71 protein-coding genes and 1 tRNA gene are annotated in these 81557 nt (G+C 64.1%); 38 read left to right on the forward strand and 34 right to left on the reverse strand.

Annotated elements, in window-relative coordinates; genetic code table 11:
• Positions 1 to 126: 126 nt before the first annotated feature.
• Positions 127 to 2010: a right-handed parallel beta-helix repeat-containing protein gene (locus tag E1832_RS05475; protein ID WP_133358729.1), complete on the reverse strand. Its 1884-nt coding sequence runs from the start codon at positions 2008 to 2010 to the stop codon at positions 127 to 129.
• A gap of 74 nt (positions 2011 to 2084) precedes the next feature.
• Between E1832_RS05475 and E1832_RS22435 the strand changes: the two genes are divergently transcribed.
• Complete coding sequence (locus E1832_RS22435) at positions 2085 to 2228, forward strand: hypothetical protein (RefSeq protein ID WP_165978804.1); 144 nt, start codon at positions 2085 to 2087, stop codon at positions 2226 to 2228.
• 113 nt (positions 2229 to 2341) lie between these two features.
• Here the strand turns inward: E1832_RS22435 and E1832_RS05480 are convergent, their stop codons facing one another.
• Positions 2342 to 3529: an amidohydrolase gene (locus E1832_RS05480; RefSeq protein ID WP_133358730.1), complete on the reverse strand. Its 1188-nt coding sequence runs from the start codon at positions 3527 to 3529 to the stop codon at positions 2342 to 2344.
• A gap of 373 nt (positions 3530 to 3902) precedes the next feature.
• Between E1832_RS05480 and E1832_RS05485 the strand changes: the two genes are divergently transcribed.
• The 4 genes from E1832_RS05485 to E1832_RS05500 all read left to right on the forward strand — a co-directional run bounded on the left by E1832_RS05485 (position 3903) and on the right by E1832_RS05500 (position 5954).
• Positions 3903 to 4109: a cold-shock protein gene (locus E1832_RS05485; RefSeq protein ID WP_133358731.1), complete on the forward strand. Its 207-nt coding sequence runs from the start codon at positions 3903 to 3905 to the stop codon at positions 4107 to 4109.
• 149 nt (positions 4110 to 4258) lie between these two features.
• On the forward strand, positions 4259 to 4501 hold the full coding sequence (locus E1832_RS05490) for a DUF982 domain-containing protein (protein ID WP_245513841.1): 243 nt from the start codon (positions 4259 to 4261) through the stop codon (positions 4499 to 4501).
• Positions 4502 to 4697: 196 nt separating this feature from the next.
• On the forward strand, positions 4698 to 4886 hold the full coding sequence (locus E1832_RS05495) for a hypothetical protein (protein WP_165978803.1): 189 nt from the start codon (positions 4698 to 4700) through the stop codon (positions 4884 to 4886).
• Between the two features lie 72 nt (positions 4887 to 4958).
• Positions 4959 to 5954, forward strand: coding sequence for a fatty acid desaturase (locus tag E1832_RS05500; protein ID WP_133358733.1), 996 nt, complete (start codon positions 4959 to 4961; stop codon positions 5952 to 5954).
• 55 nt (positions 5955 to 6009) lie between these two features.
• Here the strand turns inward: E1832_RS05500 and E1832_RS05505 are convergent, their stop codons facing one another.
• On the reverse strand, positions 6010 to 6702 hold the full coding sequence (locus E1832_RS05505; RefSeq protein ID WP_133358734.1) for a Crp/Fnr family transcriptional regulator: 693 nt from the start codon (positions 6700 to 6702) through the stop codon (positions 6010 to 6012).
• Positions 6703 to 6833: 131 nt separating this feature from the next.
• On the opposite strand from E1832_RS05505, the gene E1832_RS05510 reads away from it, so the two are divergent.
• Both E1832_RS05510 and E1832_RS05515 read left to right on the forward strand, forming a co-directional pair.
• A complete protein-coding gene (locus E1832_RS05510) occupies positions 6834 to 7181 on the forward strand; it encodes a hypothetical protein (protein WP_133358735.1) in 348 nt (115 codons plus the stop codon).
• The gene (locus E1832_RS05515; RefSeq protein WP_133358736.1) at positions 7165 to 8901 is read left to right on the forward strand and encodes a flavin-containing monooxygenase; all 1737 of its coding nucleotides are present in this window, start codon (positions 7165 to 7167) and stop codon (positions 8899 to 8901) included. The genes E1832_RS05510 and E1832_RS05515 overlap by 17 nt, the downstream gene beginning before the upstream one ends.
• A gap of 177 nt (positions 8902 to 9078) precedes the next feature.
• Here E1832_RS05515 and E1832_RS05520 read toward each other — a convergent pair whose 3' ends face one another.
• A complete protein-coding gene (locus E1832_RS05520) occupies positions 9079 to 10398 on the reverse strand; it encodes an ATP-binding protein (RefSeq protein WP_133358737.1) in 1320 nt (439 codons plus the stop codon).
• 38 nt (positions 10399 to 10436) lie between these two features.
• Between E1832_RS05520 and E1832_RS05525 the strand changes: the two genes are divergently transcribed.
• The 3 genes from E1832_RS05525 (at position 10437) to E1832_RS05535 (ending at position 13308) form a co-directional block, all read left to right on the forward strand.
• Positions 10437 to 11354 (forward strand): MBL fold metallo-hydrolase, encoded by a 918-nt coding sequence (locus E1832_RS05525; protein ID WP_133358738.1) that lies wholly within the window; start codon positions 10437 to 10439, stop codon positions 11352 to 11354.
• 78 nt (positions 11355 to 11432) lie between these two features.
• Positions 11433 to 11507: transfer RNA gene (locus tag E1832_RS05530), tRNA-Asn, on the forward strand.
• Positions 11508 to 12135: 628 nt separating this feature from the next.
• The gene (locus tag E1832_RS05535) at positions 12136 to 13308 is read left to right on the forward strand and encodes a glycosyltransferase family protein (protein WP_206021007.1); all 1173 of its coding nucleotides are present in this window, start codon (positions 12136 to 12138) and stop codon (positions 13306 to 13308) included.
• Here the strand turns inward: E1832_RS05535 and E1832_RS05540 are convergent.
• From E1832_RS05540 to E1832_RS05560, 5 genes are all read right to left on the reverse strand, one after another.
• The gene (locus tag E1832_RS05540) at positions 13259 to 14185 is read right to left on the reverse strand and encodes a diacylglycerol/lipid kinase family protein (RefSeq protein WP_133358739.1); all 927 of its coding nucleotides are present in this window, start codon (positions 14183 to 14185) and stop codon (positions 13259 to 13261) included. The genes E1832_RS05535 and E1832_RS05540 overlap by 50 nt on opposite strands.
• A gap of 44 nt (positions 14186 to 14229) precedes the next feature.
• Positions 14230 to 15414: a glycosyltransferase gene (locus E1832_RS05545; protein ID WP_133358740.1), complete on the reverse strand. Its 1185-nt coding sequence runs from the start codon at positions 15412 to 15414 to the stop codon at positions 14230 to 14232.
• A gap of 133 nt (positions 15415 to 15547) precedes the next feature.
• Complete coding sequence (locus tag E1832_RS05550; protein WP_133358741.1) at positions 15548 to 16693, reverse strand: cyclic nucleotide-binding domain-containing protein; 1146 nt, start codon at positions 16691 to 16693, stop codon at positions 15548 to 15550.
• Positions 16690 to 17343, reverse strand: coding sequence for a DUF6962 family protein (locus tag E1832_RS05555; RefSeq protein WP_133358742.1), 654 nt, complete (start codon positions 17341 to 17343; stop codon positions 16690 to 16692). The genes E1832_RS05550 and E1832_RS05555 overlap by 4 nt, the downstream gene beginning before the upstream one ends.
• A gap of 310 nt (positions 17344 to 17653) precedes the next feature.
• Positions 17654 to 19696 (reverse strand): bifunctional aldolase/short-chain dehydrogenase, encoded by a 2043-nt coding sequence (locus tag E1832_RS05560; RefSeq protein WP_133358743.1) that lies wholly within the window; start codon positions 19694 to 19696, stop codon positions 17654 to 17656.
• Between the two features lie 114 nt (positions 19697 to 19810).
• Between E1832_RS05560 and E1832_RS05565 the strand changes: the two genes are divergently transcribed.
• A complete protein-coding gene (locus tag E1832_RS05565; protein ID WP_133358744.1) occupies positions 19811 to 20779 on the forward strand; it encodes a sugar-binding transcriptional regulator in 969 nt (322 codons plus the stop codon).
• 168 nt (positions 20780 to 20947) lie between these two features.
• Here the strand turns inward: E1832_RS05565 and mtnA are convergent, their stop codons facing one another.
• Both mtnA and mtnK read right to left on the reverse strand, forming a co-directional pair.
• A complete protein-coding gene (gene mtnA / locus E1832_RS05570; protein ID WP_133358745.1) occupies positions 20948 to 22042 on the reverse strand; it encodes an S-methyl-5-thioribose-1-phosphate isomerase in 1095 nt (364 codons plus the stop codon).
• Positions 22039 to 23304 (reverse strand): S-methyl-5-thioribose kinase, encoded by a 1266-nt coding sequence (mtnK, locus tag E1832_RS05575; protein WP_133358746.1) that lies wholly within the window; start codon positions 23302 to 23304, stop codon positions 22039 to 22041. Before mtnK ends, mtnA begins: the two co-directional genes overlap by 4 nt.
• A 151-nt stretch (positions 23305 to 23455) precedes the next feature.
• Here mtnK and E1832_RS05580 point away from each other — a divergent pair, with 151 nt between their 5' ends.
• The 4 genes from E1832_RS05580 (at position 23456) to E1832_RS05595 (ending at position 27592) form a co-directional block, all read left to right on the forward strand.
• A complete protein-coding gene (locus E1832_RS05580; protein WP_133358747.1) occupies positions 23456 to 24967 on the forward strand; it encodes a sugar ABC transporter ATP-binding protein in 1512 nt (503 codons plus the stop codon).
• Position 24968: 1 nt separating this feature from the next.
• Entirely contained in the window at positions 24969 to 25985 is a 1017-nt protein-coding gene (locus E1832_RS05585) for an ABC transporter permease (RefSeq protein ID WP_133358748.1), read from the forward strand.
• 33 nt (positions 25986 to 26018) lie between these two features.
• Positions 26019 to 27056 (forward strand): substrate-binding domain-containing protein, encoded by a 1038-nt coding sequence (locus E1832_RS05590; RefSeq protein ID WP_133358749.1) that lies wholly within the window; start codon positions 26019 to 26021, stop codon positions 27054 to 27056.
• 92 nt (positions 27057 to 27148) lie between these two features.
• Entirely contained in the window at positions 27149 to 27592 is a 444-nt protein-coding gene (locus tag E1832_RS05595; protein WP_133358750.1) for an RbsD/FucU family protein, read from the forward strand.
• A gap of 55 nt (positions 27593 to 27647) precedes the next feature.
• Here the strand turns inward: E1832_RS05595 and E1832_RS05600 are convergent, their stop codons facing one another.
• The 4 genes from E1832_RS05600 to E1832_RS05615 form a co-directional block, all read right to left on the reverse strand.
• Entirely contained in the window at positions 27648 to 28778 is a 1131-nt protein-coding gene (locus E1832_RS05600; RefSeq protein ID WP_133358751.1) for a RuBisCO large subunit C-terminal-like domain-containing protein, read from the reverse strand.
• The gene (locus E1832_RS05605) at positions 28778 to 29779 is read right to left on the reverse strand and encodes a transketolase family protein (RefSeq protein ID WP_133358752.1); all 1002 of its coding nucleotides are present in this window, start codon (positions 29777 to 29779) and stop codon (positions 28778 to 28780) included. The genes E1832_RS05600 and E1832_RS05605 overlap by 1 nt, the downstream gene beginning before the upstream one ends.
• 1 nt (position 29780) lies before the next feature.
• Positions 29781 to 30701, reverse strand: a complete 921-nt coding sequence (locus tag E1832_RS05610) for a transketolase (RefSeq protein WP_245513845.1) — start codon at positions 30699 to 30701, stop codon at positions 29781 to 29783.
• A 140-nt stretch (positions 30702 to 30841) separates the two neighbouring features.
• Entirely contained in the window at positions 30842 to 32287 is a 1446-nt protein-coding gene (locus E1832_RS05615; protein WP_133358754.1) for a M81 family metallopeptidase, read from the reverse strand.
• 296 nt (positions 32288 to 32583) lie between these two features.
• Here E1832_RS05615 and E1832_RS05620 point away from each other — a divergent pair, with 296 nt between their 5' ends.
• The 10 genes from E1832_RS05620 (at position 32584) to E1832_RS05665 (ending at position 45747) form a co-directional block, all read left to right on the forward strand.
• On the forward strand, positions 32584 to 34140 hold the full coding sequence (locus tag E1832_RS05620) for an ABC transporter substrate-binding protein (RefSeq protein ID WP_133358755.1): 1557 nt from the start codon (positions 32584 to 32586) through the stop codon (positions 34138 to 34140).
• 68 nt (positions 34141 to 34208) lie between these two features.
• A complete protein-coding gene (locus tag E1832_RS05625) occupies positions 34209 to 35153 on the forward strand; it encodes an ABC transporter permease (RefSeq protein ID WP_133358756.1) in 945 nt (314 codons plus the stop codon).
• The gene (locus tag E1832_RS05630; protein WP_133358757.1) at positions 35153 to 36025 is read left to right on the forward strand and encodes an ABC transporter permease; all 873 of its coding nucleotides are present in this window, start codon (positions 35153 to 35155) and stop codon (positions 36023 to 36025) included. Before E1832_RS05625 ends, E1832_RS05630 begins: the two co-directional genes overlap by 1 nt.
• Positions 36022 to 37635: an ABC transporter ATP-binding protein gene (locus tag E1832_RS05635; protein WP_133358758.1), complete on the forward strand. Its 1614-nt coding sequence runs from the start codon at positions 36022 to 36024 to the stop codon at positions 37633 to 37635. The genes E1832_RS05630 and E1832_RS05635 overlap by 4 nt, the downstream gene beginning before the upstream one ends.
• 429 nt (positions 37636 to 38064) lie before the next feature.
• The gene (locus E1832_RS05640; RefSeq protein ID WP_133358759.1) at positions 38065 to 39102 is read left to right on the forward strand and encodes a TRAP transporter substrate-binding protein; all 1038 of its coding nucleotides are present in this window, start codon (positions 38065 to 38067) and stop codon (positions 39100 to 39102) included.
• 197 nt (positions 39103 to 39299) lie between these two features.
• Complete coding sequence (locus E1832_RS05645) at positions 39300 to 39833, forward strand: TRAP transporter small permease (protein ID WP_133358760.1); 534 nt, start codon at positions 39300 to 39302, stop codon at positions 39831 to 39833.
• The gene (locus E1832_RS05650) at positions 39830 to 41116 is read left to right on the forward strand and encodes a TRAP transporter large permease (protein WP_133358761.1); all 1287 of its coding nucleotides are present in this window, start codon (positions 39830 to 39832) and stop codon (positions 41114 to 41116) included. The genes E1832_RS05645 and E1832_RS05650 overlap by 4 nt, the downstream gene beginning before the upstream one ends.
• Positions 41117 to 41307: 191 nt before the next feature.
• On the forward strand, positions 41308 to 43497 hold the full coding sequence (locus tag E1832_RS05655) for an acetate--CoA ligase family protein (RefSeq protein WP_165978805.1): 2190 nt from the start codon (positions 41308 to 41310) through the stop codon (positions 43495 to 43497).
• Positions 43494 to 44651, forward strand: coding sequence for an acyl-CoA dehydrogenase family protein (locus tag E1832_RS05660; RefSeq protein WP_133358763.1), 1158 nt, complete (start codon positions 43494 to 43496; stop codon positions 44649 to 44651). The genes E1832_RS05655 and E1832_RS05660 overlap by 4 nt, the downstream gene beginning before the upstream one ends.
• A 10-nt stretch (positions 44652 to 44661) precedes the next feature.
• Entirely contained in the window at positions 44662 to 45747 is a 1086-nt protein-coding gene (locus tag E1832_RS05665) for an acyl-CoA dehydrogenase family protein (RefSeq protein ID WP_133358764.1), read from the forward strand.
• A gap of 71 nt (positions 45748 to 45818) precedes the next feature.
• On the opposite strand, the gene E1832_RS05670 is transcribed toward E1832_RS05665, so the two are convergent.
• Genes E1832_RS05670 through E1832_RS05680 form a run of 3 tightly spaced genes read right to left on the reverse strand, consistent with a single transcriptional unit; the run spans position 45819 to position 48590 of the window.
• On the reverse strand, positions 45819 to 46580 hold the full coding sequence (locus tag E1832_RS05670; protein ID WP_133358765.1) for an SDR family NAD(P)-dependent oxidoreductase: 762 nt from the start codon (positions 46578 to 46580) through the stop codon (positions 45819 to 45821).
• Positions 46577 to 47527: a 3-hydroxyacyl-CoA dehydrogenase family protein gene (locus tag E1832_RS05675; RefSeq protein WP_133358766.1), complete on the reverse strand. Its 951-nt coding sequence runs from the start codon at positions 47525 to 47527 to the stop codon at positions 46577 to 46579. Before E1832_RS05675 ends, E1832_RS05670 begins: the two co-directional genes overlap by 4 nt.
• 37 nt (positions 47528 to 47564) lie before the next feature.
• A complete protein-coding gene (locus E1832_RS05680) occupies positions 47565 to 48590 on the reverse strand; it encodes a LacI family DNA-binding transcriptional regulator (RefSeq protein ID WP_165978806.1) in 1026 nt (341 codons plus the stop codon).
• Between the two features lie 202 nt (positions 48591 to 48792).
• Here E1832_RS05680 and E1832_RS05685 point away from each other — a divergent pair, with 202 nt between their 5' ends.
• Complete coding sequence (locus tag E1832_RS05685; RefSeq protein ID WP_206021008.1) at positions 48793 to 50490, forward strand: thiamine pyrophosphate-binding protein; 1698 nt, start codon at positions 48793 to 48795, stop codon at positions 50488 to 50490.
• A 322-nt stretch (positions 50491 to 50812) separates the two neighbouring features.
• Here the strand turns inward: E1832_RS05685 and E1832_RS05690 are convergent, their stop codons facing one another.
• Together E1832_RS05690 and E1832_RS05695 are read right to left on the reverse strand one after the other, a co-directional pair.
• Positions 50813 to 51598: an SDR family NAD(P)-dependent oxidoreductase gene (locus E1832_RS05690; RefSeq protein WP_133358768.1), complete on the reverse strand. Its 786-nt coding sequence runs from the start codon at positions 51596 to 51598 to the stop codon at positions 50813 to 50815.
• A complete protein-coding gene (locus E1832_RS05695; protein ID WP_133358769.1) occupies positions 51585 to 53276 on the reverse strand; it encodes a thiamine pyrophosphate-binding protein in 1692 nt (563 codons plus the stop codon). Before E1832_RS05695 ends, E1832_RS05690 begins: the two co-directional genes overlap by 14 nt.
• A gap of 322 nt (positions 53277 to 53598) precedes the next feature.
• Between E1832_RS05695 and E1832_RS05700 the strand changes: the two genes are divergently transcribed.
• Entirely contained in the window at positions 53599 to 54519 is a 921-nt protein-coding gene (locus tag E1832_RS05700) for an NAD-dependent epimerase/dehydratase family protein (protein WP_133358770.1), read from the forward strand.
• Positions 54520 to 54617: 98 nt separating this feature from the next.
• Positions 54618 to 55424, forward strand: coding sequence for an IclR family transcriptional regulator (locus tag E1832_RS05705; protein ID WP_165978807.1), 807 nt, complete (start codon positions 54618 to 54620; stop codon positions 55422 to 55424).
• Here the strand turns inward: E1832_RS05705 and E1832_RS05710 are convergent.
• The 3 genes from E1832_RS05710 to gyrA are packed head-to-tail and all read right to left on the reverse strand — an operon-like array spanning position 55421 to position 59409.
• Positions 55421 to 56251: a thioesterase family protein gene (locus E1832_RS05710; protein WP_133358772.1), complete on the reverse strand. Its 831-nt coding sequence runs from the start codon at positions 56249 to 56251 to the stop codon at positions 55421 to 55423. The two genes, E1832_RS05705 and E1832_RS05710, sit on opposite strands and share 4 nt — an antisense overlap.
• A 17-nt stretch (positions 56252 to 56268) precedes the next feature.
• Positions 56269 to 56673, reverse strand: coding sequence for a DoxX family protein (locus E1832_RS05715; protein WP_133358773.1), 405 nt, complete (start codon positions 56671 to 56673; stop codon positions 56269 to 56271).
• Positions 56674 to 56676: 3 nt separating this feature from the next.
• On the reverse strand, positions 56677 to 59409 hold the full coding sequence (gene gyrA / locus E1832_RS05720; protein ID WP_133358774.1) for a DNA gyrase subunit A: 2733 nt from the start codon (positions 59407 to 59409) through the stop codon (positions 56677 to 56679).
• Between the two features lie 191 nt (positions 59410 to 59600).
• Between gyrA and E1832_RS05725 the strand changes: the two genes are divergently transcribed.
• The gene (locus E1832_RS05725) at positions 59601 to 59870 is read left to right on the forward strand and encodes an usg protein (protein WP_133358775.1); all 270 of its coding nucleotides are present in this window, start codon (positions 59601 to 59603) and stop codon (positions 59868 to 59870) included.
• 243 nt (positions 59871 to 60113) lie between these two features.
• Positions 60114 to 61175: a hypothetical protein gene (locus tag E1832_RS05730; RefSeq protein WP_133358776.1), complete on the forward strand. Its 1062-nt coding sequence runs from the start codon at positions 60114 to 60116 to the stop codon at positions 61173 to 61175.
• A 62-nt stretch (positions 61176 to 61237) separates the two neighbouring features.
• On the opposite strand, the gene E1832_RS05735 is transcribed toward E1832_RS05730, so the two are convergent.
• Positions 61238 to 62191, reverse strand: a complete 954-nt coding sequence (locus E1832_RS05735; protein ID WP_133358777.1) for a radical SAM protein — start codon at positions 62189 to 62191, stop codon at positions 61238 to 61240.
• A 168-nt stretch (positions 62192 to 62359) separates the two neighbouring features.
• Here E1832_RS05735 and zwf point away from each other — a divergent pair, with 168 nt between their 5' ends.
• The 3 genes from zwf to pgi are packed head-to-tail and all read left to right on the forward strand — an operon-like array spanning position 62360 to position 66135.
• Positions 62360 to 63826: a glucose-6-phosphate dehydrogenase gene (gene zwf / locus E1832_RS05740; protein ID WP_133358778.1), complete on the forward strand. Its 1467-nt coding sequence runs from the start codon at positions 62360 to 62362 to the stop codon at positions 63824 to 63826.
• A complete protein-coding gene (gene pgl, locus E1832_RS05745; protein ID WP_133358779.1) occupies positions 63823 to 64494 on the forward strand; it encodes a 6-phosphogluconolactonase in 672 nt (223 codons plus the stop codon). Before zwf ends, pgl begins: the two co-directional genes overlap by 4 nt.
• A gap of 33 nt (positions 64495 to 64527) precedes the next feature.
• The gene (gene pgi / locus E1832_RS05750) at positions 64528 to 66135 is read left to right on the forward strand and encodes a glucose-6-phosphate isomerase (protein ID WP_133358780.1); all 1608 of its coding nucleotides are present in this window, start codon (positions 64528 to 64530) and stop codon (positions 66133 to 66135) included.
• A gap of 141 nt (positions 66136 to 66276) precedes the next feature.
• Here pgi and E1832_RS05755 read toward each other — a convergent pair whose 3' ends face one another.
• Entirely contained in the window at positions 66277 to 66756 is a 480-nt protein-coding gene (locus E1832_RS05755; protein WP_133358781.1) for an acyl-CoA thioesterase, read from the reverse strand.
• A 245-nt stretch (positions 66757 to 67001) separates the two neighbouring features.
• On the opposite strand from E1832_RS05755, the gene E1832_RS05760 reads away from it, so the two are divergent.
• Entirely contained in the window at positions 67002 to 68630 is a 1629-nt protein-coding gene (locus tag E1832_RS05760) for a long-chain-fatty-acid--CoA ligase (protein ID WP_133358782.1), read from the forward strand.
• A gap of 329 nt (positions 68631 to 68959) precedes the next feature.
• Here E1832_RS05760 and E1832_RS05765 read toward each other — a convergent pair whose 3' ends face one another.
• The 3 genes from E1832_RS05765 to E1832_RS05775 all read right to left on the reverse strand — a co-directional run bounded on the left by E1832_RS05765 (position 68960) and on the right by E1832_RS05775 (position 73014).
• Positions 68960 to 70243, reverse strand: a complete 1284-nt coding sequence (locus E1832_RS05765; RefSeq protein WP_133358783.1) for a hemolysin family protein — start codon at positions 70241 to 70243, stop codon at positions 68960 to 68962.
• Positions 70244 to 70880: 637 nt separating this feature from the next.
• A complete protein-coding gene (locus E1832_RS05770) occupies positions 70881 to 71798 on the reverse strand; it encodes a NotI family restriction endonuclease (RefSeq protein ID WP_133358784.1) in 918 nt (305 codons plus the stop codon).
• Positions 71799 to 71802: 4 nt separating this feature from the next.
• Positions 71803 to 73014, reverse strand: coding sequence for a DNA cytosine methyltransferase (locus E1832_RS05775; RefSeq protein ID WP_245513843.1), 1212 nt, complete (start codon positions 73012 to 73014; stop codon positions 71803 to 71805).
• Between the two features lie 46 nt (positions 73015 to 73060).
• Between E1832_RS05775 and E1832_RS05780 the strand changes: the two genes are divergently transcribed.
• The 4 genes from E1832_RS05780 (at position 73061) to E1832_RS05795 (ending at position 75817) form a co-directional block, all read left to right on the forward strand.
• Positions 73061 to 73267, forward strand: coding sequence for a hypothetical protein (locus E1832_RS05780; protein ID WP_133358786.1), 207 nt, complete (start codon positions 73061 to 73063; stop codon positions 73265 to 73267).
• A 41-nt stretch (positions 73268 to 73308) separates the two neighbouring features.
• A complete protein-coding gene (locus E1832_RS05785; RefSeq protein WP_165978808.1) occupies positions 73309 to 73944 on the forward strand; it encodes a uracil-DNA glycosylase family protein in 636 nt (211 codons plus the stop codon).
• Positions 73945 to 74142: 198 nt separating this feature from the next.
• Positions 74143 to 75339, forward strand: coding sequence for an ATP-dependent nuclease (locus E1832_RS05790; protein ID WP_133358788.1), 1197 nt, complete (start codon positions 74143 to 74145; stop codon positions 75337 to 75339).
• Entirely contained in the window at positions 75323 to 75817 is a 495-nt protein-coding gene (locus E1832_RS05795; protein WP_133358789.1) for a hypothetical protein, read from the forward strand. The genes E1832_RS05790 and E1832_RS05795 overlap by 17 nt, the downstream gene beginning before the upstream one ends.
• Positions 75818 to 76601: 784 nt before the next feature.
• Here E1832_RS05795 and E1832_RS23180 read toward each other — a convergent pair.
• From E1832_RS23180 to E1832_RS05820, 6 genes are all read right to left on the reverse strand, one after another.
• A complete protein-coding gene (locus E1832_RS23180) occupies positions 76602 to 76883 on the reverse strand; it encodes a copper-binding protein (RefSeq protein WP_342635559.1) in 282 nt (93 codons plus the stop codon).
• A 24-nt stretch (positions 76884 to 76907) separates the two neighbouring features.
• The gene (locus E1832_RS23185) at positions 76908 to 77378 is read right to left on the reverse strand and encodes a cupredoxin domain-containing protein (protein ID WP_342635560.1); all 471 of its coding nucleotides are present in this window, start codon (positions 77376 to 77378) and stop codon (positions 76908 to 76910) included.
• 45 nt (positions 77379 to 77423) lie between these two features.
• Positions 77424 to 78782, reverse strand: a complete 1359-nt coding sequence (locus E1832_RS05805; protein ID WP_133358790.1) for a multicopper oxidase family protein — start codon at positions 78780 to 78782, stop codon at positions 77424 to 77426.
• Between the two features lie 11 nt (positions 78783 to 78793).
• On the reverse strand, positions 78794 to 80254 hold the full coding sequence (locus tag E1832_RS05810) for a TolC family protein (protein ID WP_133358791.1): 1461 nt from the start codon (positions 80252 to 80254) through the stop codon (positions 78794 to 78796).
• A complete protein-coding gene (locus E1832_RS05815) occupies positions 80254 to 80475 on the reverse strand; it encodes a putative periplasmic lipoprotein (RefSeq protein WP_133358792.1) in 222 nt (73 codons plus the stop codon). The genes E1832_RS05810 and E1832_RS05815 overlap by 1 nt, the downstream gene beginning before the upstream one ends.
• 74 nt (positions 80476 to 80549) lie before the next feature.
• Positions 80550 to 80948: a hypothetical protein gene (locus tag E1832_RS05820; protein ID WP_133358793.1), complete on the reverse strand. Its 399-nt coding sequence runs from the start codon at positions 80946 to 80948 to the stop codon at positions 80550 to 80552.
• Positions 80949 to 81557 lie beyond the last annotated feature (609 nt).

Below are 81557 nucleotides of genomic sequence, written 5' to 3' on the forward strand. Positions count from 1 at the left end.
GGTCACCGCCAAACCTAATAAAGTCTCCCCTTTCTCTCTGTCGATGTTAACAAAAATCCAAGAACAAAATCGAAATTGCGCTGACCCGGGACAGAAATGCTCCGCCCCGGGAAGGCCATCCGTCGGTCAGACAAAGTCAAAGACGTCGACCGCGATGGTGTTCTGCGCGATCAACGCGCCGCCGGAGTCGTATGCGGACAGCCGGATATCGAATTCCCCCTCTGGGAAACCGGCATCGGAGTAGTCCTGGATGCCCGCTGTCAGCGGGTCGGCATCGATGTAGTCTTCGATGAATCCAAAGGCGAAATTCTCCGAATTTTGCGCGACGTTGGCATTGCCGCCATCATCGCCGATCACCGGGGCGCCCTCCGGGTCGAGCCAAAGGAAACCGGTGTCATTGCCCAGCGGGACGCCGGGATCGACCATCGTCAGCACCCGGAAGTCGGTGTCCTCGCCGGGATCGACATCGATCGACAGCGTGAAGGTGAAGTCCGACAGATCGGTGCTCTCGCCCTCCAGCCCCGTGGCGATGGAATACTGAAAGCTCCATGCGGCCCGGCCGGCGTTGTCCGCAAAGGATCCGTTGACCGTCGACTGCGGGCCGTCATTGACGATGTACTGCACGCTGCCGTCACCATTCACGCCAACCGCATCGACGGACGGACCCTGGCGATAGATCACGCTCAGGCCCAGTTCGACCCCGGCCTCGGCGCTGCGCACGACGGCGAAATCATCCGCAGGTATGCCTGATCCGACCAGCATGGTGCCGCCGGGTGTCCGGGCCGAGGGATCAAGCTCGGCACCGATGGCGAGCGTTGTGCCAGGATCGGTGTTCAGCCAGATGTCATCCTCGAGAGCCGGGGTGCCGGCGGTGAAATGAAGGATCTCGATCTTTTTCAGCTGATCCACCCCATCGGGAGAGCCGGCGCGCAGGTCGGTGACCACGATCTTGTCGTGGCCCTTGAAGGCCAGGTCATAGTCTCCGACAGACCCGGAATAGCTGGCGATGTCGATGCCTTTGCCGCCGTCGATCCGGTCGTTACCGGCGCCACCGTCAAAGCCGTCATCGCCCTTGCCGCCGGACATGCGGTCGTCGCCATCGCCGCCGGCCAGCAGGTCGTCGCCGTCGCCGCCGCGCAGCTTGTCGTCGCCGCCCTTGCCCGCGAGGATCGAGGCGCCGTCGCCGGCCCGGATGTTATTGGCACCGCCATTGCCAGCCAGTTCGACCAGGCCCGGCGCGCCGTTGGTCTCAAGGCCATGGGCGTCGATCTTGCCTCCGACATCGTCGATTACGACCGGCTTGCCCCAGCCCGCCAGGGCCGTGACCACGGTGTCCTTGAACCTCAGCCCGTCGCCGTTCGCAAAATTGTAGACTGCGATCCCGGTCTTGGCATAGGCGCCCTCTATTGTGACGTCTTTCAGTTCGACCTTGCCGACCGGACCGTCGTCGCCGCGGAACTGAATGCCGTTATCTCCGGTCCCGCCGCCGGTGATCGAGACATCCTCGATCTTTGCATCGCCATAGTACTGGAAAAAGAGAATGTCGCCGTCACCGTTATTGGTGCCGTTGCCGTTATTCTCGAAACTGGAGTCCTCGATCTCGACCTTGTCCAGTGCGACCGGGTCGTAATCGCCGCCGATGCGCACACCGTTGATGCCGTTATCGACGAAATGGCTGTCCTCTATTTCCAGGGTCTTGAGGATGGCGTCGTCGTCAAAGTCCACCCCGGCGACAGCAAAGTCCCGAAAGGTGATGCCCTCGATCTCGATCTTGGCCTTGCTGCCGAGATCGCCGACCAGATGCAGTCCGGAACCGCCAAGGCCAGTGCCGTCCATGATGGTTTGACCGTCTCCGGCGCCTTCGAAATTGACCGCCTTGTCGACCGTCACAGTCTCGCTGAACGTGCCGGCGCCCAGTCGGATCGTGTTTCCCTCGTCCGCAGCGTTCACGGCGTCCTGAATGGTCGCGTAGCTGCCGAGAAACTTCTTTCCTTTGAAAAGTTCAATCATGTCTTTCCCCCCTAAAACAACTTGCTCAACGTAGCCCGAGGATTGACCGCCCGATTGTCGCCTTTTCTATTGCAATGAATTCCAGTGTTTCACCAAATTTCCCCGAGGAACGCCTCACGATAGGATTGGAAGTGATTCGCGGCAAAGAAAACGTTTCCCGGGCCGATTTGCAAAGTGCAATTGGATTTTTCCACCAATGGGCCGCCGCCGCGCGATGACCTTGGCGGGCGCGCATTTCAAAGTCCGGGTATTCCCTTGATGCGGGTCATCCGGCGCGCTGACGGGTATTTTCGCCCGCCCGAATGCGGAAGCTCTCGTGTGACTGCCGTGCTCAGGCGTGGGCGTACCCCAGAATCTCTTCTATCAGCGCGGAAAAGATGGTGGCGCCGACCGGGATCAGATCGTCCGGGAAATCGTAATCCGGATTGTGCAGGGCAGGGCGGTCTTCGCCCGCGCCCAGAAGCAGAAAGGCCAGTGCGGCCCCTGTGCCGAAGCGGCCGAAATCCTCGGACGGACGCATCGGCAGCGGGCCTGGCCCATGGCTGACGCCCAGCCGGTCCAGCGCCCGGACGGCGATCGCCACCGCGCCGGCGTCGCTGGTGGTGGTTACAAAGACATCTTCATAGGAAATGTCAGCCTCCAGCCCGGCACCCGCCGCGGCCTCGCGAACCAGGGATTCGGCCTCGGCGATCAGGCGTTCCATGCGGTCATCGGTCAGGCTTCGGAGGGTGACGAACAGATCGGCCTCGCCCGGCGCAATGCCAAAGGCCGGCGTGCCAAGACGGGCATGGGTAACGGTGGCCAGCGCGAACCCGGGGTCGTTGATCGGGTCGCCCTGGCCGAGCGCCGTCAGCGCGGGCATCAGATGCGCCAGCGCCGGCATCGGCGACAGACCGGTCTCGGGCTGCGAGGCGTGCGCCGTCCTGCCGGTCAGCCGCAGCCGCATCCCGCGCGAGGCGCAGGCCGAAGGGCCGGCAGCCAGCGCCACATGGCCCAGTGGCATGCCGGGCATATTGTGGATCGCAAAGGCGAAATCGGGCCGCAGATCGGCGAACCCGGGATCGGAGATCACCCGCGCCGCGCCAGAGCCGTCCTCCTCCGCCGGCTGGAACATCAGGATGACCGCGCCGCGCGCGGGGCGGGTCCGGCCCAGCAGCCGCGCCATCGCGGCGATCATCGCCATATGGCCGTCATGACCGCACAGATGCCCCTTGCCCGGCACGGTGGAGCGATGGGCCGCGTCCGAGCGTTCCTCGATCGGCAGCGCATCCAGCTCGCAGCGCAGCAGAACACGCGGGCCGGGGGCCGCGCCCTCATAGATGGCTGCAACCCCGTGCCCGCCCAGGCCGGTGACGATCCGGTCCGGCCCTGTCGCGCGCAGCACCGCTGCGACGCGCCGCGCGGTTTCAGCCTCTTCGCCTGAAACCTCCGGGTGGCGATGCAGCAGGCGCCGCCAGTCGGTCAGTTCTGCGATGTCGGCATTTCCGAGGCGGGGCAGGGCGCGTGCGGTCTGTTTCATCTGGGGTCCTTGGGCAATCTCCGGCGCCCCGGACCAGGTCCGGGTCAGCGGCGCCACCATACCCGGGCACCTCTCCATCCGCGAGGGCGAATCCCGGCCGTTTACGGGACGGCGGACAGCTCCGAACACACGGGGCCAGCCAGTTGATCCCGTCCCGGGGCACGCGTATTTCGGCCGGAACCGAAGAAAACCGGGATTCCTCGATGCCTGTGCGAATAAACACTTGCAAAGCGGACGGCGAATGCCCACATCCAGTCTTGCAAAGCATCTTCCTACGACTTCTGTTTCCTAACGGCCTCAGTTGATCTTATGACGAAACTGAGCCGGGCCACCGCGTGTTGTGGGTGGCGATCTATATCTAGGAGACGACACGATGGCCAATGGCACCGTGAAATGGTTCAACAGTCAAAAAGGCTTCGGCTTTATCGCACCGGAGCAGGGTTCGAAGGACATCTTCGTTCACATCTCCGCGCTTGAGCGCGCCGGAATTCAACAGCTCGACGATGGTCAGGCTGTGACCTTCGACATCGAAAGCGGTCGTGACGGCCGTGAATCCGCGACCAATCTCGCACTGGCGTAAGCCTGCGTTGGACGTGATGACGGGCGGGGGCGGCTTTCGGGCCGGTCCCGCCTTTTTATTTTGAAATGGCCCTCCGAGAACCGGACGCGGCCTGCCCGAAAAACAGAATGGATTACGAAAACTTGATAGAAGTAACTTGGGGAAATCCCATGACCTTTGTCGTTTCATCGCAGGGTGATACGCAAAAAATCAGCACGATCGAGCAGGCCCTTTATTGGCTTCGCAAAAAATGGCCGATTGCCGACCGCAACCGCGAACTTGCACTCGACCAGGTCGATGCCGCGATGCATTGTCTGGTGACAGTCGGCACCGCCCGCAGGGCGTTCCTTTCGGCGGCGAAGACTGCGGGCTTTCTGCCAGAGCATGCCGGGGCCGAGACGGCGCCCGCCTGATGATACCGCGGGCCCATCGGCCTGTTTGCGCGCAAGGGGATGCGCGCACGACCGGTGCCGGCCGCCTCTGCCGACAAAGCTGCGGGGTCCGATGATACGGACCCGGCTGACCTGACCCCGTCAAGGAGATCGAAAGATGGCGAAACCCACAAAGATCACATTGTTCAAAGATCCCAAACCCCGCGCGGAAACTGTCATGGACAAGACCACGCGGGCCGCGCGGGAGATCCTCGACGACGAGGCGGAAACGCGCCTGGTCAAGACCGCGCGTCTTCGCAAGGCTCGGCTGGAGCGGGAGGCCAGTTCACCCCAGGACGATCGGTCCGCAGACGCCGCCAAGAAGGCGCCCGCAAAGCCGCGGGCCAAACCCGCCGCCAAAAGCTGACACCCGATACCGAAAACGATAGGTGCCTTGAGACCGGGGGCGCCTGAGTTACACCCAAGGAAAGAACCCCGAGTGCAACCCACTGAATGGACCCGGATCCTCGCCAAGTACCGCGCGCCGATCCTTTCCCGCAGCATTTTCGAGATCATCGTGACCCTCGTGCCCTTTGTGGCGATCTGGGCGCTGGCCTGGTGGGCGCTGTCGATCAGCCCCTGGCTGTCGCTGGCGCTGGCGCTGGCGAATGCGGGTTTTCTGGTCCGGCTGTTCATCATCCAGCACGATTGCGGCCATGGCGCGTTCTTCAGAAACCGGAGCCTCGGCGACTGGATCGGCCGGTTTCTCGGGATTCTGACGCTGACGCCCTATGACGTCTGGCGCAAGACGCACTCGATCCATCACGCGACGACCGGAAATCTGGACAAACGCGGGGTCGGCGACATGCCGACGCTGACCGTCCGGGAGTACCGCGAGAAAAGCTGGGCTGGCCGGGCGCTGTACCGGGTGATCAGAAACCCGGTTTTCCTGTTCGGAGTCGTCCCCTTCTACATGTTTTTCCTGCAGCATCGGCTGCCGGTCGGACTGATGCGCTCTGGCTGGCGGTATTGGGTCAGCGCCATGGTCACCAATCTCGCGATTGCGGCCACACTTGGCGTGGTCGCCTGGCTCGGCGGTCTGGACGTTCTGCTCTTCGTGTTCCTGCCGACGATGCTGCTGGCGGCGATGACCGGGGTGTGGCTGTTTTTCGTCCAGCACCAGTTCGAGGATGCCGTCTGGGACCGCGAGGGTGACTGGAATGTGCAGGCGGCCGCCTTGCACGGCAGTTCGTACTATGACCTTCCCGGCGTCCTGCGCTGGATCACCGGGAACATCGGCGTGCATCATGTCCACCACCTGGCAAGCCGCATCCCCTTTTATCGCTTGAGCGAGGTGGTCCGGGATCACGACGTTCTGGCGCAGTCCCAGCGCCTGACGCTTTGGGCAAGTTTCCGCTGTGCGCGGCTGCATCTTTGGGACGAGGAGAGCCGCCGGCTGCTGCCCTTCTCCAAGGCCCGGGATCTGCACGTCTAGAACCGGCGTCAGGGGGGCGATGATGCCCCTCGCATCCTGATGATGCTTGCCGTCTTTACCGCTGGGCGGCCCGCTGCGCCGGGTCGGCGGGCATTTCGATCCGTCGCCCCGAGGCGCGCAACGCCCCCTCCCGCTCCAGCCGGGACAAAAGGCGCGACAGGGTCTCGGGGGCGACGCCGATCAGATCGGCAAGGTCCTGCCGCGACATCGGCAGCCGCACCCGGCGGCCCCCGCCGGCCTCTTCCCCGAAGGCCGACATCAGCCGGTTCAACAGATCGAACAGCCGGTCCTTGTTCGATACCGTTTCCTTGCTCATCAGCTGTTCGCGGCACTGGTCCAGCCCGTCTGCGCAGCGTTTGGCGATCCGTTCCAGAACCGCCGGACTGGCCCGGATCACGTGCCGCGCATCGCGTTCGGCCACGGTGCAGACCCTTGACGGCATCAGCGCCGAGGCCTCGGTGCTGTGCTCGCCGCCTTTCAGAAAGGCGCGATAGCCGATGATCTCGCCCGGGTAGGCCAGCCGCATCAGGCTGGAGGTTCCATCGGGCCCGATGCTGCGGATCGCGAACAGCCCCCCGGAGACGCAATAGACCGATCGGCAGCCGCTGCCCTGATGGTACAGCGTCTCGCCCGCTGCCAGCTCGCGCCGTACAAAGCCCTTGGACAGAAGCGAGGCAGAGGCCATCGGCAGCGGCTGCCAGATGCTGTCCTGGTAAAAGCGGCAGGTTCCGCACGGGTGCTCAGCCATTTCGCGCGCCCTTTATGCTTCGTCCTGATCCGGGCCGCCGGGCGGCAAAGCCATGCCGCGCCGAGAGGGGCCGGTGCCGTTCACGTCCGGCCGCTTGGGGGAGGGCCCCGAATGGTGTGCCGGGGGCCGGAATGCGTTTTCTCGTCCGATGGATCATACCGCATATCCCTTATCGTTACCGCGCATCAAACATCAGTCTTGGACTGCGTGGGCGGTTTCGATTGTGTCGCGGCGGCGCCGGATTTGCACCGCGACAAAACGCTCGCAAACACCCGGTCGCGGAGATAGCCGAAGGGCAGGGCGGTGGTGTCCCGGACCCTCCTCCAGCGCCTGAACAGCAAGGCGATGCACCTTTTCTCGACAACAGCCCGGCGCGATGCGGCCTGCATGCGCAGTTTTTTTCTATGTCACAGCCGTTCCTCATAGTATCGCTCAGAGAGCGCGAAAACCTGAAGGAAGCCCATGGAAAAGCCGGTTGATGTTCTTGTCGTTGGGGCCGGTTGGGCCGGTCTTTACGCCGCGAAATACGCGCGCGACGCTGGTTTGTCCGTGCTGATTCTTGAGGCCCGCGATGATCCGGGGGGCGTCTGGAACTACAGCGACGATCCATCCCTCATCACGGTGATGAAAAATACGGTGTCCTCGTCGTCCCGGCATGTGACAGAGGCCTCCGATTTCTCGATGGGCAAGGCCGCCGGCAATTTCTTTCGCCATCAGGATGCGCTCCGCTACCTGAAGGACTACGCCGACAGGTTCGATCTTACCTCTCGCATCGTGACCCAAGCCCGCGTTGAGCAGGCCGAAAAGCAGGGCGACGAGTGGTCGGTCCGCACCTGTGACGGGCGCAGCTTCACCGCCAGACGGATCGCTGTCTGCACCGGTGTTCATCAGCGCCGGCGACCGATCACCGGGCCGGTGGGGAATTTTCAGGGCCAGCGGATTCACGCGGGCGACATCAAGACCCCCGGAGACCTGCGGTTGGGATCGAAGGATCATGTCGTGGTCTATGGCGGTGGCGAAACCGCAGCCGACATCGTGCAGGATCTCGCCGCCGGCAGCGAGGCGCAGATCACCTGGGCGATCCGTGGCGGTCAGCATTTTTTCCGCAAGGTGCCTTTGCGACCGGGTCAGGCGCCGGGCCACTATGACCGGCATGACATGGCGCTGGACGAATACTCGTCGGCGATTCTGGGCGTTCTGACCGTCCCCGAGGAGGGCAAGCCGGGAATGCGCTACCGGTGCAACCTGGCGACATCCGGCAGCGTCTTTTCCTATCAGGGCCATGGGGTCGCCGAATGGGTGAACGATATTCCCTGGTTCCGCCAGTTCTTCAACAAGAACGGGCACGCGCTGGAGCATGTGTGGAACCAGCGCGTGACGCCCGCACGGGGCATTCAGGCCTGCGACGGCCGCACGGTGACATTCGAGGACGGCCGCACATGCCAGGCCACACATGTCATCTGCTGCTTCGGGTATGAGGGGGACGTCTCGTTCCTGCCCGAAGAGCTGCGACGGGTTCCGACCGATAAACTCTACCGCCTCGTCTTTCACCCCGATGATCCGTCGTTGTCCTTCTTCGGCTTTGCCCGGCCGACGATCCTGTCTCTTCCCTACATGATCGAGTTGCAGTGTCTTCTGGCCGAACGCGTGTGGTCCGGCGCGCTCGAATTGCCGGATCGCGAGGCACGGTATGCCGAGGCCGAGGCGGACGCCGCCTCACTCGACGCATTTTTCGGCTATGAGCGCTCCAACCGGAACATCACCTGTCCGTTCTGGTATCTGACGCTGGTGATGGGCGCGCTGGGCAAGGAAAAGACCGGGCTCCGCGCGCTGTTCCGCCGCTTCAACCCGTTCAACAACTGGCAGGAGTTTTCGCGGATCATCCGTGTGCCCCTGTCTCCGTTTCTGATCCGGCTTCTGGTGTCGGATCATGGCCCGGACGCCCGGCTGCGCATGGAGGAATATATCTCGCCGATGCCCTTCGGCTTCAGGCGCGATCCGGGCGCCTCGCTGCTGCGCTATGTGATGTTCTATGTTCTGGCCATCGGTGTGCCGCGGCTGCTGGCGATCGACACCCTGTTCGACCGCATCGCCAGGCGGCGTATCGCCCGGCAGGGACGCTCGCTGGCGCCGCGGCCGGCCGCGATGGAGTTTGCGAGGGCTGCGTCCTCTCCCCCCGGTTCATCCCCGGCCGAGTAGGCGGGACCGGGCTGCACGGCAGGCGGTCATGCCCGTGCGTCGCGTGCTGGCGTGTCGCTGCATGGGCCCGCCCGGTCCCGATCGCGGCCGGTAAAATGGCGCGGCGGCGCGGGCAGTGTGTGGCCCCGTCGCCGGATCTCCGAAAAACTGGGGGCGCTGATACCGGGTCCGGATTGCCTACCGGCCGATCACGATATCCGCCTTCAGCCCGCCCAGGGCCTCGCTCTCGCCCAGACGCAGCGCGCCGCCGTGGGCGCGGGCGACATCCTTGGCGATGGCCAGCCCCAATCCCACGCCGCTGCCCTTGTCCTGGTTGCGGGCGGGATCCAGCCGGGCAAAGGGTTTCAGCGCCTCCTCGCGCTGGTCGGGCGGGATGCCCGGCCCGTCGTCCTCGACCCGGATGCGCAACGCCTTGTCGCTGAGCGTGACCGAGACCACCGCCCGGGTGCCATAGCGCACCGCGTTGTCGATCAGGTTCTCCACCGCGCGCCGGATCGACAGCGTCTTGAGCGGCACCTGGCCCGCGCCTTTCATCTTGCCCAGCGTCACCGGTTTGCCCGCCCGCTGCGCATCCTTGACGATGGCTCGCACCAGTGCCAGCGGATCGCAGGGCTGCGCCTCTCCCGCCGCCGCGCCGCGGGAGAATTCCAGAAAGGTATCAAGCAGCCGCTGCATCTCGTCCACGTCGCGCAGCAAGGGCGCCGCGTCGGTCTCGTCCAGCATCGACAGGCCCAGCTTCAACCGCGTCAGCGGTGTGCGCAGATCGTGGCTCACCCCCGAGAGCATCAGCGTGCGCTGTTCGATCTGCCGTTCGATCCGCGCCCGCATGTCGAGAAAGGCATTCCCCGCCGCGCGCACCTCCACCGCGCCGCCGGGCCGGTAGGGGTCGGCCCGGCCCCGGCCAAAGGCCTGTGCCGCATCCGCCAGGCGGGTGATCGGACGAAGCTGGTTGCGCAGGTACAAAAACGCGATCACCGTCATCACCAGCGCGAAGAACACCATCGTCACGATCAGCTGATGCGGCGTGCCCACGGTGACCCGGCTGCGGCTGAAACCGATCTCGAGCGGACCTTGTACGGTTTCGACGAAGAATTGTACCGAAGAGTCATCGTTGAACCGCACCGCCAGCGTCCCGGGGATCGCGGCCCGCAGCAGAGTGCGCACATGGCCGCCCGAAAAGTCGTACCAGCGGATATAGTCGGCGGCCGGCACCGCGTCCGGAGCGACGAAGCGCAGGCTCATCTGCAGTGCCGGCAACAGCGGATCGAGCGCCTCAAGCGCGGCGTCCTGATCCGGCGCCGCGTCCGCCTGACGGATGACGAGGGTTATTTCGCGCTGAACCGTGCCGGTCATCTGGCGGATGATGTCCTGCAGGTGATTCCGGATGAAGGCCACCGACACCACCAGCGTCAGCACCACCACCGGCAAAAGCAGGATCAGCGCGGCCCGTCCATATAGGCTGCGCGGCATATAGTGTTTGAGCCAGCGGAACGACATGGGCTAAGCCTAGCGGGCGCAGACAAGGAGCGGAAGAGATGAACCAGCCCCCCGATGATTTCGACCCCACCCCGGGCGTGCCGGTCCGGCTGGCCGACGGGCTGCGCCGGGTGCTGGCGCCGAACCCCTCGCCGATGACCTATCGCGGCACCAATACCTATCTCGTTGGCAACCGGGAACTGGCGGTGATCGACCCAGGCCCCCTGAGCCAGGCGCATCTGGAGGCGATCCTGGCCGCGCTGGAGCCCGGCCAGAGCATCAGTCATATCATCGTCACCCATACCCACGTCGATCACTCGCCGCTGGCCCGTCCGCTGGCCGAGCGCACCGGCGCGCCGGTGATCGCCTTTGGCGGCGCCGAGGCGGGACGCAGCGCGGTGATGACGGATATCGCTGCGGCCGGGCTGGCCGGCGGCGGCGAAGGCATCGATCGGGCGTTCACCCCCGACCGTACCGTCGCGGACGGCGCGGTGATCGGGGGCGATGGCTGGGCGCTTGAGGTGATCCACACCCCCGGCCATCTGGGCAACCACATCGCGCTGGGCTGGCAGGGGATGTGTTTCACCGCCGATCACGTGATGGGCTGGGCCAGCTCGCTGGTGTCGCCGCCCGATGGCGATCTGACCGATTTCATGGCCTCCTGCCGGAGGCTGCGAGGGCGCGACTGGACGGTATTCCATCCGGGCCACGGCGCCCCGGTGACGGCCCCCGCGGCGCGGCTCGACTGGCTGATCGAGCATCGTCTGATGCGCGAGGCGGCGATCCTGCGGGCGCTGGAGGAGGGCGCAGCCACCGCCCGCGACCTTGCCGCCCGCATCTATACCGAGACGCCGGCAGCGCTGCTGCCCGCGGCTGAGCGTAACGTTTTCGCGCATCTTGTTGATCTCACAGGACAAAAACGAACCGCACCCTGCGGAGACCTGGCCGTCGCCGCGCCGTTCGAACGGCTGTCCTGAGCGGCGGGGAATTTTTCGGTTTTTTCGCCGGAATCCTCTGGACGACCCAAAACCAGATTGCTATATCGCGCAGACCGTTCCGGCGTAGCTCAGCGGTAGAGCAGTTGACTGTTAATCAATTGGTCGTAGGTTCGATCCCTACCGCCGGAGCCATAAAAAGCCCTTAAGTCTTAAAGACTTGAGGGCTTTTTTATTTTCCTGGATCCAAGCTGATTATGGCTTTGTGGGCGCGGTGCAGGCGCATCCTCTCAACGGCTTTCAATCGCACCGAGGGGGCCACAACCCCGCGCATCGGAGATCCTTGAACGCCGCCCCCACAACCGGCGGCTGACATTTGCCACGATTTGGTGACTGCCGGCCTTCGACAAGACGGTGATCGAGGTTGACGCAATGCAAGCCGCAATTGGCCAGGGCCAGTGTGCCGGTTTGGAAGCCGTCCGATGATATTTTGCGGGTGGAACCGCGCCCTGCCCGAGCGGGCATCGGGTTTGGATGACCTTCTGAAACCGCCACCGGCCGCATCCAGCCCTTGGCGACGGACCGCCGGTGGTGGTTAAGTGCGGGGAAATGATATCGACCACCCGGTTCGGCAAAAAACCGAGAGCCCCCAGACGCCGCGCGATCCTGTCCAGAGGATGGGGGGCGGCTGACACCTGTGCGAAAGATATGCGGGAGACATGGAAAATACTTGATAAAACAATCAGATAGTCCGAATTTATCAGGCGATCAAAGCGGCCGGGACAGGCCCCGCACGGGACCGCCGGATGCGCCGGTCTATGATGTGGCCGTCCTGACCAGCGCCGCCTTGCCCTGGCTGACCGGACCCTCGCTGATCTCGGTCTGGCAAGCCTGCGGGCTGGCCGCGATGGGGTACCGGGTGAGCTATGTGTTCCCCTGGCTTGACGCGGGATCGCAGCGCAGACTTTGGGGCCAATGCCGGTTTGCCGACTTTGACGCACAGGTGGCCTGGATGGCCCGCGAGGCCGAGGCTCTGGGGTGTCCGCCGCTTCCCGATTGCCGGCCTTATCGGGCGCGCTACGTCCGGGGTCTGCGGTCCATCGTCCCGCTGGAGGATGTGTTCGGGGCGGCCCCGCAGGCGCGCTGCCTGGTGCTCAGCGAGCCCGAGCATCTTTGCTGGTATCCGTTCACCCGCGCGCGGGCAGGGATCAGGGCCGAAACGACCGTGGGCCTGTGCATGACCAATTACGATCATTTCATCCGCCGTTCCGGCGTGCCGATGGCGTCCCTGCTTTCGAACCTGGCGGCGCGCCTGCATGGGCGCGCGATCCGGCGGCGCATGGATACGGCGCTGCGCCTGTCGTCCGCGATGGAGTTGCCGGGCGTGGCGTTCAAAGACGCGCGGGTTACCGGCGTGCTGCCCGGCTATGCGCAGGTGCCGCCGGTGACGCCCGGGACCGGGGGCGTGTATTTCCTGGGCGGGTTCATCTGGGAAAAGCGGCTGGCCGATCTGGTCACGATTGCAGAGCGCGCGGGGCAGACCATCGACGTCCACGGGGTCGGCCCCGATGAGGCCAGGATCCGCGCGCTGGCCAGCGAACGCGGCGCGCCGCTGCGGTTCTTCGGGCCGAATGCGCGGTTCTGGAAAGAGATGCCGCGGTACCGTGTCTTTGTGAATCCCTCGCGCAGTGAGGTGCTGTGCACCGCGACCGCCGAGGCGCTGGTGTCGGGGCGGCATGTGGTGCTGCCCGATTGTCCGGGAAACCTGCCGTTTCGCGGCTATCCCAACACCCATTTCTACACGGACATGGACGGGGCAATCGAGGCGCTGGGCCGGGCGCTGGCGTCCATGCCGGCGCCTGCTGACGCGGCCCGGTGCGACTTTGACTGGACCCTGGCCTGCGACCGTCTGGCAGGGCTTTGCAGATTGCCGCCTCGCGGCCCGCTCAGGCACGGGCCGGCACACACAGCCGGATCACCTGATCGTCCAGTGTGATCCGGGCGGGCAGATGCGCAACAATATCGCCGTCGGCTTGCACCGGGTCGCCCGGCGGACCTTCGATCTCTATCCGTGCTCCTGAAACCTGCCGGACAAGCCTTAGGCGATGCACGAGGCCCAGCGGGATCGCCAGGAAACGGGCAAAGACGGCCAACCGGCCTACCTCGGGGAACACAGTGGCATGAAACCGGGGATCGCAGATCCGGGCACCGGGCGCGAGGATGAAGCGGCCGCCATAGCGCTGACCGCGGTTGACGATAATCGTGGAGGTGCGCATCGGCGTTCCGTCAATGCGCACCTCCAGAGGCGGACAGGCAAAGCGCGAAAGCGTTCGAGCCGTTTGCGCAAGATAGGCCAGCTTGCCCAGCCGTTGCTTGAGCGCGCGGGGCAGGTCCGAGACCACCTGCGCATCCAGCCCGACGCTTGCCATCATCATGAACCGCCGCCCGTTGACCACCCCCGCGCGCACATTCAGCATGTGGCGGGCCATGAGACAGGCCGCGATGCGGTCCGGGTCGGTGCCCAGCCCGATTTCATGCGCAAGCACATTGGCGGTGCCCAGCGGAATCAACCCGAGCGGCGGTGTGCCCGGGCCAAAGCCCTGCAGCGCATCGTTGATGGTGCCGTCGCCCCCCGCCACCACAACCATGTCCACCGCTGCGGAATTGGCCGAGCGAACCAGGTCCGCCGCATCGCCTGCCTTGCGGGTCGTCAGAATCCGGAGGTCGTGACCGTTGTGCTGAAGCCTCTCCAGCACAGCCCTGAAACGCGCGTCATTGCGGGCCCCGGCGCGTTCGTTGTGGATGATCCGCAGGCGCAGGCGGGCCGTTGCCGGGTCGCCGCCTGAGACCGGATCGGCGGCGCGGTGGGCCATGGCGCCTGCTGTGCCCTTCCGGGTCTCTTGCTCTTTCGGCCTCGTCACGCTGTCGCACCCGATTTCGGGGGATGGCCGGCGTGGATCGCGGCCAGAATGCCTGCGATCTCTTCGGTCGATCGGTTGGGCGGCGGGGTTTCGCAGGCATGATCGGGGGGATGCGCGGCCAGGTGGCGCGTAAACCCGCGGCGAAACTCTTTCATCGAGGAAAACGCCTGGCCGAGTCCCTGCCTTTGAACATGCTTGAGGATCGCCATCTCCTGCGGCAGGGCCATGCGCCGGTCGAGCAGCACCGGCAGACCCAGAGCGAGGGCTTCGCTGACACTGCCCGGACCGGGTTTGCCCACGAAAAGATCGCTGCACGCGAGATAATCCGGCACCCGGTCGGTGAACTCGACGATCTGCGCGGAATAGGGAAAATCTTCCGCCCGCAGCGCCGCGGCAAGGGCGGCGTTGCGCCCGCAGAGAAACACGATCTGCGCGGTGTGCGGTACATGGATGAGCGTCCGGGCCAGCGCCAGCATCCGGTCGCTGCCCTGAGCGCCATAGAGCACAGTGACGACCGGGCGATCCGGGTCGAGGCCCAAAGTTTCGGCCGGTGCGGGGCGGACGGCCGCGGCGACAAATTCCGGGCGGATCAGCAACCCGGTCAACGGGTGCACGCGCGTCGCGTCCAGCGCCGGAACCCGGCGCGCCTGAGCCCTGCTTTCCGCGGTTCCGCAGATGGCGTGATAGACGCCTTGGCGGGGGAGCCAGACGCCGCGGCTGAGTTCGGACCAGTCGGTCATCAGCACGACCGCCTGCGGATCGGCGCTCTGCCCCGAAAGCCCGGATCGGTGCCGCGCCAGAGCCTGAACAATCACATCGTTGGCCATTGGCATCGCGGACAGGGCGATATCGGGCCGGAGACGATCGAACTCTTCGGTCACAAGGCGCACCGTTCTGGGCCCGCAGGCGATGTAGTTGATCTTGAGCAGCAGGTAGAACAGCCAGCAGAGCAGCTCTGTGCGGCCCTTGCGCAGGACCACGTTGTTGTAAAAATCCTCGCCCGAATGGCCCGTCAGGCGCGTCATGAGGTCAAGATGGGGGATCAGCTCGCGATAGGGGTTCAGAAGCGTCACGCGAAACCGGCCCGTCGCCTCGAGAATCTCGCGCAGCGCCTCGGCGGTGGCCCGGTGCCCGCCTCCGGCATCCGCGTAGAACACCACAATATGCAAGACCGAAGTCATGCGCCGCCGGGCCGGATGAATGCCATGGGCGGCCCGATCCGGTCCTGGCGCGCACTGAGGATCATCAGGCGAGGGGACGGACGCAGGCGGCTCGTCGGTCTGAGCCGGCGCGGCGCCTGCTGTCCGGTTGCCATCAGATCAGACCAACGCTGAAGGCGGCCACGCCCATCATGAAATGCACCAGCGTCACCCCGGCCAGATTTTGATGGCGCGCGTACAAGGCGCCGAAGGCAAATCCGGTCAGAATGGTCATGACCACCGCGACCAGTCCGAAATGCAGATGGAACATGCCGAACAGGATCGAGGCCAGCACGACCGATTGCCAACCGCTGCCGTCCCCAAGAAACCGTTGGAACGACGACTGCAGGAACCCGCGCGCGATCATTTCCTGCAGCGCGCTGTGCAGGAAATAGCTGATCGTGCCGAACAGTTCGAAGGGCACCGGCTGACCGGGAAGGGCGTCGAACATCTTCAGCACTTCGCCCAGCCCATAGGCGAAAAGGCATAGCGCCACCGCGATCACGGCACCCTCTTTCAGCGAACGCTTGAGCCCTACGGTCGTCAGACCCAGCGATTGCACCGAGATGTTCATGTGCCGGATCACGATGTAGCTCGGGATCATCAGTATCGCCAGATACTGCCAGGCGAACATCGCGGTATAGATGTCGACATCGAGCAGGGTGCGGGCGATGGCGTTGTTCACCAGCGTCCCGATCGACATCATGATAAGCGAATAGACAAAGAAAAGGCCGAACTGCTTTTGCTCGGATTTCAGCGCCAGTTCGCGCTGAAGCGTGGCCACGTGGCTGTTGGTGGACGCCCGCATCCGCCGGGTGACAAAGATCGCCAGTGCCCCCCGAAGCGCGGATAAATGCCGGTCGCCGTCCTGCCGTTCAAGGATTTCGTCCGGCCGGATCTCCAGCACCCGGCCTTCGGTTTCGGCCCGCACCGAGGCCGACCGCGGTTCGGGATCCAGGATGGCCATTTCGCCAAACGGTTCCCCTTCGCCCAGAACGGCCACACGGAAATCGGCATCGCCGCCGTCATTGGTGCGAAAAACGCCAAAGCTCCCCTCGCAAATGACGTAGAAGGGGGTGTCTCTGGCTCCCTGCGTTACGACTTCCATGCCGGGCGGCGTTCGAACTTCATGGGCCACCTCGCTCAGCAGGTCCAGCGTCTCGGGATCCAGATGCGGCAGCAGACGGGCAAAAATGCGCTCTGCTTCCTCGTTGCCTGAGGATCCTGCGCGCTGACCGGACCGCTCTTGCCGGCGATTCATGCAGCGTCCTTAGGGTGGAGGATGGCGCGTGTCGGCCGGAAGTCACGCCCACCGAGATAGAGCGCGATCACAACCGGCATCAACAACACATGATAGCTCCCGAACAGGCCCAGGCACCAAAATCCCTGGCTGCCAAGCGGAACCATCGCCGAAATGCCAAGCGCCCCGATGATCGCCAGAATCATCGGCACAGTGCCACGGTTCTGCGTCAGGTGGATGACGCTCAGCGCCAGCGCGATCAGGAAACTGGCCGAGTAATACAGGATCACGGCCATGAAATCATCCGAGGTGAGGATGACATGCAGGGGCCAGGTTGCCGTCAGGAGGCCCAGGGCGAGCACCCCCGCGCGGAGCCGGCCGGTGAGGTATTGCAGGGCAACCGCGACGATCATGCACAGGCTGCCGGCAATGATGGTGATCCGGGTCGCGACGATCAGCGGGCGGTGCATCGGATGCCCGACCGGCTCGTAGAATCCGTGATCGACCGCTCCGATCAACGAGGCCAGTCCGATCAGCGCAAGAGTGAAGCCCCAGATCCATGCGGGTGAGCCTGTCTGGACACCGGGCCGAAAGCACAGGCCGGCCAGGAAAAACAGCTCGCAGGCTAAAATGATATCAGTGATGGCGGAGATCGAAAGTTCTGAAATCATACTATGTTTCCAAGCCTCAAATCATCGAAGCGGGTATCATCAATTATTGATCAACTCTAGCGCAGTTCAGTGGGAATGCCCGCTGAAATCCCCAAGGAGGTCTCTCACGTTCCGGGCATTGAAGTTGGGTGCACCAAACCTCCGCCATTGAGAGTTTCAAGTCGGGTGTCCAACGGCCGGGAGGGCAGGCTGCGGCGATGACATTGCCGGGTGTCGGCAGACCTGCCGCCCCGGGGCGCTGAACCCCGGCGCGGCGGTCTGCAAGAGGTCCGGGCATCTTACGCGGCGGGCGTACCCCGGGGTCAGTCGCTCAGCGCAGGGCGGCCTCGATATTGCCGCCGTCCACGGTCATCACATGGGCGGTGGTGCGCTCGGATTGCGCCAGCGCGACAAAGGCCTCGGCGACATGGTGTGCCTCGACTTCGCGGCCCAGCAGGTTGCCGCCCAGATAGGTCGCCTCGTCCACCTTGCGGGCCGCCGCGCGCGCCGCGATCATTTCCGGGGTCAGCAGACCCGACCGGATGCGGTCGGCGTTGACCCCGTTCACCCGGATGCCGTCGCCGCCAAGTTCCAGCGCCAGTTGCCGCAGAAGAAAGAATGTCGTCGCCTTGGGCAGCCCATAGGCGGCGAACCCCTTGCCCGGATTGACCGCCTGTTTCGACACGTTGAACAGGATCTGACCGCCGCGCCGCTGCGCCCGGAACACCGCCACCGCAGTCTGGGCAAAGGCGTGATGGGCAAAAAAGTTCAGCTCGAAACTGGCCCGCAGCGTCTCGTCGGGCAGGGTGGCGACATCGCCGGTCATCGCCGCGCCGGCGTTCGACACCAGGATATCCAGCCCGCCAAAGCGGTTGACGCAGGCCGCGACCGCCTCGGACGGCGCGCCGGGCCGGGTGATGTCCAGGGCGGTGCCGCCGTGATCGCGGCCAAGCGAGGCGATGGCGGCGCTCAGCGCATCCGTGTCCCGGTCAACCAGGAACAGGGTGGCGCCCCGGGCGGCAAAGGCCTGCGCCGTGGCCAGACCGATGGCGCCGGCGCCGCCGGTCACCATGACGACGCGGCCCTGCATCGCGGGGCGCTTGCCCTTGCCCAGCTTGGCCTGTTCCAACGACCAGTATTCCATGTCGAAAAGGTCGGCCTCGCCAATCGGGCGAAAGCCGCCGCTTGCCTCGCCGTCGCGCATCACCCGCTGGCTTTGTTCGCCGATATCGGCGGCGATGCGCGCGGCCTTGGCGTCGGCGCCGATGCCCACCAGCCCCAGCCCGGCCACCCAGGCCAGGTTCGGCGTCGGCGACAGCATCGTCTTGGCGCCGCCGAAACGGGGGGCCTGACGGTCGAAATAGGCCGTGTAACCGGTCACGAAACGGTCGACGGCCGGGGCGATGGAATCGGCGCCGCCGGCGACCTCCTCTTGTGTCAGCACCAGCGGATGAGCCTTGGTGCGGATCACGTGGTCGGGGGTGGCGACGCCGCGGCTGGCCAGCGCCGCCAGATCGTCGCGTTCGAGAAAGCCCATCACATCGGCCCCATCGCGGATGTCAAAGACCGGCATCGGCTGATCCGTGGCCAGATGGGCGCCGATCGCGCCGCGCAGCGCGGCCAGCGCCTCGGCCCGCGCCGCGGCGGGCAGCGCCGCCGAGGGGCGCAGCGGTTCGGGGCGGCGGTCGGCCAGCCAGGCCTCGACCATGTTGGTGTGTTCGATGATCTTGTCATAGGACGACTTGGCGTCCCGCCCCCAGGCGAAATGGCCGTGGTTGATCAGCAGCAGCCCCTCGGCCCCGGGGTTCGCCTCGTAGGTTTCGGCGGCCAGTTTGGCCAGCGCGAAGCCCGGCATCACATAAGGCACAAGCGCCAGCTTGTCGCCGAAGATTTCCCGCGTGGCGGCCTCGGCCTCAGGCAGGTTGGCCAGCGCGAGGAAGGCGGTCGCATGGGTGTGATCGACGTATTTATGCGGCAGATAGGCGTGCAGCAGGGTTTCGACCGACGGGTTCGGCGCGGTCGAATCGAGCAGGTTCGAGCGCTGCACATTCACCATGTCCTCGTCGGAAAGGCTGGGCAGATCGCGCAGCCGCATCAGCGGTGCCATGCGCACCGCGGGCAGACCGGCGGCCTCGATCGTTTCCAGGTCCCAGCCCGATCCCTTGATGTGAATGACGTCGATCTCGTCGCCGTAGATGTCACGCGCGATCAGCTTCACCGAGGTGTTGCCGCCGCCATGCATCACCAGATCGGGGTCCGACCCGATCAGGCGGGAAGTATAGACGCGCAGGGCGAGTTCCCGCGCGCCGGCGTCGTCGCCGGCCTGGTCCTGCATGGCCGCGGCAATGCTCTCTTGCCATTTGTTAGGGATCATCTGCAAACTCCTGGTCGGATTTCGGAACGGCGGGGCTGGCAGCCGTGCCTTGATTTCTGCTGTGTTTTATACAAAAGTCAGAATGGTTTGTCATAGATAAAATGAGGCAATCGGATGGTCAGCACCAAACGCAGGACAACCGGGCGGATCAGCGGTGAGAATGTCGTGATCGAGGTGGCCTGGATGTATTACCAGGAAGGGCTGAACCAGAAGGAGATCGCCGACCGGCTGGAGATTTCTCGGGCAACGGTGGTCAACTACCTGCAAGAGGCGCGCGAGCGCGGGCACATCCGGATAACGCTGCACGCGCGGGCCTTTACCACCCATCGCGCGGCGGTCGAGCTGTGCAAAAGGTTCGGCCTGACCGCGGCCTATGTCATTCCTGACGAGGGCGCCGATGCGGAAACCGGTTTCTATCGCGTCGCGCATGGGGCGGCGCAGTGGTTGCCCGAACTGCTGGAAAGCGGCGACCGCCTGGGCGTTGCCTGGGGGCGAACGATCTACGAGCTGACCCAGGCCGCGGAAGAGACCCGGATCGACGATCTGACGGTGCTGCAACTGGTGGGCTCGATGGCGACGCCCTATGGCTTTACCGCCGAGGCCTGTTCGACGCGCCTGGCCCAGCGTCTGGGCGCGCGCTGTTTCAACCTGCACGCCCCGGCGATCCTGAGCAGCGCCGCGCTGGCCGAGGCGCTCCGCGCCGAGCCGATCATCCACAATCAGCTTGCGCGGTTGGAGACCTGCAACAAGTTTCTGTTTTCCGTCGGAACCTGCCTGCCGGACAGCCATGTGGTCGGCAGCGGGCTGGCGACGCTGGAGGAATTGGAGTGGTACGTCGCTCAGGGCGCCACCGGGGTTCTGTGCGGCCGCTTTATCGACGCCGGGGGGCAGGCCATCGCCGGCCCGCTGGAAGACCGGATGATCGGGATCCCGCTGGACAGGCTGGTCGGGCTGGACCAGGGCATTCTTGTCACCCCCGGAACGGACAAGGTGGCCGCATCGCTGGCCGCGATCCGGGGCGGCTACGTCACTCATCTGGTGACGAGTTTGAGTGTGGCCGACGCGCTTCTGGCGGCGGATTGATCGGATCGGCGGCGTCATTGGCCCGACTCCGGGCGAACCGGCGCAATCGTCCAATGGCGGCCCGGTCCCGTATGGCCCGTATGGCGGACCGACCCGGATCGAAGACAAGCTCCAAAAGGAAAAGACCCGGCGCCAGGCCGGGTCTTTTACGTTTCAGGGCCGTGCGTCTCAGCGGCCGGCAAGGTCGGGGAACATCGCCGCCAACGCCGCCGCATCGGCCCTGGCCACGCCGCGTTCGGTGATCAGCCCGGTGACCAGATCGGCGGGGGTCACGTCGAAGGCGGGATTGCGCGCCGGCGTGCCATCGGGCGAGATCTGAACCGAGACGATCCGCCCCTCGGCGTCGCGGCCCTGCACATGGGTGACCTCCTCGCCGTTGCGTTCCTCGATCGGGATTTCCCTGAGACCGTCGGATACGGTCCAGTCGATCGTGGGCGAGGGCAGGGCGACATAGAAGGGCACGTCGTTGGCCCGGGCCGCCAGCGCCTTGAGATAGGTTCCGATCTTGTTGCAGACGTCGCCGCTGGCGGTGGTGCGGTCGGTGCCGACGATCACCAGATCGATCTCGCCGTGCTGCATCAGATGGCCACCGGCATTGTCCACGATCAGATCGTGGCTGACGCCGTGACTGTTCAGCTCCCAGCTGGTCAGCTGCGCGCCCTGGTTGCGGGGCCGGGTTTCGTCCACGAAGACATGCACGTCGATACCGTTCTCGAGCGCGTGGTAGATCGGCGAGGTCGCGGTGCCCCAATCGACGGTGGCGAGCCAGCCGGCATTGCAATGGGTCAGCAGGTTGACCCTGCCGCCGCCCTTCTTCGCCGCGATCTCGCGGATGATTTCCAGCCCGTGCAGGCCGATCCGCCGGTTGATCTCGACATCCTCGTCGCAGATCTCCGCGGCGCGGGCAAAGGCGGCGTCTGCGCGCAGCTCCGGCCGCAGCGGGTGCAGCGCGCGGGTCATCTCGTCGAGCGCCCATTTCAGGTTGATCGCCGTGGGGCGGGTCTCGTGCAGCAGGTCATAGGTTTCGCGCAGCGAGGCGTCCGACGGGTCGGCCGCCATCTGCACCGCCACGCCATAGGCCGCCGTCGCGCCGATCAAAGGCGCGCCGCGCACCCACATGTCGCGGATCGCGTCGGCAAAGTCCGCCCGCGTGACCAGCGGCACGATGCGCAGCTCATGTGGCAGCCAGCGCTGGTCGATGATGCGCACCTCGCCCGAGGGCTCACGCCAGATGGAGCGGTAATGGGTGCCGTCGATTTTCATAGGTAGTCCTCTTGATTGGTCCGGCGGGCGAGATCGAGCACCTCTTCCATGCCGGTGAACTGTGCGCGCGCGACGGCCAGCGTCCGGCCCAGCATCAGGCCGCGCGCCTCGCAGGCGGCCCGCGCCGCGTCGTCGGCGATCTCGTCATATTCCGCGATATGGGCCAGCCCGAGCGTGCGGCGGTGAATCTCGATGCCGCAAAAGCCAAGGCAGTCGCGCCAGATCGCGGCCAGCCGCTCGATCCGGGCCTGCTCCGAGGCCAGACCGTGGCCCTGATCCTCGAACAGGCTGGCCTGATAGAGGATGCCGGTGCGCTCGCTGCGCCACAGACGGGTGAACTCGGCGGTGAAGCTGGTCCAGATCTCGTCCACCACCGACAGGATCCACTCCTGATACTCCGCGCGCGCACCCGGCGCCTCGGCGTGGCCGGGCTGGGCGCAATAGGCCATCAGGAAATTCGCGATCAGCATGCCGATGTCGAACCCCATCGGCCCGTAGGTGGCGAATTCGGGGTCGATCACGCGGGCCTCGTCTCCGGTCACCATGACCGAGCCGGTGTGCAGATCGCCATGCAGCAAGGTCTCGGCGTTATTGGCAAAGGTCATCTTGAGGTGCTGGGCGGCGATCTTCAGGTCGGTGTCGGCGCGCAGGGCGGTGACGATCGGGTCAAGCTGCGGTGTGTGCCGGTTCAGCTCGGCCGCGAAATAGGGGTCCGAGAACACCAGGTTTTCGGTAATGTCGCAAAGCTCGACGTTGCCGGCGAAGAGGGCCAGATCGGCCTTGCGCTCGGCCGTCGGCAGCGACAGGTCCGAGCCACGGAACAGCGTGCGGGCGCAGAAGCGGCCGAGAAAACCGCCAAGGCCCGCGTGGCGCGTTCCTGCCATCAGGCTCTTGCGCAGGATCACGTGCGGGCTGAGAAACTCCATGGCGATGATCGCCTGACCCTCGTCGAAGTAATAGATCTCGGGCACCGAACCGGGGTCGCGCCGGTTCTGGCGGGTCAGGGCGTTGTACTCGAAAAAAGCCCGTTTCAGCGGCAGCGGCCAGCTTTCTCCGACAAGGCGGACATAGGGCAGGGCCTGTTTCACCACGACGCTGCCGCCGGGGCCGTCGACGATGAACACCAGATTGAGATTGCCATCGCCAACCTCCCGCATGCGCCACTCCTGCGGGTCGCCCAGACGGGTGCGGACGGCGTCGATCTGTCCCAGCCTCCCGGCCAGGGTCGCCGGGCTCAGGGCTTGGAATTCCTGGGTCGTCACGGCTCTCCTCCTCTTGCTTGGCAGGGTGCGGAATGCCCGGAGGCGGCACCTTCGCAAGGTAGAATTCCGCGTCGTGATGCAATTGTCAAATTATATTGACATATGAAAGTTTCGAGGCGTAGCATCTGCCTCAACGGAGGAGAAAAGTAACGTGAGCGATCAGGCAATCCGGCTTTCCGGTCTGCACAAGGCCTTTGGTCGCAACCAGGTGCTGCGGGGGGTCGACCTGGAGATTCCCGCCGGGCAGGTGACCGTCCTGATGGGGGCGAACGGCGCCGGCAAATCCACCCTGGTCAAGATCCTGTGCGGCGTTCATGCCGCCGATTCCGGCGAGATCACGCTGGGCGGGGCACCGCTTGTCGCCAACTCGCCCTCGGACGCGCTGCGCGCCGGCGTGGTGACGGTGCACCAGAACATCAACGACGGCGTCGTGCCCGATCTCGATGTGGTCTCGAACCTTGTGCTCGACTCGCTGGCCGGGGGCGGGGGCGTGTTTCTGAGGCGCGGCCAGATGCGTGCGCGCGCAAGACAGATCGCGGCGGCCGTCGGCCTCGAGATCGACGTCAGGCGGCAGGTTTCGGACCTGTCTCTGGCCGACCGCCAACTGGTGTCGATCGCTCGGGCGATGGCGCATGAGCCAAGGCTGCTGATCCTGGATGAGCCGACCTCGTCGCTGTCGGCGGTCGAGGCGGACCGTCTGTTCGATCTGGTGGAGCAATTGCGTGATCGCGGGGTTGCGATCCTTTATATCTCGCATCGCATGTCCGATATCCGCCGGCTCGCGGACCGGATCGTGTCGATGCGCGACGGGGCGATTTCCGGCGTCTTCGAGGACGCGCCTCTGGATTACTCCGGCTCGGTCCGCGCCATGCTCGGCCATGAGATCACCGAGGTCGACATCGCCATTCCGCAGCCTGGACGCCCGGTCCTGGAGGTGCGGGATCTTGTCCTGCGCGACGGCGCGCGGCCGTTCTCGCTCGAGGCGCGGGAAAACGAGGTGATCGCCATCACCGGGTTGGTCGGCAGCGGCAAGTCTGATTTCGCCGGGGCGCTGTTCGGGCTCGCGGCGCCGGTATCCGGGACCATGAGGCTGGACGGCGGGCCGCATGCCCCGGCCAGCGCCCGGGCGGCCATCGACGCGGGCGTCTTTCTGTGCCCCAAGGACCGGCTGATCAACGCGGTGGTGGCGGATTTCGACATCACCCGGAACCTGACGCTGCCGTTCATTGCGCGGCACAGCCGGCTGTCCTTTTTGTCCTTCCGGTCCGAGCGCGCGACCGCCGGACGCATGATCGGCACCATGGGGATCGTATGTCAAAACCCGTCCGACGGCATCCTGACCCTGTCCGGGGGCAACCAGCAAAAGGTGATGGTTGCGCGCTGGATGGCCGAGGCGGCGCGCCTGCTGATCCTGGACGAACCGTTTCAGGGCGTCGACATCCAGGCCCGCCGCGACATCGGCCACAAGATTCGCGAAACCTCCGCACATCGCGCCACGATCGTTTTCGTCGCCGAACTCGACGAGGCCCTGGAAATCGCCGACCGCGTCCTCGTGATGAGCGAGCATTCGATCGTCGGCGAGCACCGAAATGAAAACATAGACGTGTCCGCGATCATGGCCCAGGTGGTCGACGCGGAACCAGCACGCGCAGCAGGACAATAAAATGAAGGACACCTCGCACCTGATCGATTTCGCGATCAAATATGGATTTCTGCTGTTGATGGCCGCGCTGATCGTCGTGTTCGGCCTCAACGCCGAGGGGTTTTTGTCGCCCTTCAGTGCGGTCTTCATCCTGCAATCGGTCGCCATCACCGGCATTCTGGCGCTGGGCGTGACCGCGACACTTGTCGTCGGCGGCTTTGATCTGTCGATCGGCGCGGTGGCGACCTCGGCGCTGATGCTGTCGGCCTATGTCATGGTCGTGTGGGAGATGAGCGCGGGCATGGCGGTGGTGCTGTGTCTGCTGATGGGGGCGGCCGTGGGGCTGGTCAATGGCCTGTTGATCGTCAAGGCCAGGATCCCCGATCTTCTGGCCACGCTGGGCATGATGTTCCTGCTGGTCGGATTGCAGCGGATCCCGACCGAGGGGCGCTCGATATCGACCGGCATGGCGCTGCCCGATGGCAGCACCGCCGCCGGCATCTTTTCACCGGGTTTTCTGATGCTGGGCCGCCACCGGCTGGACCTGATCGTGCCGGATCTGCTGCCGCTGTCCGTGGTGTTTCTGGTCGTGATCGCCGTTCTGGTCTGGGTGTTTCTGGAACTGACCCGGCATGGACGGCTGATGTATGCAATCGGCTCGAACGCGCAGGCGGCCAGCCTCGCCGGGGCCAACGTCAATCGCTACAAGATCGCGGCCTACATGATCTCCGGCACGCTCGCCTCGGTGGGGGGGATCCTGCTGGCGGCGCGTCTGGGGCGGGGCGACGTGGCCTCGGGCAACAACCTGCTGCTGGATTCGGTCGCCGCGGCGCTGATCGGCTTTGCGGTGCTGGGCGCGTCGAAACCCAATGCCTTCGGCACCGCCATCGGCGCGCTTTTCGTCGGCATCCTGCTGCAGGGGCTGACGATGATGAACGCGCCTTACTACACCCAGGATTTCATCAAGGGCGGGGTTCTCGTGATCGCGCTTGTCTTTACCTTCGCGCTGTCGGGCAGAGGAGGCCGGGGGCGCGGCTGATCAAACCAGGACCGCATAAAAAGGGAGGAAACCATGATTACCAGACGTGTGTTTGCAGGACTAATCGGGGCGGCGGCGATGCTGCCCGGGCTGGGCTGGGCGGCAGATATGCCCGCGCCGCTGGACAACCCGGGCGATGTGAAGGTCGCGCTGGTGCGCTATCTGTCCACCGGCGATTTCTTCCAGGCCTATCTTTCGGGCGTGGAGAAGCAGGCCGCCGCAATCGGCGTTGATCTGCGCGTTTTCGACAGCCGTCAGGATGCGGCGTTGCAGGCCGACATGGTCGACCAGGCCATCGCCCTCGGCGTGGATGGCATCATCATCCAGCACGGGCTGACCGAATCCATGCAGGCCGCCGCGCAACGCGCGGTCGAGGCCGGCATCAAGGTGGTGGCCTTCGACGTCAACGTCGAGAACGACGCCATCCCGCAGATCGAACAGTCGGACCGCGACCTGGCCCGCCTGGCGCTGGAACAGGCGGTGGAGGACAACGGCACCGAATTCACCGCCGGCTATGTCTATGTTCCGGGCATCGCGCCGCTCGATCGCCGCGACGAGACTTGGGTCAAGGTCAAGGCCGCCAACCCCGGCATCAAGCAGGTCGCCGAATTTGGCACCCTCGACAACCCGATCGCCAACTCGGTCGCCAACCAGGCGCGCTCGGTGCTCTCGGCCAACCCCAGCATCACCGTGATGTTTGCCCCCTATGACGAGTTCGCCAAGGGCGTGAAGATCGCCGTGGACGAGGCCGGCATGACCAGTCAGGTGTCGATCTACTCGGCCGACGTCTCGACCGCTGACATCGCCGCCATGCGCGAGGCCGGCTCGGCCTGGAAAGCCACCGCCGCAACCAACCCCGCCGTGGTGGGCGAGGTGTCGGTGCGCGCGCTGGCGATGCTGCTGGCGGGCGAGGATCCGGGCCACAACGTCATCGTGCCGCCGACCCTGATCACCCAGGCGATGCTGAACGATCTCGACATCAAGAACATGGAGGACCTGGGCAAGAAGGCGCCCGCCTTTGCCCATGCCGATGTCGCGGTGCCGGACTGGATGCCGCTTCCGGCGCGCTAAGGGACCGACCACTCACTCACGGACATTGACGGGGCCGGGGCACATGCCTCGGCCCCGTTTCCTTGTCCGGTTGCCCGCAAGGAGATCAACACATGCTCAAGGGTATAGACCCACGTATGCCCGCCGACCTGCTCGATACGCTGATGCGGATGGGCCATGGCGACGAACTGGCGGTCGTGGACTGCAACTTTCCGGCCCACAGCACCGCCTCCCGCACCCACAGCGGGCGAATGATCGAGCTGCCCGGGTTCTCTGCGCCGCAGGCGATCGAACTGGTCACCGCGCTCATGCCGCTGGATTCCTTCGCCCCGGAAGGCGCCCTGTGGATGGAGGTCGACGGCCAGGGTCCGGTGCCCGAGGCGGTTCACCGTGAGGCCATCGCGGCAATACAGGCCGATCCGTCCGACAGCTGCGACATCGGCAGCATTGCCCGCAGCGCCTTTTACCAGCGCGCGGCGCAGGCCTATGCGGTGCTGCGCTGCACCGAGACCCGCGCCTTTGGCTGCTTCATCCTGCGCAAAGGGGTCATTCTGTGAAAAAGAGGACCGGCCCGAAGCGGGCCGGTCCAGTCGACCGAAGGAAGGTCAGCTCTCAGGCTTCTGCGGCCCGAACGGCATCCAGCGCCGCGCGCATCGCGGCAATACCCTCGCCGATCCGCTCACCAAGGCGCAGCAGGCTGCCCCCCAGCAGATACACAACGTCATCGCCATACATCGCCGCCATATCGGCGGCACGATCAACGCTCATGCCGCCGCCGGGACTGGGCAACATCGGCCGGCCCGGCCCGGCGCCGTCGCGGCAGGCGTGCGCGATCCCGGCGCATTCAGCGTGGCTGAACCCGAACCGCCCGCCCACATTGGGGAACACCGAGATGTCGGCGCCGGCGATGCGTTGCAGCGTTCCGAACATCACCCCGTGATCGAATCCGGTATCCGGGGACAGCACATAGGGGCCCAGAAAGCTGGGATGCGTCATCACCGGCATGTTCAGTTCCCTGTCGCGGGCAATGCGCGAGACAGTGCCAAAGCCCAGCAGTCCCGGCAGGACCAGCAACCCGTCCGCCCCGGCATCGCGGGCAAAGCGGATGTTGCCCTCCAACTGGTCCGGCTGCCCGGCAAGCGTCGGGAAATACAGCGCCCGGCCGCCGGTCTCGGCATTCGCGCGGGTGACGGCGGCGGCGGTCTTTTCGACCCTTTCGCGGAACGGCGCCATCGGCTGATCCATCAGCCCGTGGTCCTCCTTGACGATATCGGCGCCGCCGCGGGCGCAAAGATAGCCGATCCGCGCCAGATCGTCGGCGTCCAGCCCCTGCGGCTTCAGCACCGGGGCGATCAGGCCGCCCGCGGGGCGCCCGCAGAGCGCGCGTACGCCGTCGATCCCGAACCGGGGGCCGGGATGGCGCCGGGCCATCTCCTCACCTGGCTCGATGCCGACCACCCGCAGCCCCCGCTGGATCGAGGAATTGCCGAAGATCACGTTGAAGAACTGCGCGATCTCGAAACCCGCGCTGTGCGGGCTGTAGGAGAGGGTGGCGCGGAACTGTCCGTCGCCGTCGGATCCGATCTCTTCCACCCGGCCGAGGATCTCGTCCTCGATGAACCCTGCCGGGACCACGTCCCGGGGGATCTCGACGGTCTGTTCCAGCGCGATCGCCTCGGCGCGGACCTTTGCCTCGGCCAGTTCCGGGGCGAAGATCCGGTAGGTGACGGAAAACCGCGTCATCACAGCGCCTCGGCCTTGACGGCGGAATGCACCGCCTCGACCCGGACCGCGTCCAACGCGTCCTCGTCGATGCCGGTTTCCTCGCCGGTCAGCCGTTCGATCCCGCGCACCAGCGCCAGCGCGTCCAGACCATAGTAGTTCATCAGGTAGGGGCGCGAGCCACCATGGGCATAGGTGTCCCGCAGCCCCAGCCGCACCAGTTTCTTGCCCAACCCCGCCTCGGCCATCGCCTCGGCCGTCATGCTGCCGATGCCGCCCGCAACCAGGTGGTTTTCCAGCGTGACGACGCCATGTTTCACGCTGGCCGCATGGGCCACGATCGCCTCGGCGTCGAAGGGCTTCAGCGTGCTCAAATGCAGGTGGCGCACCGAAACGCCGGCCTTGTCCAATGCGCCGCGGGCGCGGATCGCCTCTTCGGTGGTGATGCCGGCGGTGATGACAAGAACGTCGTCCCCCTCGGACAGGATCCGGATCTCGCCCACCTTGAAGGGGGTGTCGAACAGCCGCGGGACCGACCCGCGCAGCACCCGGCAATAGACCGGGCCGTCGATGCTGTCGGCGGCCTCGACGATGCCTTCGACCTCGGTGGCGTCGCCGGTTTCCAGCACGGTCATGTTCGGAATCGTGCGCAGGACCGAGATATCCTCGATCGCCTGGTGGGTCATGCCGCCGGGCGTGGTGACGCCGGGCAGGAATCCCATCAGCCGCACCTTGCGGCGCGGATAGGCGATCGAGGCCATCAGCTGGTCATAGGGGCGGCGATAAAGGAACACCCCGAAGGTGTGGATAAAGGGGCGGAACCCCGCCAGCCCGAGTCCGCCGGCAAAAGACAGCATGTTCTGCTCGGCCATGCCCATGGACAGGAACTGATCCGGGTGACGGTCGCGGAAGCCGTCGATCTCGCAGCTCGAGGTGAGGTCGGCGGATAGACACAGCACCTCGGGGTGTTGCACAGCATACCGTTCGAAGGCGCCCGCATAGGGGCGGTTGACCATTTCCATCTCAGTGCCCTCCCAGATCGACCGGGGCGATGCCCAGTTCGGCCGCGATTGCCGTGTTCATCTCGTCGCGTTCCTCGGCGCTCTTGAATCGCACGTAATGCAGGCGCGGGAACCGTTTCATCAGGAAATCCATACCCTTGGTCGGGCTGGAATGGGCGAGGATGATCAGCGGGCGGCCCTCATGCGGTTCGGCCCTGGCCTGGCGCATCGCGTCGATGTCGTGGGCGTCGATCTCGACCACCACGGCGCCGAAATCGCGCAGCTTGGTGGAGATGTCGCCCACCTCCATCACGCTGTCCATCGCGCCGTCGCATTGCTGGCGGTTGACGTCCATGATGGCCCAGAGGTTGTCGATGCCATGATGGGCGGCGGCCTGCACCGCCTCCCAGGTCTGGCCCTCCTGCACCTCGCCGTCGGACATGAAGACGCAGACCTTGCCGCTTTCACCCTTGCGCTTGCGGCCCCAGGCCAGCCCCGCGCCGGTCGAGAACCCGATCCCCAGCGTGCCGTTGTGCACCTCCATGCCGGGGCTGTGCTCGGCCCCGATCATCTCGACCGAAGAGCCATCCTGATTGAACATCTCCAGCCCCTCGGGCGCCATGCGGCCGACCTCGATCAGGGCGGCATAGGCGACCAGCGCGTAATGGGCCGGGGCGATGAAGAGGCGGTCGAAATGCGGCTCGAACGGGCCATTGTAGCCGGCCCCGGTGACATAGTCCGGATTGTCGGCCGAGGGCACGCCGCCGAACGGGCGCGGGATCATCGGCAGTGTCGGCTGCCCGAGGGTCAGGGCCTCGTTGTACAGAAAGGCGAGCTGTTCCGCGGCCGAGCAGGCCTGGCTGAGATAGCCGCCATTGTTGCGCATGGAATGTTCAAAGACCCGGCGGCGAATGCCAAGCGCGACCTCTTCGGTGGTTTTCACGTTCTGCAAGGCCTGCGCCCCCCCGATCACTGATGCCCGTTCGGGCAGAGTATCCGGTACGGCGGATACATTAGTCAATATTAATTGACTAATGATAATCGCGTTGTGGATGGCTGCGCCCGGAACGAAAGCCGCCGCCGTCAGGCGGCGTCGAGGCGCAGGCCGGGCCTCAGGCGGGTGAAGGGCAGGCTGGGCAGGTCACAGGGGTTGGCCCCCGGCGCGACCGCGAACAGGATGTTTTGCGTGATCCGCTTGTAATCGGCCATGAAATGCACCGCGCTTTTCACGCAGATGATGCTGTGTTCGGACGGTTCGATTCCGGCGACGCGGAAGAATTCCTGATCCAGATTCTGCGCCCGTACGGTGCCGACGACCACCCGAATTCCGGTCCCGGCGATGCGCAGTCCCGCGATCGGACCCAGATCGGCCTCCGAGCCACCAAAACTGGGGCCGGAGCAGCGGAATTTCCCATCCGACAAGGTCTCGACGATGACATCGACCTCCAGCGGTTCGGAATATTGCCGGTGACCGCCGCCGAGCCGGACCGCGATCCGCGCGCCGATCCCGGCGGCGTGGGCGGCGGCGGCGGTTTCGGGATCCTGCAGCATGGACAGCACGGCATCGGGGGCCTGCGCGTCGATCAGCGCCCTGAGGATCCCCGTGGTGTCGCCGGTGCCGCCGGCACCGGGATTGTCCTGCGGATCGGCGATGACGACGGGGCCGGGGGTGGCCATGGCCCGTGCCACCGCCTCTGCGGCGGGAAGAAGGCGCGCATCGAACTGCGGTTCCACCTCGGCCAGATGGGCCGCGGTTGCATCCGCCGCGGCATCGGCGGCCTCCTGGGTCTCGGCATAGGCGAAGATCGACGGGCCGCAGTCGGGGATATCGGCGGGCGGGAACCCCAGCGCGAGGTCGAGCGAGACCGCACCGCGTGTGTCCAGCGCCGCGTAGAGGTCTTTCGCCGGGCTGAACTCGGTCGTCTGGGCGGTGATCGGCGTCAGGTAATTACCCTGCCGATAGGCGCCGAAGAGCGGCGCGGCCATCGCGCGGTCGAGCAGCTCGGCGGCGCGGGCGCCGGTCCGGGCGAAATCGGTATGCGGATAGGTTCGATAGATCGTCACCACGGTTGCCGCCTCGAAAAAGGCGGGGCTGAGGTTGCCGTGCAGGTCCAGGCTGACCGCGATCGGGAAGTCGGGGCCCATCGCCTGCCGGATCCGGTTCAGGATTTCGGCCTCGGCGTCGGGATAACGCCGGGTCACCATCGCGCCGTGCAGGTCCAGATAGGCGGCGTCGGGCCGCGCCGCGACGATGCCCTCGACGATTTCGCCGGTGATGGTGTCAAAGGCCTCGTCGGTGACATAACCACCCGGCTCGGCCATCGCCCAGAGAATCGGGATCATGTCGTGGTCGCAGGTGTCGATGAAACCGGCGATCGGGATGTTGAGCCCGTCGAAGACCTGAAAGATGTCAGCCCCCCGGGTCAGCGCGGGCCAGGCGCCCTGGCGCTGGAAATCCGAAAGAGTGGTCTCATCCGGAGCAAAGGTGTTCGTTTCGTGCTGTAAGCCGGCGATGGCGATGCGGGTCATTGAACGGTCTCAGTGCTTTGGGGAGTGAAAAAGGAGGCGTGGTTGGAACCCGGGGCGTGACATCGGACGCGCTGCGCCATTGTCACGAAGGAAAATATATGCACGATCATATTATGTGCGTATCCTGCCGTAAGAAGTCCCGCCCAACGGAACATGGGAGCCATTGCTTGACAGGCTGTGCTCTTACAATTGAAACTTCAATGAAAATCAACAGGACGCCGGCCCGTTAGTCCGGCAAATATGACAGGGAGTCATTCATGTATTCAAGTTTCGGAAAAATTACGCGACGCGCGTTGATGGCCGCCGCCGTCGCGATGCCGCTGGCGGCAACGTCGCTGGCCTCGCAGGCGACGGCAGAGACAGTCATGCGGGTCATCCCCCATGCGGATCTGAAGAACCTCGATCCGATCTGGACCACCGCCTATATATCACGCAACCACGGCTACATGATCTACGACACGCTGTTCGCGATGGACGAGAGCTTCAAGCCGCAGCCGCAGATGGTCGACACCTGGACCACGTCCGATGACGGTCTGGTCTGGACCTTTGTCTTGCGCGACGGGTTGAAATTCCATGATGGCGCGCCGGTCACCGGCGAGGACGTCGTTGCCTCGCTGACGCGCTGGGGCGCCCGTGACGGCATGGGCCAGCAGCTGTTCGGTGTGATCGACACGCTGGAGGCGCCGGACGCTAAGACCGTCGTCATGACCCTGAAGGAGCCCTATGGCCTGGTGCTGGAATCGATTGGCAAGATCTCGTCCAACGTGCCCTTCATCATGCCCAAGCGGATCGCCGAAACCGACCCGTTCGAGCAGATTTCCGAGTATATCGGTTCCGGTCCCTTCGTGTTCCAGGCCGATGAATGGGTGCCCGGGTCCACGGTCGTCTACACCAAGTTCGCGGATTATGTGCCGCGCGACGAGCCGGTCTCGGCTGCCGCCGGCGGCAAGATCGCCAAGGTCGACAAGGTGATCTGGCAGTATTTCCCCGATGCCACCACGGCGATGAATGCGCTGATGGCCGGTGAGGTCGACTATTACGAGGCTCCGGCCCCGGATCTTGCCCCGATCCTGGCGTCGAACCCGGACATCACCGTCGAGGTGAACGACCCGCTGGGCAGCATCGGCTTTGCCCGGTTCAACCACACGCTGCCGCCGTTCGACGACGCGGATGTGCGCCGGGCCGCGATCATGGCCATGAAGCAAGAGGACTACCTGGCCGCCGGTATCGGCGACTCGGCATACTGGAAGACCTGCTATTCGGTCTATCCCTGCGGCACGCCGCTTGAGAACGACGCCGGCTCCGATCTGATGGCCACCGGTGATACCGAAGCCGCCAAGGCCGCGCTGGCAAAGACCGGTTACGACGGCACGCCGGTCGTGATCATGCAGCCGACCGATATTTCGGTGCTTTCGGCCTTCTCGCTGGTGACTGCCGAAAAGCTGCGCGATGCGGGGTTCACCGTCAAACTCGAGGCGATGGACTGGTCGACCCTGACCTCGCGCCGGGCGCTGCGTGACCCGGTGGGCGAGGGCGGCTGGAACATGTTCCACACCTGGTGGATCGGTGCCGACGTGATCGATCCGATGTCGATCGCCTTCTCGGGCAGCCCGGACAAGGGCTGGTTCGGCTGGGCCGAAGACGCCGAGCTGGAGACGGCGCGCAAGGCGTTCTCGCAGGCGAGCTCGCTTGAAGAGAAGAAGGCCGCAGCCACCAAGGTGCAGGAACGGCTCTGGGCGATCGGCGCGTCGGGCGAACTGGGGCAGTTCTTTACCCCGGTGGCCTATCGCAACAACGTCAAGGGCCTGATCAAGTCGCCGGTCCAGTTCTTCTGGAACATGTCGGTCGAATAAGACCGTGAAGAACGTCCCGACGCGGGGGACGCCCCCCCGCGTCGGGACAAAGAATTGGGGCACCAAGCATGCTTTTCTACATCATCAAGCGTATTCTCATGACCATTCCCGTGATGGTCGTGGTGGCGCTCTTCGTCTTTCTGATGCTGCGACTGTCTCCGGGCGATCCGGCGGCGGTCATCGCGGGGGACTATGCCACCGCCGAGGATGTCGAACGGATCCGGGAACAGTTGGGGCTGTCCGAGCCGATCGTGGTCCAGTTCACGAAATGGCTGGGTCAACTCGTGCAGGGCGACCTGGGCACGTCGATCTTTTCGAACAAGCCGGTGGCCGAACTGATCGCCCAGCGGATCGAACCGACGATGCTGCTGGCGCTGACAACGATCCTGTTTTCGGTGTTTGTCGCGGTGCCGCTGGGCACGCTGGCGGCCTATCGCGCCGGGAGCTGGGTCGACCGGGTGGTCATGTTGTTCTCGGTCGGCGGCTTTTCGGTGCCGGTCTTCGTTCTGGGCTATGTGCTGATCTATGTCCTGTCGCTGAATCTCAAGCTCTTGCCGGTGCAGGGCTACCGCTCGCCCTTCACCGAGGGGATCGGCCCATTCCTGGCGCATATCACGCTGCCGACGCTGACGCTGAGCGTGATCTTCATCGCGCTGATCGCGCGGATGACCCGTGCTTCGGTGATCGAGGTGCTGGAAGAGGATTACGTCCGTACCGCGCGCTCCAAGGGGCAGAGCGAGTTCAAGGTGCTGCTGCGCCACGCGCTGCGCAACGCGGCCGTACCGATCATCACGGTCATCGGCATCGGCATCGCGCTGCTGATCGGCGGCGTGGTGGTGACCGAAAGCGTCTTCAACATCCCCGGCCTGGGGCGCCTTGTCCTCGACGCGGTGCTGGCGCGGGATTACCCGATCATCCAAGGGCTGATCCTGTTCTTCAGCTTCGTCTACATCCTGCTCAATCTGCTGATCGACCTCAGCTATTCTCTTCTTGACCCGAGGATCCGCTACTGATGGCCGAAATCGCAATACAGACCGAAGCCGACAAAAGCCAGGTCAGCATCTGGCGGATCGCGCTCAAGAACCGCTCGGTGTTCTGGGGCGGGCTGCTGCTTGTGATCATCGTGGTGATCGCCGTGCTCGGCGGGTTCTTCACCATCGATCCGATGAAGATCAACCCGATCTCGCGGCTGAAGCCGCCGGGAGAATACGGATTCTTCGGCACCGACCAACTGGGCCGCGACGTGTTCAGCCGGGTGGTGAACGGCGCCCGTATCTCGCTTACCATCGGGATCGCCGTGGCGGTGGTCTCGATCGTGATCGGCCTCTTCACCGGGCTGGTGGCGGGGTATTTCCGCTACATGGACGCTGTCATCATGCGGGTGATGGACGGGCTGATGTCGATCCCGGCGATCCTTCTGGCGATCGCGCTGATCTCGCTTTCCGGCGCGACGCTGACCACCGTGGTCATCGCCATCGTCATCCCCGAGATCCCGAGGGTGGTGCGTCTGGTCCGCTCGGTGGTGCTGACCGTGCGCGAAGAGCCCTATGTCGAGGCGGCGATCTCGGTCGGAACCCGTACCTGGCCGATCATGGTGCGCCACGTGCTGCCCAATACAATCGCGCCGCTGATCGTGCAGGCGACCTATGTCTGCGGCTCGGCGATGCTGACCGAGGCGATCCTGGGCTTTCTCGGCGCCGGTATCCCGCCGGAGATCCCGTCCTGGGGCAATATCATGTCCGAGGGCCGAACCTTCTTCCAACTGACACCGTGGATCATCTTCTTTCCCGGCGCCGCGCTGGCCGTGACCGTTCTGGCGGTCAATATCGTCGGTGACGGGCTGCGGGATTCGCTTGATCCGCGCATCGCGAGGAACATGCGATGACAGCCATTCTCGAAATCAGGGACCTGTCGGTGAGCTTGCCGCCGCAGGCCGACCGCCCCTTTGCGATCAAGGACATCACCTTCGAGGTCAATGCCGGTGAAATCGTCTGCGTGGTTGGCGAGTCCGGCTCGGGCAAATCGGTGACCTCGTTCACGGTCATGGGTCTGCACGACAAAAGGGCGCTGACGCCGGTGGCGGGGGAAATCCTGTTGCAGGGACAGAACGTCCTGACCGCCTCGGACGCCCAGATCCGGCGCCTGCGCGGCGAAAAGATGGCGATGATTTTTCAGGAGCCGATGACGGCGCTGAACCCGGTGGTCTCGGTCGGCGATCAGATCGGCGAGATCCTGGAAATTCATACCAGCCTGTCGGCATCTGAGCGCAAGGCCAAGGTGATCCAGGCGATGACGGACGTGCATTTGCCGGACCCTGAAAAGATGTACCGGTCCTATCCGCACCAGCTTTCCGGCGGCCAGCGGCAGCGGATCGTCATCGCCCTGGCGCTGGTTCTGGAACCGGTGCTGCTGATCGCGGACGAACCGACAACCGCGCTCGATGTGACCACGCAGGCGCAGATCCTTTTGCTGATCAAGGAGCTGCAGGAGCGGCGCGGCATGGGCGTGTTGTTCATCACCCACGATTTCGGCGTCGTCGCGGACATCGCCGATCGGGTGATCGTCATGCAGAACGGCGAGATCGTGGAACAGGGTCCGGTCGATCAGGTTCTCGGCGCGCCCCAGCACCCCTATACCAAAATGCTGATCGGCGCGGTGCCCTCGATGGACCCGCCCAGGCGCGAAGAGGCGACCGGGGTGCCGGCGCTCTCGGCCAATCACCTCGACAAGCTCTATGGCAACAAGGGGATGTTCGGCAAGGGCCGTGTCGTCCATGCCGTCGACGACGTCAATTTCGTCGTCCGCCGGGGCGAGACGCTGGGTATCGTCGGCGAATCCGGCTCCGGCAAATCCACGGTCGCGCGCTGTGTCATGCGGCTGATCGATCCGACCTCGGGCGAGGTCCTGGTCGGCGATACCGACATCGCAACGCTGAGAGAAGACCGGCTGCGTCCGCACCGGCGCGACATCCAGATCGTGTTCCAGGATCCGTACCGGTCGCTCAATCCGCGTCGCACCGTCGGGCAGTCGATCGTCGAGGGCCCGGTCAATTTCGGCCTCGATCCGAAAGAGGCGATGGAGCGGGCCCAGCGGCTGATGTCGATTGTGGGCCTGGCGCCGGAGGCGCTGGAGCGGTTCCCGCACCAGTTCTCGGGCGGCCAGCGCCAGCGGATCTGCATCGCGCGCGCCCTGGCGATGGAGCCGACCGTGCTGATCGCAGACGAGGCGGTGTCGGCACTGGATGTGTCGGTGCAGGCGCAGGTGCTCGACCTGCTGGACGACGTCAAGGACAAGTTCGATCTGGCCATGCTCTTCATCACCCATGACCTGCGGGTCGCGGCGCAGATCTGTGACCGGATCATGGTCATGCGCAAGGGCGTGGTGGTCGAAAGCGGCCCGACCGCCGAGGTGTTCGCCAATCCCCAGCACGAATACACGCGGGCGCTGCTCGCGGCGGCGCCGGGACACCGTTGGTTCGACAAGGCCCCGGCCTGAACCAACGACGGATCCGAGATCAGACAACAGGCCCCGGAATCGGGGCCTGTTTCTTTTGCGCCCGCCGGGTCCGGGCGGGCCGCTTTTGGGCCGGGACGGGGGTTGCGATGGCGGCGTTCGTGACCCTCTGACACGGGAAATCCGGATCAAAGGTGCCGGTTCCGCCTCCGGCCTGGATCGAAGCTGAGATCGCCCCATGCCGATAAGCCCCTGTTTCCATGTAATCTATCTGCTCTCGATGGCTCGCGGCGCCTATATTCGGTGTGGCCGCCTGCGGCCGGATGGCGCAAAACTATCGACAGGTGAATATTTTTAAAATAACGTTTCAAAAGCGGCAAGTCGTTCCAGGCCGCTGGGATAGATCATGCCGGGCCGGGCGCTGCCAGTGACCGCTCGTCATGAGGAGGAAATGGGACAGGGAGGAAACAAATGAACAAACTTGCAGCATTCGCGCTGGGGGCGTCGATGGCCTTGGGGTCCATGGTTGGGGCCGCGGTTGCGGAGCCGATCGTGATCAAGCTCGGGCACAGCTCCGAAGGCGACCTGCGCCTGCCCGGCTCGGGGCGGACCGCCTGTGTCGCGGCGATGAAGAATTACCTCGAGGTGGCCTCGGCGGGCGGGCTTCAGCTCGAGGTGCACCCGGACGGTGCGCTCGGCAACGCCCGCACGATGATCGAATCGGCGCAGACCGGCGTGATCCAGATGGTCGGCGCCTATACCTCGATCATGGTGCCCTTCGCGCCGGAGATCAGCGTCACCCAGATCCCTTATGTGTTCCGGGACAGCCTGACCGCGTGGAAGGTGATGGATGGTCCGCTTGGAGATGAACTGGCCGCCTCCTTTCTCAAGAAGACCGGGCTTCGCGTTCTGGCCTGGCCCGAAGGGGCGGGCTTCCGCAACATCTATTCGGAAAAGCCGGTCCACAGCCCGGCGGATCTGCAAGGCATGAAGATGCGCGTGCCGGAAAATCCCGGTCTGCTGGCGATGTTCCGCGGCTGGGGCGCCAATACCGTGACCATCACCTGGAGCGAGCTTTACACCTCGCTGCAATCGGGCATGGCCGAGGGGCACGATACCGAGCTCTATTCGATGTATTCGAAGAAACTGTATGAGGTGAACCCCTATGTCACCGTCACGCGGCACAGCTACAACCTGCATCCGATCCTGATCAACGAAGAGTTCTTTCAGTCGCTCACGCCGGAGAACCAGACGCTGATCCTGCAGGCCGGCGATCTCTGCGGCCGCGTCGGCAATGCCCAGTCGCTGCTCAGCTCGCTGGTGGTGAAGGCGGCGATGGAGGCCGAAGGGGCAACCTTCTACTACCCCACGGATGCCGAGATCGAAGAGTTCCGCGCGCTGGGACAGCAGCCCTACGTCGACACCATCGTCCGCAAGATCGGCGATGAAGGTCAGCAGTGGGTGGACAAGATCCTCGCCGCGTCCAAGGCAGCCGAGGCAGAGCAGTAAGGCCCCGGCAGTGCGGGTGCCGGCACCGCGAAGGGTGGGCTGACTGCGAGATTGCGCGTCACCCGCCCGCAGGTTCGGCCCCCGCCCGTATCGGAGCGTACAGAAGTCCCCCCGGATTGCCCGTTTTCACCGAGGTCCGCCAGTCTGGGCGGACCCCTCGTGGGCATCCGGCCCGCGGCGACAAGGAGAGCGTCGAAATGAACAAGCTGCTGATCGCATATCAGGCCTTTCTCGATCTGCTGGAAAAGGCCAGCATGGCAGTCGCCATGATCCTGACCGGTCTGCTGTTCGTGAATACGGCGACCGGGATCATTGTCGATCAGGTTGTCGGCAATTCCCTGATCTGGATCGAAGAGGTCAACAACCTGCTGTTCGCCTGGGCCATCTTCATCGGCGCCGGCATCATCGCGCGGCGCGGCGGGCACATCGGGGTCGAGATGATCTATGATCTTCTGGGACCGTATCTTCAGTGGGTGCTGCGGATCGTCTATGCCGCGCTGGCGCTGATCATCGTCTGGGTCATGGTCTATTACGGGGTCAAGATGGCGCTGTTCGTCGGCCGTTACCAGACCTCGCTCTATCTCGATATCAACCTGTTCTACTACTACCTCTCGGTTCCGGTCGGCGGCGCGCTGCTGGGGCTGTTCAGTATTGGCGCCGCGCTTCCCGATCCGAGGACGCCGGCGAACGTCATGCAAGAAGACATGCAAACCGTCGGAGTTGACCTGTGATCGGAATTATTTTTGGCAGTTTCGTCCCGATGCTGCTGCTCGGGGTGCCCATCGCGTTCTGCCTCGTGCTGATGACCGTCTTTGTCTATGTCGACATCGGCGATCCGCGCCTGTTTCTGCAAATTCCCCAGCGGATGTTCTCGAGCACCGAGAACCTGCTGCTGCTGGCGATCCCCTTCTTCATCATGGCCGGCGAGATCATGAACCGGGCCGGCATCACCGACAAGCTGATGACGCTGGCCGGATCGCTGGTCGGCTGGATCCGGGGCGGGCTCGCCCATACCAATATCGTCGCCAGTATGTTTTTTGCCGGCATCACCGGCTCGGCGGTGTCCGACACCGTCGCGGTCGGCGGGATCATGATCCCCGCGATGAAGGAAAACGGCTACAGTGAGGAGTACAGCGCTGCCGTCACCGCCGCGAGTTCGGTGATCGGGCCGATCATCCCGCCCAGCATTCCGATGCTGGTCTATGCGTCGGTGATGAACGTGTCGATCGCCGGGCTGTTCCTGGCGGGCATGCTGCCGGGGATCCTGGTGGCGATCGCCCTGATGATGACCGCCTATATCATCGCGGTCCGCAAGGGCTATGGAGAGCGCGCGCCGTTCGTCGGCGTCCTGCGGCTGCTGCTGGCGGTGGTTCACGGCATTCCCGCGTTGCTGCTGCCGGCGCTGATCATGGGCGGCATCCTCGGCGGGTTCTTCAGCCCGACCCAGGCCTCGGCCGTGGCGGTGATGTACGGGCTCGCGGTCGGATTTCTGTTCTACCGCAGCCTCAAGCTGTCGGACATCGTGCCGATCCTGCGGCACACGGTGCGGGCGACGGCGATGATCATGTTCCTGATGGCCTGCGCCAAGACCTTCAGCTGGCTGGTGAGCTATTACAATCTGGTCGAGCATGTGACGCTGCTGTTCGTGACGCTGACCGCGAACAAATATGTGTTCCTGCTGCTGGTGAACGTCCTGTTCCTGATCATCGGGATGTTCCTGGACATGGGGTTCGCCATCATCGTGCTGGGGCCGCTGCTGGCGCCGATCGCCTATCAGTACGGGGTGGACCCGATCCATTTCGGCCTGATCACCTGCACCAACCTGACCATCGGACTGGCCTCGCCACCCTTCGGGCTGGTGCTATTTGCCGCCTGCGGGATTTCAAACGTCAGTCTGGCGCGGCTCAGTTGGGCGATCCTGCCCTTTATCGCGGCCGAGATCGTGGTGCTGTTGCTGATCACCTATGTGCCGTTCTTCACGATGTTCTTCCCGCGGCTGTTCGGCTACGCCTAGGGCGGAACGCTCAGGCGCGGCCGCGGACCTGCGGCGCGCCCGGGCCTCACCGGCCATCCATGAATTGCAAGCCCGAACGTGGGCGTCACGAACGGGCCGCCGGCGCGTACGGACCCGGTCGGTCGGGGCGTGACAGGGGGTTAGACAGGGCGTTTCCCCGCGCCATTTCCAGACTCAAGGGAGGACGAGGAATGTCATCGGATAGAGCGGCGGCGTCTGGCCGATCATCGGGCACCACCGAGGAGGCCGGGGTTCACAGGCAGCTCTCCGGCCTGATGAACCCGCAAAGCGTGGCGGTCATTGGCGCCAGCGCCAAGGCAGAGGGATGGAGCGGCGCTGCGGTGCCGGTGCTGCGGCGGCTGGGGTACACGGGCAAGATCTTTCCGGTGAACCCGAAATACGAGGAATTGAACGGGCTGCCCTGTTACCCCTCGGTCTCGGCCATTCCCGAGCCGGTCGACGCGGCGCTGATGTTCGTGCCGCAACGGGCGCTGCCGGACATTCTGGAGGATTGCGGCAGGAAGGGCGTGCGCGGCGCGGTGATCCTCGCCTCGGGCTTTTCCGAGACCGGCGAAGAGGGCAGGGCGCTAGAGGAGCGGCTGCGCGAGGTGGCGAACCGCAACCGGATCGCCATCTGCGGGCCGAATTGCCTTGGCCTCGCCAATCTCGACAGCGGCTTCATGGGGCTGACGGCGGCGACCTTTCCGGCGGATCTCTCGGCCGGGCGCACCGCGCTGATCTCGCAAAGCGGGCAGCTCCTGATGGTGCTGCTGGCGCGCGCCCACGATCAGGGTGTGCATATGCGCTATCTCGTCTCCACCGGCAACGAGCTGAACGTCGAGGCGGCGGATTACGCCAGCTGGGCCTTGCAGGACCCGCAGATCGCCTCGGTCTGCATGGCGCTGGAGGGGCTGCGCACGCCGTCCCGCTTCCTTGATCTGGCGGCGCGGGCCCGGGCGGCGGACAAGCCGCTGATCGTGCTGAAACTGGGCCGCAGCCAGCGCGCCGCGCGCACCGCGCTGGCCCATACCGGCAAGATGGCGGGCGCCTTCCGAACCTATGAAGCGGTGTTCCGGCAGGCCAATGTGGTCTCCGTCGACGACCCGCTGGAGCTGGCCGATGTGGCGGCCCTGTTCGAGAAATGCCCGGCGCCGCGCGGCGAGCGAATTTCGGTGGTCACCTTTTCCGGCGGCTGGAGCGGCGTGATGGCCGATCAGGCCGAGGCGCTGGGCTTGCCGATGGCGGATTTCACCGAGGCGACGGTCGAGAAGCTGAAACCGCTTTTGGATTTCACTCCACCGGTGAACCCGCTGGACCTGTCGGGGAACGTCAACAACCACCCCGAACGCTGGGGCGCGAGCCTGGAGGCGGTGCTGGCGGACGAGAACACCGATATCATGGTGGTCTTCATCCATCAGGTGCGTGAGGCCTGGCGCGGCAATCTGATCGGGCCGGTGCTGGAGCTGGCGAAGATCGCCGAAAAACCCATCGTCGTGGTCTATGACGGCGGCAAGGTGGTGGAGGCGGGGTACGAAAAACTGGCCGCCGACCGCAGCCTGCCGATCTATCGCGGCAGCCAGCAGATGCTGAAGGCGCTGAAGCGTTTCGTGGACTATCACCGGCGCAAGGCGGAAGGGCCGGGCGAGGCGGCGTCGCTGGAGATGCCTGCTGGGGCTGCGAAAATCGTTGATACCCTCCTGGCGCAGGGCGGGCGCAGCCTGTCGGAATATGCCGCCAAGGAGGCGTTACGGGCCTATGGCCTGCCGATGGTGGGCGAGAGGCTGGTTCTGACCGAAGACGAGGCGCTGGCGGCGGCCGAAGGGATCGGCTTTCCGGTGGTGATGAAGGGGCTCGCCGACGGGATGGAGCACAAGTCCGACGCCGGGCTGGTGCACCTCGGTCTCTCCGATGCCGACGCGGTACGCGCGGCGTTTGCCGACCTGGAGGGCAAGCTTTCGGGGCACACCCTGAACGGAGAGGCCGCGCCCTGTATCGTACAGAAAATGGTCAAGGGCGGGGTCGAGGCGATTCTGGGGATGCAGAACGATCCCGACTTCGGCCCGATGATCCTGGTCGGCGTCGGCGGGGTAATGACGGAGCTTCTGAACGACGTCGCCCTGCGCCGGGCGCCGCTGACCGCCAAGGACGCGCGGGAGATGATCGACGAGACCCGGCTGGGCAAGCTGCTCGCCGGATTCCGGGGGGCGCCAAGGGCGGATCGCGCGGCGCTGGAGGAGGCGATCCTGCGGCTCTCCGCCCTCTCGGTGGCCCATGCGGAGACCGTCGAGAGCATCGACATCAATCCGGTCTTGGTGCTGCCCGAGGGCGAGGGCTGCGTCGCCGTCGATGCGTTGATCATCAAGCCGGAGGATGCGGCATGACCGATCTGCTGACCGGTCCCGAGGACATGGCGTTCCGGGAGGAGATCCGCGCGTTCGTCGCGGCGAACCTGCACCCGGAGACCCGTGCCAAGGTGGCGCGCGGCGCGCCGCTGGCGCGGGAGGATTTCGCGCGCTGGCAGCGCAGCCTTTTCGAACGGGGCTGGGTCGCCCCGGCCTGGCCGGTGGAACATGGCGGCCCGGGCTGGACCGCGCGGCAGCGCCTGATCGCGGATGAGGAAATGTTCCGCCTGCATACGCCGCCGCTGCCGGGCTTCGGCCTCAAGATGATCGGCCCGATCCTGATGCGTTTTGGCTCAGAGGCGCAGCAGAAACGCTTCCTGTCCGGCATCCTGTCGGGGGACGACTGGTGGTGCCAGGGGTTCAGCGAGCCGGGCGCGGGATCGGACCTCGCCTCGCTGCGCACGCGTGCGGTGCGAGTCGCGGGCGGCTGGCGGATTTCCGGGTCGAAGACCTGGACCACCTACGCGCAATACGCCAACTGGATCTTTTGCCTGGTGCGCACCGATCCCGAGGTGAAGCGGCAGGAGGGCATCTCGATGATGCTGGTTGACATGACCTCGGAGGGGGTGTCGCGGCGTCCGATCCGGCTGATGGACGGGACCGAGGAGGTGAACGAGATCTTTCTCGACGATGTCTTCGTGCCCGATGATCTGGTGGTGGCCGAGATCAACAAGGGTTGGACCTATGCCAAGGCGCTGCTGGAGAACGAGCGGTTCGGCATCGGCGGCATCGGCCGGTCGAAGCACCTGCTGCAGCGGGTGCGGGAGATGGCCGTGGCCGCCGGGCGTGGGGCCGATCCGGAGATTGTCGCAGCGCTGGCGGGCTATGAGATCGACATCATGGCGATCGAGGCGACCACGCTGCGGCTGCTGAGCGCGGCCGAGGCGGGGGTTCGGATCGGGGCGGAAACCTCGTTGCTGAAGATCCGCGGCACCGAGATCCAGCAGGGGCTGACCGAGCTGATGATGGACATCGCGGGGCCTGCGGCACTGCCCGAACGGGAGAGCGCCTGTGTCGAGGAGCCGTTCGAGAATGCCGCCTATCAGTTTCTGAACTGGCGCAAGCTGTCGATCTACGGCGGCAGCAACGAGATCCAGCGCGGCATTCTGGCCGGGCAGGTTCTGGGGCTTTGAGGAGGATATCATGATCCATTTCGACCTTCCCTCCGACGTGGCGCTGCTGCTCCGGGACACCGCCGAGCGTTTCGTGGCGGAGAATTACGCCTTGCCCCAACGGGCGGAGATGCTGGCGGCCGCGCCGGAGGAGGCCCCGCGGCTCTGGTCCGCCATGGCGGAGTTGGGATGGCTCGCCGCCCCCTTGCAGGAGGCGGTGGGCGGGCTTGGCCTGACGCCGGTGCATATCGTGCCGCTGCTGGAGGCGCTGGGCGCCGGGCTGGTGCTGGAGCCGGTGGTGCCGGCGATGCGCTGCGCCGCCACGCTGGCGCGGGCCCTGCCGGAAAACGAGGCGGCCACGGCGCTGGAGCCGGTCCTTTCCGGGGAGCGGATCGAGGTGCTGGCCGAAGGGGCCGAGGGTGCGCCGATTACCGCGACCCGCGATGGCGACAGGGTGATGCTTTTGGGCACCGCACCGTTGGTGCCGGGCGGGGCGGCTGCGGCGGCCTTCTGGGCCGTGGCAGAGCTCGGCGGTGCGCCGATTCTGATCCGGGTGGCAGCGGAGGCGGCCTCGGTCGCGGCGTTCCGGCTGCTCGACGGGCAGGCGGCGGCGCGGGTGTGCTTCGACGGGGCGTCCTGCGCGGTCAGCGAGGCCGTTCCCGATTGCGCCGGGGCGGCGCTGGACTTCGGCACCGACATGGGGCTGGTCGGCGCTCTGGCCGAGTGCAGCGGTTTGATCGACGCGCTTTACCGGGCGACACTCGACTATGTGAAGCTGCGCGAGCAGTTCGGCCGCCCCATCGGCCGGTTCCAGGCGGTGCAGCATCGCATGGCGGATATGTTCATCGCCCGGGAAGAGGCGCGCTCGATGCTGCATCTCGCCGCCGAGGCGCTGGAGAGCGAGGATGCCGGGTTCCGGGCACGGCTGGTCTCGGCTGCGCGGGTGAAGATCGCCGACAATGCGCGCCGGGCGCTGCGCGATGCGGTGCAGCTTCATGGCGGCATGGGGGTGACCGATGAGCTGGCGGTGGGTCATATGGTCAAGCGGCTGCTGGTTCTGACCCAGCTCGGCGGCAGCCGTGGGGCGCATCTGAAACGATTCAGGGATACCGCGTAGCCGGGTTTGCCGGGCTCACCGCGCAGGGGGGGCTTGGTTCGATGGGGCGATTTGACCGGTGGCCCGGAGGGCTACAGCGTCATGCCGCCGTCAACCACCAGAACATGGCCGGTGACCATGCTGGCCCCGGCGCAGAGGTAGAGCACCGCCTCGGCGATATCCTCGGGGTCCGAGCGGCGTTTCAGCACCGCCAGATCGCGCGCCCATTGCTTGCGTTCCTCGGGCCAGTTCTCGGTCCAGGGTGTCTTGGTCTGGCCGGGGGCGACGGCGTTGACCCGCACCTGGGGTGCCAGCCCGCGCGCCAGGCTGCGGGTCAGGCTCACCAGCGCGGATTTGCTGGCGGCATAGGCGATGGAGCTGCCCTGCTGGCCGATCCCGGCGATCGAGGTCATGTTGACGATGGCGCCGCGGCTTTGCGTCAGCGCCTCGGCGGCGGCATGGGCGCAGCGGAAGGCGCCGATCAGATTGGTGTTGAGCAGAAGCTGCCAGAACTCCTCGGTCATCTTGTCGAGCTCGGCGGGCGGGATCTTGTCGCGGGTGCCCGAGGTGCCGGCGTTGTTCACGAGATAGTCCAGCCCGCCCATGGAGGCGATTGCGGCGCCCACCATCGCCTCGGCATTGCCGGGGGTGGAGATGTTGCCGGGGGCCGCGATCACGTCCAGCCCCTGCGCGGCAAGCTCGGCAACCCTGGCGGGTCCGGTGGGGTCATCCTCCAGATGGTTCAGCGCCACCTTCGCCCCCATCTGCGCCAGCATGGTCACGGTGGCGAGCCCGATGCCCGAGGCGCCGCCGGTCACCAGCGCGCGTTTTCCTGTCAGATCGGCCTTGATCACTTGCTCTCTCCCTTGAGGTTCTGAAGGTGCGCCTTGAGCCGCAGCAATTGCAGATCGCGGTCGCGAAACAGCTCTTCGGCGGGCGTGTCGCCGTAGTCGTAGAAGCCGGCGCCGGCGCGCACGCCGCTGCGGCCCGCCGCGATCAACCGGTCCAGCACCGGGGTTTCGCCATTGTTGCCGGGCGGCTGATACCTGCGTCCGGCGATGCCGTTTCGCACCATCTCCAGCCCGGTGTAGTCCATCTTTTTCATGTGGCCGAGCACGGCGAGGCGGTGGACCAGCCCGTGTTGGATCGAGCGGTCGATGTCCTGCGCCGAGACCCATCCTTCGTCGATCATGCGCAGGCTTTCCAGGTTCAGGGCCGCCTGTAACCGGTTGGCGATATAGCCGGGCACCAGCCGGTCGAAGACCACCGGCATCTTGCCGAACCCGGTATAGAGCGCGCGCAGATCCTCGATCACCTCGGGCGCGGTCTGCGGTCCGGGGGCAAGGTCGACCAGATCGACGATATAGGGGGGCGTGTACCAATGCGCGACGGCGGCGCGGGCCTGCCGTGCAACCGGGATCAGCGGGAAGACGTCGAGATAGGAGGTGTTGGAGGCGAGGATCGCGGTCGGCGGCGCATGCGCGTCGATCCGGGCGAAGACGGCGCGCTTGACCTCGGGCTTTTCCACCACGGCCTCGACCACCAGATCCGCCCCCGCCACCGCTTCGGCGAGCGTGTCGGAGAGAGAGATCCGGTCAAGCGCGGCGCGCCCCTCAGCCCCGGACAGGCTGCCGGCCTCCTCCAGCGTCGCCAGCGCGGCGCGGATCAGGTCCGGGGCGGCGGCCAGCACCTCAGGGTTGCTGTCGTGCAGCCGCACGCGGCAGCCGCCAAGCGCATGGACCAGCGCCAGCGCATGGCCCATGGTGCCGGCGCCGATCACGGCGGTGGTTTCGAGTGTCATCGGGTTTCCTCCTCCGGGGGTGTTGCGCGCGTCCATGTCAGGCGCTGAGTCTGCGGATCAGGCGGACGCCGAGATCGACATTCTCGCTTTGTGCCTCCGGCACTGCGAGCCGGTGCAGGATATGCCGCGCCACCGCCGCGCCGATTTCATCGTGCGGCGGCCGGATGGTACTGAGCGGCGGGTTGGTATGGGCGGCGATGTCCAGATCGCCATAGCCGAGAATGGCCAGATCCTGCGGAATGCGCAGGCCCATCCGCGCGGCCTCGAACATCGCGCCCACGGCCAGCATGTCGCCGGAAAAGGCGATGGCGCGGGTGTCGGGCTGCCGCTGCAGAATCTGCCGCAGCGCGGCGGCGCCTTCGCCCAGCTCGCGGCTTTTCGCGTCCGCGATCAACGGATCCTGACCGGCCAGATGCCGTACCTGCTCGGCAAATCCCTGCGACCGGGCGCGGGCGCGGGCGTCCTGACCGAGGATCGCGCCGACATAGGCGACCTTGTCGAACCCCTGTTCGGCAAAGTAGCGGCCGGCGAGGCGCCCCGCCTCGCGATTGCTGAAGCCGATGCCGGTGTCGAGGGGGCGGTCGTCGTGGTCCCACATCTCGACCACCGGACAGGGAGCCGCCGACAACAGGCCCACGGTGCCACGGGTGTGGTCGCGGCCGGTGATCACCAGAGCGGAGGGATTCCAGCTGCAGAACGCCGTGGCGATCCGCTCTTCGCGCGCAGCGTCATAAGCGTGCTGGCCGATCAACAGCTGATAGCCCTCGGCCTCGAGGATCGTTGTCATCCGGTCCAGCGTGGCGGCGAAGAAGGAGTTGGTGAGGCTGGGCACGATCACGCCAACCAGCGGGGTGCGCGCCCCGGCGAGGCTGCCGGCAATGCGGTTCGGTGCATAGCCCAGGCGCGCGGCGGCCTCCTGCACCCGGGCGCGCAGCCGCTCGGAGACCGTTTCAGGCGATTTCAGCGCCCGCGATACCGTGGCGGGCGAGACGCCGGCGACCCTGGCGACCTCTTCCATCCGGACGCGGCGGGGCGCGGGGTGCGATCTGTCGGTCGGTGTCACGGCGGCGCGGTCCCTCGTTTCCGTCCTGGGCGGCATGGATGCCGGGTGGGGTCTGGGGATCCTTGTAACCGAATTCATGAAAAATGAAAGACAATTTCAAAAAAGCGGATTCCATGGTTGAAAACGGGCGTGATTCCTGAAATCAAGTTTTGAAAGCGCTTTCATATGCGCCGGATACCGCAACCCAACAGGACATCAGATCATGCCCATCACGACACCGGAACCGATGAACGGGGCACGTTTCATCGCCGAATCCTTCAAGGCGCTCGGCGTCAGCCACGTGTTCTTCATGGACGCGATCCTGCGCCCGACGCTGGTCGAGATGGAGGCGCTGGGCATCACCCGTGTCCTGGCCCATTCCGAGAAGTCTGCCGCCTATATGGCTGACGGTTATGCGCGGATCTCGAACCGTGTCGGCGTCTGCATGGCGCAGTCGGTCGGCGCGGCGAACCTGGCGGCGGGGCTGCAGGACGCCCGTCTGCACCGCGCGCCGCTGGTGGCGCTGACTGGGCGAAAGGAACCGATGCTGCGCTATCGCAACGCCTATCAGGAGGTGGATCACACCGCGCTGTTCACACCGATGACCAAGGCGACGATGGATGTGGCCGAGGCGCGCGAGCTGCCGCATCTGCTGGCGCAGGCCTTTCGCATGGCGGCGGATGGCTCGCCCGGGCCGGTGCATCTGGACCTGAACGGTCTGGGCGGTGAGATTCTGGAAAAGGGCGAGGTGGCGCGCCCGGTTCTGCCCGATCCGGCGCTGGGGTCTCTGCCGCGCCACCGGCCCGTCGCGCCGCCCGCGGTGATCGCCGCGGCCGCCGAGCGTCTGGCGCAGGCCGAGCGGCCGGTCCTCGTGGTGGGGGCAGGGGCCATTCAGGCCGGGGCGCAGGCCGAGGTGCTGCGCCTTGCCGAGGGGGCCAGGATCCCGGTGGCCACCTCGTTGGGCGGGCGCACGATCATTCCCACCACCCACCCGCTGCACATCGGCACGGTCGGCACCTATTCGGCGCCGCCGGGTAACCGGCTGGTGCATGAGGCCGATCTGGTGATCTTCATCGGGTGTCACGCGGGGGATCAGCCAACCAACGCCTATACCGTGCCGGCGCAGGGCACCGCGATCATCCAAATCGACCTCGACGGGCAGGAGATCGGGCGGAACTATCCCGATACCACCGGCGTCTGGGGCTGCCCGAAACAGGCCGTGGCGGATCTGGCCGGCGCGGTGACGTCGCGCGATTGCTGGGGCGACTGGGCCGCGCATGTCGGTCAGGTCGTCGGGGATTGGCGCGCGGAGATGGCGCCGCTGCGATGCGCCGACGCGACCCCGGTGACGGTCGAGCGGCTCTGCCAGGAGGTCTCTGACGCGCTGCCGGAGAACGGCGTGCTGGTCGCCGACACCGGGTATTCGGGGATATGGACCGCCACCATGTTGGAGCTGCCGCACCCGGGGCAGAGTTATCTGCGCGCGGCCGGCTCGCTCGGCTGGGCGTTTCCGGCGGCGCTGGGGGCGCAATGCGGCGCGCCGGAGCGCCCGGTGGTCTGCTTCTCCGGCGACGGCGCGTTCTATTACCACCTGAGCGAGCTGGAGACCCAGCGGCGCTGGAATATTCCTGTGGTGACGGTGATCAACAACAATTCGGGATTCGGGCAGGGCACACCCAAGGTCGCGTCGTTCTACGAGGGCCGCGAGGGGGGCAGCCCGGAGGAGATCAACCGCTTTGGCCCCACCGATTTTGCGGCCTTGGCGCGGGAGTTCGGGGTCGAGGGCATCCGGGTGGAAGACCCGGCCGATCTGGGGCCGGTATTGCGGCAGGCGATTGCGGCGCGCAAACCGGTGCTGATCGACGTGGTGACTGACATTCATCCGCGCGCGCCGGAGGCCTGGAACCCGCCGATGGGGTGAAGAAATGGCACGAGGGCGCGATGCCGGACAGAGTCGATCTTTCGGCAAAGCGCCCCCTTGTCCGGAACAAAGGCGCGACGCGCCGCCGGGCAGCGCCCGACCGCGCCGTCGCACCGGAGGTGCGCCACTATTGGTCGGCACGCCTTCGGCGTGACGGGCGGGCGCTGCTGCAACCGTCGCACTCAGACCTGACGCTCGATGTGGCGGCCCCCTAAAGTGACGCTCTCACAGCGATGCAGCGCCCCGACCGCAGTCGGGCGCTGCACTCTGTTGAGCCTTTGGAACGATGTGCCTCAAAGCCGAGGCCCGGCCGATCCGGCCCTCAGATCACCATCGCCTGGCCGCCGTTGATGTCGAGCGAGGCGCCGTTGACGAACCCGGCCTCTTCCGATGCGAAATAGGCCACGGCGGCGGCGATATCCTCGACCGTGCCGTGACGGCGGACGGGGATGGATTGCAGCACCTTTTGCCGCTCGTCTTCCGACTGCCGTTCGGCCAGCAGCCGCTGAACCCGCGGCGTCTGGATCGCGCCGGGGCAGAGGGTGTTGCAGGTGATGCCATGCGGGCCGAACTCCTGCGCGAGTTGCAGGGTGAAGGCCTGCATCGCCCCCTTGGACGCGGCATAGTTCGCCCCCGCGAACAGGCTGCCGAAGCGGCCCGCCTTGGACCCCATGTTGATGATCCGGCCGTAGCCCGCCGCAACCATATGCGGCAGCACCGCCCGGGTGGTGCGCACGCAGGCCGTGACATTGACGTCCATCACCCGCTCCCAGTCCGCCTCGCTCTGGTCGAGAAAGCGGAACGGGGTGTGCAGCGAGCCGCCGATGTTGTTGACCAGAACGTCGATCGCGCCGCGCTGGGCGATACCGGCGACGGCGGCCTCGATCGCCGCGCCGTCGGTCATGTCGAGCGCCTCGGCGGTGACGGCGAGGCCCGCATCGCGGGCCTCTGCCTCTGCCTCTGCCAGCGCCTCGGCGTCGCGGTCCCAGATGGTGACCGCCGCGCCCTCCTGCGCCAGCCGGAAGGCCATGCCGCGCCCCAGCCCGCTGCCGGCGGCGGTGATCAGCGCGCGCCGACCTTCAAAGCGGCGCCCCTCAAAGCGGCGCATTGTCGACCGCCTCGTGATGGCTGGCCTCGGGGTCGACCTTGACGTCGACGACGACCGGTCCGCCAATCCTGTGCGCCTCTTCCAGCGCATCGCGGATCTCGCCGGGGTGATAGACGGTCATCCCCTTGGCGCCCATCCCCTCGGACACCTTGGCGAAGTCCACGTCGTTGAAATCGACCGCGATCCGCTTGTCGCCGAGGTTGTCGCGCACCATGCCCAGCCCGGCGTTGTTGGAGACCAGGAACACCACGTCGAGGTTCTGCTGCACCGCGGTCGGCAGAACCTGCACCGTCATCATGAAGCCGCCGTCGCCCGCCAGACAGGTGACGCGTTTGTCAGGCCGCACGATCTTGGCCGCCGCAGCCGCCGGTCCGCCCCAGCCCATGACGCCGGTGCCGCCCGGCACCAGAAGCTGGCCGGGATACGGCATCCGCAGCCCGAAGGTGGCCCAGATCCGCTGCGCGCCGGCATCGAGCGCGAGGATGTCGTCGGGTCCGAGAAAGCCTTGCAGTCCGCGAACCACGTCGGTGTGATGCACCGTGCCCTGCGCCGAGGGGAGGTCGGGCAGGTCGAAATAGCCATGGCGTGTCTTCAGGTCCATCCCGGCCTCGGTGCGGGGCGTCGCGCGCTCTTCGGACAGGCCGATCTCGCCCAGCATGGCCAGCACGTCGCCGACATCGCCGGTGATCGCCAGATCGACCGGATAGACCCACCCGGCATTACGCGGATCGACATCCACCTGCACCAGGGTCTGCTCGCCCGGGCGGATCAGGCCGGGATCGCGGAACCGGGTATAGTCGGGGCCCATCGAGGCGCCGAGCATCACCACCAGATCCGCCTGCGCCACCACCCGGTTGGCAGTGCGGTGACCCCAGGTGCCCATCATGCCGGCACAGACGGGCGAGGTCTCGGCGATCACGCCCTTGGCGTTGTAGCTGGTCGCCACCATGATGCCGGCCTTTTCCGCCAGCGCCTGCAGGGCCTCGCCGGCCTCTGCCGCCACCACGCCGTTGCCGGCGACGATCACCGGCCGCTCTGCCTTGTCGATCAGCCCGGCCAGCTCGGCCACAGAGGCGCGGTCGGGCCGGGCCGGGGTATAGGCGTAATAGCCCGGACTGGGGTAGATCACCGGTTGCGCGGTCTCCGGGAACTCCTGCCGGATGATCGAGGTCTTCATCACCACCGCCGCCGGGCCCATCCGCGGCAGCGAGGCGTGTTTCACCGCCATTTGGGTGCCGAACACCGCCTCTTCGGGCGAGGTGGCGTAGGTGCTGTACTTGGTGATCGGCTTGAGCGAGGCCAGCGCGTTTGCTCCGCCATAATCGCCGGTCATGGTCTGATAGCAGCCCATCTGGCCATAGCCGTCGTAATCGGAGGTTTCGGTCAGCACCACCATCGGCGATCCGGCGAAATGCGCCTCGAGGATGCCAAGGCCCCCCATGGTGGTGACCCAGGGGCCCTGGCCCATCAGCACCGAGGGCTTGCCGGTGATCCGCCCGGCTGCCTGCGCCATGATCGAGGCGATCCATTCGTTGCGGCACAGGACAACCTCGAAGTCGTCCTTGGCGTCATAGAACGCCGGCAGGGACCATGTGACACCCAGCCCCGGCAGGGTAAAGGCCCGTTTCACGCCGCTTTCGATCAGTGTGCGGACCACCATCTCGTTCGTTTTCGTCATTGTCTTTCGGTCTCCTCCCGGATTGGGCCGGACGCGCGCCGGACAGCGGCGGGCAATCTCGCTCCTCGCCGGCAAAGCTATCGGTTTCGAAATTGGCTTGCAAACATTTTTGAAATTGTGTTTTAAAAAGAATTGAACATGATCTGACCCGCCTGGGAGGCTGTCACGGTCGCACAGGTGCGAGCGCGAAGGCGGGCAGGCAGAGCGTTCGGGACACGTCGGGGGAGGCGGTGCGGCGCCGGCGCTGTGCTGGCCCGCCGGGCGGGCTTCGGTGCGGGGCCGCATACTGCCGTGGCTCCGATGCCGGGAGGAAAGGGAACAGATGACCAAGCGACCGGAGTTGATTTTCATGACCGGGGCCACCGGTTTCCTCGGATCCTGGATCATCGCCCTTCTGGCGGATCGGGGTGTTCGGGTCGTTGCCACCGATGTCAGCGACGATTATCGCCGGCTGGCGCTGCTGCGGCCGGACCTGCCGGAAGGTCTGGTCGATGTCCGCGTCTGCGACGTGACCGACGCCGCCGCGCTCGAGGCGCTGATCGCCGAGACCCGGCCAAGCGGCATCATCCATCTGGCCGCGCTGCAGATCCCGCAATGCCGGGCGATGCCGGCGCGGGCGGCGGCGGTCAATATCGGCGGGCATATCAACGTGTTCGAGGCGGCGCGAAAGGCCGGGATCGAGCGGATCATCTATACCAGCTCGATCGCCGCGAAACCGCGCGGGCCGGAGAACGCGCCATCGAACCTTTATGGTGTGTTCAAGAAGACGGACGAGGAAATCGCCCGGATCTACTGGCAGGATCACCGGCAGCCGAGCCTCGGGCTGCGCCCCTACGTCGTTTATGGCGTCGGACGCGACGACGGCGAGACCTCGGCCATCACGCGGGCGATCGAGGCGGCGGCGCTGGGGCAGGCCTATGAAATCCCGTTCTCAACCCGTAGCTGTTTCCAGTATGCCGGCGACGTCGCCGAGGTCTTTGCCAGGGCGGCATCGGCCAGCTGGGACGGGGCGCTGTTGTCGGATATCACCGACAGGACGCATTCCACCGACGATGTGCTGGCCGCCATTCAGGCGGTCGTCCCCGGGGCGGCGGTGCGCGGCGCCGACCTGGTGCGGGTGTCGCCCGGCGACGGGTTCGATACAGGCCCCCTGCGCCAGGTGATCGGCGAGGTTCCCGAACGCTCCCTGACCGACGGAATCCGCGAGACCGTCGCGCTCTACCGCCGGATCGCCGCGCGCTGATCCGGGGTCGGGGCGGCGGGCGTTTGCCTTTGGTATTTCCGATGGCTATGTCTCTGTGCCAGTATGGCATTCCGACAGCCTTCAGAATGGACACCGCCTTGGTCAAAAGAAAAGAAGCACCGCCCGCGTCGAGTGGGCAGAAAGATTACCGGATCAATTCCGGCCTCGCGCGGGGGCTGGCCGTTCTCAAGGCGTTCGGTCCGGACAACCGCCCGATCGGAAACGCCGAGATCGCCGCGCGCGTCGAACTGCCCAAGGCGACGGTGTCGCGGCTGACCTTCACGCTGACCGAGCTTGGTTATCTCAATTGCGACGAGGATACCGGCCGCTATTCGCTGGGGCCGGCGGTCCTGACGCTGGGCTATGACGTCATGGCGCAGATGGAGATCCGTGACATCGCCCGCCCCTATATGCAGGAATTGGCGGAATATGCCGATGCCAGCGTGTATCTGGGCACGCCCAACGGCAATGAAATCATCTATATCGAGGCCTGCCGAACCCCGGCGTCGATGGCGATCCGGCTTGGCGTCGGATCGCGTATTCCGATGGTCAGCACCGGCATGGGGCGGGCCTATCTTGCCGCCCTGCCGGAAAAGGAGCGCGAGGCGTTTCTGGCCGCTGTTGCGCCGCAATACGGCGAGTCCTGGCCCGAGGTCGAGGCCGGCGTCCGCGCCGCCGTCGCCTATGCGGGCGAGCATGGCTTTGCCATGAGCGGCGGTGACTGGATCGCCGAGGCGAATTCCGCAGGCGCGGTCATTCGGCGTCCGGACGGCTATCCGGTCTACGCGATCAATGTGGGCGGCCTGCGTTCGATCATCACAACCGAGCGGCTGGAGCAGGATCTGGCGCCGCGCCTGCTGGCGGTGGCGCGCAAGATCGAACATATCGCGCGCGGCATGCTTTAAGGGGCTGCGGGGGCCTTCAGATCCGGTGGGATCGGCACCGCCTTGCGGCTGCCATGATCCATCAGGATCGACAGCACCTGGCCGGCGGCGTAAAGCCTGCCGGTCACCGCGTCCTCGATCTGGTGGCCGAAGCGATAGGTCTTTGCGCCCAGCTCGATGCAATGGCTGGTCTGGCGCAGCACCGCGCCCGCGGCCGGCGGGGTGAAACAATCAAGCTTCATCTCCAGCACCACACGGCCCAGGTTATGCTCGCGCAGCCAGGGCGTGACGGCGCCGACCAGTGCCCAGGCAGACTGCCCGCCATTGCTGAAGCTGGAGATCAGACGCTCGGCCCGCCAGACGCCGGCATGGTCCATGTCGGAAGGCAGCACATGGGTGATGCAGGTCACCGCCGCGGCCCCGGCGGCGATCAGCGCGTCGGTGCCTTCGACCGGCGGCGTCGGCCCTTCGGGCAGACCGCGCGGCGCAACCTGTGGAAAATCGGAGAGCGGCAGCGGCGCAAGCCGGGACGTGTCACCGTCAAGCCGGTCGAGCGAGCAGCAGCACAGGGTGTCTCCGTCCACGGTCAGCCGGTGCATCAGGAACACCGCGCCGTGCGCGTCGCGGACGGGCAGGGTGAAGACCGTCGCGGTGTCGTCCACATGCAGTTCCCGATAAAACCGGGTATGGGCCGAGGCCATCGCCGTGCCCGCCAGCCCGTTGCGTTGGCGGAACAGATACCCGGCCTCGCGGAACCGCTGATGAAAGAACTGCACGTTCAGATGAGCGTTGGAATCGCATTCCCAGGTCTGCACCGTGGAAACATGGGTGAGATCGCCGTCGAGCATTGCCTGCATTTCCTTCCTTATTCACATCCGGCCAGCCAGGCGTCGAACGAATAGCGCCCCGGTCCGTGCAGGGCGAGCGCCAGGTAACCGCCGGTCAGGGAGATGTTCTTGAGCAGCATGGTCATGTCGGTCGGCTCGGCCAGATCGCCATAGGCCAGCAGGCCGGATGCGAGGCAAAACCCCGATTGCCCCAGGGCCACCGGCCGGGTTGCCGCGGCGAGGATCAGCAGCAGCCCGCTGAGGATCAGGAACCAGAACACCAGCCCGCCAAGCATGATCGGCACTCCCTCCTGCGCCAGCCGCTCGGCAAAGCCGCGGACATCGCCGATCTGCGCCAGTCCCGCCATCAGGAACAGCACCGACAGCAGGATGCGCGCGATCAATGAGAGAGGAGCGTCCAGTCTTTCGGCCAGACGCTCCATCGCTTATTCCTCGGCGCCTTCGTCCTCGTCGCCCTGATCGGCGATCCAGGCGACGCTGACCACTTCCTCGCCCTTGCCGGTGTCGAACACCTTGACCCCGCCGGCGCTGCGCGAGCGGAACGAGATCCCCTCGACCGGCACCCGGATCGATTGCCCCTTGGAGGTGGCGAGCATGATCTGGTCGTCCATCTCGACCGGGAAAGAGGCGACGACGGCGCCGCCGCGCATCGCCTTGTCCATCGCCGCCACGCCCATGCCGCCACGTCCGCGCACCGGATAGTCGTGGCTGGAACTCAGCTTGCCCGCGCCGCCGGCGGTGATGGTCAGGATCAGGTTCTCCGCCGCCGACATCTCGGCATAACGCTCTTGGCTGATCAGACCGGGCTGGGCCTCGTCCTCGTCCTCGATCTCGGCGTCGTCGGCAAGGCCGGCCACCGCACGGCGCATCTTGAGATAGGCGGCGCGCTCTTCGGCCTCGGCCTCGAAATGGCGGATCACCGACATCGACACGACGCGGTCCTCGCCGCTGAGGCGGATGCCGCGCACGCCGGTGGATTTGCGCCCCTTAAACACCCGCACGTCCGTCACCGGAAAGCGGATCGCGCGGCCCGAGTCGGTAACCAGCATGACGTCGTCGTCCTGGGAGCAGATGCGGGCATTCACCATCTCGACGCCCTCGGGCAGATCCATGGCGATCTTGCCGTTGCGTTTCACATTGGTGAAATCGCTCAGCGCGTTGCGGCGCACATCCCCGGCCGAGGTGGCGAAGACGATCTGCAGATCGTCCCATTCGTCCTCGGGGCGGTCCACCGGCATGATCGCGGCGATCGACACGCCCGTCGGGATCGGCAGGATGTTGACGATCGCCTTGCCCTTGGAGGTACGCCCGCCCAGCGGCAGCCGCCAGGTCTTGAGCTTGTAGACCATGCCTTCGGTGGTAAAGAACAGAAGCTGCGTATGGGTATTGGCGACAAAGAGGGTGGTGACCACATCCTCGTCCTTGGTCGCCATACCGCTGAGGCCCTTGCCGCCGCGTTTCTGGGCGCGGAAATCGGCCAGCGGGGTGCGCTTGATATAGCCGACCGAGGTCACGGTCACGACCATGTCCTCGCGCTCGATCAGGTCCTCGTCCTCCATGTCGCCGGACCAGTCGACGATCTCGGTGCGGCGCGGCACGGCAAAGAGGTCTTTGACCTCGCGCAACTCGGTGCTGATGATCTCCAGGATCCGCTCGCGCGAGCCCAGGATTTCCAGGTATTCCTTGATCTTGGCGGCAAGATCTTCCAGCTCGTCGGTGACCTCCTTGACGCCCAGTTGGGTCAGGCGCTGCAGCCGCAGATCGAGGATCGCGCGGGCCTGAAGCTCGGACAGGTTATAGCTGCCGTCCTCGTTGACCGTATGGGTCGGATCGTCGATCAGGCGGATATAGGCGGCGATCTCGCCGGCTGGCCAGCGCCGCTCCATCAGGCGGGTGCGGGCCTCGGCGGCGTCAGCCGAGCTGCGGATGGTTGCCACCACCTCGTCGACATTGGACACCGCGACGGCCAGGCCGCACAGGATATGGCTGCGGTCGCGGGCCTTGCGCAGATCGAAGGCGGTGCGCCGGATCACGACCTCTTCGCGGAATTCGAGGAAGGCGGTCAGGAACCGCCGCAGCGTCAGCTGTTCCGGCCGGCCACCGTTCAGCGCCAGCATGTTGCAGCCGAAATAGACCTGCATCGGGGTGAAACGGTAGAGCTGGTTCAGCACCACCTCGGCGGTGGCGTCGCGCTTGAGCTCGACCACCACGCGGACGCCGTTGCGGTCGCTCTCGTCCTGCACATGGGCCACGCCCTCGATCTTCTTGTCGCGGACCTGTTCGGCGATCTTCTCGATCATCGCGGCCTTGTTCACCTGATACGGGATCTCGTCCACGATAATGGCGTAGCGGTCTTTGCGCAGTTCCTCGACCCGGGTCTTGGCACGGATGACGACGCTGCCGCGCCCCTCAAGGTAGGCCTTGCGCGCGCCGGAGCGGCCCAGCATGACGCCGCCGGTGGGGAAATCGGGGCCGGGAATGTACTCGATCAGCTGTTCGCTGGTCAGGTCCGGCTCCTCGATCAGCGCCAGCGTGGCATCGACCACCTCGCCCAGATTGTGCGGCGGAATATTGGTGGCCATGCCCACGGCGATACCGCCGGCGCCGTTGACCAGCATGTTCGGGAACCGCGAGGGAAGCACCGTCGGCTCGCGGTCCTTGCCGTCGTAGTTGTCCTGGAAATCGACGGTCTCTTTTTCGATGTCGGCCAGCATATAGGCCGCCGGCTTGTCCATGCGCACCTCGGTGTAGCGCATGGCGGCGGCGTTATCGCCGTCCATCGAGCCAAAGTTGCCCTGACCGTCCAGCAGCGGCAGCGACATCGAGAAATCCTGCGCCATCCGCACAAGCGCGTCATAGATCGCGCTGTCGCCATGGGGGTGATATTTCCCCATCACGTCACCGACCGGGCGGGCCGATTTGCGATAGGGCTTGTCATGGCCGTTGTTGGTTTCATGCATCGCATAGAGGATGCGGCGGTGCACCGGTTTCAGCCCGTCGCGCAGATCGGGGATCGCGCGGCTGACGATGACCGACATGGCGTAATCCAGGTAGGACGTGCGCATTTCGGACTCGATGGACACCGCAGGGCCGTCATAGACGGGGCGCTCTGGCGGGGTTTCGTCAGTGTTTTCAGGGGGTTCCGGCGTATCGCTCAATGGTCGTGCCCATTCTTTGTGCGGGGTCTATATCTTGTGTAGGCACCTTATCAGACCCGGTAGATAAGGTGCAATGGCCCTTTCCGGATCCGGCTGGCAGCCGCGGATATGGATTGCTAACACACTGTTTTTGTTGAAAACTTGGAGATTTCGGTGATCATGGATCTGTGAGAGCAGAAAAGAGGCGAAAAATGGAGACGTCGGAAACCGAACTGATGCTGAAGGGATACGGGCTGACCACGGCGGAGTTTTTCTATTGCATGCCCGATCACATCCACGTGCTGAACAGCTTTGTCTGGCAGGACTACGACCTGGCGCCGGACCACCCGCGATTGTTTGAATTCGTGGAATTCTGGCAGCGGGAAATCGACGGACCGCTGCACTCGGTGCGATTCACGCATCGCAAGATGATCGCGCCGGGAGAGTGGCGCAACATGGTGGGCGAGTTCACGCTGCACTGAGGCGGACCCGCCGATATCGGGGGGGATCTGTTCATTGCCTGTGCTCCTCATTGCTGTGCTCCGGCCCCCCCTCAGCACACTGTCGTCGCGTTTGCCGGTGCGCCGGTTGCATAAAATGTTAAACTCCAGATTGTGCTGATGATCACCGCCCCCTAAGATTCCGCCAGTTGCATTCGGACGTGGCGCCGCCGGCGCACGGACGGTGTCCGATTGCAGACGATTTCGAACAAGGAGCCAACCAGCATGCGCAGCACCTATTTCGGCACGGACCGCAACAATGTGATGTCGGCGAGTTCGGAGATTCGGGAAAGTTTCTACGGGCTGGGGGGCGGCGACGTTTTCTACTTCTACGGGGGCGACGGCGTCGATCCTGATTATGATGTGTCGGACCGGTTCTTTGGCGGCGCAGGGCGCGACAGGTTGCAGAATATCACGCTCAATTTCGATGGGCTTGCGGGGCTCGATCAACTCGCCCGGCTGAGCTTTGACGGCGGCAAGGGGTACGACACCCTAGCGGCGGCGATCACGGTCGACATGACGGACTACAGCGCGAAAACGAGTGATCTGAACCTTGCCGGCATCGCGCCGCTGCTCCGCTCGGTTGAACATCGGGAGTTCGATATAAAGCTGTCCGCCATTGGCGCCACTCCGGAGGTGTTGGACATTGTCGGCGGGGCCTTGGATGAGACGGTCTTCCTGCATCAGTCTGCGTCGATGCAGGCGGGCGGGGAGATCCGGGTCAATCTGGGCAAGGGCGATGACCGGCTTGAATATTCCGCTGATATCGGTGTCGACAGCGCGTTGATCGTGGACACGGGCCGGGGGGCAGACGTGGTCATCATGAATGCTTCTTCCACCAGCTATCCGGATACCTTCGACGCGGTGATCCGCACCCGGGGCGGCGCTGACACCATCGTGCTGGAGGGGATGTCGTCGGAGACGGTGAATGCAGGGGCGGGCAATGACGCGATCTATGTGCTGTCGGGCAGTTTTGCCGACGCGCCGGATGTGATCCGCACCGGCGCAGGCAAGGACAAGGTCTATCTGGAGCTGGACAGCTATTCCAAACTGGCCCGGATCAACGATTTTTCAATCGAGAAGGATGTCATCGTCTTCGACACCGATGAGTTCCGCGATACCGAGGTCACCTTTGACAGGTCGGTCTGGAAGGCCGCTGCGGAGGACAAGCTCTATATGGATACCGACGCCGGAAAGCTGTATTTCGGGGACAACGTGATGGTCAGTTTCGGCGGGCCGATCGCGCTGACGGTGGATAATTTCCTGGTCGACGACTGGGCGTTCTGAGGCGACGGCAAGAGCGATTGATCGTCCGGCCCTGGCCTAAGGGCACCGGCCGGACCAGCGGGTCACGCCGAACAGCTTGCCCCGCCCAGCACGCAGAACTTGGCGCAATGGGGGTGGTTGAGAAAGACCTCGGCTTCGGCCTCTTGCAGGGTTTCGCCCAGTTCGAACTCCGGCTCGTAGGGCAGCAGGGTGCAGGCGACCACCGCCGGGCGCTCGGCGCCGCGCCGTTTCACCACCATGCGGGAGGACGCGCACATCACCGCCTCGGGCGATGTGTTCAGGATGCCCCAGCAGGCGGTGGTGATTTCGGGGACCTCGGCGCGCAGGTCCATTTCGGGAAACAGCACGGTGCGGCCCGGATCGGCGGCGTCGATGCCATAGCCGTGCGCGGTATAGAGCGCGGCAAAGCCGGCGCGCGCCTGGTCTTCGGTCTCGCCCCAGATGGTGCGGCCGGCCACGGTCATGGCGATGCCGGTGTCGCGCAGCCAGTCCATCCCCTCCAGCGTGCGGGCAAAACTGCCCGGGCCGCGTTCGGCGTCGTGATGGCCGGCGGTGTAGTGGTCGAGCGAAACGCGCAGGGTCAGCCGGTCGCCATGGTCCCGGTGCAGGCGGCGCAGCCCGGCCTGCACCCTCGGACGCATCATCGGCTGCATCGCGTTGGTTAGGATCAGCACCGCGTAGCCCCGCGACAAGGCGCGCCCGGCCATGTCGATCATCTGAGGATTCATGAAGGGCTCGCCGCCGGTGAACCCGATCTCGCGCACCGGCCAGGCGCGGGCCTCCAGCTGATCGAGATAGGCATCGACCTCGTCGGCGGTGATATAGACCAGCGCATCGTTGGTCGGGCTGCTTTCGATATAGCAGTTGGCGCAGGTGATGTTGCACAGCGTGCCGGTGTTGAACCACAGCGTTTCAGGGCGGCTGAGCGGCACCGAGGCGCGCGGCTGGCCATCGGCGGTGACACGGCGGTCACGGAATTTTCCGTCGTTGGCCGGGCTGGCATAAATGTCTTTCATCCGTGTCTTATCCTTCGCTGCGGGCGGGATTGATCTAACCTGAGTTCGGCGGTGAAAGAAAGTCGGGCGGATCGGGGCTGACAGAGTTGTGATGCCATGTCGCCCGGGGCATAGGTTGTGCTACACAAGATCCCGAACGGGATCGGTAATGCGGCAGGAGGTTCAGCGATGGCATCGCGGGTGATACCGGTTGAGCCGTTCGACCTGGTGGTGATGGGGGCGACCGGCGATCTGGGCCGACGCAAGATCCTGCCGGCGCTGTTCCGGCGGTTCTGCGCCGGGCAGATGCCCGCCGGCGCGCGGGTGATCGGCGCGGCGCGGCGCGAGATGAGCCGCGCGGCGTTCTGCGACCTCGTCGCCGAGGCGGTGCGCGAGTTCAGCCCGAACCAGGCCGGCGAGCCGGGGATGCTGGAGGGCTTTCTGGGCTGTGTCGACTATCAGGCGATCGACGCGCGCGGCCCGGACGGCTGGGAGGCGCTGGCGGCGAAGCTGTCGCCGGGGCGGGTGCGGGCGTTCTACTTCTCGGTCGGGCCGAGCCTGTTCGGGGAACTTGCGCGGCGGATCCGGGAATTCGGCCTGGTCTCGGAGTTGACGCGAATCGTGGTCGAAAAACCCTTTGGCCACGATCTGGAGAGTGCGCGCGCGTTGAACCGCACACTCGCGGCGCAGTTCGACGAGAGCGAGATCTATCGCATCGACCATTACCTGGGCAAAGAGACGGTCCAGAACCTGATGGCGGTGCGCTTTGGCAACATGTTGTTCGAACCGCTGTGGAACAGCCAGTACGTGGACCACATCCAGATTACCGTCGCCGAGTCGGTGGGCGTTGGCGGGCGCGGGGAATACTATGATCGGGCAGGGGCCATGCGCGACATGGTCCAGAATCACCTGATGCAGCTGTTGTGCCTGATCGCGATGGAACCGCCGGCGAAATTCGAGCCCGACGCGGTGCGCGACGAAAAGCTCAAGGTGATCCGGGCCCTCGACGTGGTCCCGCCGTATCACATCGTGCGTGGCCAATACGCCGCCGATCCACAGCTCCCGGAGGGACCGGCAAGCTATCGGGAAGAGGTAGGAAACCCGCGCAGTACCACCGAGAGTTACATCGCGCTCAAGGCGCATATCAGCAACTGGCGCTGGGCCGGCACGCCGTTTTATCTGCGCACGGGCAAGCGGCTGGTGGCGCGATCCTCGGTGATCAACGTGATGTTCAAGGACGCGCCGCATTCGATCTTTGGCGCCGATGCGGGCCGTCACGCCAATGTCCTGAGCATCCGGTTGCAGCCGAACGAGGGGATCACGCTGCACGTCACCATCAAGGAGCCGGGTCCGGGCGGCATGCGTCTGGTCGATGTGCCGCTGGACATGAGCTTTGCCGAGGCGCTGGGGCCGGGCGGGCGCGATCCGGCGGACGCCTATGAGCGGCTGATCATGGATGTGATCCGCGGCAATCAGACCCTGTTCATGCGCGGCGATGAGGTGGAAGAGGCCTGGGCCTGGACCGATCCGATCATTGCGGGCTGGCAGTCGCGCGGCGATGTGCCTAAACCCTATGTCATCGGCAGCACCGGTCCAAACGACGCGGACCAACTGATGAAGCGTGACGATCGCAGGTGGCGGGGGATCAACCCATGAACTTCGTGGATTACCCGGATCGGGAGATGCTGGCCATTGACCTCGCCAATTGTCTGGCGGGCGAACTGGAGTCCTATCTGCTGCGCCATGAGACCGTTTCCTTCGCGGTGCCCGGGGGCACCTCGCCGGGGGCGGTGTTCGACGCGCTCTGCGCCGCCGATCTGGACTGGGACCGGGTGCATGTTTTTCCGACTGACGAGCGCTGGGTGCCGGCGGATCATCCACGTTCCAACGCGCGGATGATCTGCGAACGGCTGATCACCAACCGGGCGGCCTCGGCGCGGTTCCTGCCGCTTTCGGCGCCCGGGAACGCACCCGAGGAGGTGCTGGCCGCAATCGAGGCGATGCTGCTCCCGGAACTGCCGATTTCAGTGCTGCTGCTGGGGATGGGGACGGATATGCATGTGGCCTCGCTGTTTCCGGGGGCCGAGGGGCTGCAGGCGGCGCTCGATCCCGACGCGCCGGTGCTGACGGCCCTGCGGCCCGAGACGGTGCCTGAGCCGCGGATTTCGCTCAGCGCCCGGGTGCTGGACGGGGCGCTGTCCAAGCATCTCGTGATCTTTGGCGAGGAAAAACGCGCGGCACTGGACCGGGCGATGACCCTGCCGCCCGAAGAGGCGCCGGTGCAGGCGATCCTGACCGGCACGACGGTTCATTGGGCAAACTGAATTTATAGTACAAGATTAGAGGCAAGACGTTTTATGTGGCGGGAATTGAAAGCTCTGCACGACCAGGCGCAGGGGCGTCGGATCGGTGAGCTGTTCGAAAAGGATCGGAATAGGGCGGACAGGTTCAGCATCGAAGCGGACGGGGTGCGGCTGGACTATTCCAAGACACAGATCGATGACGGGATCCGCAAGACGCTGACCGCGCTGTGCGATCGGCGTGACCTCGCCGCACGGCGCGCGGCGATGTTCGCCGGCGCACTGATCAACGAGACCGAACATCGCGCCGCCCTGCACAGCGCGCTGCGCAATCTTGACGGCGGGCCGGTGGTAGTCGAGGGCGTCGACGTGATGCCGCAGGTCCGGGCCTGCCTGGGGCGGATGCAGACCTTCGCGGCGGCGGTGCGCAGCGGCGCGCTCACCGGCTGCGGTGGACCGGTCACCGATGTGGTGAACATTGGCATCGGCGGCTCGGACCTGGGTCCGGCGATGGCGACACTGGCGCTGGCACCCTATCACGACGGGCCGCGACTGCATTACGTCTCCAATGTGGACGGCGCGCATATAGCGGATACGCTGAAGGCGCTCGATCCGAAAACCACCTGGGTCAACGTAAGCTCAAAGACCTTTACCACGGTCGAAACCATGACCAATGCACACACCGCCCGGGACTGGATGGCGCGTGGCGGCGGCGACCCGGCGCGGCAGTTCTCGGCCATTACCAACGCGATGGAGCGGGCCGGCGATTTTGGCATCCCACCGGAACGCGCGTTCGGTTTCGCGGACTGGGTTGGCGGGCGCTATTCGATCTGGGGGCCGATCGGGCTGCCGCTGATGATCGCGGTGGGGCCGGAGACCTTCATCGAGTTCCTGCGCGGCGGTCAGGCGATGGACGATCATTTCCGCGCCGCGCCTTGGGGCGAAAACCTGCCGGTACTGATGGCGCTGACCGGGCTCTGGCACAGCCGCGTCTGTGGCTACCCGACCCGCGCGGTGCTTCCTTATGACCAGCGTCTGGCGCGTCTGCCGGCGTATCTCCAGCAGCTGGAGATGGAATCGAACGGCAAGTCCGTGGCGATGGACGGCAGCCCCGTGATGGGCCGCACCGGCCCGATCGTCTGGGGCGAGCCGGGTACCAACGGGCAGCATGCCTTTTTCCAGCTGTTGCATCAGGGCACAGATGTGGTGCCCTGCGAGTTTCTGATCGCCGCCCGCGGGCATGAGCCGGACCTGGCGCATCATCACCGCCTGCTGATCGCCAGTTGCCTGGCCCAGTCCAAGGCGCTGATGCTGGGGCGCTCGCCGGAACAGGCCCGCGCGAAGATGGCGGCGCAGGGCGGGGAGGGCGCGGAACTGGACCGGCAGGCGCGGCACCGGGTGTTTGCGGGCAACCGGCCCTCGGTCACTCTGAGCTATCCGCAGCTCACCCCCTTCGTGCTGGGCCAGATCATCGCGCTTTACGAGCATCGGGTGTTCGTCGAGGGGGTGATCCTGGGGATCAATTCCTTCGATCAGTTCGGGGTCGAGCTGGGCAAGGAGATGGCGACATCGCTCGGGCCGGTGCTGGATGGCGATGACTCCACCGGGGGGCTGGACGGGTCCACCGCGGCGTTGGTGGCGTTCGTGCGGCGCAACGGGGCCTAAAGGTCGCCCGAGGGCTCAGCACGCAGACCCGGGCGAAGCCATAAGCTAGTGCCTCCTGCGCGGAGCAGGCCCGAAGGCCGACGCGCAGGCGCGGAAACAGGCGGGGACCGTTGCGCCGGTTCGGACGGAATGAGCGACGCTCTATACCTCGCCCTGGGCGCCTTCTTCCTTGATCAGGTAGGCGCAGAGCGTCTCGGGCAGCGGATACCGCGCGCCGCTGCCGTCCGGGCGCAGCATGACCAGAATTCCCAGCAGAGAGGCGCGCAGATCGCCCGACCAGATCTGCTGCTCCAGCGTGAAGGACGAGGTGCGGAAAGCGGCCACCCGGGCGGTGGCGATATAGGCCTCATCGGCCAGCATTTCCTTGTGATACCGGACCGTGGCGCTGTGCAGCGCCACGCGCGGGGCGGGGCCGGGGGCGAAATGGGGCACGATCGTCCGGTTCAGATGTTCGATCCGCACCCGTTCGAACCAGTCCACATAGGCCTTGTTGTTAACGTGGTTCTGATTGTCGAGTTCCGAAAACCGAACCCGGTCGGCCATCGCCATCGGCTGCGGCGCGCTCAGGCCATGGGCGGTCTGTTCCTCGGGTGTCAGCGGGGTGAGATAGCGAAGGTCCATGCCGGTTTGCTACGCGGGCTGCGGCGGTTCGGCAAGCCGGTTGTGTCCTGCGACGGCGCGCGGCCACAAGAAACCCGGTGTTCCGGAACGTCAGTTATTGCCAAGCCTCCCCGCGGTTGGCAGGAATTGGCGTGGGAGGAAGATGGGCATCTGGCGCAGCAGGACAGGCGGCGCGACGCTCAGGCTTCTCGACATTCGACAGATCCGGGCCGGACCGGCCCGACCGCAACACCGAGGAGTGTGCCATGCTTGGCCAGATGATGACCAAACCCCTGCTGATTTCGTCCCTGATCGATCACGCCGTGCGCTATCACGCCGAGACGCCGATCATCTCAGTGAACACCACCGGCGGCGGCGCCGAGGAAACAAGCTGGGGCGCGGTGGGGCGAAATGCCCGGATGCTGGGCTCGGCGCTGACCAAGCTGGGACTCGATCCGCAAGCGCGCTGCGGCACCATCGCCTGGAACAACCGGCGCCATCTGGAGATCTATTTCGGCGTCTCCGGCGCCGGCTTTGTCTGCCACACCATCAACCCGCGGCTGTTCCCGGAACAGCTCGTCTACATTCTCAACCACGCCGAGGATAAGGTGCTCTTTGTCGACGCCACCTTCCTGCCGCTGGTCGCCAAGCTGCGCGATCAGCTGCCAAACCTCGAGCATGTGATCGTGATGGGCCCGCATGACGACAAGCTGGCCGAGCAACTTCCCGGCGTGGAATTCTACGACGATTTCGTACAGACCGGGGATGCGGATTTCGAGTGGCCGGAGTTCGACGAGAACACCGCCTCGAGCCTTTGCTATACCTCCGGCACCACCGGGCACCCGAAGGGCGTTCTTTATTCCCACCGCTCCACCGTGCTGCACAGCTTTGCCTCCAATACCCGCGACGTGATCGGCTATTCGGCGATGGACGTGGTGATGCCGGTGGTGCCGATGTTCCACGTCAACGCCTGGGGCGCGCCCTATGCCTGCGCGATGTCGGGGGCGTCGCTGGCGCTGCCGGGGCCGGATATGTCGGGCGAGGGGCTGGTCAAGCTGATCGACAGCCATGGTGTCACCCTGGCCATGGGGGTGCCGACGATCTGGCTGGGGCTCTTGACCTATGCGCGCCAGGCTGGCTCCAAACTGGCCAGCCTCACCCGCACGGTCATCGGCGGGTCGGCCTGTCCGCCGTCGATGATCGCGGAGTTCCGCGATACCTACGGGGTCGAGACGGTGCATGCCTGGGGCATGACCGAGCTGAGCCCGCTGGGCACCTCCAACCACCCGCTGGCCAAGCACAAGGCGCTGACCGACGCCGCGCAGCAGAAACTGCGCGAGAACCAGGGCCGGCCGCCGTTCGGCATCGAGCTGAAGATCGTCGACGATCACGGCAAGACCCTGCCCAACGATGGCGAGGCGCAGGGCGATCTGCTGGTGCGTGGCCATTGGGTGCTCGATAGCTATTTCCGCATGGACGATCAGGATATTCTGGACGACGGCTGGTTCGCCACCGGCGATGTCGCGACGCTGGACGAGGACGGCTATATGACCATCCGCGACCGCTCCAAGGATATTATCAAATCGGGCGGCGAATGGATCAGTTCGGTCGAGCTGGAAAACATCGCGATGGGCCATCCCAAACTGGCCAATGCGGCGGTGATCGGCGTGCCGCATCCGAAATGGGACGAACGCCCGGTCCTGGTCGCCGTGCCGGTCGCGGACGAGACGCCGACCGAGGAAGAGCTGCGCGCCTATTACACGGACAAGATCGCCAGCTGGCAGATCCCCGACCGGGTGGTGTTCACCGACGCGCTGCCGCTGAACGCCACCGGAAAGGTGCTCAAGCGGACGCTGCGCGAACAATATGCGCATGTGCTGGAGGGGGCGGCGTAAGGCCCGCGCCACAGGCGAAGAGAACGGCGCCGGCCCGGGATTTCGGGCCGGCTGCCGGATGCGCAGACGGGGTTGGCGCCCATTGTGGCCACGCCCGTGCTGGCCGGGCCGGAACAGGATCACGCTCTCGCAGAAAATGCGGGAGCGTAGTTCATTCTGGATATCCGCAATGCGGGACCTTCCTGACTTTCGTTCGCATCCTGCCTGTGGGAGCAGTCGGCCCTGAGCTGCCGTTCGACCATTGCCCATAGCTCTGCGCCGGTCTCTCCAAAGCGGCTGTCCGATAAAGCTGCAGGATCTGATCTGGCGCCGGGACGATCGAGAAGAGTTCACGGACTGGCTCGTCTCTGAACCAAAAGTTTGTCGATGCGTCGACCGTCAAGGTCCACAACCTCGATGCGCCAATTGCCGAGGTCGATGTGGTCGCCCAACTGCGGCAACGCGTCCATCTTCTCGATGATCAACCCGGCGACTGTTTCATAATCGCGGTCTTCTTCGAGCGTCAGGCCAACCCGTTCCGCGAATTCGTCTGCCGGCATCCAGCCCGCCACCAAAAGGCTCCCGTCTTCGCGTTCCACGATTTTGGCCTGGTCTTCCTCGCCTTCAGGGAAGTCGCCCGCGATGGCTTCAAGCACGTCCATCGGCGTGATGATCCCCTCGAAATGGCCATACTCATCATAGACCAGCACCATATGGGCCCGGGACTTGCGCAGCGCCTCCAGCACATCAAGTGCTGCCATGCCATCGCGGACAACGGGTGCCTCAAAGACCAGTGACTTGGGGTCCTGCACCGCGTCCGCCACGCTCGCACTAAGGAAATCGCGTGATTTCAGGATGCCGATGATATTGTCCGGCCTACCGTCCCTAACCGGCAGACGCGAATGACCGGTGTCGCGGAACCGGCGGATGATCGCGTCCGGGCTCTCGGTGATGTTGATCATATCCACCTCGTGCCGTGGCACCATCAGACCGCGGGCGGTGCGGTCTGCAATCCGCATGACGCCTGCGATCATTTCAGTTTCGGCCTTTTCCATGATGCCGGCAGACTGGGCTTCTGACAGCACCAGCTCGACCTCTTCGTCGCTTATGTTGCGATCAACCGCGCCGGACTGACCCAGAAGCGCCAGCACCAGCTTGCCCGAACTGTCGAGGATCCAGACAACCGGTGCTGCCACGATCGCGATGATGTTCAGCAGCGGCGCGATCCGGGTGGCAACGGCCTCAGGCGCACGCAACGCGATCTGCTTGGGGACGAGTTCCCCGAAGATCAACGAAAGAAAGGTGATCGCGACGACCACCCCGCCAACGCCGAGCGTCTGTGCCAAGACTGGGCTCATTCCTACCGCCGCGAACCCGTCGGCCAGCCGCACCCCCAGTGTCGCACCGGAAAAAGCCCCTGAAAGAACGCCTACGAGCGTGATGCCAATCTGAACACTCGACAGGAATTTGCCCGGATCGGCCGCCAGACGTATGGCGATCGCAGCACTGCGGCTGCCGTTGTCTGCCAGGACCTGCAATCTCGCACTGCGGGACGAGACAATGGCAAGTTCCGACATCGCCAGCACGCCGTTCACGAGGGTCAGGGCAAAGACGATCACGATTTCAAGCAACATGTGTCAAGGTTCCGTAAGAACTATGGGGCGTCGGTTTTTCAGGCGAAGACGTTGAGCAGAAGAATGATCGCGGCGTGAAGAGACCCTAAACCACCGCGGCCACTTGGAGAAGCGAGGCCAATCACGGGTTACGGCAGGTCTACTTTCTTGGTCTTACTGCGGTTGCCATGCCGCAGTGCCGTCAGGCTGCTTCCGGCCCACTGCAGACATTCATCGGGCCGGTCTACGCGGCGATGCAGCTTTCGCATTCCTGCCGTTCGTGCATCACGCTGCATATGCGGTAGGTAGATGATGGCAGGCCGAACAGCCACTGATCGCCTATGCGGATTTCACAGATTACGCCGCCATCATTATCCGCAAGGATAACTGGCGGGACGTCTTCGGAGCGCTGTTTCAACATAAGCCGTCGGTCGAGGAGTCCTTTCGACGCCTCTATCCGGTGCGCATCTGCACGATGCACGCCCGTCCGATTACCCAAGATGATGCGCTTTTCCTGCTGGTCGAAATCAAGCGACTGAGCAAGGCCATTGGGTTCGAACTGTAGCCCTCAGCAAGAATGGCCGGCCTGCTTTGGTTAAGACAGGAATCACAAATTATCATGTAATGATGAAATACTTAAGTTACTCCAACGAGAGGGCTATTGGTTTATGGTGTTGCCGAGAGCTCGCAGGATTGCATCACGGTAGACATTTTCTACAGGCAGCGTCACGTTGTTAAATGCCTCCTGAACCTTATAGACCGTGGTCGAGTGATTCAGCATATTCTTCAACGGTATCAGACTTTTGGGGACAGGATTATCCGGCATGTCGTAATCGTAGACCGCGAAGGTAATCGACGCCGGCTGGAGGGCGTAGCGGATCAAGCCCTCTTGCCCACCCAAGCGCTCCATGATCCGCTCGAAAACCGGCGCGGGGCATACAAAAAATAGACCGCTTCTGCACAGCTCTTCGCGTTGCAGAATCTGTCCCTTGTAAATCAACTGAGGCAGAATACGCTTTGCAACGTTTTCCCAGTTCAGCCCCGCAGTTGTCTTTTCAATCGTACGGTCATTTTTGAGAGCTTCATAACCTGGACGGTATGTGCCCGTCGTATCGATCGTCTGCACCTCAACCGCCACGAATTCGATCAAATCACCTCTATTGCTAAGCTTTGCCAGCACCCAGTCAACAAAGTAACCGCCTTTTTTCGACTTCTGCGGCAGGCGGAGTTCACCTCCCCAGCCTTTACCGAAAACCGCAACACACTCATCCTGATGGTCGACCGCGTAATTTACGGCATCGCGACCAGCGACAAGCTCCAAGTCGGGACCGAACGCGCGTTCGGCAATATCGGACAGCATGCGGTAATCGTCAGCATAGAGCCGGATCGGACAGCATATTACCGGTTCGCTCGTGATAGGCTTGATGGCGCAAACACCGGACACCACCCCATCGTTAAAGCTTTTCTGACAGGTAACCCCGCTTATCGGGCATGTTTCTGTATGCGCCGCACGTTTCGCCACGTCAGACGCATCATCAGCACGATACCCAAAGAACTCGAAAATCGTTGCGACCATGCTGTTATGAGACCTTCCGCGCGCGCCTACGCAATTCATCAAGAACACTTCGGATCGAACTCCCTATCGCTGCGCCCAGCAGCGGCGGAACTGCATTCCCGACCTGTTCGTATTGTTCAACACGGGAGCCAACAAAACGGAAGCTGTCCGGGAAGGTCTGAATCCGCGCTGCCTCTCTGACCGTGAAGCAGCGATCCTGATCGTAGTGGAAATAGGCTCCCCAATGAGGATCGCATTTCGTCAGGATGGTTGAGGCAAGACCCTCTGGCGCAACCCGACCATAGCGCTTCGTATGGTCGGAGCGGCGCGCTCGTCTCATACCCTTCGGCAGGAGATCTTCAGGAATGTCCGTCCAGTTCCCCCCAGGGGGAATGAACGACATGCGCTTGATGTTGATCTCCCCAAGACACGGAGCCTCGTGATTCAGGACACCCTTGCTGTCATAGCGCATCGCAGTCTGAAAATCATTCTGCGGTTTAGTCCTGTAGTCTTTGCGTTTTGCACCGGTCTCCCCGTTCGACAGCGCGGGTAGGTCATCAATCGCATCGCGCACACTTACGAAGGAGGGCAATTCAAGGTTCGTCGGAAGAGCAACGATATTCTTCCCATCGAAGTTGGAGGTAAAATTGACACGAAGCGGCGCGTTACGAGCCGGTTCTGGGAAGGCACTGAGAGGATCGGCCTCATCGCCACGAATGCCGATAATCACGGTCCGCCACCGGGTTTGCGGCACACCGAAATGCGGCGCGTAAAGAATTTTCACGTCAGCCCTGTACCCGTGCTGACCCAATGCCTGCAAGATGGCCTGCAAGGTGCCACCACCTTCGAAGGACACAAGACCGGGCACATTTTCGATCAGCACCGCCTTCGGCTCAAACTCATCAACAAAGCGCAAGAACTCAAGAAAAAGGCTGTTGCGTGCATCATCCATCGACCGCTTGGGCGCGTTGATCGAGAAGCCCTGACAAGGCGGGCCACCTGCTACGAGATCAAGTTCGCCTTTCTGCAGCCCCAGCTGGCGCCGGACATCGCCCGCATCCACCAAGCGAATATCTCTCGACTCAACGACGGCTTCAGGATGGTTGAGCGCGTAGGTTTCAGCGTGACGTGCAACAATTTCGTTCGCGTACAGAGACTTAAATCCAGAAACGCGCAACCCTTCCGAAAGCCCACCGGCACCAGAGAACAAATCAATAGATGTATACTGGGCTTTCACTGCGCCTCTCCTTTTTTTTGAAGGCTCTACCGTGCTCATCGTTAGCATGAAAGAAGTGACGATGTCTTCCCTGTTTGTTCTCTTTTTGCGTCACGTCATCCGCGGCACAGCGCGGAAGCATTCTGCCGGTTCTGAAGCGAACGCCATTCGCGGTTGCAGCAACACCCGGCCCGGCAAGGACGGCCCAGAGCCGACCTTCAAGCCAAGCGCAGAGAAGGGCCGGATGCAGCCCTTTCCTGCCGGTCGTACCTAGTGCAGCATGAGGCCATCAGGGCAACCCGGGGCGAGATGAGAATGACGACGGATTTCAGGGACCGCATCGAAGCAGCATACCAACGAAGTGGAAATGCCCTTGGTTGGCGGTTTCTCTACAGCCCTGCGGAAACCTTGCAAGGAGCCCGAATTGCTTTCTTAGGACTAAACCCCGGAGGATCGGCTGAGGATGACGCGCATGCCACATACGCGATGGAAAGCGGAAGTGCCTATAGCCATGAAAGCTGGGTCGGTTGCGCACCGGGTGAAAGCAGGCTCCAGAGACAGGTTCTAGCTCTGTTCGAGAGGTTAGATACCAAGCCGGAACATGTCTTGGCGGGAAACCTCGTCCCTTTCCGCTCGAGAGATTGGCAGAGCCTGAAAAACCCGGAGGACTCGGTCCAATTCGGAACGGAGCTCTGGGAGGAGGTATTGCGTTCGGCCAAGCCTGCGCTGGTCATTACGATGGGTTCCCAAACTCGCAGGATTGTGGTCAACCTCCTAGGCATCGAAGAGCTTACAAAGCATGATGTCGGATGGGGCCGGGTTGCGGCGTATAAAGGACGATTTGACGGGGGGCGGTTCGTCGGATTGCCGCACCTGTCCCGCTTCGGCATCATCACAAGACCTCAAAGCACCGAGGTATTGGATGAACTGCTCCCGATCAAGGAGCCTTGATCCAGCAAAACTAGATGGGAAAGACTGGAATCATCTCCGGGCAGAAAAGTCGGCAGTCAGCCCAAAGCGGACATGAGGGTTCGGTTGAGGCGGGCACGGAAACGTTCTCTCTCCGCGCCCCACTTGAAAGTCTGCTTCCCTAAAGAACAACCCCAAGTTATGCTTGTGCCAAAGGGTTTTGAAAGGGCAGGTACCTGAATGAAACTGCGCGAGGTAAGTGCGAAGAACTTTCGCACACTAGAAGATTTAGGCGTCAGCTTCGAGGATGATTATTGCACCTTAAGTGGCCGCAACAATGCCGGAAAGACCGCAATCGTCACGATAATTAGGCACTTTTTGGACAACGAGGATCGCCCTTTTTTTCACGGTGAAAACGCATTGTCCTTCGAACGAGATCACACCCAATGGTCATCAACTGAAGAAATGGAAATATCAGTAAGATTAGAGCTGGACCGTCATGATGACGCTGAGGTATTCTTTGTCGTGGACAAATTCGCATCGGCGCCAATCGAAGGTGATGCTGCTCGAGTAAGGATAATAGAGACCTTTACTGTTGGCGGAAGGAGCAGACTAATTTGTCGGGTCAACGGCCAAGAATTAGACGGTCAAAATTCGAGTGAGATAGCAAAAAAGCTAAAATCTGCAGATAACTTGGTGGTGCATAACTCGACCGTTCCAAGCAGAAGCATATATTACTTTTCGGGCGAAATGACGGAAGTGCTCGAATCTCATTTTTCCCAAGAAGATCGAAAAAAGATCTCTGACGCTGAAAGAAATTTATCAAACAAGGTCAAAAATGCGGCCAAACAGCATAAAGAAGATCTGAGCGCACTTCTGGGAAGGCTTGGCGAAAACTATGAAGTGGAGTTGACAACCCTCGACAGAGGTGGGTCGTCGCGGTTTCCATTAAATGTCAAGCTAAACGACAAAAGCGTTGATGTGAATCTAGGTGGTTGGGGTTCTGGCACACAAAATCGAACGAGGGTATTGATTTCAGTGTTGGAGGCTGACCGTATAAGAAAATCGCAATCCCCCGAAAGCAGATCGACGCCGGTTGTCATTGTCGAAGAGCCGGAGAGTTTTTTGCATCCATCGGCTCAAGCTGAATTTGGTAGAGTATTGAATAACTTGGCGGAGGATTTTGGCATACAGATTCTCGCGACGACACACAGTCCGTATATGCTGAATCAAACAAAACCAGAAGCAAATATACTCTTAGAGAGGAAAGTCTCACGAAAGAAACTCAAAGAGACCGTGAGGATGGATGTATCTGGCGATGACTGGATGTTGCCTTTTGCCGACAATTTAGGTGTGGTGTCAGGTGAGTTCATACCTTGGAAAAAAAATCGTCGCATCTCCAAACTCGAGAATTGTTTTGGTGGAAGGAGATATTGATGTCGAATACTTCGATATTCTTAAGTCAAAATACCCAAAAATTTACTCGATACCTGAAGATGTAGAAGTCGTCAGTTATGGGGGTAAGGACGCGCTAAAGAACACCCAAGTGCTGCAGTTTATGCTATCTCGCCTTGAGCGAGTGTTCATCACATTTGACTTGGATGCTGAAAGGGAAGTGAAACCTAAGCTCGAATCCATAGGCTTGAGCGCCGATAAAGATTTTTGCTCCATTGGGATCGACCAGCATGGAAGTGAGTGTATAGAGGGCCTGCTACCCGCAGCAATCCTTGCAGAAGTCTATGCCGAAAATGTTAAGGATGTTGCTGCGCTCGGATCAGCTAACAGCTCTGCACGTAGGTCAGCGAAATCCAATCTAAAAAGGGCGGCTTTAGAAAAGTTCAAGAGGGGCGATCTCACTGATAATGACCTAAAGGAGATGCAAAAACTTATGACAAAAATCTCTAAAACATTTTAGTTTCAATTTATTCGAAAGGCAGAGTTTCTGCGAAAACCGAAAATAACCGACTTTAGACCAATGACAAACCTCACACGAAACGTTAGAAAATGGCCGCTAATTTAACTTTGCAAAGTCCACTCCCTGCGCATGGCTGCCCTTGGTGTGAAGGCGCGGCATGGTTGGATGGGTCTTTCGGCCTCTGGATGGCCGCTTTCGCGTTTCCGAGGCGCGGGCCGAGCACTTGCAGCGAATTCACACTTCCCGCCCGACCTGCGTGTGCTGGCTCGGGTGGATGGTCGCCAAGTATGGGTCCGCTTTGGGCTGGCGCCCGACCTTCGCCGCACCTGGTATAGAGGTCGGCAATGAGCAGGGAGGCGACCTTTGCAAAGATGCCGCACTGGGGGTCGTCCCGAAACTTCACCGTCGTGAATTGTGATCGAGAATTTGCTCAGGTGTCGTTGCCCAGGGCGCTTCGGAAGCGTGCCGCCGGGGTCTTGTCGTTAGGCGGGCCCCAAATTCCTTTGCGAAGAAGGAGCAGCAAAATGGTTCTGTAGATCGGCTTGGGTGGTGACTTCATCGAGCGTAGCAACGGCGCTTTGGCTGCTGCATCATCCCGGCCGCTGCGACGAGCCTTGCGAAAATGGTATTGTTGCTGGCTTGCTTCATGCGTCCCCAGCAACGGCTATCAGGCGCTTTCGGCATGCGCGCACAATTAGTTTGCCGGCGATCTCGGATCGGGGCAATGATCCATGACGGACCATTGCCCTTCTTATCGGGGTGCCGGCGAGTAGGTCGCTGCGAATTACTTGAGAGCGATGACCGTCAGCTTGCCATCTACGCGTGCGGCGACAAACTCGATGTCCTGGCCCTCGGCCATATTTACGATCATCTCTTCGTTGGCACGGAACACCATGGTCATCGCGGGCATGTCCAGATCCACCAGTTCTTCGTGGATGATCGTGACCTTGCCGGCCTTGGCGTCGACCTTCTTGATTTTGCCCTTTGTGTAGGTCTCGGCCATCGCCAGCCCCGCGCTGAGCGCAAGCGCCAGGGCGGTGAGCCCAACTGTCTTCAAATACATCATGTCAGTTTCCTTGGTCTGCAGGGTTCAGTTGACGGTGATCGGACCGTGCATGCCCGATTCGTAGTGGCCGGGGATCAGGCAGGCGAATTCGAAGGTTCCGGCGTTGGAGAATGTCCAGAGGATCTCGCCCTTCATGCCGGGATCGAGGCGAACCGAATTGGGGTCGTCGTGCTCCATGTCCATCTTGGCCATGAGCGCCTTGTGCTCCTGGTTCTTCTCTGACGTATCCATCACGAATTCATGTTCGAATTCGCCGGCGTTGGTGATGACGAACTTGATCGTTTCGCCGGCATTGAAGTTCAATTCGGCGGGTTCATAGACCATGCCATCTTCGGTTTCTCGCATGGTGATTTCGACGGTCCGGTCAAAGTGACGATCACCGGGTTTACCGATGGCCATCATGGCGTGGCCATGGCCGCCCGCATGTTCACCTGCGGCAAAGGCCGCGCCAGCCAGTGCGACGGATAGGATCGTGGTAAAGAACACAGATTTCATGGCATTTCCTTTTGGTTTCGTTGAGTTGTCTGCCTCCGAAGCGATTCAGCCCCGGGAGGTTGCTTTTTCGGTGAGGCGGGTTTTTGCGTCATTCACCCGGGTGAACTCGGGCAATTCTCCGGTCCATTCCCAGGCCTGCTCGCCGGGTGGATTTTCATACCAACCCGGATCTTCGTAATCGTCGGGATCGATCCCTTCTCGAACCTTCACGACAGAGAACATGCCGCCCATTTCAATCGGGCCATGCCGACCCCAGCCGGTCATCATCGGCACAGTGTTCTCCGGCAGCTCCATTTCCATGCGCCCCATATCGGCCATGCCCGCCATGCCCATGGGCATGTATTCCGGCTGGAAGGTGCGGATCTTCTTGGTCAGTTGCGACTTGTTCACCCCGATGAAGGTGGGCACGTCATGGCCCATTGCGTTCATCGTGTGGTGCGACTTGTGACAATGGATCGCCCAGTCGCCCAGGTGGTCAGCCACGAATTCATAGGCGCGCATCGCGCCCACGGGGATGTCGATGGTGACCTCGGGCCATTGCGCGCTTTCAGGCACCCAGCCGCCGTCTGTGCAGGTGACCTTGAAGTCATAGCCGTGCATGTGGATTGGGTGGTTGGTCATGGTAAGGTTGCCGACGCGCACGCGCACCCTGTCACCCCTGTTCACGACCAGCGGATCGATGTCTGGAAAGATACGGCTGTTCCAGGTCCAGAGATTGAAGTCGGTCATGGTCATGATCCGCGGCACGTAAGTGCCGGGGTCGATGTCGAAGGCGTTCAGCATGATCAGGAAATCCCGATCAACCGGCATGAAGGCAGGGTCTTTGGGGTGGACGATGAAAAAGCCCATCATCCCCATGGCCATTTGCACCATCTCGTCGGCATGCGGGTGATACATGAAAGTGCCGGACTTGGTCAGGTCGAACTCATAGACATAGGTTTTGCCCGGTGGGATGCCGGGGTGCGACAGTCCGCCGACGCCGTCCATGCCCGATGGCAGGATGAGGCCGTGCCAGTGCACCGTGGTATGTTCGGGCAAGCGGTTGGTGACATAGATGCGTACGCGGTCGCCTTCGACGGCCTCGATCGTCGGTCCGGTGGATTGACCATTATAGCCCCAGAGGTGGGCAATCATGCCGTCGGCCAGTTCCCGTTCCACCGGCTCGGCGACAAGGTGGAATTCCTTGACCCCATTGTTCATGCGGTGCGGCAGGGTCCAGCCGTTGAGCGTGACCACGGGTGTATAGTCCCGCCCGGAACCGGGACGTGGTGTAATGATGGTGGCCGCGCTGTTCATTACGGCGGCCTCTGGCAATCCCATGTTCAGGGTCTTTCCCCAGGCCTGGGACGAGACAAGGGCGGCCCCCGTGGCGCCGGCCCCTAGCAATTGGCGTCTGTTCAGCATCTCGGTTCTCCTCAATGTCCAGCGCCGCCACCGGCGGCGATTGCAGCGCTTTCGCCGCCATTCTCACCACCGGCGCCGCCGCCATAGATCGCGGCGGTCAGCTCAGCCTGGCTCAGGTAGAAATCTCGCTTGGCATTGGCCGCCTCCAGTTCGGCGCCCAGCTTTTCGCGCACATCCGTCAGCAGTTCGAAGGTATTGGTGATCATGCCGTTGTAGGACAGCAACCCTTCTTGCTCGACCGTGGCGCGGAGCGGCACCAGCACATCGCGATAGTGGCGCGCGATCCTGTACGAGGCGTGATAGGCGACTTCGGCGCCACGCGCCTCTGAGCGCACATTGACGGCTTTTTCCGCCAGCACGTTTGCCGCCTGAAGGTACCCTAGTTCGGCCTTGCGCATCCGAGCCTGACCGGTGTCGTAGATCGGAATGGCAAATTCCAGTTCAAGCTGCGGGGTGGTCGCGGTTTCACGTCTGCCTTTCTCGATTTCCCGTTCACTCTCGAAACCGGCAATGAATTCCAGATCGGTTATCAGCCGCGTCCTGTCGGTCAGGCCAAAGGCGGCGGCCTGCGCCTCTAGCCCAAGCCTGGCTATGCGCAGGTCGACGCGGTTCTGTAACGCCCGCGCCTCGAGATTGGTGATCGATCCAACAGAGCTCGGCAGTGACGGCAGGGCATTGGGGACGAAATAATCCACTTCGCTGCCCCATAGCCCCATGAGGCGGGTCAGCTCCTCCTTGGCACGGGCGGCGTTCAGCCGCGCCCGCGCCAGTTGTCCTGCGAGTTCGGCGTTGAACGCCTGTTCGCGGGCCTGTCCGGCCCGATTCAGCGCGCCGGTTTCGCCAAGTCTCTGCGCCAGCTCCGAACCAGCGTCGGATGTCGCCTTGGCTTGCCGAAGAAAGGCCACGGTTTCGAAGGCGGCAACCGCGTTGACCCAGGCTATGCGCGTCTGGTTGGCAAGCCTCAGTGTGTCACCGACCGCCTCGGCCTGCGCGGTGCGGAAGTTCACATCCGCCAGCGCCAGCCGCTGCTTACGGGTCCGGGCATCCTGTATGTTGGTGGCGATCATGCCCTCAATGGCGCGGTAGGCACCCAGTTCCGCGGCGCCGATGCCCAGAACGCCGATAGAAACCACTGGGTTTTCCGGCGTCGCTTGCTGCCATGCCTCGGCCGCTGAGAGGCCGACATTTGCATAAGAAGCTTGGAGGCCCTTGTTGTTCAGCAGGGCGACCTGCACGGCGGTATCTGCCGAGATGGTCTTTTTATGCACCATTGCATGAACGTCACGCCTCAGCGCGCCGTTTTCAGCCTGGCTTTGCGCGAAGGCGGTGCGCTTGCCGATCGCCGCCGCGGTCTGGCTGGAGATGGTGGCAAAGCCCGCCGTCGGTTCGGTATAGATGCCGGGCACGGCGGTCGCGCAGGCTCCCATGATCAGGGGTAGGCCAAGGACCACGGATTTTCGGAGATAGCGCATCAGTTGCCCTCCGACTGTTCGTCGTTGACCGTACGCCAGTCGCGCGGCCCGGTGGGTGCGCGATAACTGTAGTCCATCAGGGGATTGGCATAGGCGATTGCCGAGACGACTGCGGGGTTCACAGAGGCCTGTTGTGCCGTGACATCCGGCAAAGGTGTCGGCGCCTGTGCGCAGGCCCCGAGTCCGAGGGCGCAAACCCCCGCAATAAGATGAGATTTCATATGGGTATCCTGAAGTCTGACGAAATTGGCGCGGTGTCGGGCACCGGGCCATTGGGCCTCATAGAGGCCTGCGATCAGACCAGGTGTCTGGGCGGGCGCAGAAAGCCGACAGGGGCAAAGGCAACAAGTGGTGTTATCATGATCGGTTCATGGCAGTTTTGGTCTGCCGAAACCAAAAGCAGCTGCATTTCCGTTAGCACCAACGTCAGACAAACCTCGCCGCAACACTTATCGCCATTCTCACTGCTCGCTTGGTTCATCAGCATTTCAGAGCAATCGTCTTCCACCGCAAGGAGGTTTGCATGTGGGTTGTGGGAATGATCACTCTTCGCATGCGACGACGCCGAGACGTGGGCGCCGTGCATCGCATCATGGGAGTGGCCGACCGAGGGCAGCCAAAAGACCAGCATCAATGCAAAGACCGTGCACGGAAGTGCCTGCAAAGCTTTGAAAAGGGCGGTTTTTGATGCCATGTGCCGATGGATGTCGGGTAATCCCGACCCTGTCAATTATTACAGTGCCGGAAGGTTGCCAACTTTTTCGTGACCCTGTCGGATGTCAGATGAACAATCGCGCATCCATCCACTTGGTGGCCTGCCCCGCATCGTCTGGTTTCCGGTCCGCAACGCGATGCCGAGCAGCACACCGCTTGGCCTAACCAGCCGGGCCCTTTTCACGTCGAGCCTGGTGATATCTAGCGCCTTGAATTCTGATGCCGTGCCGATGGGAAGCCCCGCCATGGCAAGCCAGTGTCGGCATCTGGCGTGGATGGCAAATGGCGCTGTATGCGGGGTCCGGATCTGAGGCGAAAACGGGCGGAAAGAAATAGCCTGCCGCACCTCTGACGGTTCAGCTTTCGAGATATTTCAAGGCGATGGTCCTAGCCGCGGGCGGACTTCGCGCGCCCTGACAAAGAGACTCGCCGGCCGCGTGGCGCTCAGACCTGACAACCAAAACGCCAAGGGGGAAAATGCCAGGAAATTCCCCCTCCCGACCGCGGCCCGTGTATTTGCAAGGATATCGCAGAAGCCCACTTGAAACTCTGCGCTCAAACCAGATGTTAGAGACCGATGTCAGCGGCC

The sequence above is a fragment of the Antarcticimicrobium luteum genome (assembly GCF_004358185.1).
Classification (GTDB): Bacteria; Pseudomonadota; Alphaproteobacteria; order Rhodobacterales; family Rhodobacteraceae; genus Antarcticimicrobium; species Antarcticimicrobium luteum.

Coding starts and splice junctions, on each gene's coding strand:
- E1832_RS22435 (WP_165978804.1), top strand. CDS start 2,085: ATGAATTCCAGTGTTTCACCAAATTTCCCCGAGGAACGCCTCACGATA.
- mtnA (WP_133358745.1), bottom strand. CDS start 22,042: ATGAAAATCGACGGCACCCATTACCGCTCCATCTGGCGTGAGCCCTCG.
- E1832_RS05555 (WP_133358742.1), bottom strand. CDS start 17,343: ATGATTTCAGAACTTTCGATCTCCGCCATCACTGATATCATTTTAGCC.
- E1832_RS05780 (WP_133358786.1), top strand. CDS start 73,061: ATGAAAGAAGTGACGATGTCTTCCCTGTTTGTTCTCTTTTTGCGTCAC.
- E1832_RS05660 (WP_133358763.1), top strand. CDS start 43,494: ATGACCGATCTGCTGACCGGTCCCGAGGACATGGCGTTCCGGGAGGAG.
- E1832_RS23185 (WP_342635560.1), bottom strand. CDS start 77,378: ATGAAATCTGTGTTCTTTACCACGATCCTATCCGTCGCACTGGCTGGC.
- E1832_RS05765 (WP_133358783.1), bottom strand. CDS start 70,243: ATGTTGCTTGAAATCGTGATCGTCTTTGCCCTGACCCTCGTGAACGGC.
- E1832_RS05675 (WP_133358766.1), bottom strand. CDS start 47,527: ATGACACTCGAAACCACCGCCGTGATCGGCGCCGGCACCATGGGCCAT.
- E1832_RS05605 (WP_133358752.1), bottom strand. CDS start 29,779: ATGGAAATGGTCAACCGCCCCTATGCGGGCGCCTTCGAACGGTATGCT.
- E1832_RS05630 (WP_133358757.1), top strand. CDS start 35,153: ATGGCCGAAATCGCAATACAGACCGAAGCCGACAAAAGCCAGGTCAGC.
- E1832_RS05490 (WP_245513841.1), top strand. CDS start 4,259: ATGACCTTTGTCGTTTCATCGCAGGGTGATACGCAAAAAATCAGCACG.
- E1832_RS05615 (WP_133358754.1), bottom strand. CDS start 32,287: ATGACCCGCATCGCCATCGCCGGCTTACAGCACGAAACGAACACCTTT.
- E1832_RS05730 (WP_133358776.1), top strand. CDS start 60,114: ATGCGCAGCACCTATTTCGGCACGGACCGCAACAATGTGATGTCGGCG.
- E1832_RS05595 (WP_133358750.1), top strand. CDS start 27,149: ATGCTCAAGGGTATAGACCCACGTATGCCCGCCGACCTGCTCGATACG.
- E1832_RS05480 (WP_133358730.1), bottom strand. CDS start 3,529: ATGAAACAGACCGCACGCGCCCTGCCCCGCCTCGGAAATGCCGACATC.
- E1832_RS05665 (WP_133358764.1), top strand. CDS start 44,662: ATGATCCATTTCGACCTTCCCTCCGACGTGGCGCTGCTGCTCCGGGAC.
- pgi (WP_133358780.1), top strand. CDS start 64,528: ATGTGGCGGGAATTGAAAGCTCTGCACGACCAGGCGCAGGGGCGTCGG.
- E1832_RS05560 (WP_133358743.1), bottom strand. CDS start 19,696: ATGATCCCTAACAAATGGCAAGAGAGCATTGCCGCGGCCATGCAGGAC.
- E1832_RS05540 (WP_133358739.1), bottom strand. CDS start 14,185: ATGGCCCACCGCGCCGCCGATCCGGTCTCAGGCGGCGACCCGGCAACG.
- E1832_RS05820 (WP_133358793.1), bottom strand. CDS start 80,948: ATGGCATCAAAAACCGCCCTTTTCAAAGCTTTGCAGGCACTTCCGTGC.
- zwf (WP_133358778.1), top strand. CDS start 62,360: ATGGCATCGCGGGTGATACCGGTTGAGCCGTTCGACCTGGTGGTGATG.
- E1832_RS05790 (WP_133358788.1), top strand. CDS start 74,143: ATGAAACTGCGCGAGGTAAGTGCGAAGAACTTTCGCACACTAGAAGAT.
- E1832_RS05640 (WP_133358759.1), top strand. CDS start 38,065: ATGAACAAACTTGCAGCATTCGCGCTGGGGGCGTCGATGGCCTTGGGG.
- E1832_RS05695 (WP_133358769.1), bottom strand. CDS start 53,276: ATGACGAAAACGAACGAGATGGTGGTCCGCACACTGATCGAAAGCGGC.
- E1832_RS05700 (WP_133358770.1), top strand. CDS start 53,599: ATGACCAAGCGACCGGAGTTGATTTTCATGACCGGGGCCACCGGTTTC.
- E1832_RS05785 (WP_165978808.1), top strand. CDS start 73,309: ATGACGACGGATTTCAGGGACCGCATCGAAGCAGCATACCAACGAAGT.
- E1832_RS05545 (WP_133358740.1), bottom strand. CDS start 15,414: ATGACTTCGGTCTTGCATATTGTGGTGTTCTACGCGGATGCCGGAGGC.
- E1832_RS23180 (WP_342635559.1), bottom strand. CDS start 76,883: ATGATGTATTTGAAGACAGTTGGGCTCACCGCCCTGGCGCTTGCGCTC.
- E1832_RS05710 (WP_133358772.1), bottom strand. CDS start 56,251: ATGCTCGACGGCGATCTCACCCATGTTTCCACGGTGCAGACCTGGGAA.
- E1832_RS05755 (WP_133358781.1), bottom strand. CDS start 66,756: ATGGACCTTCGCTATCTCACCCCGCTGACACCCGAGGAACAGACCGCC.
- E1832_RS05725 (WP_133358775.1), top strand. CDS start 59,601: ATGGAGACGTCGGAAACCGAACTGATGCTGAAGGGATACGGGCTGACC.
- E1832_RS05495 (WP_165978803.1), top strand. CDS start 4,698: ATGGACAAGACCACGCGGGCCGCGCGGGAGATCCTCGACGACGAGGCG.
- E1832_RS05520 (WP_133358737.1), bottom strand. CDS start 10,398: ATGTCGTTCCGCTGGCTCAAACACTATATGCCGCGCAGCCTATATGGA.
- E1832_RS05515 (WP_133358736.1), top strand. CDS start 7,165: ATGGAAAAGCCGGTTGATGTTCTTGTCGTTGGGGCCGGTTGGGCCGGT.
- pgl (WP_133358779.1), top strand. CDS start 63,823: ATGAACTTCGTGGATTACCCGGATCGGGAGATGCTGGCCATTGACCTC.
- E1832_RS05645 (WP_133358760.1), top strand. CDS start 39,300: ATGAACAAGCTGCTGATCGCATATCAGGCCTTTCTCGATCTGCTGGAA.
- E1832_RS05485 (WP_133358731.1), top strand. CDS start 3,903: ATGGCCAATGGCACCGTGAAATGGTTCAACAGTCAAAAAGGCTTCGGC.
- E1832_RS05735 (WP_133358777.1), bottom strand. CDS start 62,191: ATGAAAGACATTTATGCCAGCCCGGCCAACGACGGAAAATTCCGTGAC.
- E1832_RS05585 (WP_133358748.1), top strand. CDS start 24,969: ATGAAGGACACCTCGCACCTGATCGATTTCGCGATCAAATATGGATTT.
- E1832_RS05525 (WP_133358738.1), top strand. CDS start 10,437: ATGAACCAGCCCCCCGATGATTTCGACCCCACCCCGGGCGTGCCGGTC.
- E1832_RS05475 (WP_133358729.1), bottom strand. CDS start 2,010: ATGATTGAACTTTTCAAAGGAAAGAAGTTTCTCGGCAGCTACGCGACC.
- E1832_RS05685 (WP_206021008.1), top strand. CDS start 48,793: ATGCCCATCACGACACCGGAACCGATGAACGGGGCACGTTTCATCGCC.
- E1832_RS05510 (WP_133358735.1), top strand. CDS start 6,834: ATGCGTTTTCTCGTCCGATGGATCATACCGCATATCCCTTATCGTTAC.
- E1832_RS05655 (WP_165978805.1), top strand. CDS start 41,308: ATGTCATCGGATAGAGCGGCGGCGTCTGGCCGATCATCGGGCACCACC.
- E1832_RS05690 (WP_133358768.1), bottom strand. CDS start 51,598: ATGCGCCGCTTTGAGGGGCGCCGCTTTGAAGGTCGGCGCGCGCTGATC.
- E1832_RS05505 (WP_133358734.1), bottom strand. CDS start 6,702: ATGGCTGAGCACCCGTGCGGAACCTGCCGCTTTTACCAGGACAGCATC.
- E1832_RS05805 (WP_133358790.1), bottom strand. CDS start 78,782: ATGCTGAACAGACGCCAATTGCTAGGGGCCGGCGCCACGGGGGCCGCC.
- E1832_RS05715 (WP_133358773.1), bottom strand. CDS start 56,673: ATGGAGCGTCTGGCCGAAAGACTGGACGCTCCTCTCTCATTGATCGCG.
- E1832_RS05760 (WP_133358782.1), top strand. CDS start 67,002: ATGCTTGGCCAGATGATGACCAAACCCCTGCTGATTTCGTCCCTGATC.
- E1832_RS05590 (WP_133358749.1), top strand. CDS start 26,019: ATGATTACCAGACGTGTGTTTGCAGGACTAATCGGGGCGGCGGCGATG.
- E1832_RS05620 (WP_133358755.1), top strand. CDS start 32,584: ATGGCCGCCGCCGTCGCGATGCCGCTGGCGGCAACGTCGCTGGCCTCG.
- E1832_RS05815 (WP_133358792.1), bottom strand. CDS start 80,475: ATGAAATCTCATCTTATTGCGGGGGTTTGCGCCCTCGGACTCGGGGCC.
- E1832_RS05550 (WP_133358741.1), bottom strand. CDS start 16,693: ATGAATCGCCGGCAAGAGCGGTCCGGTCAGCGCGCAGGATCCTCAGGC.
- E1832_RS05625 (WP_133358756.1), top strand. CDS start 34,209: ATGCTTTTCTACATCATCAAGCGTATTCTCATGACCATTCCCGTGATG.
- E1832_RS05770 (WP_133358784.1), bottom strand. CDS start 71,798: ATGGTCGCAACGATTTTCGAGTTCTTTGGGTATCGTGCTGATGATGCG.
- E1832_RS05810 (WP_133358791.1), bottom strand. CDS start 80,254: ATGCGCTATCTCCGAAAATCCGTGGTCCTTGGCCTACCCCTGATCATG.
- E1832_RS05565 (WP_133358744.1), top strand. CDS start 19,811: ATGGTCAGCACCAAACGCAGGACAACCGGGCGGATCAGCGGTGAGAAT.
- E1832_RS05635 (WP_133358758.1), top strand. CDS start 36,022: ATGACAGCCATTCTCGAAATCAGGGACCTGTCGGTGAGCTTGCCGCCG.
- E1832_RS05600 (WP_133358751.1), bottom strand. CDS start 28,778: ATGACGCGGTTTTCCGTCACCTACCGGATCTTCGCCCCGGAACTGGCC.